Annotated in this window: 79 protein-coding genes and 1 pseudogene (1 of these 80 only partly in view); 36 read left to right on the forward strand and 44 right to left on the reverse strand. The window is 59.5% G+C overall.

Annotated features, from left to right (window positions below; genetic code table 11):
* On the reverse strand, window positions 1-495 hold the 5' portion of the coding sequence (locus ACQ4OB_RS18675) for a recombinase family protein (protein ID WP_430956210.1). 1,110 nt of this gene lie to the left of the window's left edge; 495 of the gene's 1,605 nt are visible here — the first part of the coding sequence; its start codon is at window positions 493-495; the stop codon falls past the left edge of the window.
* Window positions 496-708: 213 nt separating this feature from the next.
* Between ACQ4OB_RS18675 and ACQ4OB_RS18680 the strand changes: the two are divergent.
* The 3 genes and pseudogenes from ACQ4OB_RS18680 to ACQ4OB_RS18690 form a co-directional block, all read left to right on the forward strand.
* Window positions 709-1,209: pseudogene (locus ACQ4OB_RS18680) on the forward strand (tRNA-(ms[2]io[6]A)-hydroxylase); the annotation flags it as partial.
* A gap of 154 nt (window positions 1,210-1,363) precedes the next feature.
* Window positions 1,364-2,071, forward strand: coding sequence for a winged helix-turn-helix domain-containing protein (locus ACQ4OB_RS18685; protein WP_102616368.1), 708 nt, complete (start codon window positions 1,364-1,366; stop codon window positions 2,069-2,071).
* Window positions 2,072-3,358, forward strand: a complete 1,287-nt coding sequence (locus tag ACQ4OB_RS18690) for an ATP-binding protein (protein ID WP_102616367.1) — start codon at window positions 2,072-2,074, stop codon at window positions 3,356-3,358.
* 111 nt (window positions 3,359-3,469) lie between these two features.
* Here ACQ4OB_RS18690 and ACQ4OB_RS18695 read toward each other — a convergent pair whose 3' ends face one another.
* From ACQ4OB_RS18695 to ACQ4OB_RS18725, 7 genes are all read right to left on the reverse strand, one after another.
* A complete protein-coding gene (locus tag ACQ4OB_RS18695; RefSeq protein WP_430956211.1) occupies window positions 3,470-4,258 on the reverse strand; it encodes a MipA/OmpV family protein in 789 nt (262 codons plus the stop codon).
* 100 nt (window positions 4,259-4,358) lie between these two features.
* Window positions 4,359-4,847 (reverse strand): GFA family protein, encoded by a 489-nt coding sequence (locus ACQ4OB_RS18700; RefSeq protein ID WP_076031269.1) that lies wholly within the window; start codon window positions 4,845-4,847, stop codon window positions 4,359-4,361.
* 46 nt (window positions 4,848-4,893) lie between these two features.
* A complete protein-coding gene (locus ACQ4OB_RS18705; RefSeq protein WP_430956212.1) occupies window positions 4,894-5,298 on the reverse strand; it encodes a PaaI family thioesterase in 405 nt (134 codons plus the stop codon).
* Between the two features lie 188 nt (window positions 5,299-5,486).
* Window positions 5,487-6,104 (reverse strand): DNA-3-methyladenine glycosylase family protein, encoded by a 618-nt coding sequence (locus ACQ4OB_RS18710; protein ID WP_430956213.1) that lies wholly within the window; start codon window positions 6,102-6,104, stop codon window positions 5,487-5,489.
* 3 nt (window positions 6,105-6,107) lie between these two features.
* Window positions 6,108-6,911, reverse strand: coding sequence for an isocitrate lyase/PEP mutase family protein (locus tag ACQ4OB_RS18715; RefSeq protein ID WP_430956214.1), 804 nt, complete (start codon window positions 6,909-6,911; stop codon window positions 6,108-6,110).
* A 42-nt stretch (window positions 6,912-6,953) separates the two neighbouring features.
* A complete protein-coding gene (locus ACQ4OB_RS18720; RefSeq protein WP_430956215.1) occupies window positions 6,954-8,036 on the reverse strand; it encodes a bifunctional transcriptional activator/DNA repair enzyme AdaA in 1,083 nt (360 codons plus the stop codon).
* Between the two features lie 131 nt (window positions 8,037-8,167).
* On the reverse strand, window positions 8,168-9,763 hold the full coding sequence (locus ACQ4OB_RS18725) for a phospholipase D family protein (protein WP_430956216.1): 1,596 nt from the start codon (window positions 9,761-9,763) through the stop codon (window positions 8,168-8,170).
* A gap of 65 nt (window positions 9,764-9,828) precedes the next feature.
* Between ACQ4OB_RS18725 and ACQ4OB_RS18730 the strand changes: the two genes are divergently transcribed.
* On the forward strand, window positions 9,829-10,005 hold the full coding sequence (locus ACQ4OB_RS18730; RefSeq protein WP_198044991.1) for a hypothetical protein: 177 nt from the start codon (window positions 9,829-9,831) through the stop codon (window positions 10,003-10,005).
* Between the two features lie 17 nt (window positions 10,006-10,022).
* The gene (locus ACQ4OB_RS18735) at window positions 10,023-10,610 is read left to right on the forward strand and encodes a LysE family translocator (protein WP_076031264.1); all 588 of its coding nucleotides are present in this window, start codon (window positions 10,023-10,025) and stop codon (window positions 10,608-10,610) included.
* 29 nt (window positions 10,611-10,639) lie between these two features.
* On the opposite strand, the gene ACQ4OB_RS18740 is transcribed toward ACQ4OB_RS18735, so the two are convergent.
* On the reverse strand, window positions 10,640-11,473 hold the full coding sequence (locus ACQ4OB_RS18740; protein WP_074876260.1) for a helix-turn-helix transcriptional regulator: 834 nt from the start codon (window positions 11,471-11,473) through the stop codon (window positions 10,640-10,642).
* Between the two features lie 34 nt (window positions 11,474-11,507).
* Window positions 11,508-12,011, reverse strand: coding sequence for a VOC family protein (locus ACQ4OB_RS18745; RefSeq protein WP_074876262.1), 504 nt, complete (start codon window positions 12,009-12,011; stop codon window positions 11,508-11,510).
* 181 nt (window positions 12,012-12,192) lie between these two features.
* Here ACQ4OB_RS18745 and ACQ4OB_RS18750 point away from each other — a divergent pair, with 181 nt between their 5' ends.
* The 5 genes from ACQ4OB_RS18750 (at window position 12,193) to ACQ4OB_RS18770 (ending at window position 17,627) form a co-directional block, all read left to right on the forward strand.
* Window positions 12,193-13,551 carry an XAC2610-related protein gene (locus ACQ4OB_RS18750; RefSeq protein WP_430956217.1) on the forward strand — a complete coding sequence of 453 codons (1,359 nt, stop codon included), beginning with the start codon at window positions 12,193-12,195 and terminating at the stop codon, window positions 13,549-13,551.
* 166 nt (window positions 13,552-13,717) lie between these two features.
* Window positions 13,718-14,173 carry a (2Fe-2S)-binding protein gene (locus tag ACQ4OB_RS18755; RefSeq protein ID WP_074876266.1) on the forward strand — a complete coding sequence of 152 codons (456 nt, stop codon included), beginning with the start codon at window positions 13,718-13,720 and terminating at the stop codon, window positions 14,171-14,173.
* 25 nt (window positions 14,174-14,198) lie between these two features.
* A complete protein-coding gene (locus ACQ4OB_RS18760; RefSeq protein WP_430956218.1) occupies window positions 14,199-16,367 on the forward strand; it encodes a molybdopterin cofactor-binding domain-containing protein in 2,169 nt (722 codons plus the stop codon).
* A 1-nt stretch (window position 16,368) separates the two neighbouring features.
* A complete protein-coding gene (locus tag ACQ4OB_RS18765; protein ID WP_430956219.1) occupies window positions 16,369-16,947 on the forward strand; it encodes a hypothetical protein in 579 nt (192 codons plus the stop codon).
* A 74-nt stretch (window positions 16,948-17,021) separates the two neighbouring features.
* Window positions 17,022-17,627, forward strand: a complete 606-nt coding sequence (locus ACQ4OB_RS18770) for a GGDEF domain-containing protein (protein ID WP_430956220.1) — start codon at window positions 17,022-17,024, stop codon at window positions 17,625-17,627.
* On the opposite strand, the gene ACQ4OB_RS18775 is transcribed toward ACQ4OB_RS18770, so the two are convergent.
* Window positions 17,568-18,845 (reverse strand): amidase, encoded by a 1,278-nt coding sequence (locus tag ACQ4OB_RS18775; protein ID WP_430956221.1) that lies wholly within the window; start codon window positions 18,843-18,845, stop codon window positions 17,568-17,570. The genes ACQ4OB_RS18770 and ACQ4OB_RS18775 overlap by 60 nt on opposite strands.
* Window positions 18,842-19,267 (reverse strand): VOC family protein, encoded by a 426-nt coding sequence (locus tag ACQ4OB_RS18780; RefSeq protein WP_074876276.1) that lies wholly within the window; start codon window positions 19,265-19,267, stop codon window positions 18,842-18,844. The genes ACQ4OB_RS18775 and ACQ4OB_RS18780 overlap by 4 nt, the downstream gene beginning before the upstream one ends.
* Window positions 19,268-19,379: 112 nt before the next feature.
* Here ACQ4OB_RS18780 and ACQ4OB_RS18785 point away from each other — a divergent pair, with 112 nt between their 5' ends.
* Window positions 19,380-20,246, forward strand: a complete 867-nt coding sequence (locus ACQ4OB_RS18785) for a LysR family transcriptional regulator (protein ID WP_430956222.1) — start codon at window positions 19,380-19,382, stop codon at window positions 20,244-20,246.
* 183 nt (window positions 20,247-20,429) lie between these two features.
* Here ACQ4OB_RS18785 and fabI read toward each other — a convergent pair whose 3' ends face one another.
* The 8 genes from fabI to gloB form a co-directional block, all read right to left on the reverse strand.
* Window positions 20,430-21,224, reverse strand: a complete 795-nt coding sequence (gene fabI / locus ACQ4OB_RS18790; RefSeq protein ID WP_008152082.1) for an enoyl-ACP reductase FabI — start codon at window positions 21,222-21,224, stop codon at window positions 20,430-20,432.
* 21 nt (window positions 21,225-21,245) lie between these two features.
* Entirely contained in the window at window positions 21,246-22,856 is a 1,611-nt protein-coding gene (locus ACQ4OB_RS18795) for an ABC transporter ATP-binding protein (RefSeq protein WP_430956223.1), read from the reverse strand.
* A gap of 1 nt (window position 22,857) precedes the next feature.
* The gene (locus ACQ4OB_RS18800; protein WP_074876282.1) at window positions 22,858-23,877 is read right to left on the reverse strand and encodes an ABC transporter permease; all 1,020 of its coding nucleotides are present in this window, start codon (window positions 23,875-23,877) and stop codon (window positions 22,858-22,860) included.
* Window position 23,878: 1 nt separating this feature from the next.
* Window positions 23,879-24,952 (reverse strand): microcin C ABC transporter permease YejB, encoded by a 1,074-nt coding sequence (locus ACQ4OB_RS18805; protein WP_074876283.1) that lies wholly within the window; start codon window positions 24,950-24,952, stop codon window positions 23,879-23,881.
* Window positions 24,953-24,956: 4 nt separating this feature from the next.
* Window positions 24,957-26,798 (reverse strand): extracellular solute-binding protein, encoded by a 1,842-nt coding sequence (locus ACQ4OB_RS18810; protein ID WP_430956224.1) that lies wholly within the window; start codon window positions 26,796-26,798, stop codon window positions 24,957-24,959.
* Window positions 26,795-28,627 carry an extracellular solute-binding protein gene (locus ACQ4OB_RS18815; RefSeq protein WP_430956225.1) on the reverse strand — a complete coding sequence of 611 codons (1,833 nt, stop codon included), beginning with the start codon at window positions 28,625-28,627 and terminating at the stop codon, window positions 26,795-26,797. The genes ACQ4OB_RS18810 and ACQ4OB_RS18815 overlap by 4 nt, the downstream gene beginning before the upstream one ends.
* 308 nt (window positions 28,628-28,935) lie before the next feature.
* The gene (locus ACQ4OB_RS18820; protein ID WP_430956226.1) at window positions 28,936-30,390 is read right to left on the reverse strand and encodes a transglycosylase SLT domain-containing protein; all 1,455 of its coding nucleotides are present in this window, start codon (window positions 30,388-30,390) and stop codon (window positions 28,936-28,938) included.
* A gap of 99 nt (window positions 30,391-30,489) precedes the next feature.
* Window positions 30,490-31,257, reverse strand: a complete 768-nt coding sequence (gene gloB, locus ACQ4OB_RS18825) for a hydroxyacylglutathione hydrolase (protein WP_074876291.1) — start codon at window positions 31,255-31,257, stop codon at window positions 30,490-30,492.
* A gap of 65 nt (window positions 31,258-31,322) precedes the next feature.
* On the opposite strand from gloB, the gene ACQ4OB_RS18830 reads away from it, so the two are divergent.
* The 5 genes from ACQ4OB_RS18830 to ACQ4OB_RS18850 all read left to right on the forward strand — a co-directional run bounded on the left by ACQ4OB_RS18830 (window position 31,323) and on the right by ACQ4OB_RS18850 (window position 36,623).
* Entirely contained in the window at window positions 31,323-32,081 is a 759-nt protein-coding gene (locus tag ACQ4OB_RS18830) for a methyltransferase domain-containing protein (RefSeq protein WP_074876293.1), read from the forward strand.
* A gap of 92 nt (window positions 32,082-32,173) precedes the next feature.
* Window positions 32,174-32,626 carry a ribonuclease HI gene (gene rnhA / locus ACQ4OB_RS18835; protein WP_008028618.1) on the forward strand — a complete coding sequence of 151 codons (453 nt, stop codon included), beginning with the start codon at window positions 32,174-32,176 and terminating at the stop codon, window positions 32,624-32,626.
* Window positions 32,627-32,838: 212 nt separating this feature from the next.
* A complete protein-coding gene (dnaQ, locus tag ACQ4OB_RS18840) occupies window positions 32,839-33,597 on the forward strand; it encodes a DNA polymerase III subunit epsilon (protein WP_074876294.1) in 759 nt (252 codons plus the stop codon).
* A gap of 141 nt (window positions 33,598-33,738) precedes the next feature.
* Window positions 33,739-35,994, forward strand: coding sequence for an Orn/Lys/Arg decarboxylase N-terminal domain-containing protein (locus tag ACQ4OB_RS18845; RefSeq protein WP_430956227.1), 2,256 nt, complete (start codon window positions 33,739-33,741; stop codon window positions 35,992-35,994).
* Window positions 35,995-36,008: 14 nt separating this feature from the next.
* Window positions 36,009-36,623: a GNAT family N-acetyltransferase gene (locus ACQ4OB_RS18850; protein ID WP_102614777.1), complete on the forward strand. Its 615-nt coding sequence runs from the start codon at window positions 36,009-36,011 to the stop codon at window positions 36,621-36,623.
* On the opposite strand, the gene ACQ4OB_RS18855 is transcribed toward ACQ4OB_RS18850, so the two are convergent.
* Both ACQ4OB_RS18855 and ACQ4OB_RS18860 read right to left on the reverse strand, forming a co-directional pair.
* Window positions 36,589-37,482, reverse strand: coding sequence for a LysR family transcriptional regulator (locus tag ACQ4OB_RS18855; RefSeq protein ID WP_430956228.1), 894 nt, complete (start codon window positions 37,480-37,482; stop codon window positions 36,589-36,591). The genes ACQ4OB_RS18850 and ACQ4OB_RS18855 overlap by 35 nt on opposite strands.
* A gap of 88 nt (window positions 37,483-37,570) precedes the next feature.
* Entirely contained in the window at window positions 37,571-37,831 is a 261-nt protein-coding gene (locus tag ACQ4OB_RS18860; protein WP_074876303.1) for a hypothetical protein, read from the reverse strand.
* Window positions 37,832-38,007: 176 nt separating this feature from the next.
* Between ACQ4OB_RS18860 and ACQ4OB_RS18865 the strand changes: the two genes are divergently transcribed.
* Both ACQ4OB_RS18865 and ACQ4OB_RS18870 read left to right on the forward strand, forming a co-directional pair.
* Entirely contained in the window at window positions 38,008-38,568 is a 561-nt protein-coding gene (locus ACQ4OB_RS18865; RefSeq protein WP_430956229.1) for an NADPH-dependent FMN reductase, read from the forward strand.
* Window positions 38,569-38,720: 152 nt separating this feature from the next.
* Window positions 38,721-40,004: an arsenic transporter gene (locus ACQ4OB_RS18870; protein ID WP_102614775.1), complete on the forward strand. Its 1,284-nt coding sequence runs from the start codon at window positions 38,721-38,723 to the stop codon at window positions 40,002-40,004.
* A 113-nt stretch (window positions 40,005-40,117) separates the two neighbouring features.
* Here the strand turns inward: ACQ4OB_RS18870 and ACQ4OB_RS18875 are convergent, their stop codons facing one another.
* Window positions 40,118-41,068, reverse strand: coding sequence for a DUF1853 family protein (locus ACQ4OB_RS18875; protein WP_430956230.1), 951 nt, complete (start codon window positions 41,066-41,068; stop codon window positions 40,118-40,120).
* Window positions 41,069-41,175: 107 nt separating this feature from the next.
* Here ACQ4OB_RS18875 and ACQ4OB_RS18880 point away from each other — a divergent pair, with 107 nt between their 5' ends.
* The 6 genes from ACQ4OB_RS18880 to pepN are packed head-to-tail and all read left to right on the forward strand — an operon-like array spanning window position 41,176 to window position 47,692.
* Entirely contained in the window at window positions 41,176-42,066 is an 891-nt protein-coding gene (locus ACQ4OB_RS18880) for an NAD(+) kinase (protein WP_007906781.1), read from the forward strand.
* On the forward strand, window positions 42,063-43,037 hold the full coding sequence (locus ACQ4OB_RS18885) for a metallophosphoesterase (protein ID WP_371916901.1): 975 nt from the start codon (window positions 42,063-42,065) through the stop codon (window positions 43,035-43,037). The genes ACQ4OB_RS18880 and ACQ4OB_RS18885 overlap by 4 nt, the downstream gene beginning before the upstream one ends.
* A complete protein-coding gene (locus ACQ4OB_RS18890) occupies window positions 43,034-43,903 on the forward strand; it encodes a rhomboid family intramembrane serine protease (protein ID WP_074876313.1) in 870 nt (289 codons plus the stop codon). The genes ACQ4OB_RS18885 and ACQ4OB_RS18890 overlap by 4 nt, the downstream gene beginning before the upstream one ends.
* Window positions 43,904-43,936: 33 nt before the next feature.
* A complete protein-coding gene (locus ACQ4OB_RS18895; RefSeq protein WP_074876315.1) occupies window positions 43,937-44,197 on the forward strand; it encodes a YeaC family protein in 261 nt (86 codons plus the stop codon).
* Window positions 44,194-45,024: a DUF2797 domain-containing protein gene (locus ACQ4OB_RS18900; protein WP_102614773.1), complete on the forward strand. Its 831-nt coding sequence runs from the start codon at window positions 44,194-44,196 to the stop codon at window positions 45,022-45,024. Before ACQ4OB_RS18895 ends, ACQ4OB_RS18900 begins: the two co-directional genes overlap by 4 nt.
* A 10-nt stretch (window positions 45,025-45,034) precedes the next feature.
* Window positions 45,035-47,692: an aminopeptidase N gene (gene pepN / locus ACQ4OB_RS18905; protein ID WP_430956231.1), complete on the forward strand. Its 2,658-nt coding sequence runs from the start codon at window positions 45,035-45,037 to the stop codon at window positions 47,690-47,692.
* 31 nt (window positions 47,693-47,723) lie between these two features.
* On the opposite strand, the gene ACQ4OB_RS18910 is transcribed toward pepN, so the two are convergent.
* Window positions 47,724-50,822, reverse strand: coding sequence for a multidrug efflux RND transporter permease subunit (locus ACQ4OB_RS18910; RefSeq protein ID WP_430956232.1), 3,099 nt, complete (start codon window positions 50,820-50,822; stop codon window positions 47,724-47,726).
* A 15-nt stretch (window positions 50,823-50,837) separates the two neighbouring features.
* Complete coding sequence (locus tag ACQ4OB_RS18915) at window positions 50,838-51,995, reverse strand: efflux RND transporter periplasmic adaptor subunit (RefSeq protein ID WP_074876323.1); 1,158 nt, start codon at window positions 51,993-51,995, stop codon at window positions 50,838-50,840.
* Between the two features lie 267 nt (window positions 51,996-52,262).
* Between ACQ4OB_RS18915 and ACQ4OB_RS18920 the strand changes: the two genes are divergently transcribed.
* Window positions 52,263-52,964 (forward strand): response regulator transcription factor, encoded by a 702-nt coding sequence (locus ACQ4OB_RS18920; protein WP_074876325.1) that lies wholly within the window; start codon window positions 52,263-52,265, stop codon window positions 52,962-52,964.
* Between the two features lie 4 nt (window positions 52,965-52,968).
* The gene (locus ACQ4OB_RS18925; protein ID WP_430956233.1) at window positions 52,969-54,270 is read left to right on the forward strand and encodes an ATP-binding protein; all 1,302 of its coding nucleotides are present in this window, start codon (window positions 52,969-52,971) and stop codon (window positions 54,268-54,270) included.
* Window positions 54,271-54,276: 6 nt separating this feature from the next.
* On the opposite strand, the gene ACQ4OB_RS18930 is transcribed toward ACQ4OB_RS18925, so the two are convergent.
* From ACQ4OB_RS18930 to ACQ4OB_RS18945, 4 genes are all read right to left on the reverse strand, one after another.
* Window positions 54,277-55,230, reverse strand: a complete 954-nt coding sequence (locus ACQ4OB_RS18930; protein WP_430956234.1) for a D-2-hydroxyacid dehydrogenase family protein — start codon at window positions 55,228-55,230, stop codon at window positions 54,277-54,279.
* Between the two features lie 13 nt (window positions 55,231-55,243).
* On the reverse strand, window positions 55,244-56,269 hold the full coding sequence (locus ACQ4OB_RS18935) for an alpha/beta fold hydrolase (RefSeq protein ID WP_430956235.1): 1,026 nt from the start codon (window positions 56,267-56,269) through the stop codon (window positions 55,244-55,246).
* Between the two features lie 85 nt (window positions 56,270-56,354).
* Window positions 56,355-56,789, reverse strand: a complete 435-nt coding sequence (locus ACQ4OB_RS18940) for a YqaA family protein (protein WP_076031233.1) — start codon at window positions 56,787-56,789, stop codon at window positions 56,355-56,357.
* Window positions 56,789-57,235, reverse strand: coding sequence for a DUF411 domain-containing protein (locus ACQ4OB_RS18945; RefSeq protein WP_074876335.1), 447 nt, complete (start codon window positions 57,233-57,235; stop codon window positions 56,789-56,791). Before ACQ4OB_RS18945 ends, ACQ4OB_RS18940 begins: the two co-directional genes overlap by 1 nt.
* A 365-nt stretch (window positions 57,236-57,600) precedes the next feature.
* On the opposite strand from ACQ4OB_RS18945, the gene ACQ4OB_RS18950 reads away from it, so the two are divergent.
* The gene (locus ACQ4OB_RS18950; protein WP_074876337.1) at window positions 57,601-58,131 is read left to right on the forward strand and encodes a hypothetical protein; all 531 of its coding nucleotides are present in this window, start codon (window positions 57,601-57,603) and stop codon (window positions 58,129-58,131) included.
* Between the two features lie 46 nt (window positions 58,132-58,177).
* On the opposite strand, the gene ACQ4OB_RS18955 is transcribed toward ACQ4OB_RS18950, so the two are convergent.
* The gene (locus tag ACQ4OB_RS18955; RefSeq protein ID WP_430956236.1) at window positions 58,178-59,173 is read right to left on the reverse strand and encodes an aldo/keto reductase; all 996 of its coding nucleotides are present in this window, start codon (window positions 59,171-59,173) and stop codon (window positions 58,178-58,180) included.
* Window positions 59,174-59,291: 118 nt separating this feature from the next.
* Here ACQ4OB_RS18955 and ACQ4OB_RS18960 point away from each other — a divergent pair, with 118 nt between their 5' ends.
* On the forward strand, window positions 59,292-60,218 hold the full coding sequence (locus ACQ4OB_RS18960) for a LysR family transcriptional regulator (protein WP_430956237.1): 927 nt from the start codon (window positions 59,292-59,294) through the stop codon (window positions 60,216-60,218).
* Here ACQ4OB_RS18960 and ACQ4OB_RS18965 read toward each other — a convergent pair.
* The 5 genes from ACQ4OB_RS18965 to ACQ4OB_RS18985 all read right to left on the reverse strand — a co-directional run bounded on the left by ACQ4OB_RS18965 (window position 60,207) and on the right by ACQ4OB_RS18985 (window position 67,315).
* Entirely contained in the window at window positions 60,207-61,160 is a 954-nt protein-coding gene (locus ACQ4OB_RS18965; protein ID WP_430956238.1) for a GNAT family N-acetyltransferase, read from the reverse strand. The genes ACQ4OB_RS18960 and ACQ4OB_RS18965 overlap by 12 nt on opposite strands.
* A complete protein-coding gene (locus ACQ4OB_RS18970; protein ID WP_430956239.1) occupies window positions 61,160-62,449 on the reverse strand; it encodes an AMP-binding protein in 1,290 nt (429 codons plus the stop codon). The genes ACQ4OB_RS18965 and ACQ4OB_RS18970 overlap by 1 nt, the downstream gene beginning before the upstream one ends.
* Window positions 62,450-62,517: 68 nt before the next feature.
* On the reverse strand, window positions 62,518-64,920 hold the full coding sequence (locus tag ACQ4OB_RS18975; protein WP_430956240.1) for an acyl-CoA reductase: 2,403 nt from the start codon (window positions 64,918-64,920) through the stop codon (window positions 62,518-62,520).
* Between the two features lies 1 nt (window position 64,921).
* The gene (locus ACQ4OB_RS18980) at window positions 64,922-66,052 is read right to left on the reverse strand and encodes an acyl-protein synthase (protein ID WP_430956241.1); all 1,131 of its coding nucleotides are present in this window, start codon (window positions 66,050-66,052) and stop codon (window positions 64,922-64,924) included.
* A 21-nt stretch (window positions 66,053-66,073) separates the two neighbouring features.
* Complete coding sequence (locus tag ACQ4OB_RS18985; RefSeq protein ID WP_430956242.1) at window positions 66,074-67,315, reverse strand: MFS transporter; 1,242 nt, start codon at window positions 67,313-67,315, stop codon at window positions 66,074-66,076.
* A gap of 525 nt (window positions 67,316-67,840) precedes the next feature.
* On the opposite strand from ACQ4OB_RS18985, the gene ACQ4OB_RS18990 reads away from it, so the two are divergent.
* Window positions 67,841-68,029 (forward strand): hypothetical protein, encoded by a 189-nt coding sequence (locus ACQ4OB_RS18990; RefSeq protein WP_010460665.1) that lies wholly within the window; start codon window positions 67,841-67,843, stop codon window positions 68,027-68,029.
* A 19-nt stretch (window positions 68,030-68,048) separates the two neighbouring features.
* On the opposite strand, the gene ACQ4OB_RS18995 is transcribed toward ACQ4OB_RS18990, so the two are convergent.
* From ACQ4OB_RS18995 to ACQ4OB_RS19005, 3 genes are all read right to left on the reverse strand, one after another.
* Window positions 68,049-68,420 carry a fe2+ zn2+ uptake regulation protein gene (locus tag ACQ4OB_RS18995; RefSeq protein WP_076031225.1) on the reverse strand — a complete coding sequence of 124 codons (372 nt, stop codon included), beginning with the start codon at window positions 68,418-68,420 and terminating at the stop codon, window positions 68,049-68,051.
* 299 nt (window positions 68,421-68,719) lie between these two features.
* Window positions 68,720-69,721, reverse strand: coding sequence for a FecR family protein (locus ACQ4OB_RS19000; RefSeq protein ID WP_074876351.1), 1,002 nt, complete (start codon window positions 69,719-69,721; stop codon window positions 68,720-68,722).
* 98 nt (window positions 69,722-69,819) lie between these two features.
* Window positions 69,820-74,625 carry a dermonecrotic toxin domain-containing protein gene (locus tag ACQ4OB_RS19005; protein ID WP_430956243.1) on the reverse strand — a complete coding sequence of 1,602 codons (4,806 nt, stop codon included), beginning with the start codon at window positions 74,623-74,625 and terminating at the stop codon, window positions 69,820-69,822.
* A gap of 232 nt (window positions 74,626-74,857) precedes the next feature.
* Between ACQ4OB_RS19005 and ACQ4OB_RS19010 the strand changes: the two genes are divergently transcribed.
* Entirely contained in the window at window positions 74,858-75,937 is a 1,080-nt protein-coding gene (locus tag ACQ4OB_RS19010; protein ID WP_430956244.1) for an Ldh family oxidoreductase, read from the forward strand.
* Between the two features lie 54 nt (window positions 75,938-75,991).
* On the opposite strand, the gene ACQ4OB_RS19015 is transcribed toward ACQ4OB_RS19010, so the two are convergent.
* Window positions 75,992-76,309: a DUF883 family protein gene (locus tag ACQ4OB_RS19015; RefSeq protein WP_074876356.1), complete on the reverse strand. Its 318-nt coding sequence runs from the start codon at window positions 76,307-76,309 to the stop codon at window positions 75,992-75,994.
* 165 nt (window positions 76,310-76,474) lie between these two features.
* On the opposite strand from ACQ4OB_RS19015, the gene ACQ4OB_RS19020 reads away from it, so the two are divergent.
* On the forward strand, window positions 76,475-76,726 hold the full coding sequence (locus ACQ4OB_RS19020; protein WP_008155229.1) for a hypothetical protein: 252 nt from the start codon (window positions 76,475-76,477) through the stop codon (window positions 76,724-76,726).
* Here ACQ4OB_RS19020 and ACQ4OB_RS19025 read toward each other — a convergent pair.
* Complete coding sequence (locus ACQ4OB_RS19025; protein ID WP_074876357.1) at window positions 76,701-77,636, reverse strand: LysR family transcriptional regulator; 936 nt, start codon at window positions 77,634-77,636, stop codon at window positions 76,701-76,703. The genes ACQ4OB_RS19020 and ACQ4OB_RS19025 overlap by 26 nt on opposite strands.
* A gap of 85 nt (window positions 77,637-77,721) precedes the next feature.
* On the opposite strand from ACQ4OB_RS19025, the gene ACQ4OB_RS19030 reads away from it, so the two are divergent.
* The gene (locus tag ACQ4OB_RS19030) at window positions 77,722-78,645 is read left to right on the forward strand and encodes a carbon-nitrogen hydrolase family protein (protein WP_102614759.1); all 924 of its coding nucleotides are present in this window, start codon (window positions 77,722-77,724) and stop codon (window positions 78,643-78,645) included.
* 140 nt (window positions 78,646-78,785) lie between these two features.
* Here ACQ4OB_RS19030 and ACQ4OB_RS19035 read toward each other — a convergent pair whose 3' ends face one another.
* The 3 genes from ACQ4OB_RS19035 to ACQ4OB_RS19045 all read right to left on the reverse strand — a co-directional run bounded on the left by ACQ4OB_RS19035 (window position 78,786) and on the right by ACQ4OB_RS19045 (window position 81,925).
* Window positions 78,786-79,259 carry an LEA type 2 family protein gene (locus tag ACQ4OB_RS19035; protein WP_102614758.1) on the reverse strand — a complete coding sequence of 158 codons (474 nt, stop codon included), beginning with the start codon at window positions 79,257-79,259 and terminating at the stop codon, window positions 78,786-78,788.
* 56 nt (window positions 79,260-79,315) lie between these two features.
* Window positions 79,316-80,788 carry a nucleobase:cation symporter-2 family protein gene (locus tag ACQ4OB_RS19040; protein WP_074876365.1) on the reverse strand — a complete coding sequence of 491 codons (1,473 nt, stop codon included), beginning with the start codon at window positions 80,786-80,788 and terminating at the stop codon, window positions 79,316-79,318.
* Between the two features lie 243 nt (window positions 80,789-81,031).
* Complete coding sequence (locus ACQ4OB_RS19045; RefSeq protein ID WP_430956245.1) at window positions 81,032-81,925, reverse strand: LysR family transcriptional regulator; 894 nt, start codon at window positions 81,923-81,925, stop codon at window positions 81,032-81,034.
* A 103-nt stretch (window positions 81,926-82,028) separates the two neighbouring features.
* Here ACQ4OB_RS19045 and ACQ4OB_RS19050 point away from each other — a divergent pair, with 103 nt between their 5' ends.
* Together ACQ4OB_RS19050 and speB are read left to right on the forward strand one after the other, a co-directional pair.
* The gene (locus ACQ4OB_RS19050; protein WP_430956246.1) at window positions 82,029-83,120 is read left to right on the forward strand and encodes a polyamine ABC transporter substrate-binding protein; all 1,092 of its coding nucleotides are present in this window, start codon (window positions 82,029-82,031) and stop codon (window positions 83,118-83,120) included.
* Window positions 83,121-83,141: 21 nt separating this feature from the next.
* The gene (speB, locus tag ACQ4OB_RS19055) at window positions 83,142-84,101 is read left to right on the forward strand and encodes an agmatinase (protein ID WP_430956247.1); all 960 of its coding nucleotides are present in this window, start codon (window positions 83,142-83,144) and stop codon (window positions 84,099-84,101) included.
* Between the two features lie 54 nt (window positions 84,102-84,155).
* Here the strand turns inward: speB and ACQ4OB_RS19060 are convergent, their stop codons facing one another.
* Complete coding sequence (locus ACQ4OB_RS19060) at window positions 84,156-85,208, reverse strand: aldo/keto reductase (RefSeq protein WP_430956248.1); 1,053 nt, start codon at window positions 85,206-85,208, stop codon at window positions 84,156-84,158.
* Between the two features lie 202 nt (window positions 85,209-85,410).
* On the opposite strand from ACQ4OB_RS19060, the gene ACQ4OB_RS19065 reads away from it, so the two are divergent.
* Together ACQ4OB_RS19065 and ACQ4OB_RS19070 are read left to right on the forward strand one after the other, a co-directional pair.
* Window positions 85,411-86,127 carry a helix-turn-helix transcriptional regulator gene (locus ACQ4OB_RS19065; RefSeq protein ID WP_074876375.1) on the forward strand — a complete coding sequence of 239 codons (717 nt, stop codon included), beginning with the start codon at window positions 85,411-85,413 and terminating at the stop codon, window positions 86,125-86,127.
* Between the two features lie 52 nt (window positions 86,128-86,179).
* Window positions 86,180-86,521, forward strand: a complete 342-nt coding sequence (locus ACQ4OB_RS19070) for a nuclear transport factor 2 family protein (protein WP_008069241.1) — start codon at window positions 86,180-86,182, stop codon at window positions 86,519-86,521.
* The last annotated feature ends 82 nt before the right edge of the window (window positions 86,522-86,603 follow it).

Below are 86,603 nucleotides of genomic sequence, written 5' to 3' on the forward strand. Positions count from 1 at the left end.
GAGTATCCCTTTTTTGGCCATTTGTTCACGAATTCTATAGCTTTCTTTGATTCGTTTTCCGAGGCTCTCGCTATATATAAAGGCTTGTTGTACTTTTCCGACAAGTAACCAGATTTGGTCAGCCTTGATGATCGGACCATATACTGCACCATCTTGAAGTGTGATGATCCGTACGCCAGCCTCTACGATTTGATGTATCAGTGAGATCATTTTTGTTTCATGTAAGCGTCCAATTCGGTCAATTGCTTCAACCAGAATAACGTCTCCTTCGCCAATTTCTTTAAGCTCAATAGCTTGTAGTAGCATTCCGAATCCGTGCTTTAGATGGTCACCTTTAGAAGCAGAGCGTCCTAAATCCTCAAAGTTCTTTGGGAAAATTTTGTATTCTGGGTTTGTATCAATCCATTTGGCTATCATAGCCTGCTGCCTTTCTAGGCTGCTGCCTGAACCTTGTTTTACGCTCGAAAAACGTGCGTAGCCGACTGCGTAGGGCATTCTTTTTGACCTTCGTTATGTTATAAAAATATGATGCAAATTCACATTCTGGGTGCGCGTTTAGATCCGCCCCTATTGGGTGTTCTGTGTTTTGCGATGACTAAGTTATACCACTAGAAACCGTGTATCTAAACACTATGCAGAATTTTTATTGGTTTTTTTTGATATTGTATTTGATGTAATTAGATTCGTAGTGATATTGCAGATTATAGTGAATTCAAGGCCGCCAGTACCGCGTTGAGCCTGATTGCCAAGTATCACTCCCACGTCGATCTGATCAACCTGATGTCGCGACTGGCCCGGGAAGAGCTGGTTCACCATGAACAGGTCATGCGCCTGATGAAAAAGCGCAAGATCGAGCTGCGTCAGCTGTCCGCCGGGCGCTACGCTTCGGGCCTGCGCAAAGTGGTGCGCAGCCACGAGCCGGTCAAACTGGTGGACACCCTGGTGGTCGGCGCCTTTATCGAAGCCCGTAGCTGCGAGCGCTTTGAAGCGCTGGTGCCGCACCTGGATGAAGATTTGGGCAAGTTCTATTTCGGCCTGCTGAAAAGCGAGGCCCGGCATTTCCAGGGTTACCTGAAACTGGCCTACCAGTACGGTGACGCCAAGGACATCGCCCAGGTGATCGACAGGGTTCGCGCCGCCGAACAGGAGCTGATCGAGTCGCCGGACGTGGAGTTTCGTTTCCACAGCGGTGTGCCAGCGGCCGCCTGACGCTTCGACGGCAAATGTAAAAAACTCTTAAAAGTATGAAACATCTCCGAAAACCGGCCCCCGAGGCCGGTTTTTGCTGCCTGCGATAACCGTCCGGTCACCGATTGGCGCCATAATGCCGGCCACTTCTCACAAGGGTTGGCAGACGGTCGTTATGGATAGCCTGGGTTTTGGCAAAGTACTGCTGGTGGAAGACGACGAGAAGCTCGCCGGGCTGATCGCGCATTTCCTGTCGCAACATGGTTTTGAAGTCCGGCAGGTGCACCGCGGCGACCTCGCATTGGCCGCGTTCCTCGAATTCAAACCGAAAGTCGTCGTGCTCGACCTGATGCTGCCGGGCCAGAGCGGCCTGCACGTGTGCCGCGAGATCCGTAGCGTGTCCGACACGCCGATCGTCATTCTTACCGCCAAGGAAGACGACCTTGACCACATCCTCGGCCTGGAGTCCGGTGCCGATGACTATGTGATCAAACCGATCAAGCCGCCGGTCCTGCTGGCCCGGTTACGCGCCTTGCAACGCCGCCAGATGCCGGACAGCAGCGTGTGCAGCGCTCTGGAATTCGGCCATCTGAGTATCGACCGCAGCTGCCGGGTAGTGCGGCTGGCGGGAGAGGGCATCGAACTCACCACCATGGAGTTCGAACTGCTGTGGTTGCTGGCCAGCGCTGCCGGAAAAATCCTGTCCCGTGACGATATTCTCAACCGCATGCGCGGCATCGCTTTCGACGGCCTGAACCGCAGCGTTGACGTCTACATCAGCAAACTACGGGGCAAGCTCAAGGACAACCCTCGAGAGCCGCTGTGTATCAAGACCGTATGGGGCAAGGGTTATCTGTTCAATCCGTTTGCGTGGGAGCGGTGAATGCTGCGGTTATTTTTGGGGCTGTTTCTGGTGATGACGGTTGGCCTGGTCCTGGGGCTGCAAACGGTCGATCGCGCGTTCAATGCGCTGCTCGACGGTCAGATGCAGAGCTACAACCGCGAGGCGGTGCGGGGCCAGGCCTGGTCGCTGGCTGAGCAGTTGCGCGGCCTGGACGGGGCGGCCCGGGAGCGACAACTGGACGCGGTGCGCCCCTACTACGGCTTGGGCCTGAGCCTGGTCGAGACCGACCAATTGTCCCTGAGCGATCAGGAGAAAGCCGAGTTGGCCCAGGGCCTGCTGGTGATTCGTGAAAAGTACACGCAATTCATCTCGCGCATTGACGACGGTTCGCAACTGCTCAGCATCATGCTGCCGGCGGAGCCGAGTCTGATGTCGTTCTACATTGCCGCGGCCTATCTGATGATCGCGGTGATGATCGGGTTCGTGTTGTTATTCTGGGTGCGCCCGCATTGGCGCGATCTGGAAAAGCTGCGTCTGGCGGCCGAGCGTTTTGGCGATAACGATCTGTCGTCGCGGATCCAGCTGTCCAAGCGCTCGAACATCCGCGACCTGTCCGAACATTTCAACCTGATGGCGGCGCGCATCGAAAGCCTGATTGCCAATCAGCGCGAGCTGACCAACGCGGTGTCCCATGAATTGCGCACGCCGATTGCCCGACTGTCTTTCGAGCTGGACCAGCTCAAGCAACAACCCGATCCGACCCAGAACCGTGAACTGATCGCCGACATGTACGCCGACCTCGGCGAGCTCGAAGAGATGGTGTCCGAACTGCTCACCTATGCCAGCCTCGAGCGCGGCGCCACGGTGATCACTCGGGAAAACATTCAGGCCAGCAGCTGGCTCGACAGTGTGCTCGGCAGCGTCGCGCTGGAAGCTGAAGCCGCTGGTGTGCAATTGCTGATTGTCGAGTGCCAGGTCGATGAGGTCCGCATCGAGCCGCGCTTCATGGCCCGGGCGGTGATCAACCTGCTGCGCAATGCCATTCGTTATGCCGATGGGCGGGTGGAGGTGTCATTGGTTCGCACCGGTGATCACTACGAAGTGCGGGTCAACGACGACGGGCCAGGCGTGCCGATGGACGGGCGGGAGAAAATCTTCGAGCCGTTCTCGCGCCTGGACGCCAGCCGCGACCGCCGCACCGGTGGCTTCGGCCTGGGCCTGGCGCTCGTGCGGCGGGTGTCGCAATCCCATGGCGGGCAAGTGGAAGTGGCGGATTCGCCGTGGGGCGGGGCGTCGTTTCGCATGACCTGGGCGCACCAGGATTAATTGCGCCGCTCTTGCGGACCCCTTCGCGGGCAAGCCCGCTCCCACAGGGGAATGCATTCCAAATGTGGGAGCGGGCTTGCCCGCGAAGAGGCCATCTGCAACACCGCATCGTCAAAAGGTGTACGCAACCTGGCCAGCCAACGATGTCTGCATCCGCTGCTCAACAATCGGACTGTCCGCCGCATCGTTCGCCAGATACTGCACCGCCAGCACCGTCGAAACACGCCACTGCCCATTGACGGGTAATGTCCAGGTCACATCCGCGCCGCGACTCACCAGCCCGCCATGTGTGTCATAAGCCCTGAACTGGCTGCGCGACGCTTGGGCATCGCTGACGCCGTACCAGGTGCGCACGTAATGACTGTCACCAAACTGGCTGTTGAGGCTGCCGACGACCTTGCCATGCTCACCTTCATAAAATGGTGCGCTGATGCTCAGTTTCAACCGGTTCCACGCCGAGCCGGTGTCATGATCGTCGTCGTCCTTTTCCAAGGCATGCTCAAAGCTCGCACCGAGGATAATCGGCCCCATGTGGTAAGTCCCGTCGAGCCCCAGCGCCGGGCGTGACTTGATCGAGCCCATGCCGTTGAGCTCATCCGAACCTTTGAACCCGGTCTTGCGATCCTTGCGCACATCACTGGCGCCGATGTACACGCTGAGGCCGAAATCTTCCTCGTCGAACGCCCAGCCCAGACCCTTTTCAGTGTCCAGGAAGAATCCGTAAGGGCTGAGGATTTCAGCGCCCAACAGCGGCGCCACCACACGTTCGTCACTGCCGCTGTAACGGGGCACGCTGGCGGCCCCGGCCCGCAAGGTGTAGCGCCAGTCTTCAGCACGCAAAGAGTCAACGGGAATGAGCAGGCACAGCGAAGTCAACGACAGGGATAGCGAGCGAAACATGGGAGCACCCGAGGAAATTTGGATGCGCCCATGCTAGGCGGCTGCCGGGCGGCAATCTTTGACAGCTTTGTCGGGAAACTGTCAAAGACTGTGAACGGGCTTAGCGGCTCAAACCCAGACGCTCATGCCATTCGGCGATGGATTCTTCGGGAAAAATATCGAACTGTTTGTCGCCAGGCTGCACCTGTGCCTCGACCCAAGGCGCCTTTGACCCGAGCATCAAGTGCGTGCGCTCCGGTGGCACCGGCAGCGGGGTGTCGATGGCAGAGGCAAACGGGTGAATCAGCTCTGGCCATTCGGGGCTGAATATCCACAAGCCCGAGCCACAGGTCGTGCAGAAATGTCGCTCCAGGCTGCTGCGGTGGGCACGCTTCTGGCCTTCATCCTTGAGCCGCGCACGGTAAATCGCAACGTGTTTGCGCCCTCGCACTTTCAGGCTATTGGCATCACCGGCAATATTGATCGCGTAGCCGCCACCGCCCTGAGTCTTGCGACAGATCGAGCAATAGCAACGCTGATACGGGTAGGGATGGGCGCTGGTCAAACTGAACGACACCGCGCCGCAATGGCAGGAACCTTCGAGCTGCATGGGAACCTCCGTCAAATCTGCAACGTTCCCAAGACAGCCTAGACCCTCAGCGCCCCTCGACCGGTACGAGAATCGCGTCGCCGGTCGCCACCAGTTTCAGCTGATCGCCGGTTTGCGCGAACAACTCGGCGCGGGCGAACACTTGTTTCTTGCCGGCCTTTACCACCCGCCCCCGAGCGATGAACACTTCGCCGATGGCGGGTGCCAGGCAGTTCACTGAGAAGTGTGAGGCCAGCACATTGCCGGCGACCGTTCCGGCTGCGAATCCGCAGGCGGTGTCGAGCAGCGCGCCGATCAGTCCGGCGTGCAGGAAGCCTGCGTACTGCGCCATATCGCTCTCGCGAAAAGCCATCGTGAGCTCGGCTTCGCCGCTCTCGGCGCGAGTGACTTCGAAACCGGCCCAGCGATTGAAGACTGAGGTTGAGTTGATCTGTTTGAGTGCGTTGAGCATGGCGAATCCCTCCGGTTGAGGGATCAACATGCGCCGGGTTTGAGGAGAAGTCATGGCGGATAAGGGAGGGTGATGGGTAGTTGGATTTGTGGTGAATGGTCCGGCCTCTTCGCGAGCAAGCCCGCTCCCACATTGAAATGCATTCCCCTTGTGGGAGCGGGCTTGCTCGCGAAGAACGATAACGCGGTCTACTTGCCGGTCATCCGCCACAAATACCAGGAAGCCACCGTCCGATAAGGGCTCCACGCCAACCCGATCTCAATCATCTGCTTGCGCGTCGGCTGCACCTCCAGCCCCTTGAGCCGGCGATATCCCTCACGCACGCCAAAGTCATCGGCGGGCAAAATATCCGGCCGCTCCAGGCTGTAGATCAGCAACATCTCAACCGTCCAGCGCCCAACCCCGCGCAAGGTAATCAATCGCTCGACCAGCGCCTCATCCGCCATCGCCATTGCCTCAGCGTAATCCGGCACCACACCGTCCAGCGCCGCTTGGGCAATGCCCTGAATGGTTGCGATCTTGCTGGCGGAAAAGCCGCAACTGCGCAGTTGATCGAACCCGGTCGCGACAATCTGCTCAGGCCTCGGGAACGCGCCCGTCCCAAACAACGCGATCAATCGACCGACAATCGCATCCCCGGCCTTCGCATGCAGCTGCTGATAGGCAATCGCCCGCACCAGCGACTCATAAGGATCGCGTGCCGCATGGGGCTGGTGCAGGCAAGGGCCGATGGCGGCGATGTGGCGGCGCCAGTCGTCATCGATGGACGATAGAAACTCGGTGGCGGGCAGGTAGGCGTCGGGCATGGGTCAGGCTTTCCCGGAGGACGCCAGCAGGGCATTCACTTCGCCATAGGTGAAGGCCTTCAGCTCACGGCTGTCGAGTGTCCCCGTTTCCAGAAAGCTCTTGGCCAGTGCACTCATGGCGCCATACAGAAACTCGGCGATGCGTGACCCCGCGCTCAAACGGCGTACGCCGAGGGCCTTCAGCTCGTCAGGCGAAGGCAAGCCGGGGAGCCCGAGCACGTTCAACGGCAACCGAGTGCCCTGGCACAGCGCGGCGATTTCGTACTCAGCCGTGACGCCAGCCGCGAACAAACCATCGGCCCCGGCCGCCTGATACAACGCGGCGCGCTTGAGCGTCTCGGCCACGCGATCTTCGGCGGGCACCAGGTTCTTGAGGTACACATCGGTTCGGGCGTTGATGAACAGCTTCACGCCGCGACGTTCGGCCACCTGCCGAGCGATTTCGATCTTGCGCATCAACAGCTCGGGCGGGGAAGCGCCGTCCTCGATGTTGATCCCGACGGCCCCGGCGGCAATTACCGCCTCAATGACTTCGGCCACCCGCGTCAGGTCATCGGAATAACCGGCCTCGATGTCCACGGTCAACGGCACCGATATCACCCGGGCGATGGACTCGACGGTCGATACCAGGCGCTCGAGGGGCAGGGCGTTGCCGTCCGGATAACCGTGAGCCCAGGCGACTGCCGCGCTGCTGGTGGCGACGGCTTTACAGCCCAGTTGCTCCACGATGCGCGCCCCGGTGGCATCGGCGACATTGGTGAGGATCAGCAAGCCGTCGTGGTGCAGTTGGTGAAATGACGTGTCCATCGAATGTCCTTCCTTATGACTTTTTGAGAAACCTGCAAATGATCAGAATGCGAGCTGTTGCGTGATCTGCACCGCTGCTTTTTCCAGCCTGAGCAGGAACGCCTTGCGCGGTTGTCCTCCACCATAGCCGGTCAGCGAGCCGTCAGCGCCGATCACCCGGTGACAGGGCACAACAATCGAGAGACGGTTATGCCCGTTGGCCAGGCCCACGGCGCGACTGGCGCCGGGCTTGCCCAATAACGCCGCAATGGCGCCGTAGGTGCTGGTCTGGCCGTACGGGATCTTCGCCAGTTCGGCCCAGACCTGTCGGGCGAAATCGCTGCCAGGCAAGTGTAGTGGAACGTTGAAGTCAGTGAGTTTTCCGGCGAAATACTCGGTCAGTTCGGCTTCAATCTGCTGCAAATGCGCGTTATGTCCTGGCGCAACCGCGTAGCCGTATCGATTCTGCAGTTCTTCCACTTCCTTGGTCAGCGCTGGTCGATCAAGAAACTCCAGCAGCACCAGCCCGCGGCGCTCGGCCATGGCGATCATCGGCCCCAGCGGTGTGGTCAGGCGCGTGAACAGCAGTGGTTCGCTGTTGCCGGCGCGGCCGGGCGTGATGTTGAAGGACTTTTGAAACGCATCGCGAAACCCGCTCAGAGACTCGTAGCCCGAATCGAACGCGGCGTTGTCGATGGAGTCGCCCTGTTTGATTCCGCCCAACGCTATGCCGAGGCGTCGGGTGCGCAGCCAGGCGTGAAAGGTCATGCCGAAATGCTGCTTGAACCAGCGGCGCAGCTTCAGTGGTTCGATGCCCTCGGCCAACAGTTGGGCATCGGTCCAGCGCTGCTCGGGGTCGGCATCCACCGATTTGAGCAGCTGCTGCACCCAATCCGGTGCAATGGCCGCCGCGTCCAGTGGTTTGCAACGCAGACAGGCGCGGTAGCCGGCCGACATGCACTCATCGGCATGGGCGAAGAACTCGACGTTCTCCGGTTTCGGCTTGCGCGCCGTGCAACTGGGGCGACAGAAGATGCCGGTGGTTTTGACCGCAGTAAAGAACACCCCCTCATAGGCGGTGTCTCGTTCGAGCATGGCACGAACCATCTCGGCGTGGGGCGGAAGCAAAGTGTTTTGTAGGTTCATGGGCTGAGCATAAGCCGCGTCGCCCAGCGCCTCCACCGGAAAATCGACAGAGAATTCCAGCCGTCGTTTCGCACCCGCTGAACAGTCCAGGTGCAGTGTGTTTTCCGAGTCCCGTAAAGAACCAATTCAAGCTATAGCAACTTCTCCAGGCCGATCATGCTGGTGAACCATGAGTTGAAGTGTCGCCACCAACTCCCCGGTTCCTTGGTCAATGTGCGCTGTTTGCCGTCATCTTCGGTGACCCAGACGATCTGACCCTTTTCCAGCCGGACCTGATAGCTGAGCGCTGGCGCCATACCTTCCAGCGCCAGTGCGCGAACCCGACTGGCGAGCTCCGGATTGTCCACCAACACCCCGACTTCGGTGTTCCACAGTAATGAGCGCGAGTCGAAATTGAACGATCCGATGAAGGCTTTCTGCTGGTCGAAAATCATTGTCTTGCTGTGCAGGCTGGAGTCGGAGCTATTGGATGATGACCCCTTGTTGAACGGGCGCGGCCCACTGCCACCGTTGCCGTTGCCGTTGCCGTTGCCGTTGCCGTCGGGCTGACGGCGCAATTCGAACAGCTGCACGCCATGCTCCAGCAAGGTTTTGCGATAAGGCGCGTAACCACCGTGCGTCGCCGGTACATCCGTGGCTTCCAGTGAGTTGGTCAGCAAGCTGATCGACACGCCGGCATCGGCGCGATCCGTCAGGTACACCAGCCCCGGTTGGCCGGGCACGATGTAGGCCGAGACCATGATCAGTTCCTTGCTGACGCCATTCAGCTCGGGCGCCAACTGGGTGGCCAGCAACAGGTGCGGGTCAGGCTCGCCCTTGGACAGCACCTTGCTCGGTGCGTCCCACAGCGCCTGGTTCCATGCCCAGACCAGCTCCCGGCGCCAGACGTTCAGACGCGGGTGAGTGGTGTAGGTCTTCAACTGCTGGTACAGCGCGTGATTCTCTTTGCGCGTTTGCTCCAGAGACTCGTTCAGCCGGGTCCGGGTGTTTTCCAGATCTCGGGCTGTCGGTTTACTCGAGATGAATTGATCGATCGGCTTGCTCAGGGCGCTGTTCCAGTACTGGTCGAAGCTATGCCCCAACTGTTCGGCGACCGGGCCGATGCCGAGCAAATCGATGTCGGTGAAATTGCGGTTAGGCTCGGCATCGAAATACTCGTCCCCCAGGTTGCGCCCGCCAACGATGGCCGCGCTGTTGTCCGCTACCCACAGTTTGTTGTGCATGCGCCGGTGTTGCTGCGACAGGTTGAGCAACCGGCCCATCGTCCGTGTCACGACGGTGCTGCGGCCCAGGTGCAGCGGATTGAACACGCGGATTTGAATCTTCGGATGGACGGCGAGGGTCGCGATGATCCAGTCCAGATCATCGCTGGTGGTGTCGTCGAGCAGAATCCGCACCCGTACTCCGCGGTCGGCGGCGTCGAGCAGTTCGCTCACCAGTACCCGTGTGCTGATGCCGTCGTGGACGATGTAGTACTGCAAATCCAGGCTGCTTTGGGCATTGCGAATCAGTTCGGCGCGGGCAGTGAAAGCCTCGGCGCTGTCGGAGAGCAAGCGAAAGCCCGATCGGCCCTGATGGGGGACTGCCTGCGCCTGAATCGAACGGCCGAACGCCGAATGGATTGCCGGCAGGGCCTGACTGGGTTCGCGAGGGACATTAATGGTCGTACAGCCACCAAACAGCGAGGCGAGTAACAGAAAAGCAAGCAGGGGCTGTCTGATTCTCACGGAGCGTATTCCGGGTGGTAGCGGTTAGCATATGGACGCCGGACGCCGAAGAAAGGTCAGTCGGTATGCGCCAGTGGTTTGATCGCTGCCGCACCGGCTTTGCGCACCGCTTCTTCAATCTGCGGGGTTGTTTTGGCAGCGTAGTTCATCCGCAGGCAATTGCAGCACAGGGCCAACTGGAGGGGCGTTTTGTTCAATACAGCCCTCAGGTGGCTCTTTACCTTGAGGCCTTGTTCAACTGAATTGAAGAAGGTCTGTGATGAGTCTGATTATCTCGATGGCGGCATTTGCCCTGGTGGCCTCGATAACGCCAGGGCCAGTGAACATCGTGGCATTGAGTTGCGGCGCGCAGTTTGGTTTTCGCGCCAGTCAACGGCATGTCGCCGGGGCGACGCTGGGTTTCGTCGTGTTGTTGGTGTTGATGGGATTAGGGCTGCACGAAGTGTTGCAGCGCTGGCCAGCGCTGACGCAGGGGGTGCAATGGGCGGGCGTGGCGTTCCTGTTGTACATGGCCTTCAAGTTGGCTGCCGACAAGGGAGATCTGGATGCGAAGGAATCGGGCCGGACACCCTCGATGCTGTATGGCGCCGTCATGCAATGGCTCAATCCGAAAGCCTGGCTGGCCTGTGTGGCCGGCATGGGCGCTTTTGTGGCAGATGGCGAGGCGCGACTGGTCTGGCAGTTTGCGGCGGTGTATCTGGTGATTTGCTACCTGTCCGTCGGCTGTTGGGTCTACGCCGGGACGTTTTTGCGCGGGTATTTGAGCAACGCCAAAGGCATGCGGTTGTTTAACCGAAGCATGGCGTTGCTCTTGGTGGTATGCGCGGGATATTTGATCCGGGCTTAAGCGTTGCCCTTTGGGGGTGACGGCTGATGTCAACTCCGGTATTGCCCCGGCGTCGCCGCCAGATGCTGTTTGAAAACCCGTTGAAAGTGCGCCTGATCGGCAAACCCTGCTTCAAGTGCCACATCGGCAATCAATTTGCCGCGACGCAACCGCTCCCGGGCGAACTGGATTCGCTGGTTGAGTACAAACGCGTGGGGCGTCATGCCGTAATGCTGCTTGAACGCGCGGATGAGGTAGGAAGGCGACAACTGAGCCGCCGCGCAAATATCTTCGAGCTTGAGCAATTGCGTGAAGTTGTCGCGGATGTACTCGGCGGCCCGCTCCAGTTTGAAATTGGGCTCGCGCAGAGGCTGATCACCGGGGTTGAGGCGCTGCTGTACATCGGTGAAAAACTCCACCGCGGCGCTGTGCTTGCGCAGGATGTCGTGCTGATCATCGACCAGCACGTCGTACAAACCCTTGAGCCCGGCAAACAGATCGGCGTCGTCCACGTGAGTGATGGAAAACCGGCGGAACGCCAAGTCCGGGCTGAAACCGAGCTGATGCTGCAAATCGGTCAGCCAGGGTGTCTCGACGTACAGCATCAGGTACGACCACGGTTGGTCATCGAGGGGATTGCAGGCGTGGACATCACCGGGATTCATCAGCACCACGGTGCCGGCACTGACCTGACATTCCGATTGTTCATGGAGATAGGTACTGCACCCGGCCGTGATTGCACCAATGGAAAAGTGCTCGTGAGAATGCCGGGTGTAGCAGACCTCGCGGCCGTCGGCGATGGAACGGGCTTCGATGAAGGGCAGGGCGTCGTCGCGCCAGAAGCGCGGGGCTTTGTCGGCATCTTTGGCAACGGCGGGCTTCATGGTCAGCGTCCTCGGCAGGTCAGCGCGAAGTGTATTAGCTCTCGCCGTCAAAGGCTCGTTGCAGTGCAGCGATATCGAGTTTTTTCATCTGCAACAGCGCCGTCATGGCGCGTTGGGATTTTGCCGTGTCGGGGTCTTTCATCATGTCCGTCAGGGCCACCGGAACGATCTGCCACGACACGCCGAATTTATCCTTGAGCCAGCCGCATTGCTGAGCCTCAACGGGCCCGCCCGCGGACAGACGCCCCCAGAAGTGGTCGACTTCTTCCTGAGTATGGCAATTGACCTGGAATGAAACCGCTTCATTGAACTTGAACAGGGGGCCGCCGTTGAGGCCGGTAAAACTCTGTCCGTCCAGTTCGAAACTAACCGTCATCACCGAGCCTTCGGGCCTGCCATGTATCTCCTGACCGGCCTTACCGTAGTGGGTAATGGCACTGATTTTCGAATGATCGAAGATCGCACAGTAGAACTTCGCGGCCTCCTCGGCTTGATCGTCGAACCACAGGCAGGGCGTGAGTTTTTGAACGCGGTGCATGGCGCAGCTCCTCTTCGGATTACTCAGGCTGGACTTTCAGCGTAGTCAGCCTCGGGTGGTCTGGCCGTACCGTAGATCGACAAGTTGAAAGAGTTTGCTTTGGCGACGGAATCAACAATGTCGGGATGACCCGATAGCCGCTAGACTTGCCGACCTGATTGCCGCAAGGAAGCTCTGCGCCATGGTTGCCTCTCGTTTACTGGCTGTTTCCTGTCTGCTGGCTGCCGGTGCTGTAAGCGCCGGGCCGGTGACGTATCACCTCACGGATCCCGCGAAGAAATACGTCATTGACGTGCTGTTCGCTCAGCCGCCCACCCAGACTTTCGACGGCGCCCCTGCGCTGATCACCTTGCGCAAAAGGGCCGGCGGGCAGGTGCTGCAGCGTATCGAGTCAGCCGAAGCGTTCGCCCTGTTCAAGCCAGGCCGCAAAGCTTCGGAGTTCGACCGCAACCTGGCGTATGCCGATCAAAGTCTGCTGTTGTTCGGCGATTTCAATTTCGACGGCCAACAAGATCTTGCCGTACGCAATGGCAATGATGCGGGCTATGGCGGTCCTTCCTATGACATCTACCTGTTCGATCCCCAGAGCCGGACGCTGCTGTTGAGTCCATCCTTTTCCGCTCTGACCCGTGACGAACACCTTGGCATGTTCGAGATCGACCCGGTTACCAAAAGCCTGCACACCCAGTCCAAAAGCGGTTGCTGCTGGCACCAGAGCGCGACCTGGCAAATACAGGACAACCGTCCTGTAAAGGTGGCCGAGAAAACACAGGTGGAGCAAAAACCCTCCGAAGCCAACCCGTTCATGCCTAATGGCTATGTGGACGTCACCGATCGTGAACTGAAGTCCGGCCAGTGGACTGAGCGTCGTCGCCTCGAAGGGCCCATCGGTGAAGCGCCTGTCATGTTGCGCGGCACCCTCGATGACAAGATCCCCGTTGAACTGTGGTGGCAACGTCAGGGGGATGTCTACGTCGGGGAAGTCCGCTACAGCAAGACGGGCAGCGGCAAACCGATCCGGCTGGTGGGCAATACCTACGAAGATGGTGGAATCGTTCTGCGTGAACTGGGCGACGACGGTCAGATGATCGGCAACTGGTTCGTCGAAGGCACGCCGAACGAGCAGGGCAGCCAGACCGGCACGTGGATCAACGGCTCGCGGCAATTAAGCATCAATTTGAGGCCGACTGCGTTCAAGGTTGCTGCGCAAAAACTCGAGCCGGTTGCAGACAGTCAGCGAGAAGGGCGCTACCTCGTGAGCAATGTCCAGGATCAGCGCGTCGGCGAATTGACCGTCAAAGTATTGCCGGCAATCGACAACGGCCCCGAGATGGCGGACGTCAACCTGAGCATTTTTCAACTCAAGGATCCGCCCGTCGAAGTCCGTCATCAGTATCCGTTGCTCGCCGGCAATCTTGTTATTGCACTGAACCCCGAGGGCGACCCGCTGTTTCGCCTGCAATTGCTGAACGGCGCCGCAGAAGTGACCGGTTTTGGTGAGTATCAGAAGTACAGCGCGGCTTATGTGAAACAACCTTGATGTCGTCGGGTTACCTCGGTCTTCTTTGTGTGACCGGTGGTCGATGAACCCGTCTCGCCCGGTAATTTGCGCTTAGCTGAAAGGATAACGCTGCTCCTGCAAAGGGCGTAACGGCGCAGCCCCGAGAGAGCCCGTTCAGAACACCGTGAATCTGAGGAAATTCGCAATGCTGACCCTCAACATCAATGGCAAGGACCAGGCGCTGGATGTCCCCGCAGACATGCCGCTGCTGTGGGTACTGCGCGATGTCGCGCACCTGACCGGCACCAAATTCGGTTGCGGCATGGCCCAGTGCGGCGCTTGCACCGTGCACGTCGACGGCGCGCCGCTGCGCTCCTGTGTCACCCCCGCCACAGCCGTGGCCCATGGGCAAAAAATCCTCACCATCGAAGGCCTGTCCAGCGACGGTTCGCACCCGGTGCAACAAGCCTGGGCCGAACTCGATGTGGTGCAATGCGGCTACTGCCAGTCAGGGCAGATCATGTCGGCCGCCGCGTTGCTGGCGAAAATTCCCAAACCCACCGACAGCGACATCGATCAGGCGCTCTCCGGCAACATCTGCCGCTGCGGCACCTACCCAAGGATCCGTGCAGCGGTCAAACGCGCCGCAGAAATCGGTTGATGCCACGTCGAAGGGAGTCCGAACAATGAACAGCCTCAATCCTCTGTCACGCCGCGGTTTCCTCAAGGGCAGCGCGGTGCTGGGCGGTGGTCTGGTGGTGGCGTTTGTTATCCCCGGTGGCCATCGCTTTGCGATCGGCGCGGAGAATCAGGGCAATGTTTTTGCGCCCAATGCGTTTCTACGGATCGGCGCTGACAACAGCGTCACCATACTGCTCGGCCATTCGGAAATGGGCCAGGGCATCTGGACCGGCCTGACCATGTTGATCGCCGAAGAACTGGACGCCGACTGGTCGAAGATCCGCGTCGTACACGCACCCGCTTCGGCCGCCGAGTATGGCCTGGCCGGGTTTGGCGGGATGCAGATCACCGGTGGTTCGACCTCGACCTGGATGGAGTTCGACCGCTACCGGCAGGCCGGAGCCGCAGCGCGTTTGATGTTGATTGAGGCGGCGGCCAAACGCTTCAACGTCGCACCCTCCGCGATTCGCACCGAATCGGGTGTGGTGATTGCCGGCGACCAACGCGCCACCTACGGCGAACTGGCCGATGACGCCGGCAAGCTGCCGGTGCCGGATCCGGCGTCGATCAAGCTCAAGGAGTCCAAGGACTGGAAAATCATCGGCAAACCGACCAAGCGCCTGGACACCCCGGAGAAAATCACCGGCCGCGCCAAGTTCGGCATGGACGTGCAGTTCGACGGGCTGATGACCGCCATGGTCGCGCGCTCGCCGGTGTTCGGTGGCACCGTCAAATCCTTCGAAGGCGCCGAAGCGCTGTCGATTCCGGGCGTACACAAAGTGGTGCAGGTGCCCACCGGGGTGGCGGTGATTGCCGATCATTACTGGGCGGCGAAGCTAGGGCGCGATGCGTTGAAGGTCGATTGGGACCTGGGGCCGAACACCGGGCTCGACAGTCAAACGCTGCTGGACAGCTTCCGCAAACTCGCCGCCACCCCTGGCGCTTCGGCCAGTCACGCCGGGGATGTTGCGGCGGGTCTGGGTAAAGCGGCGAAGACCATCGATGTCGAATACAGCGTGCCGTACCTGGCCCACGCGCCGATGGAGCCGCTCAACTGCACAGTAAAAATCAGCAAAGACAAATGCGAAATCTGGACCGGCACCCAGTTCCAGACCCTGGATCAAATGGTCGCCGGGAAAATCACCGGGCTCAAACCCGAGCAGGTGGAGATTCACACCGAGTTCCTCGGCGGCGGATTCGGTCGCCGGGCCAATCCGACCTCGGACTTTGTCGCTGAAGCCGTGGAAGTTGCCAAGGCTGCGGGCGCACCGGTGAAAACCGTCTGGTCCCGGGAGGATGACATTCGCGGCGGCTACTACCGCTCCGCGTTCCTCCATCAGGCGCGCGTCGGGCTCGATGCGGGCGGCCTGCCGATCGCCTGGAAGCATGTGATGGTCGGGCAGTCGATCATGGCGGGCACCTCGTTCGAGGCGACGATGGTCAAGAATGGCATCGACAAGACCTCTGTCGAAGGGGTTGCCGACAGTCCGTACCTTGAGGGATTGGCGAATCACCAGGTTGAACTGCATTCGCCGCAAACCGGCATCCGCGTGCTCTGGCTGCGCTCGGTGGGGCACACCCACACCGCGTTCGTGATGGAGTCGCTGATCGACGAACTGGCAGAAGCGGCCGGCAAGGACCCGGTGGAGTACCGGCGAACCTTGCTCAAGGACCATCCGCGGCATCTTGGCGTGCTGAACCTGGCCGTCGAGAAAGCCAACTGGAAGGCGCCACTGCCGGCCGGCCATGCATTGGGTGTTGCGGTGCATGAGTCGTTCGGCAGCTACGTCGCCCAGGTGGCCGAGGTGTCCCAGGACAACCTGGCGATCCGTGTGCATCGGGTGGTGTGTGCGGTGGATTGCGGCATTGCGGTCAACCCGATGAGCATCGCGGCGCAAATGGAATCGGCCATCACCTTTGGCCTCGGATTTACCTTGCACAGCAAGTTGACCTTCAAGAACGGGCAAGTGGTGCAATCCAATTACCACGACTATCAAGTGCTGCGGCTCAACGAAATGCCGGTGGTGGAGGTGCATATCGTGCCCAGCAGCGACAAACCCGGTGGCATCGGTGAGGCCGGTGTGCCGCCCACGGCGCCGGCAGTGGCCAACGCGGTGTTCGCCCTGACCGGCCAGCGCTTGCGGGAATTGCCGTTGCAGCTGTCGGGGGTGTGAGATGAGACGACATCTGATGCTTGGCGCAGTGGTGTTGATCGGCCTGGTCGGCTACGCCGAGGACTTGTTCGCTGACAATAAGGAAGCGATCAAGGCGTTCGATACCGTGCAACAGGTCTTCCAGAGCCCGCGCTGTCAGAATTGCCATATCCCCGGCGATTCGCCATTGCAGTTTGACGCCGGGATCCCTCACGCCATGAACGTCGTGCGGGGCATGGACGGCAAGGGCGCGGCGGGTTTGCCCTGCGCGACCTGTCACGCCGAGCGCAATCCGCCGGCCAGTTACGGCGCAAACGCACCGCCAGGGGCGCCGCACTGGAGCTTGCCGCCAGCCGCGCACAAAATGGCCTGGATCGGTCTGCCGGCCGATAAATTGTGCGCAATGATCAAGGACCGTTCGAGCAACGGTGACCGCGATTTCGCTGCGCTGATCAAACATGTCAGCGAAGACAAACTGGTGCTCTGGGGCTGGAATCCAGGATATGGAAGGGCGCCGGTACCGGTGCCGCACGCCATTTTCGTTACCCAGTTCAAGCTTTGGGCTGATGCGGGAGGGCCATGTCCGGTCGCGGGTAGCTGACCGGCGGTCCGTTAACAGGGAGTCAAAGCGGGTATGGACGACTCTAAGAAATATACCCGCCAATGGAGTGAGTAATGCTGATCCCAGGCAAACCGGTAAAACCAGGCGCGTGCGCCGACCCGTTGCGCACGCCATTGCAGGAGCGCGAGCTGCTGCGTGACTTGGCCCGCAAGGCCGAGGAGGAGTTGATGGGCGTGCAGATGGCGAGCATGGACGAGTTGACGCTGCTCTCCAACCGACACGGTTTTACAGCGCTGGCCCAACAAGGGCTGGATGTCTGTCACCAGCTGAAAAAGCCGGCAACGCTGCTGCTTTTCAATATCGATGACTTCAAACACATCAATTATCTCTATGGTCGTGCCGAGGGCGACAAAGCCCTGAAAACCTTCGCTGATGTGCTGCGCATTGCCTTTCGCGAGAGCGATGTAATCGGCCGGCTGGGCAGCGACAAATTCGTTGCGTTACTGACCGGGTCAAGCGTTGTGGAGATTCCCGCGATCAGGGCACGACTCGAAGAAATACTCGAAGAGCGTAATGCCACAGAGCATCGCGGTTGCGACATCCACTTCAGTGTCGATCAGATCGAGTTTCATCCTGCGCTCCACGAGACGGCCGAAGGCTTATTGGCCGCGATCAGTGAGCAAATCGACAGCGACCCGTTCGGCCACCCGGAGCAGTGAACCGTCATTTCTGAACCGGCCGATCATCTGTAAACCGATGGGCATCGATCCTTCTGCGCGAACCAGCGGGATATTCACCTGCGGCCAGCCGAACGCGCCCCAGAACTTGATGAAATCCGATGGGCCGGTGCTTTCCAGACCCAGGGGCGCAACCATCCCGCAGCAAGGGCCGAGCATCGCGTCGTAGGGCTGGCAGCGTTCATTCAGGCGCGGTGCAAGCGCTGCCAATCGGGCCTTGGCAGCGGACTCCTGTTCCCAGGTGGTCGCCGCCGCTCGGTCGAACATTGCCAAGGTCGAAGGGCTTAGCAGTGCGCGGTGTCCCTCAAACTCCTTCGCCAGAGAACGCGCGCCTTCGCAGTCGTTGATCAACAGGTGATCGTCGAATACCCCGGCAAACTCATCCGGTAGTTGCACGTAGTCGACCTGATGGCCGGCACTGCGCAAGTGGTCCACCGCCTGTTCCAGGGCGTTGGCCACCTCGGGGTCGACCTGATCCCAGCGCGCTGTGCGATAGAAGCCCAATTGCAGAGGGCGTGGTTCAACCTCCGGCATTGTAAAACCTGGAATCAATACCCGCGCCACCAAGTGCAGATCCCGCACCGAGCGACCGTACCAGCCTACGGTGTCGAAGCTCGGTGCCAGCGGTTTTACACCTTCCAGCGATACCAGTCCAAACGACGGTTTGAACGCGAACAGACCGCAATAGGACGCCGGTTTCAGCAGTGAGCCGGCCGTCTGGGTACCCAGCGCCACCGCAAAGAAATCCGCTGCCATCCCGGCCGCCGAACCGGCGCTGGAGCTGCCCGGCGTGCGGTCCGGGTCATGGGGGTTGCGGGTCGGGCCGGTGTGCATGTACGCAAATTCAGTGGTGTGGGTCTTGCCCATGATCAGCGCGCCGGCCTGGCGGAGCAGGGTCACCACATGGGCATCCCGGGCAGGTTGATGACCGGCATAGATGGGTGAGTTGAATTGCGTCGGATGATCGGCACTGTCGAAGACATCCTTCACCCCCACCGGAACGCCGGCCAGCAAGCCACGATTGGTGTGCGACGCAGCATCGGCGCGGACTTTTCGGGCATCGAACGAGACGAAGGCCTGAATCTCCGGCTCCAGTGCCTGAATGCGCTCAAGGGCCGTTTCGGCGATGGCGGCGGCGGTGGTCTCACCCTTGATCACGGACTGACTGAGGGTCGTGGCATCCGGGACGGGGCGGATCATTTGGCGAACAACTGAGTGATGTCCTTGAACGCCTTGAACTCCAGCGCATTGCCGCAAGGATCGAAGAGAAACATCGTCGCTTGCTCACCCACCAATCCCTGGAAGCGAATGCCCGGTTCGATGACGAACCGGGTGTCGAGGGCTTTCAATCGCTCGGCCAACGCCTCCCATTCGTTCATCCCCAACACCACGCCGAAATGCGGCACCGGTACGTCATGACCATCGACAGCATTGGTGTGCGCGGCTTCTTGCGAGGCGTTTTTCGGCGCCAGGTGAATCACCAGTTGATGGCCGAAAAAATTGAAATCGACCCAATGATCGCTTGATCGACCTTCTTCCAGGCCGAACACGTTGCCGTAGAAATTACGTGCGGCAGTCAGGTCATGGACCGGGATGGCCAAGTGAAAAGGGGAGAGTTGCATCGGATGTGCCTCGGCTGTCTGGATTCGAACTGATTTTAGCCCTGTGCTTTTTGATTAAAAGACGATAATTTTTGCCGCGAGCTCAAATTATTTCGATCAAACGGGAACAATCATGCTGCGCGAACTGAAAACTTTCATTGCCGTCACACGCTATGGCACGTTCTCTGCGGCCGGAATGCACATCGGCCTGACCCAGTCGGCGGTCAGCGCGCAGATGCGCAATCTGGAGCAGGCGCTGGGTATTCGCTTGTTCGATCGCACCGGGCGTCAGGCGCTGCTCAATGCAGCGGGGCAACGCGCGTTGCCGATGGCGCGAGAGATCCTTGAGACCTTCAGCCGCATGGCGGTCAGCGATGATGTCAGCGAGTATCGCGGCGAGTTGAAAATAGGCGCCGTGGCCACGGCCCAGACCGGACTGCTGCCCCAGGCATTACTGCGACTGAGGCAACAGGCGCCGTTGCTGGAGCCGAAACTGGTGCCCGGCGTGTCGCTGAACCTGCTGAGCCAGGTGGACACCGGTGAGGTGGATCTGGCGATCCTGATCAAGCCGCCGTTCGAGTTGCCCAAGGAGCTGTCAGCGCAGATCATCCGCAAGGAACCGTTTGTATTGATCGTGCCGGCGGACCTTGAAGGCGATGAGCCGTTGCAGATCCTCGCGAGCCATCCGCAAGTGCGTTACGACCGCAATTCGTTCGGTGGAAGACTGGTAACCCGGTTTTTGCGCGAGCAGCAGATTGATGTGCAAGTGGCTTTGGAATTGGATGAGCTGGAAGCCATCGTGAAGATGGTTGAATGCGGATTAGGGGTGTCGCTGCTACCCGAGGCCGGGCTCTGGCTTGAGCATGGGGCGAAGGTGCGGATCATCCCGTTGGGCGCGTTGACGTTCTACCGGGAAATGGTCCTGTTGCAGCGCTATAGCCAGCGCACACAGCCGATCCAGCAGCTATTTGCCAGTTGCCTGACACCGAGTGATGGTTAAACACAAATCCCCTGTGGGAGTGAGCCTGCTCGCGATAGCGGACTGACATTCAAAATTGATGTCGACTGACACTCCGCTATCGCGAGCAGGCTCACTCCCACAGGGGTTCTGCATCAGGCCGCAAATCGCAGGTATAAAAAAACCCGCCTGAAGAGGCGGGTTTTTTAAGGGGCTGACCGAAGATTATTCTTCGAGGCTACCCATGGCCGTGGTGTTGAAACCACCGTCCACGTACATGATTTCGCCGCTGATGCCGGACGCCAGGTCCGAGCACAGGAAGGCGCCGGCATTGCCGACTTCGTCGATGGTGACGTTACGACGCAGCGGAGTTTGCGCTTCGTTGGCGGCCAGCATCTTACGGAAGTTCTTGATGCCGGAAGCAGCGAGGGTGCGGATCGGGCCAGCCGAGACGCAGTTGACGCGAGTGCCGTCCGGGCCCAGGGAGCCAGCCAGGTAACGAACGCCAGCTTCCAGGGAAGCCTTGGCCATGCCCATCACGTTGTAGTTCGGCATGGTGCGCTCGGCGCCCAGGTACGACAGGGTCAACAGGCTGCCATTGCGGCCTTTCATCATTTCGCGGCCAGCTTTGGCCAGGGCCACGAAGCTGTAGGCGCTGATGTCGTGAGCGATGCGGAAACCTTCACGGGTGGTGGCTTCGGTGAAGTCGCCATCCAGTTGGTCGCCCGGGGCGAAGCCGACGGAGTGCACGATGCAGTCCAGGCCGTCCCACTTCTTGCCCAGCTCAACGAAGACCTTGGCGATTTCTTCATCGCTGGCCACGTCGCACGGGAAGCACAGATCAGGGTTGGAGCCCCAGCTTTGTGCGAACTCTTCGACACGACCCTTGAGTTTGTCGTTCTGATAAGTGAAGGCAAGCTCAGCGCCCTCGCGATGCATGGCGGCAGCGATGCCGGATGCGATGGACAGCTTGCTGGCGACACCGACGATCAGTACGCGCTTACCGGCGAGAAAACCCATGTGTTGCTCCTCTCTTTCAGGTTATTGCGCAGTGGCCGGGGCCAGGAAAGCGGCTTCCAGCAACTGCTGTGTATACGGATGTTTGGGGGACGCAAAAATACTTTGCGCGTCTCCCTGTTCGACCACTTGGCCTTGCTTGACCACCATCAGCTGGTGGCTCAGCGCTTTGACGACAGCCAGGTCATGGCTGATAAACAGATACGTCAGGTTGTACTTGGTTTGCAGTGAACGCAAAAGCTCCACCACTTGGCGTTGCACTGTCCGGTCGAGGGCCGATGTCGGCTCGTCCAGCAGAATCAACGCCGGTTTTAGCACTAATGCCCGGGCAATGGCGATTCTCTGCCGTTGCCCGCCGGAAAATTCGTGGGGGTAGCGGTGCCGGGTTTCCGGATCCAGGCCTACCTCCTTGAGTGCCGCAATAATCGCCAGTTCCTGTTCCGCCTCGGTGCCCATCTTGTGGATCCGCAGGCCTTCGCCAACGATCTGGCTCACGCACATCCGTGGGCTCAGGCTGCCGAACGGGTCCTGAAACACCACCTGCATCTGTCGACGCAGCGGCCGAACCTGTTGCTGCGTCAGGCAGTCTAGCTGCTTGCCTTCAAAACGGATCGCGCCTTGGCTGCCGATCAGCCGCAAAATCGCCAAACCCAGTGTCGACTTGCCAGAGCCGCTTTCTCCCACAATCCCCAGGGTCTGGCCCTGAGGCAGGCTGAAATTGATGCCGTCCACCGCTTTGATGTGGTCTACGGTCTTTTTCAGAAAGCCTTTCTTGATCGGGAACCAGACTTTCAGGTCCTCGACTTGCAGCAACGGCGGGCCGATAACGTTAGTTGCCGGCTTGCCGCTGGGCTCCGCTGCCAGCAGTTCCCGAGTGTACGGATGCTGCGGTGCGCGGAACAACTCTTCGCACGATGCCTGTTCGACGATGCAACCGCGCTGCATGACACATACGCGATGCGCAATTCTTCGTACAAGGTTCAAATCGTGACTGATCAGTAGCAGCGCCATGCCCAGCCGGGCCTGTAATTCCTTGAGCAATTCAAGTATTTTCAGCTGAACGGTGACGTCCAGCGCGGTGGTCGGCTCGTCGGCGATCAGCAGTTCCGGCTCGTTGGCCAGGGCCATGGCAATCATCACCCGCTGACGCTGGCCACCGGACAGTTCGTGGGGCAGGGCCTTGAGACGCTTCTCGGGCTCCGGGATGCCGACCATTTCCAGCAGCTCCAGCGTGCGCTTGGTCGCGATTTTGCCGATCAGGCCTTTGTGGATGCCCAACACTTCGTTGATCTGCTTCTCGATCGAGTGCAGCGGATTGAGCGAAGTCATCGGCTCCTGGAAGATCATCGCAATCCGGTTGCCGCGGATGTGGCGGATGGTTTTCTCTTTCAGGTCCAGCAGGTTCTGGTCGGCGTAGGTGATGGTCCCGGACGGATGCCGGGCCAGCGGGTAGGGCAGCAGCCGCAGGATGGAATGGGCGGTCACCGATTTGCCGGAGCCACTTTCGCCCACCAGCGCCAGGGTTTCGCCGCGCTTGATATCGAAGCTGACGCCTTCGACCACCCGTTGAACGCGCTCGCCAACGACGAATTCGACGGCCAGGTCGCGCACTTCGATCAGATTGTCCTGATTCATTTCACTTCCTCGGGTCGAAGGCATCGCGAGCGGACTCGCCGATGAACACCAGCAAACTCAACATCAACGCCAGCACGGCAAACGCGCTCATACCGAGCCACGGCGCTTGCAGGTTGGATTTGCCCTGGGCCACCAGTTCACCCAGGGACGGCGCGCCAGGCGGCAGACCGAAGCCCAGAAAGTCGAGAGCGGTCAGGGTGCCGATGGCGCCGGTCAGGATGAACGGCATGAAGGTCATGGTCGAGACCATGGCGTTGGGCAGGATGTGGCGGAACATGATCGCACCATTCTGCATGCCCAGAGCCCGCGCGGCGCGCACGTATTCCAGGTTACGACCGCGCAGGAACTCGGCGCGCACCACGTCCACCAGGCTCATCCAGGAGAACAGCAGCATGATCCCCAGCAGCCACCAGAAGTTCGGCTGGACGAAGCTGGCAAGAATGATCAGTAGATACAACACCGGCAGCCCAGACCAGATCTCCAGAAAACGCTGCCCGGCCAAATCCACCCAGCCGCCGTAAAAGCCCTGCAAGGCCCCGGCGATCACGCCGATGATCGAGCTGAGAATGGTCAGCGTCAGGGCGAACAGCACCGAAATCCGGAAGCCGTAAATCACCCGGGCCAGCACATCGCGCCCCTGATCGTCGGTGCCCAGCAGGTTGTCGGCGGAAGGCGGCGCCGGGGCCGGGACTTTCAAGTCGTAGTTGATGCTTTGATAGCTGTAGGGAATCGGCGCCCACAGCACCCAGGCGTCCTTGGCCTTGAGCAATTCGCGGATGTACGGGCTCTTGTAGTTGGCTTCCAGCGGGAATTCGCCGCCGAAGGTGGTTTCCGGGTAACGCTTGAGCGCCGGGAAATACCAGCCATTGTCGTAGTGCACCACCAAGGGTTTGTCGTTGGCGATCAACTCGGCGCCGAGGCTCAGCCCGAACAGCAGCAGGAACAGCCACAACGACCACCAGCCACGCTTGTTGGCCTTGAAAAGTTCGAAACGTCGGCGATTGAGAGGGGACAGGTTCATCTCAATGCTCCCGGCTTTCGAAGTCGATGCGCGGATCGACAAAGGTGTAGGTGAGGTCGCCGATCAGTTTCACCACTAATCCCAACAGGGTGAAGATGAACAGCGTGCCAAAGACCACCGGGTAATCGCGGTTGATCGCCGCCTCGAAACTCATCAGCCCGAGGCCGTCGAGGGAGAAGATCACTTCCACCAGCAACGAACCGGTGAAGAAAATCCCGATAAACGCCGACGGGAACCCGGCGATGACCAACAGCATGGCGTTGCGGAACACGTGGCCGTAGAGCACGCGGTGATTGGTCAGGCCCTTGGCCTTGGCGGTGACCACGTACTGCTTGTTGATCTCGTCGAGGAAGCTGTTTTTGGTCAGCAGGGTCATGGTCGCGAAGTTGCCGATCACCAGCGCCGTCACTGGCAATGCCAGGTGCCAGAAGTAATCGAGGACCTTGCCGCCCATGCTCAATTCATCGAAGTTGTTGGAGGTCAGCCCTCTGAGCGGGAACCAGTCGAAATAGCTGCCGCCGGCAAAGACAACGATCAGCAGGATGGCGAACAGGAACGCCGGTATCGCGTAACCGACGATGATCGCCGAACTGGTCCAGACGTCGAAATGGCTGCCGTGCCGCGTCGCCTTGGCGATCCCCAGCGGGATCGACACCAGGTACATGATCAGCGTGCTCCACAACCCGAGGGAGATCGACACCGGCAACTTTTCCTTGATCAGGTCAATAACCTTGGCGTCGCGGAAGAAGCTGTCGCCGAAATCCAGGGTGGCGTAGTTCTTGATCATGATCCACAAGCGTTCCGGCGCCGATTTGTCGAAGCCGTACATGTGCTCGATTTCCTTGACCAGCGCCGGGTCCAGGCCTTGCGCCCCACGATAGGCCGAGCCGGCCACCGAGACTTCGGCACCGCCGCCAGCGATGCGGCTGGTGGCGCCTTCGAAGCCTTCGAGCTTGGCGATCATCTGCTCCACTGGCCCGCCGGGGGCGGCCTGGATGATCACGAAGTTGATCAGCAAAATGCCGAGCAAGGTCGGGATGATCAGCAGCAGTCGCCGAAAAATATACGCCAGCATCTGATTACTCCGTGCCCGTAGGGTCGGCTTGCAGTTTGGTTTCGACTTCTATCGGCAATGTCGCGTCAGGCTTGACCCACCAGGTATTAATGCCGATGTCGTACTTGGGGGAGATTTTCGGGTGGCCGATGTGGTTCCAGTACGCCACGCGCCAGGTCTTGATGTGCCAGTTGGGGATCACGTAATAGCCCCATTGGAGCACGCGGTCCAGTGCGCGGGCGTGGGCCACCAGACTTTTGCGCGAATCGGCGTTGATCAGTTGCTCGACCAACTGGTCCACCACCGGGTCTTTGAGGCCCATGGAATTGCGGCTGCCGGGTTTGTCGGCGGCGTCGGACATCCAGAATTCGCGTTGCTCGTTACCCGGCGAATTGGACTGCGGGAAGCTGCCGACGATCATGTCGAAGTCCCGCGAACGCACGCGGTTGATGTACTGCGAGACGTCGACCCGACGGATCACCAGTTCGATGCCCAGGTCGCTGAGGTTGCGCTTGAACGGCAGCAACACACGTTCGAATTCGGTCTGGGCCAACAGGAACTCGATGGTCACCGGTTTGCCATTGGCGTCGACCATCTTGTCATCGACAATCCGCCAGCCCGCCTCTTGCAGCAATTGATAGGCTTTGCGCTGCTGGGTGCGGATCATCCCGCTGGCGTCGGTCACCGGGTTCTGGAACGCCTCGCTGAACACCTGCTCGGGAATCTTGCCGCGGAACGGGTCGAGGATCGCGAGTTGATCGGCGTCCGGCAGGCCACTGGCCGCCATTTCCGAATTCTCGAAGTAGCTGCGGGTGCGCGCGTAGGCGCCGTTGAACAGTTGCTTGTTGGTCCATTCGAAGTCCAGCAACAGCGTCAGGGCCTGACGCACGCGCACATCCTGAAACACCGGGCGGCGCAGGTTGAACACGAAGCCTTGCATGCCGGTGGGGTTGCCGTTGGGGATCTCTTCCTTGATCAGCCGACCTTCGGCCACCGCCGGAATGTTGTAGGCCTTGGCCCAGTTTTTCGCGGCCGATTCCAGCCAGTAGTCGAACTGGCCGGCCTTGAGCGCTTCCAGTGCGACGGTGTTGTCGCGGTAGTAGTCGGTGGTCATCACGTCGAAGTTGTAGAACCCACGGTTGGCCGGCAGGTCCTTGGCCCAGTAATCCTTGACCCGCTCATAGCGCACCGAACGTCCAGCCTTCACTTCGCTGACCTTGTAGGGGCCGCTGCCCAATGGCATTTCCAGGTTGCCCTTGGTGAAATCGCGCGTCGCCCACCAATGCTTGGGTAGCACCGGCAATTGGCCGAGGATCAGCGGCAGCTCGCGGTTGTTGGTGTGCTTGAACTTGAACAGCACCGTCAGCGGATCTTCAGCGACCACTTCCTCGACATCGCTGTAGTAACCGCGGAACAGCGGAGCGCCGTCCTTGATCAGGGTCTGGAAGCTGAACACCACATCCTCGGCGCGCAGCGGATGCCCGTCGTGGAAGCGTGCCTCGGGGCGCAGGTAGAAACGCACCCAGCTGTTGTCCGGGGCTTTTTCGATCTTGCCGGCGACCAGGCCGTACTCGGTGAACGGCTCATCCAGGCCCTGTTTGGCCAGGGTGTCGTAGATCATGCTGATGTCGTCGGCCGCGACACCCTTGTTGATGAAAGGGTTGAGGCTGTCGAAGCCGCCGAAACCGGCCTGGCGGAAGATCCCGCCCTTGGGCGCGTCGGGGTTCACGTAATCGAAATGTTTGAAATCGGCCGGATATTTCGGCGGCTCGTTGTACAGGGTCAGGGCATGTTGCGGGGCGGCACAGGCCAGCCCGGCAAACAACAGACCGCTGGCCTGCAAGAGCAGGGTGCGTAAGGGTTTCATCGATCTTTCTCCGAAGATTTCAGCCACCAGGCGCTCAGGCCCAACGTGTAGGGCGGCGTGGTGACGAAGGCGAACCGGTTGCGGTAGGCCAGGCGGTGATAATTGAGGTACCAGTTGGGAATGATGTAGTGCTGCCACAGCAACACCCGGTCGAGCGCCTTGCCGGCGGCGACCTGTTCATCGCGGGTCTGGGCGGCGAGCAATTGTTCGAGTAAATGGTCGACCACCGGATTGGCAATCCCGGCGTAGTTTTTGCTGCCCTTGACCCCGACCTGGCTGGAATGGAAATACTGCCACTGTTCCAGGCCCGGGCTGAGGGTCTGGTTGAGGGTCATCAGGATCATGTCGAAGTCGAACTGATCGAGGCGTTGTTTGTACTGGGCGCGATCGACGGTGCGCAACCGGGCGTCGATGCCGATGCTGGCGAGGTTCTCGACGTAAGGCTGGAGGATACGTTCCAGGTTCGGGTTGACCAGCAGGATCTCGAAACGCAACGGTTGGCCGATGGAGTTTTGCAGTCGCTGACCGTTGAGCTTCCAGCCGGCCTCGGCGAGCAGCGACAGGGCCTTGCGCATGGTTTCCCGCGGAATGCCGCGGCCTTCGGTCTGCGGCAGGCTGAACGGTTCGGTGAGCAGCTTGGCGGGCAACTGATCGCGATAGGGCTTGAGCAGCAGCCACTCATGACCGACCGGTAGGCCGGTGGCGGAGAATTCGCTGTTGGGGTAATAACTCATGGCGCGCTTGTAGGCGCCGCTGAACAGCGTGCGGTTGGTCCACTCGAAGTCGAACATCAGGCCCAGCGCTTCGCGGACCTTGGCCTCGGCAAAAGCTGGCCGCCGGCTATTCATGAACAGGCCCTGGCTCTGGGTCGGGATCTGGTGCGCGATTTGCGCCTTGATCACATCGCCACGACGCACGGCCGGGAAGTTATAGCCATTGGCCCAGTTTTTCGCCTGGTGTTCGATATAGATGTCGAATTCGCCAGCCTTGAACGCTTCGAAAGCCACGTCGCTGTCACGGTAGAACTCGACTTCCATACGATTGACGTTGTATTTGCCACGATTGACCGGCAAGTCCTTGCCCCAGTAATCCTTGACCCGTTCGAAAATGATCCGTCGTCCAGGCTCTACCGAGGTGATGCGATAGGGGCCGCTGCCCAGTGGCGGTTCGAAGGTGGTGGCCTTGAAGTCGCGACCTTTCCAGTAATGCTGGGGCAACACCGGCAACTCGCCCAGGCGCAGGATCAGCAACGGGTTGCCGGCGCGCTTGAAGACGAAGCGAATACGTTGCGGATTGAGGATGTCGACCCGCGACACTTCCTGAAGGTTGGTGCGGTATTGCGGATGGCCTTCCTTGAGCAACAAACGGTAGGAGAACGCCACGTCATAGGCGGTAATCGGTGTGCCATCGTGGAAACGCGCTTCGGGGCGCAGATTGAACACCACCCAACTGCGGTCTTCGCTGTATTCCACCGATTGGGCGATCAGGCCATAGCTTGAGGTTGGTTCATCGCCGGACGGCGCGTACTGGCCGGTGCCGACCATCAACGGTTCATTGAGTTCGTTGATGCCGTATTGCAGGAAGTTGGCGGTGGAAACCGGACTCGAGCCTTTGAATGTGTAGGGGTTGAGCGTATCGAAGGTGCCAAACGCCATCACCCGCAACGTACCGCCCTTGGGCGCTTTCGGGTTGACCCAGTCGAAGTGGGTAAATCTGGCCGGGTACTTGAGCGTGCCGAACTGCGCATAACCATGGCTTTCGCTGATCGTCGCGCTTGCGGGGGAGCTCAAGGCCAGGCAGATCAGGAGCAGGAGGAGGGCATGCTTCAAGTCAGGGATCCGATCCAGGCGGCTTGGGCTTTGTGGGCCGTACAGTAACAGCTTGTATCGACAGGAAAAAGACGGGGGGTTAATGCGTGGTTAATTGTCGGGGAGATTGGCCTGCAAGCGCAAAACCTGTGGGAAGGGGGCTTGCCTGTGGCGAGGGGGCTTGCCGCCGTTCGGCTGCGCAGCAGTCGTAAATCCTGCGAATGCGGTGGACCTGAAAAAGTGCTGGGCCGCTTCGCGCCCCGACGGGGCAAGCCCCCCTCGCCACAACAGCCCATCCACCACAAAAGCCCCTCGACAGGGCGTGCTGATTAATGCGGGGAAGCCACCGTCAGCATCTGGCCGGGCTTCAGCGCCTGGCCAACACGTGGGTTCCAGCGCTTGAGGTGCTGCATTTCAACGTTGAAGCGTTTGGCGACCATGTACAGCGAGTCGCCTTGCTTGACCTTGTATTGGGTCTGCGACTTCTGCTTGTCAGCTTTAGTGTTTGCTTTGCTGTTCGCCGCCACGACGGTGTTGACCCGACCACGACTGCGCTTGGTGGTGTCCTGCATGACCAATGTCTGGCCGGCCTTGAGGTTCTTGCCGGTCATCTTGTTCCAGCGCTGCAGATCCTTGACGTCGACGTTGTTGGCCTTGGCGATAGCGGCCAGGTTGTCGCCGCGTTTGACGCGGTAGGCACGTTTGAGGCCGGCGATTTCAGAGTCGTCTGCGCCTTCGAATACCGGTTTGAGCGACTTCTTGCTGATCAGCTCTTCAGGACGCATGGTCGACAGGCTGGCGGTCAACAGTTGCGCCTTGGACGTCGGCACCAGCAAATGCTGGGGGCCATCGATGGTAGTGCGCTGCTTGAAGGCAGGGTTGAGCTGGAACAGTTCGTCTTCGTCGATGTTCGCCACCGCGGCGACCTTGGACAGGTCCATGCGCTGGTTGATTTCGACGACCTGGAAGTACGGTTCGTTGGCGATCGGGTTCAGGTTCACGCCGTAGGCTTCAGGTGCCAGCACCACTTGCGACAGGGCCAGCAGCTTTGGCACGTAGGCCTGGGTTTCGGCCGGCAGCGGCAGGTTCCAGTAATCGGTCGGCAAACCGAGCTTTTCGTTGCGCTCGATGGCCCGGCTGACGGTGCCTTCGCCGGCGTTGTACGCGGCCAGGGCCAGCAGCCAGTCGCCGTTGAACATGTCGTGCAGGCGGGTCAGGTAATCCATCGCCGCGGTGGTTGAGGCGGTGATATCGCGACGGCCATCATAGAAGCGGGTTTGACGCAGGTTGAAGTAACGCCCGGTGGAAGGGATGAATTGCCACAAGCCAACCGCGTTGGCCCGGGAATAGGCCATCGGGTTGTAGGCGCTTTCAATCACTGGCAGTAGCGCCAGTTCCAGCGGCATGTTGCGTTCTTCAAGGCGTTCGACGATGTAGTGAATGTAGAGGCTGCCGCGTTCGCCGGCGTTCTCGAGGAAGGACGGGTTGCTGGCGAACCACAGGCGCTGTTGCTCGATGCGCGGGTTGACACCCGCGTTGTCTTGCAACTGAAAGCCTTGGCGCATGCGCTCCCAGACATCTTGCGGAATTTGTGGAGTCGGTTTTTCGCTAAGCCAGATAGGTTTCTGCTTGGCCCGGGCGGCGATATTCGGAGTGTGTGTCGCTTCGGTCTGCGGCACATGGCTGGAACAGCCCGCCAGCGTGGCGGACACAGCCACCGCAATGGCTTGAGCCAAGCGGGTCAATGCGTCTGAATTGATGGCTTTACGAATAGATGACGACATTGGCTGGAAGTAAGTTCCGGGCAAAAATGTCGGGCGATTCTAGAAAGCGCACCCCCTGCGGTCAACCATTCAGAATTTTTGTACCAACGTGATGGCTACTTAGAACTTATCTTTCCAGGCACGCAGAGCAGCAAAAACCGCACTCGGAGCCCGGTTTTGGGTTCCATTCCGTTCGTCCACTTTTTCTTTAACGGATGTTACGTCGACACGCAAAAACGGGTTGGTCAGCTTTTCAAGCGCCAGAGTAGAGGGCAGCGTCATGATTCCGGCTTCACGTTGCGCGGTGACTTTTTCCAGACGTGCGGCGGTGTCCGCATTGCCCGGTTCGACCGCTGCGGCAAATTTCAGGTTGCTCAGCGTGTATTCGTGAGTGCAGTAGACCAGCGTATCTTCAGGCAACGCGGCCAGGCGGGTCAGTGAGGTATGCATCTGCTCCGGCGTGCCTTCGAACAAGCGCCCGCAACCGGCGGCGAACAGGGTGTCACCGCAGAACAGCAAACCATGATGGTAATAGGCGATATGCCCCAGGGTGTGGCCGGGCACGGCAAAGACATCGAAGTCCCAGCCCAGTACGCTCACGCGGTCGTTGTCCTTGAGCGATACGTCCCGCGCCGGGATGCTTTCGCTGGCCGGGCCGTAGACTGTCGCGTCTGTCGCTTTTTTCAGCTGCTCGACGCCGCCGACGTGGTCATGATGATGGTGAGTGATCAAAATATCACTCAACACCCAACCCGAATGCGCTTCGAGCCAGGCCTGCACTGGCGCGGCATCGCCCGGATCGACCACCGCGCAACGCTGGGTGCTGTGGTCTTGTAACAACCAGATGTAGTTGTCGGTGAAGGCGGGCAGGGCACTGATCTGTATCATCGTCGGATTCGCCAAGCGGAAAACAATGGCGCATCTTAGAACTTCCTGGCGCGTTGGAGAATGCAATGACCGATAAAGCGTTCGCTCAGGCTGATCCTGAATGGCTGACATTGATCAGCGCGGCCCGTGAATGGCTGTCCGGCCCCATCGGGCAATTTCTGCTGGACGAAGAACGTCGCATGCTCGAAGACGAGTTGGGACGGTTCTTCGGTGGCTACCTGGTGCATTACGGCCCGTCGGCCCAAACGCCGCCGTCGGCACCGCAAGTGCAGCGCAATGTGCGGCTCGGCGCGCCGTTGCCGGGGGTCGAGATCGTCTGTGAAGAGCAGGCGTGGCCATTGAGCGAGCATGCCGCCGATGTGGTGGTGTTGCAGCATGGGCTGGATTTCTGCCTGTCGCCCCACGGTCTGCTGCGCGAAGCGGCGAGCAGCGTGCGGCCCGGCGGGCATCTGCTGATCATCGGGATCAATCCCTGGAGCACCTGGGGTTTGCGTCACGTTTTTGCTCATGACGCGTTGCGCAAGGCTCGCTGCATCTCCCCGTCGCGAGTCGGTGACTGGCTGAACCTGCTGGGCTTCGCGCTGGAGAAACGCCGCTTCGGATGCTATCGTCCGCCGCTTGCGTCACCGGCCTGGCAGGCTCGTCTGGCCGGCTGGGAGCGCAAGGCCGGTGACTGGCAACTTTCGGGTGGCGGCTTCTATTTATTGGTTGCGCGCAAGATCGTGGTGGGCCTGCGGCCCGTCCGTCAGGAGCGGCGCGAACCGATGGGCAAGCTGATTCCATTGCCGATGGCCAAGGTCAATCGTCGCCGCATCGATCCATAAGACCTTTTTTATTTTCCCGGCCGGGTTTGCCCCGGCCTCGGGCATCGTCGATCACCGATCGGCGAGCCACGGCATTTTCTGGATAGATTGGCATGAGCGATAGCGTAGAACTCTTCACCGACGGCGCCTGTAAAGGCAACCCTGGCCCTGGCGGCTGGGGCGCTTTGCTGGTGTGCAAGGGCGTTGAAAAAGAACTGTGGGGCGGCGAAGCCAACACCACCAACAACCGCATGGAGCTGATGGGCGCTATCCGTGGTCTTGAAGAACTCAAGCGCTCCTGCGACGTGCTGCTGGTCACCGACTCGCAGTATGTGATGAAAGGCATCAACGAGTGGATGGACAACTGGAAGAAGCGCGGCTGGAAAACCGCTGCGAAAGAACCGGTGAAAAACGCTGATCTGTGGAAGTTGCTGGATGAGCAGGTCAATCGCCACAACGTCACCTGGAAATGGGTGCGCGGGCACATTGGCCATCACGGCAACGAACGCGCCGACCAACTGGCCAATCGTGGCGTGGATGAAGTACGCGGGTACAAGCAGGCTTGATTCCGGCTCTACCGATGCACCGCGTCGTGGCCAATCGCGAGCAGGCTCGCTCCCACATTTGATCTTCGTTGAGCACAAAATCTGTGACCCCCGAATTCAATGTGGGAGCGAGCCTGCTCGCGATGGGTGCAACACGGCGTACCTGAAAGACCCCGGCGAGCGTGTTAACATCGCCGTTTTTGCACGAATGACCCGTTGAGAGCTGAGCACTGATGGCCACCAGATCCGTTGTACTCGATACCGAAACCACCGGCATGCCGGTGACCGACGGCCACCGGATTATCGAAATCGGTTGTGTCGAGTTGATCGGTCGGCGCCTGACGGGCCGGCATTTTCACGTTTACCTGCAACCGGACCGCGAGAGTGATGAAGGCGCCATTGGCGTCCACGGCATCACCAACGAATTCTTGGTCGGCAAGCCGCGCTTCACTGAAGTCGCCGATGAGTTCTTTGAATTCATCAAGGGTGCGCAGCTGATCATCCATAACGCGGCGTTCGACGTTGGCTTCATCAACAACGAATTCGCCCTGATGGGCCAGCACGATCGTGCGGACATCACGCAGCACTGCTCGATCCTCGACACCTTGATGATGGCCCGGGAACGTCACCCGGGGCAGCGCAACAGCCTCGACGCCTTGTGCAAACGCTATGGCGTCGACAACTCCGGCCGTGAACTGCACGGCGCCTTGCTCGACTCCGAGATCCTCGCTGACGTTTACCTGACCATGACGGGCGGCCAGACCAGCCTGTCCCTGGCCGGTAATGCTTCCGACGGCAATGGTTCCGGGGAAGGTGCGGACAACTCCGCCACCGAGATCCGCCGCCTGCCGGTCGATCGTCAACCGACGCGTATCATCCGTGCCAGCGAGGATGACCTGGCCCAGCACATGGCACGCCTGGAAGTCATCGCCAAATCCGCCGGCGCTCCATCGCTCTGGCAGCAACTGGCCGAGGCCAAGGCTCAGGCGTAGCGCTGCGATCTTTTGATCTTGATCAAGCGTAACGCGCCCCGATGACCCATTTCAGTGCATCACACTCGCCACATGCGCTCGAACCCTCTACCCTGAGGTGATTGGTGGACCACGGTCTGCCGCCTCAGGACACTGAGCCCCATGTATAAAGATTTGAAATTCCCGGTCCTGATCGTCCATCGCGACATCAAGGCCGACACCGTGGCCGGTGATCGCGTGCGTGGCATCGCCCGGGAGCTGGAGCAGGAAGGCTTCAGCATTGTCTCGGCGGTGAATTACACCGAAGGGCGACTGGTCGCTTCGACCCATCACGGTCTTTCCTGCATGTTGATTGCGGCCGAAGACGCCAGCACAGACTCTCATCTATTGCACAACATGGCCGAGCTGATTGGCCTGGCGCGGGTGCGTGCGCCCGACTTGCCGATCTTCGCGCTGGGCGAGCAGGTGACCCTGGAGAACGCTCCGGCCGACGCCATGGCCGAACTCAATCAACTGCGCGGGATTCTTTATCTTTTCGAAGACACCGTGCCTTTTCTGGCCAGGCAGGTCGCGAGAGCGGCGCGCAAATATCTGGATGGTCTGCTGCCGCCGTTTTTCAAAGCGCTGGTGCAGCACACGGCCGACTCCAATTATTCCTGGCACACACCCGGCCATGGCGGCGGCGTGGCGTACCACAAGAGCCCGGTGGGTCAGGCGTTTCACCAGTTCTTCGGGGAAAACACTTTGCGTTCCGATTTGTCGGTGTCGGTGCCGGAACTCGGTTCTTTGCTCGATCACACTGGCCCGCTGGCGGAAGCCGAGGCTCGTGCTGCTCGCAATTTCGGCGCCGATCACACCTTCTTCGTGATCAATGGCACCTCGACCGCCAACAAGATTGTCTGGCATTCGATGGTCGCTCGCGATGACTTGGTGTTGGTGGACCGCAACTGCCACAAGTCGATATTGCACGCGATCATCATGACCGGCGCCATTCCGCTGTACCTGTGCCCGGAGCGCAATGAGCTGGGAATTATCGGCCCGATTCCCTTGAGCGAATTCAGCCGCGAATCGATCCAGGCCAAGATCGACGCCAGCCCGCTGACCAAGGGACGGGCACCCAAGGTCAAGTTGGCGGTGGTGACCAATTCGACGTACGACGGCCTCTGCTACAACGCTGAGCTGATCAAGCAGCAACTGGGCAATAGCGTCGAGGTCTTGCACTTCGATGAGGCTTGGTACGCCTATGCGGCGTTTCATGAGTTCTTCGCCGGGCGTTACGGCATGGGCACTTCCCGCAGTGAAGGCGGCCCCCTGGTGTTCACTACCCATTCCACCCACAAACTGCTGGCGGCGTTCAGCCAGGCGTCGATGATTCACGTTCAGGATGGCGGCGCGCGGCAACTGGATCGGGATCGCTTCAATGAAGCGTTCATGATGCACATCTCGACCTCGCCGCAGTACAGCATCATCGCCTCGCTGGATGTGGCATCGGCCATGATGGAAGGCCCGGCCGGGCGATCGCTGTTGCAGGAAATGTTCGACGAAGCGCTGAGTTTCCGCCGGGCGCTGGCCAATTTGCGTCAGCACATCGCCGCTGACGATTGGTGGTTTTCCATCTGGCAGCCGCCATCGGTGGAAGGCATCGACCGCGTGATCACCGATGACTGGCTGCTGCAGCCCGATGCCGACTGGCACGGCTTTGGCGGCGTGACCGACGACTACGTGCTGCTTGATCCGATCAAGGTCACGCTGGTGATGCCGGGCCTGACGGCAGGCGGGGCCCTCAGCCAGCGCGGAATTCCGGCAGCGGTGGTCAGCAAATTCCTTTGGGAACGTGGCTTGGTCGTTGAAAAGACCGGGCTGTATTCGTTCCTGGTGCTGTTCTCGATGGGCATTACCAAAGGCAAATGGAGCACGTTGCTGACCGAGTTGCTGGAATTCAAGCGCAGCTACGATGCCAATGTCAGTCTCGCGACCTGCCTGCCGTGCGTGGCACAAGAGGATGTCGCGCGCTATCAGGGCATGGGATTGCGCGATCTGTGCGATCAACTGCACGCCTGCTATCGCAGCAATGCCACGGCCAAACACCTGAAGCGCATGTACACCGTGCTCCCGGAAATCGCCATGAAGCCATCTGACGCCTATGATCAATTAGTGCGTGGCGAGGTTGAAGCGGTGTCGATCGATGCTCTGGACGGGCGGATCGCCGCAGTGATGCTGGTGCCGTACCCGCCGGGGATTCCGTTGATCATGCCCGGCGAGCGTTTTACCGAGTCGACGCGCTCGATTATCGATTACCTGGCGTTTGCCCGTACGTTCGACAGCAGCTTCCCGGGGTTTGTCGCTGATGTGCACGGCTTGCAACACGAAGATGAGGGCAATGGACGGCTATATACCGTCGATTGCATCAAGGAATGAGGACCTTTCCCAGTATGCAACCGCTCATGAATCCGAAATACCCAGGGCTGTCGGTACGCGTTGCCGACGATGGTTTTGCAGCCTACATCTGGGGCAGTGATTTCAGTTTTGAAGTCGCGGTCTACGGTGCCGCCGAAATCGGTAAACCGGTGGAGCAGTGGCCGGTGACACCGATCACGCCCTATCGCAAGTGCTACGGCATCGATCCCGAGGAGTTCAGCAGCTTCCGCGATGCCGCTGACAGCGCGATCTTCATGGCTTATCTCGATGATGAGCCCGTGGGTCACCTGGTGGTCAGCACCAACTGGAACGGCTTTGCCCATATTGACGAATTGGCGGTGCATGCGCCGGCGCGTCGTCATGGTGTGGCCAAGTCGTTGCTGGATGTGGCGCAGTTCTGGAGCCGCAAAAAGAAACTGCCAGGCATCATGCTCGAAACCCAGAACAATAATCTGGGGGCCTGCCGGCTCTATGAGCGCCTCGGTTACGTCCTGGGCGGAATCGATCATTTGCGTTATCGCGGAATCGATCCGAACACCGCCGAAGTGGCGCTATTCTGGTATCGATTGTTCGATAACCCGCTGGAAACCCCGCTTAGTTCGCCAGCATCGCCACGGCTTGTTCCGTGATGATGCCCAGCAATGCCTGAACTGCCAGCGATGGCTCGCCGCTCTTGAGGGTCAAGGCATACAGGCTTATTGGCACGGCCGGCGCCAGCGGGCACGCATCCAGCCCGGCCGATTTCGCCCCGAGGGCAGTGAAAGGGTCGACGATGGCCAGGCCTTCACCGGCCTCGACCATGCTGCGCATCATCTGGTGAGTCTGTACCCGGGTGTGAATGACCGGGGCAGGACGCAGGGCATGCAGCTTGTTTTCCAGCGCCGGGCTCAGCGGATCATGACCTTCCAGGCCTACCATCGATTGGCCGGCCAGGTCCTGCAGCGAGATGTACTTCTGTTTGGGTTGCAACCAGCCGTGGGGTGCCAGCAGCTGAAGCTTGCCTTGGGCGATCACCTGGCAATGAATGTCGGCGTGATCGGGGTCATGCAGGCTTAATCCCAGATCGCTTTCACGCAGCAGCAGGTTTCTGACGATCTCGCGGGTTGGTTGACTCAGAAGGGTGCAAGGCGCATCAGGAAGGCGTCGGCGCAGGGCGGCAATGCTCTGTGGCAATAGCTGCTGTGCCAAGGGCGGCGTGCAGATAATCCGCAAGGGCGGAGCCTGATATTGCTTGAGGCTGTTGGCCAGCCGCTGGACCGGCTCGAGCGCTTCATAGACGTGGGCGATCTGGACCTGTAACTCCCGCGCCTCGCGCGTGGCCTGCAAGCGTCCACGCACGCTGGAAAACAGCATGAAACCCAACTGATCCTCGGCGTCGCGCAGAATCCCTTCGACTTCAGCCACAGGCAACTGCAGCCATTCGGCGGCGGTGCCCAGGTGACCGGTCTGCAGGAGCGCCTGGATCACTTCGATATGACGTAAACGCATGCGTGAAGTCCATGTTCAGCAGGTGAGGGAGTCAGTGGCTGAATCCTAACTCAAGTGCGCGCATATGACTTCTGCTCATAACACGGGGTTATGAAGCGACGTTGGTTTCCGGCAGATTGCCGACATAAGTGTCGGGCTCACGCACGATGGTCACGTCCGACTGCACCAGCAAAAACTGGTTGTCATCGAGTTTCCGTACGCGGTCGCCAATGGCCAGCTTGTAAGTGGTAACAGGCACCGAGCCAGTGAGGCCGTCTGCCGACGGGGTGGATTCCTGGAACTCATGCACGGAATAAACGCGGCCTTCCGCGTCTCTTGCATGGAACTGACCGACGAGTACTGCTGCCATCTGCTTAGAACCTCTGGGGATAAATCACTCAATTTGCGGCTCTGTAGACCGTGGTTGGGCGAGGTAAGTTTTCCTACAGGAAAAAAATAGTCAGGGGCGACGTTTTTTCAGTCGCCCACTGGTTGAATCGTCATCTATAACTACAAGCTCTTTCATCCGACAGTCGAGAATCTTCCATGAGCAACGTCTATACGATCGCTGTACTGGTCGGCAGCTTGAGAAAGGAATCGATCAATCGCAAGGTGGCGCTGGCCCTGGCCGACCTGGCGCCTGCCAATCTCAAACTGGTTATCGTCGAAATCGGTGATCTGCCGCTCTACAACGAGGACATCGATGGTGCTTCACCGCCGGCAGCCTACAGCACTTTCCGGCAACAAGTGAGCTCATCCGACGCGGTGCTGTTCGTGACTCCCGAATACAACCGTTCTGTGCCTGCGCCGATGAAGAACGCGATCGACGTGGGTTCGCGCCCCTATGGCAAGAGTGTCTGGAGCGGAAAACCAGGCGCGGTGATCAGTGCTTCGCCGGGCGCTATCGGTGGTTTTGGCGCCAACCATCACCTGCGCCAGTCGATGGTGTTTCTGGATGTGCCGTGCATGCAGCAACCCGAAGCTTATCTGAGCAGTGCCGGTTCAGCGTTCGACGAGGCGGGAAAACTGTCCGAGTCGCTAAAACCGTTTCTGCAAAAATTCATCAATGCTTATGGCCTGTGGGTCGAACAACACAAGAAAGCGTGACAAACCCTGTGTAGGAACATCGCACACCAATCTGTCGTAGCCGCTGCTACATCGATCCCAGTGCGTTTGGGAAGGAGGGAGCAAGTTTGCGCTTTACTCCTCCCGTGCATTGCGGCTGAATCGCGGTTTGTTTTCCGACAAGGCTGCACTGCATGCTGACCGCATCGTTGATTTTCCTGCTGACCATCACCTTGGTGATCTGGCAGCCAAAAGGCCTTGGCGTTGGCTGGAGTGCGGTGTTCGGCGCGGTGCTTGCGCTGATTTTCGGAGTCGTTCAGCTGAGCGACATCCCGCTGGTGTGGCAGATTATCTGGAACGCCACCGGGACCTTTGTCGCGCTGATTGTCATCAGTCTGCTGCTGGACGAGGCGGGGTTCTTTGCCTGGGCGGCGCTGCATGTGGCCCGCTGGGGACGGGGCAGCGGACGCAAGCTGTTTGCTTATATGGTGCTGCTCGGTGCGTTGGTGTCGGCATTGTTCGCCAACGACGGGGCTGCGCTGATTCTTACACCCATCGTGATTTCCATGCTGCTGGCGTTGCGTTTTTCCCCGGCGGCGACCCTGGCGTTCGTCATGGGCGCCGGTTTCATCGCTGATACGGCGAGTCTGCCGTTGGTGGTGTCGAATCTGGTGAACATCGTTTCCGCTGACTTCTTCAACATTGGTTTCAATCGTTACGCGGCGGTGATGATCCCGGTCAACCTGGTGAGTGTCGCGGCGACCCTGGCGATGCTGATGTGGTTTTTCCGTCGTGCCATTCCCAAGGACTACGACCCCGAGCAACTGGCGCAACCGGCTTCTGCGATCCACGACCACGCTACGTTTTATGCCGGTTGGGCCGTGTTGGTGATTCTGCTGCTCGGCTGCTTCGCGCTGGAACCGCTGGGGATTCCGATCAGTGCCATTTCTGCGGTGTGCGCGGCGTTGCTGCTGGCCATCGCCGCCCGTGGTCACAAGATTTCCACCCGCAAAGTCATCAAGGAAGCGCCCTGGCATATCGTGATTTTCTCGCTGGGCATGTACCTGGTGGTGTATGGCCTGCGCAACGCCGGGCTCACGGGTTACCTGGCCGGATGGCTGGATGGTTTTGCCGGCTACGGCGTATGGGGCGCTGCCATGGGCACCGGCGTACTGACCGCGCTGCTGTCGTCGATGATGAACAATCTGCCGACGGTGCTGATCGGTTTGCTGTCAATCGATGCCAGCCAGGCGACCGGGGTGGTGAAGGAGGCGATGATCTATGCCAACGTCATCGGCAGCGACCTGGGGCCGAAGATTACGCCGATCGGCAGCCTGGCGACGCTGCTGTGGTTGCATGTGCTGGAGCGCAAGAGTATCCGGATCGGCTGGGGGTATTACTTCAAGGTCGGGATTGTGTTGACGGTGCCTGTTTTGCTGGTGACGTTGGCGGCGCTGGCTTTGCGGTTATCCATCTGAACTGCGTTGGCCCTTTCGCGAACAGGCTCGCTCCTACAGGTATCTTCGTCACAAGGAAATCAAATGTAGGAGCGAGCCTGCTCGCGATAGGGCCAGCCCAGACGCTAAAAAACTCAGCCACTGCCAGGAACGTTAGGCCAAAGATCCGCCACCAGAAACAGCCGCTCTGCCTCTTCCCAATCACCCTGGGCGTTTTCTGTGAGTCGCACCAGCAATTGCGCCGGGGCCAGCGGCTCCAGCTCGCTGAGCCAGGTGTTCAGCTGTTCAACACTCCAGGTCTGCTCCGCCGGGTAGTGCGCCGGCGCCAGCCAGGCATGGCGGGGCAGGGGTTGCCAGCGACCGAACGGGCGCTGTACGACAAAGTCTGCCCAGTCCTTCTGGTGCAGCCAGCTACCGCGTAAATGCTGGGGGTGCGCACCATTCGGTGGCTCGGCCGATCCCGGCCACGGATACAGCAAATAACCGCCCAGCCAAAAGTGCGCACTGAACTGCTGGATATCCAGCGCCGCCAATACTTCGCGGCTCTCCGGACGGGCCGAAATCGGCAGTTGATGCTGCGTCAGATGGGCCAGTTTACGGTCCAGCCGATCGTGGCAACCGGGGCCGAGCCACTGCGCCGTGTCGTATCCGTCGCCATTTTGCGGGCCAAGGTAAAGTTTGATCGCCAGTTCCAGATGATGCACGCCGTCACGATCGCGCAGCAGCATGTCCAGCTCACCCAGCGTGTGGCCTTCTCGGCGGATCGGCATATTGGCGGCAATCAGGTCGATACCCGGCGCGTGCTGCACGGCGTATTGCCAGAGGCGTTCGTAGTACAAGCCCAATCGCCGGGTTCGGGCCTGCGCCAGCCAGTGCAGCAAGTCATAACTGTCGCGATCGAGTTGCCGCAGCCACCGTTCCAGCCGATCCGGCGCTTGCACCCAGTCACTGCCGGTCAGCGGATGACGCTGCGGCCACGTCGTCACGCCAAGCATCGGCGGCGCGAGGATGACCCAAGCCAGGTCGCGCACTTCGGGATGGCGCAACTGGTGGGGTAACTGCAGCAAATCGGGAAATAGGATCATCTTGCGAGCATAGCCTCAATCGTGAGTACACCGTTGTGGCTGAAAGGATTTTGTCTATCCCGCGCTTTCGCCCATAATCGTGTTTTTCGCCGTCGCGCAGGAACCTCATGGAGCAATTTCGTAATATCGGCATCATCGGTCGCCTGGGCAGTTCGCAGGTGCTGGATACCGTCCGCCGACTGAAACGGTTTCTGCTCGATCGTCACCTGCACGTGATCCTCGAAGACACCATCGCCGAAGTGTTGCCGGGCCATGGCTTGCAAACCTCGTCGCGCAAGATGCTCGGCGAAGTATGTGACATGGTGATTGTGGTGGGTGGTGACGGCAGCCTGTTGGGTGCCGCCCGGGCGCTGGCCCGGCACAATATCCCGGTGCTGGGCATCAACCGTGGCAGCCTGGGCTTCCTGACCGATATCCGCCCCGATGAGCTGGAAGTCAAAGTCGCCGAAGTGCTCGACGGCCACTATCTGGTCGAGAACCGCTTCCTGCTGCAAGCCGAAGTTCGTCGTCATGCCGAGGCTATCGGTCAGGGCGACGCGCTGAACGACGTGGTGCTGCACCCTGGCAAGTCAACGCGGATGATCGAGTTCGAGTTGTACATCGACGGCCAGTTCGTCTGCAGCCAGAAGGCCGACGGCCTGATCGTCGCCACTCCGACCGGTTCGACCGCCTACGCGCTGTCGGCGGGCGGGCCGATCATGCACCCCAAGCTCGACGCTATTGTGATTGTGCCGATGTACCCCCATACCTTGTCGGGCAGGCCGATTGTGGTCGATGGCAACAGTGAGCTGAAAATCGTCGTGTCCAAAGATATGCAGATTTACCCGCAAGTCTCCTGTGACGGGCAGAACCATTTCACCTGCGCGCCGGGTGACACCATCACCATCAGCAAAAAAGCCCAAAAGCTGCGGCTGATTCATCCGCTCGATCACAACTACTATGAAGTCTGCAGGACCAAACTCGGTTGGGGTAGCAAGTTGGGTGGTGGAGGCGACTGATGCTCGATCCCGCGCGTAGCTACGACCTGATCGGTGACGTGCACGGTTGCGCTCTGACCCTTGAGCACTTGCTCGACCGGCTCGGTTACCAGAAACACGCTGGCGTCTGGCGGCATTCGTCGCGCATGGCAGTGTTCGTTGGCGACATCATTGACCGCGGCCCGCGGATTCGCGAAGCGCTGCACATCGTTCACGACATGGTCGAAGCGGGTCAGGCGCTGTGCATCATGGGTAACCATGAGTTCAACGCCCTCGGCTGGAGTACGCCGGCGCCTCCGGGCAGCGGCAAGCAGTTCGTGCGTGAACACACCCCGCGCCATGCCCGTTTGCTGAACGAAACCCTGACCCAGTTCGAAGGCCATCCGGCCGACTGGCATGACTTCCTGCAATGGTTCTACGAGATGCCATTGTTCGTCGACGCCGGGCGTTTTCGCGTGGTGCATGCCTGCTGGGATGCAGGCCTGATCGAACCCTTGCGCGCGCTGTTCCCCAATGGTTGCGTCGATGAGCATTTCCTCCAGGCCTCGGCCGTGCCGGGCAGTTTCGCCTGCACCGTGTTCGATCGCCTGCTGCGCGGCACTGACATGCGCTTGCCGCACGGGTTGACCATGACCAGCGGCGATGGCCTGACGCGTTCGTTCTTCCGCACCAAGTTCTGGGAAGACGACCCGCAAACCTATGGAGACATTGTGTTCCAGCCCGACGCCTTGCCCGAACCCGTGGCCCGGACGCCGCTGTCGTCCACTGAAAAAAACACCTTGCTGCGCTATGGCGTCGATGAACCTTTGTTGTTCGTGGGCCACTACTGGCGCAGCGGCAAACCGGCGCCGATCCGGCCGAACCTGGCCTGTCTGGATTACAGTGCGGTGCTTTACGGCAAACTGGTCGCCTACCGTCTGGACCAGGAAACCCGTCTCGACCCGCATAAATTTGTCTGGGTCGATGTCGAGCGGCCGGAGGTGCTGCGATGAGTGCCGTTGCTGTTTTACGCCTGCCGCTGGCGGTGGACTTGAGCGGGTTCGTCAAACTGTTGCAGCGCATGCAGGTGCCGCATCGGGTCAGTGAAGAGGCGGGCGAGCAAGTGCTGTGGGTGCCGGCCAACATCAGCGAAGACGTGCGTGTGTTGTACGAACGTTTCCCGGCCGGTGATCCCGATCAACAGCTGGACATTCCGGTGGCGCAAACCGTCAAGCACCCAGGTTTCGTCGAGCAACTGCGCCACGCCAAGGCGACGGCGTTCGTGTTGCTGCTGAGCCTGCTGGTCGGCGCGGTGACGCTGCTGGGCGAAAACCTCGACACGTTGCGCTGGCTGACCTTCCTCGATTTTCGCGTTGTCGGCGAGTACATCCACTTTGTGCCATTGGCTGACAGCCTGGCGGCGGGGCAGTGGTGGCGTCTGGTAACGCCGATGCTGATCCACTTCGGCATCCTGCACCTGGCCATGAACGGCATGTGGTACTGGGAGCTGGGGCGACGCATCGAGTCGCGCCAGGGCAGTATCAACCTGATCGGCCTGACCTTGCTGTTCGGCCTGGTCTCGAACTACGCCCAGTTTGTTTTCAGTGGCCCGACACTGTTTGGCGGGTTGTCCGGGGTGCTGTACGGCCTGCTCGGGCATTGCTGGATCTTTCAGCTGTTGTCGCCAAACCCGGCTTATCGCCTGCCGCGCGGCGTGCTGGTGATGATGCTGGTGTGGCTGGTGCTGTGTATGTCGGGACTGATCTCGTTGATCGGTTTCGGTGAAATTGCCAATGCGGCCCACGTCGGCGGGTTGCTCGTCGGATGCTTGACCGGCTTGTTGGGTGGTTTGTACAACCGCCGTAAACTGGCCGTCTAACCAGTTATGTCAATAAAGAGCGCGGAGCCCTTGATGTCCTCTTTTAACGAAATGATCAACAACATCACCCCCGAGATCTACCAGAGCCTGAAACTGGCGGTGGAAATCGGTAAATGGTCCGACGGTGGCAAACTTACCGCCGAACAACGCGAACTGTCGCTGCAAGCGATGATCGCCTGGGAAATCCAGAACCTGCCCGAAGACCAGCGCACCGGTTACATGGGCGTGCAGGAGTGCGGCTCCAAGTCGATCGAAGTGCCGAATATCCTGTTCAAATCGGATGCCGTCCATTGATCGAGATTGGCCGCGGTGCAATCAGCAAAATGTCGGCGCGCCTTGACGGGCCGAACGTGCAGTACGCGTTTCGTCTGGACGACGTCGAGGTGCCGGTCAATCCATTGATCGGGACCACGGTGCGCCTGGAATACCTGGGAGCGATTCATTGCACCCATTGCGGACGCAAGACTAAAACCAGCTTCAGCCAGGGTTACTGCTACCCGTGCATGACCAAACTGGCTCAGTGCGACATCTGCATCATGAGCCCGGAGCGTTGCCACTATGACGCTGGCACCTGCCGTGAACCAGAGTGGGGCGAGAAGTTTTGCATGACGGATCACATTGTATATCTGTCCAATTCTTCGGGAGTGAAGGTCGGGATTACCCGCGCCACTCAGCTGCCGACCCGTTGGATCGATCAGGGCGCCCGTCAGGCTCTGCCGATCATGCGGGTTTCGACCCGTCAGCAGTCGGGCTTCGTCGAAGACCTGTTCCGCAGTCAGGTGGCGGACAAGACCAACTGGCGTGCTTTACTCAAGGGCGATGCGGTGTCGGTCGATTTGGCGCAGGTTCGCGATCAGCTGTTCGACAGTTGCGCCGAAGGATTGCAAAGTTTGCAGGAACGATTCGGCCTACAGGCGATCCAGACTATTGCCGATGTAGAAACGCTCGAGATCCGCTATCCGGTCGAGCAATACCCGGCCAAGATCGTCAGCTTCAACCTGGACAAGAATCCGATCGCCGAAGGCACGCTGTTGGGAATCAAGGGCCAGTACCTGATTTTCGACACCGGCGTAATCAATATTCGTAAATACACGGCCTATCAGCTCGCCGTGCATCAGTAAGGACTCCAGCATGCGCACCGAACAACCGAAGATGATCTACCTGAAGGACTATCAGGCGCCCGAGTACCTGATCGACGAGACGCACCTGACCTTCGAGTTGTACGAGGACCACAGCCTGGTCCATGCGCAACTGGTGATGCGCCGCAATCCCGAGCGTTGCCCGGGCCTGCCGCCGCTGGTGCTGGATGGCCAACAGCTTGAATTGCTGTCGGTGAACCTGGCCGACATCGAATTGACCGCCGCCGACTATCAGTTGACGGAAAACCACCTGACCCTGCACCCGACCAGCACCACCTTCACGGTCGATACCAGCGTCAGGATCCACCCGGAAACCAACACTGCGCTGGAAGGCCTGTACAAATCCGGCACGATGTTCTGCACCCAGTGCGAAGCCGAAGGCTTCCGCAAGATCACCTATTACCTCGACCGTCCGGACGTGATGAGCACGTTCACCACCACGGTGGTTGCCGAGCAGCACAGCTATCCGGTGTTGCTCTCCAACGGCAACCCGATTGCCTCAGGTCCCGGCGAAGACGGCCGGCACTGGGCGACCTGGGAAGATCCGTTCAAGAAACCTGCTTACCTGTTCGCGCTGGTGGCCGGTGATTTGTGGTGCGTCGAAGACACCTTCACCACCATGACCGAGCGCTCTGTGGCGCTGCGCATTTATGTCGAGCCGGAAAACATCGACAAGTGCCAGCACGCCATGAACAGCCTGAAGAAGTCGATGCGCTGGGACGAAGAGGTCTACGGTCGCGAGTACGACCTGGACATCTTCATGATCGTCGCGGTCAACGACTTCAACATGGGTGCCATGGAGAACAAGGGCCTCAACATCTTCAACTCCAGCGCCGTGCTGGCTCGCGCTGAAACCGCGACCGACGCCGCGCACCAGCGGGTCGAGGCGATTGTTGCCCACGAGTACTTCCACAACTGGTCGGGCAACCGTGTGACCTGCCGCGACTGGTTCCAGTTGTCGCTGAAGGAAGGCTTCACCGTGTTCCGCGATTCGGGTTTCTCCGCCGACATGAATTCGGCCACGGTCAAGCGCATCCAGGACGTGGCGTACCTGCGCACCCACCAGTTCGCCGAAGATGCGGGTCCCATGGCTCACGCCGTGCGCCCGGACAGCTTCATCGAGATTTCCAACTTCTACACCCTGACCGTGTACGAAAAGGGCTCGGAAGTGGTCGGCATGATCCACACCTTGCTCGGCGCCGAAGGTTTCCGTAAAGGCAGCGACCTGTACTTCGAGCGCCATGACGGCCAGGCCGTGACCTGTGACGACTTCATCAAAGCGATGGAAGACGCCAACGGTGTCGACCTGACCCAGTTCAAGCGCTGGTACAGCCAGGCTGGCACACCGCGTTTGGCGGTCAGCGAGTCCTACGACGCGGCGGCGAAAACCTACAGCCTGACGTTCCGTCAAAGCTGCCCGGAAACTCCGGACAAGGTTGAGAAGCTGCCGTTCGTGATCCCGGTCGAACTGGGCCTGCTGGACGCCAAAGGCGCGGCCATTGCGTTGCGTCTTTCCGGTGAAGCCAGTGCCCAGGGCACCTCACGGGTCATCTCCGTAACCGAAGCCGAGCAGACGTTCACCTTCATCGACATCGCGCAACAGCCATTGCCTTCGTTGCTGCGTGGCTTCTCGGCGCCGGTGAAACTGAGCTTCCCGTACAACCGCGATCAACTGATGTTCCTGATGCAGCACGACAGCGATGGTTTCAATCGCTGGGATGCGGGTCAGCAATTGTCGGTTCAGGTGCTGCAAGAGCTGATTGCTCAGCAGCAAAAGGGCGAGAAACTGGTACTGGATCAGCGTCTGGTTTCTGCCTTGCGTACCGTGTTGTCGGACGAAACGCTGGATCAGGCGATGGTCGCGGAAATGCTCTCGCTGCCGGGCGAGGCGTATCTGACTGAGATCAGCGAAGTGGCTGACGTTGACGCCATTCACATCGCTCGCGAGTTTGCTCGCAAGCAATTGGCGGAAGGTTTGTTCGAGGCGCTGTGGCTGCGTTACCAGGCCAATCGCGATCTGTCGAAGAAAACCCCGTATGTGGCTGAAGCCGAACACTTCGCTCGTCGCGCGTTGCAGAACATTGCGCTGTCGTACCTGATGCTCAGCGGCAAACCGGAAGTGTTGGCGGCGACGCTCGAGCAGTTCGAGACCAGCGACAACATGACCGAGCGCCTGACGGCGTTGGCGGTATTGGTCAATTCGCCGTTCGAAGACGAGAAAGCCAAGGCCCTGGCCAGTTTTGCCGAGCACTTCAAGGACAATCCGCTGGTCATGGATCAGTGGTTCAGCGTCCAGGCGGGCAGCGTGCTGCCCGGTGGTCTGGAGCGGGTCAAGGCGTTGATGCAGCATCCGGCATTCAACATCAAGAACCCGAACAAGGTTCGTGCACTGGTCGGCGCGTTTGCCGGGCAGAACCTGATCAACTTCCATGCGGCCGATGGTTCGGGTTATCGGTTCCTCGCGGATCTGGTGATCGAGTTGAACGGGTTCAACCCGCAGATTGCTTCTCGGCAGTTGGCACCGCTGACTCGCTGGCGCAAGTATGACGATGCGCGCCAGGCGTTGATGAAAGGTGAGCTGGAGCGGATTCGCGCTTCGGGCCAGCTGTCCAGCGATGTGTTCGAGGTGGTCAGCAAAAGCCTGGTCTGACTCAGGGTTCGCTCCCACAGGGTAGGTGGGGTTAGATACCCTTATGGCGCTTGCGCACGAGTTTCATCACCACCACAAAAAACACTGGCACAAACAGCACCGCCAGTGTCGCCGTGATCATCCCGCCAATCACCCCGGTGCCGATGGCTTGCTGGCTCGCTGAACTGGCCCCGGTGGCAATCGCCAGCGGCACCACACCCAGAATGAACGCCAGCGACGTCATCACAATCGGTCGCAGCCGCAGGCGCGCGGCTTGCAGCGTGGCGTCGATCAGGTCGTGGCCTTCGTCGTACAGGCTCTTGGCGAACTCGATGATCAGGATCGCGTTCTTCGCCGACAGCCCGATGATGGTGATCAATCCAACCTTGAAGAACACGTCATTGGGCATCCCGCGCAAGGTCACGGCCAGTACCGCGCCGAGCACGCCAAGCGGCACCACCAGCAGCACCGAGGTCGGAATCGACCAGCTCTCATACAACGCGGCCAGACACAGGAACACAATCAGCAACGATAAACCGAGCAGGATCGGAGCCTGACTGCCGGATAACCGCTCCTGCAATGACAACCCGGTCCATTCCTGCCCCAACCCCGCCGGTCCTTGCGCCACCAGACGCTCGATTTCCGCCATGGCTTCGCCGGTGCTGTAACCGGGCGACGGTTCACCGGAAATACTGATTGCCGGGTAGCCGTTGTAGCGAGTCAATTGCGCAGGGCCCTGGGTCCACCTGGCCTGGACGAAGGCCGACAACGGCACCATTTTCCCGGCGCTGTTGCGCACGTGAATCTTCAGCAGATCGGCGACCTGACTGCGCTGATCGCCTTCAGCCTGCACCACCACACGCTGCATCCGCCCCTGATTAGGGAAGTCGTTGATATAGGCCGAACCGACGGCGGTGGACAGCACGTTGCCAATGTCGGCAAAGGACACGCCCAGCGCGTTGGCCTGTTTGCGGTCGACTTCCAATTGCACCTGCGGCGCTTCGGCCAGGGCGCTTTCGCGCACGTTCATCAGGATCGGACTTTTCTCGGCGCCAGCGAGCAATTCACTACGCGCCTGCATCAGCGTGGCATGGCCGAGGCCGCCACGGTCCTGCAAGCGGAACTCGAAACCGCTGGAAGTGCCAAGGCCATCCACCGGCGGCGGCAGCACTGCAAACGCCACGGCGTCCCTGATCTGGCTCAACGCGATGTTGGCGCGATCGGCAATGGAACTGGCCGAGTCGTCGCTACCCCTGTCAGACCAGTCCTTGAGCGTGGTAAACGCCAACGCGGCGTTCTGCCCGCTACCGGAAAAACTGAAACCGAGAATCACCGTGCTGTCGCCGACGCCGGGTTCAGTGGCGTTGTGGGCTTCGATCTGCTCGACCACCTGCACCGTGCGGTTCTTGCTTGCACCCGGTGGCAGTTGAATGTCGGTGATGGTGTAACCCTGATCCTCCACCGGCAGGAACGAGGAGGGCAGGCGACTGAAGCACACGCCCAATCCGATCAGCAGCACGCCGTAGATCAACAGGTAGCGGCCTGTGCGTTTCAGTGCATAGGCAACCCAGCCCTGATAACGCTCGGTCAGTTGCTCGAAGCGCCGGTTGAACCAGCCGAAGAACCCGCGCTTCTCGTGGTGTTCACCCTTGGCAATCGGCTTGAGCAGCGTCGCGCACAACGCCGGGGTCAAGGTCAGGGCGAGGAACGCCGAGAACAGGATCGACGTCGCCATCGACAAGGAGAACTGCCGGTAAATCACCCCGACCGAGCCCTGCATGAACGCCATCGGAATGAACACCGCGACCAGCACCAGCGTGATGCCGATGATCGCCCCGGTGATCTGCTTCATCGCCTTGCGCGTTGCTTCTTTGGGCGACAGGCCTTCGGTGGCCATGAGCCGCTCGACGTTCTCCACCACCACAATCGCGTCATCCACCAGGATGCCGATCGCCAGCACCATGCCGAACATGGTCAGCACGTTGATCGAGAACCCCAGCGCCAACATGGTCGCAAAGGTGCCCATCAGCGCCACCGGCACCACCAGGGTCGGAATCAGCGTGTAGCGGATGTTTTGCAGGAACAGGAACATCACCGCGAACACCAGCAACATCGCCTCGCCAAGGGTGTAAACCACCTTGGTGATCGAGACTTTGACGAAGGGCGAGGTGTCGTACGGGATCTTGTATTCCACGCCAGCGGGGAAGTAGCGCGCCAGTTCGTCCATCTTCGCCCGCACCAACGTGGCAGTGCTCAAGGCATTGGCGCCCGGTGCCAACTGCACGCTGACGGCGGTCGATGGTTTGCCGTTAAGGCGGGTGGAGAACTGGTATTCCTGACTGCCGATCTCGACACGCGCCACATCTTTGATGCGCACCGTGGAGCCGTCGGGATTGGCTTTCAGGACGATGTCGGCGAATTCTTCCGGGGTCGACAACTGGCCTTTGACCAGAATGGTCGCGGTGATTTCCTGGGTGGTGCGGGTTGGCAAATCGCCGATGCTACCCGCCGACACTTGCGCGTTCTGCGCGACGATGGCGGCGTTGACATCGGCCGGGGTCAGGTTGAAGCCGATCAGCTTCTGCGGATCGATCCAGATTCGCATGGCCCGTTCGGCACCGTACAACTGCGCCTTGCCGACGCCGTCCAGACGCTTGATCTCGTTCATCACGTTGCGCGCCAGGTAATCGCTGAGCGCCACGTCGTCGAGCTTGCCGTCGCTGGAGGTGAGGGTGATCAGCAACAAGAAGCCGGCGGAGACTTTCTCCACCTGCAAACCCTGTTGTGTCACCGCTTGAGGCAGACGCGACTCGACCACTTTCAGGCGGTTTTGCACATCGACCTGCGCCATTTCCGGGTCAGTGCCCGGCTGGAACGTCGCGGTGATGGTGGCACTGCCGAGGCTGCTCTGGGATTCGAAATACAGCAGATGGTCAGCGCCGTTGAGTTCTTCCTCGATCAGGCTGACCACGCTTTCGTCCACGGTCTGCGCTGAAGCACCGGGGTACACCGCGTAGATTTCGACTTTCGGCGGCGCGACGTTGGGGTATTGCGCCACCGGCAACTGTGGAATGGCCAGGGCGCCGGCCAACAGGATGAACAGGGCAACCACCCAGGCGAACACCGGGCGATCGATAAAGAACTGCGGCATAAAGAAGCGTCCTGCTTACTGGCCAGAAACCTGGGCAAGTGGAAGAGGGGTGTCGTCGATCTGCACTTTTTCGCCGGGACGGGCGTGCTGCAGGCCTTCGGTGACGATGCGGTCACCGGGCTTGAGACCGGCGGTGACGATCCAGCGATCGTTCTGCACGGCGCCCAGTTCGACCGGTTGCTGGCCGACTCGCTGCTCGGCATCGAGCAACAGCACTTGGGCAATACCGGCACTGTCACGCTGGATGGCCCGTTGCGGCACGCTGATGCCTTGTTGGTTGACCGCTTGCTCCAAACGCACGCGCACGAAGCTGCCCGGCAGCAAATCGAGGTCCGGGTTGGGGAATTCGCTGCGCAGAATGATCTGGCCGGTGCCGGGGTCGACGGTGATGTCGGCGAACAGCAACTTGCCGGGCAACGGATAGAGACTGCCGTCGTCCTGGATCAGCGTGGCTTTGACCTGGTCCTGACCGACCTGCTGCAAGTGGCCGGAACGGAACGCCCGGCGCAGGTCGTTTAGTTCTCGGGTCGATTGGGTGAGGTCGGCGTGAATCGGGTTCAGTTGCTGGATCAATGCCAGCGGTGTGGTTTCGTTCTGCCCGACCAGTGCGCCTTCGGTTACCAGCGCGCGACCGATGCGCCCGGAAATCGGGGCGGTGACGGTGGCGTAACCCAGGTTGAGTTTCGCCCGTTCCACGGCAGCCTGGTTCGCGGCGACGTCGGCAGCGGTTTGCCGGGCACTGGCCCGGGCGTTGTCATAGTCCTGACCGCTGATGGCATTGCCTTCGATCAACTGCGCGTAACGCTGCTCTTGCAGGCGCGCCTGGAACGCATTGGCTTGCGCCTTGCGCAGCGCCGCTTCGGCGCTGTCCAGGTCGGCCTTGAACGGCGCCGGGTCGATACGGAACAACACTTCACCTTTTTTCACATCACTGCCTTCACGGAACGCCCGTTGCAACACCACCCCGGCAACCCGGGCGCGGACTTCGGCAATGCGTGGCGCGGCAATCCGCCCGCTCAGTTCACTGGTGATCGAGAGTGGGCTGGCCTGGATGGTTTCAATGCGAACCGTGGCCAGAGGCGCCTGTTCTTCGGCCGTCGAGGCCTTGTCACAAGCGCTTAGCGTCACCGCCAGTGCAATCAGGCTGAGCCTGGCAAGCAGATTCTTTGACATGTAATACCCCAATAATGACCCCCCGCATCCTACGGGGAGGCGACGAGGGTAGCGGTGAAGCTTTGTTGGTGCTGTGTGAAATTGTGTAAGGGTTTTACTCAGGCACGGTTGAGGGCGTATATCCTTCACGCCTCGATTTCTATTGCGACTGTTAGATTGCTTTCGCGAGCAGGCTCGCTCCTACAGTTGAAATGCGGTCCCCTGTGGGAGCGAGCCTGCTCGCGAAAGCGGTCTGTCAAACGCCACTGCACTTTCTGGAAACACCCCATGCCCAACATCCTCCTGGTCGAAGACGACACCGCGCTCTCCGAACTGATTGCCAGTTACCTGGAACGCAACGGCTATAGCGTCAGCGTGATCAGCCGTGGCGACCATGTGCGCGAACGGGCGCGGGTCAATCCGCCGGACCTGGTGATCCTTGACCTGATGCTGCCGGGGCTCGATGGCCTGCAAGTCTGCCGTTTGCTGCGCGCCGATTCGGCCACCTTGCCGATCCTGATGCTCACCGCCCGCGACGACAGCCACGATCAGGTGCTGGGCCTGGAAATGGGCGCTGACGACTACGTCACCAAACCTTGCGAACCGCGGGTGTTACTGGCCCGGGTGCGGACGTTGTTGCGACGCAGCAGTCTGATTGAACCGCAGACGGCCAACGACCGCATCCTGATGGGCAATCTGTGCATCGATTTGTCCGAGCGCACCGTGACCTGGCGCGAGCAATTGGTCGAACTGTCCAGCGGTGAATACAACCTGCTGGTGGTGCTCGCTCGGCATGCCGGTGAAGTGCTCAGTCGTGACCAGATCCTGCAACGCCTGCGCGGCATCGAGTTCAATGGCACCGACCGCTCGGTGGACGTGGCGATTTCCAAGCTGCGGCGCAAGTTCGACGATCACGCCGGCGAGGCGCGCAAGATCAAGACGGTGTGGGGGAAGGGGTACCTGTTCAGCCGTTCCGAGTGGGAATGCTGAGTCGATGTTCAGAATCCTGTTTCGCCTGTATCTGGTGACCATCGTTTCGTACAGCGCGGCGATCTATCTGGTGCCTGACGTGGTGATCAAGGTCTTCCAGGAGCGCTTTGTCACCTACAACCTCGATTATTCGCGCGGGCTGCAAACCCTCATCGTCAAACAGTTTCACGCCGTGCCCCCGGCACAGTGGCCGGCATTGGCCGCGGAGATGGACAAGGAATTCCAGCCGCTGCACATCGTCCTGACCGGTAACGACGACCCCGATTTCACCGCGGATGAGCGCAGGCGTTTGCAGCGTGGCGAGAACATCGTGCGCATTGGCGACTGGGGCTGGCGCACCCTGGCGGTGTCGCCGCTGAACGAGCGGACGGTGGTGGAGATGATCGTGCCGCCGGACCCGATAGACGTCAGCCTGTTGTACTGGAGCATCAACGTGTTGATCGGCGCGACCATGCTCGCCTGCCTGTTGCTGTGGCTGCGCCCGCACTGGCGCGACCTGGAACGCCTCAAAGGGACGGCTGAACGTTTCGGCAAGGGCCATTTGAGCGAACGCACACAGATTTCCAGAAGCTCCAACATCGGTAGCCTGGCCAACGTCTTCGACACCATGGCTGGCGATATCGAGAACCTGCTCAATCAGCAGCGGGACCTGCTCAATGCCGTGTCTCACGAATTGCGTACACCCCTGACACGACTGGATTTCGGCCTGGCGCTGGCACTGTCCGACGATTTGCCCGCCGCCAGTCGCGAGCGTCTGCAAGGGCTGGTCGCGCACATTCGCGAACTCGATGAGCTGGTGCTGGAACTGTTGTCCTACAGCCGCCTGCAAAACCCGGCGCGGCTGCCGGAGCGGGTCGAAGTGTCGCTGGATGAATTTATCGACAGCATCCTCGGCAGCGTCGACGAAGAACTGGAATCCCCGGACATCGTTATCGATGTGCTCCTGCACGGACAACTTGAGCGCTTCACCCTCGACCCAAGGCTGACTGCCCGCGCCATACAGAACCTGCTGCGCAATGCGATGCGCTACTGCGAAAAACGCATCCAGATTGGTGTGCAGGTGTGTGCCAAGGGGGCGGAAATCTGGGTGGACGACGATGGGATCGGTATTCCGGATGAGGAGCGGGAGCGGATTTTCGAACCGTTCTATCGGTTGGATCGCAGTCGGGATCGGGCCACGGGCGGGTTTGGTCTGGGGTTGGCAATCAGTCGTCGGGCGTTGGAAGCCCAGGGCGGTACGCTCACCGTTGAAGCGTCGCCGCTGGGTGGGGCACGGTTTCGGTTGTGGTTGCCCACCTCAGCCTGACGCGTATCAGCTCAGTACGCGAATCGGTTCTCCCGCAGACCACGCCTGAATATCCTCGATCATCTGCGAGAAAAACTGCTGATAGTTTTGTTGGCTGACATACCCGACGTGGGGCGTGGCCAGCACAGTGTCCAGGGTTCTGAACGGATGATGAGGTGGCAAGGGTTCCTGCTCGAAGACGTCCAGCGCAGCACCGGCCAGTCGCCGTTTTTGCAACGCCTTGATCAACGCCGCCTCATCGACGATCGGGCCACGGGCAGTGTTGACCAGCAGCGCCGAAGGTTTCATCCAGTCCAACGCCTGGGCGTCCACCAAGCCGCGGCTACGCTCGCTGAGCACCAGATGGACCGAGAGCACATCGGCCTGTTCGAACAGTTCCTGTTTGCTGACGCAGGTCACGCCGACTTCGGCTGCGCGTGCGGCGGTCAGGTTCTCGCTCCAGGCAATCACCCGCATGCCGAACACCTGGCCGAACCGGGCAACGCGAGTGCCAATGCTGCCCAGCCCCAGGATTGCCAGGGTCTTGCCATGCAGGTCGCCGCCCAGTCTTTGCTGCCATAAACCGGCTCGCAGGGCGTTGGCTTCAACCACCAGGTTGCGGGTCGCCGCCATGATCAACGCCCAGGTCAGTTCCGGCGCGGCGTGCTTGTAACTGTCGGTGCCACAGACCTGAATGCCCTGCGCGGCGGCGGCTTTCAGGTCCAGGGCGGCGTTGCGCATGCCACCGGTGACCAGCAGCTTGAGATTCGGTAAGCGCCGCAGCAAGTCCTCATCGAACCGGGTGCGTTCGCGCATCACGCAGATCACTTCGAACTCGCCCAGCCTTGCCGCCAGGGTGTCGTTGTCGCCAGGGTAGTCATGGATGAAACTTACCTGGCCGATGGGCTCCAGCACCGACCAGTCCACCACGTCACGGGCCACGTCCTGCCAGTCATCAATCATCGCGATCTGCACTGTCATCGGCTTTACCTCATCAATGAACGGGGTTGGTATTGTTCAGCCAAGCGAGCAGGGCCTGGTGGAATTGCGCCGGTTCTTCCATTTGCGGCGCGTGGCCCATGCCGGGGAATTCGACCAGCGTCGATCGGGGAATCAGTTTCGCCACCTGCTTGCCGAGGACGTCGTAGTGACCGAGTTTCGCCTTGACCTCGGGCGGTGCGATGTCGCTGCCGATGGCCGTGGTATCGGATGTACCGATCAGCAGCAGGGTCGGCATCTTCAGGTCCTTGAACTCGTAGTACACCGGTTGGGTGAAGATCATGTCGTAGATCAGCGCCGAATTCCACGCCACCTGCGTATGCCCCGGCCCTTTGTTCAGTCCCGCGAGCATGTCTACCCAGCGATCGAATTCCGGCTTCCAGCGACCGCCGTAATAGGTGTTGCGTTCATAGGTGCGGATGCCGTCGGCGGTGAGTTTCAGCTCGCGCTCATACCATTGATCGACCGTGCGATAGGGCACGCCGAGCGCTTTCCAGTCTTCCAGGCCGATGGGGTTGACCAGGGCCAGTTGTTCAACCTGATCGGGGTATTGCAGCGCATAGCGAGTGGCGAGCATGCCGCCGGTGGAGTGCCCGAGAACACTGGCCTTTTGAATGCCCAGGGCCTTGAGCAATTGCTGGGTGTTGGTCGCCAGTTGCTGGAAGCTGTACTGATAATGGTCGGGTTTGCTGGAGGTGCAGAAACCGATCTGGTCCGGGGCGATGACCCGGTAACCGGCTTCACTCAGGGCCTTGATCGAACTGTCCCAGGTGGCACCGCAGAAGTTCTTGCCGTGCATCAGCACCACGCTGCGTCCGTTGGCCTTGCCGTTGGCGGCGACATCCATGTAACCCATTTGCAGGGATTTGCCCTGGGATTCAAAGGCGAAATGCTTGACCGTGTAGGGGTATTCGAAACCTTGCAGCTCCGGCCCGTATTCCGGGCCTTCGGCGTGGGCGATGACAGGCAATGCAGCGGTCAGTAGCAGGCTGGGCAGCCAGCGGATAGGGGTGAGGGACATGGGCGAGCTCCATTGGAAATCGGCCGATGCTGGATCGGCATGATTAGGGCGACATTAAACACAGGCAATCGCCGTGGATAATCGTTCAACCCATCCAGCCCACTGTGGCCATGGCCAACACACCATAACGGGCGCCTTTGGCGAGGGTCACGATCAGCAGGAATCGCCCCAGCGGCTCGCGCATCACGCCGGCCACCAAGGTCAGCGGATCACCGATCACAGGCACCCAGCTCAGCAGCAACGACCAATGACCGTAACGCTGATAATGCACCCGGGCTTTTTCCAGATGGCGCGGGCTGACGGGAAACCAGCGCCGATCATGAAACCGCTCGATACCGCGCCCCAGCCACCAGTTCACCAGCGACCCCAGGACATTGCCCAATGTCGCCACGGCGAGCAGCGACCAGAGCCAATACTTGCCGCTGAGCAACAGCCCCACCAACACCGCTTCGGACTGCAAGGGCAGCAAGGTTGCCGCACCGAATGCGGCAAAGAACAGCCCGATGTACGCACCGAACATCAATGGGCCGGGTAGTCCGCCACCACCATGTCGGTGCCATCTTTCTTCAGGCCGATCACTTGATACGCATCACTCATGCCGTCCATTTCCATGCCGGGTGAACCCATGGGCATGCCGGGTGCGGCGACGCCCAGCAGATCGTCGCGCTTGCTCAAGGCCAGCACCTGATCGGCGGGGACATGACCTTCAACGAATTTGCCGTTGATCAAAGCGGTATGACACGACGCCAGACGTGGAGGCACGCCGTGCTGTTGCTTGAATTCGCTCATATTGGCTTCGACGTGATCGTCGACTTTGAAGCCGTTGGCTTCCAGATGGCTGATCCATTTTTTGCAGCAACCGCAATTGGCATCGCGGTGAACCTCGATCGGGATCAGGTCGGCGGCCTGGGCCAGGGAGGAAATGAACAGGGCGCTCAGGGCGACCAGACGCAGGTGGGTTCGCATGGGGGATCTCGTCTCGAATAGCGGCCAAAAAATGCATTTTGACCATTCTAACCAGTATCGAGGCAGGAGATTGTTTCGAAGTAATACGAGTTTCAGCCGCCGCACATTCTTTGTAGCAGCTGCCGAAGGCTGCGTCCGGCTGCGTAGCGTCGAAAAATCACACTCCCATTGGATAAGCCAATGAAACAGGGCGCTTTTCCGCTTGTATCGTAAATGTACGAGAATTGTAAAAAACCGGAATAAATAGTTGGTATGGCAAGTGGCCAGGCTGATACTCGCCCGCTCTTAACCAGATTAAACAAGGAGCTTTTTATGGTCGCCTCACACGGATGTCTGTTTCAGATAGCGCAGTCGGGAGTTCGGTCATGACTATTGGCTATACCGGTGCCTGGACTTCCAAGGCAGGTTTGCTGGTCAAGGACACAGGCGCTGGCAAGCCTGTGACGCACAGCGCCAGGGTCAAGCAAATGCTGGCATTGGTGGGAAGCGATCCCAGTGCGCTCAACACGAAGTTGATGGATGAGCAGAAACTGCACAGAAACATCAAAGGCTTCGATCCGGAAAATGTCACCGCCAAACAACTGGGCAATCTCAGTGCGTTCTTGAAAGCCAAAGGACTGATTTCTGATATTACTTCAATGACCTTAATGAATGCCGGTGACAAGTTTGACCGGTTCGGAATACAGAAAGACCCGGATGCGAAATTCAATGCACTGGAGTATTTCGCCACTCAACTGGACACCATCCAGAACAACAGCATCAAGGGTGACAAGTACGCTGCGGGACTGATCCCGGAATACAAGAAAGCGATCTACGTACTGCAGAATTTACAAGCTTATGGCAAGGGCAACGGCACATCAGTGCCTACCGACAAGGGCGTCAGCTCAAAGGCGTGACGGTTTGTCCTGGCCCACTCAACTTGTCGAATGGGCCAGGTGTCGGTTACCGGTCAAGTAACTCCATGACTTCTTCCGGATAACGTAAACCCGCCGTGGCATTGGCCGGGAATATCGCTTCCAGTGCTTGCAAGTCTTCGCCGCTGAGCTTCACATCCAGCGCGGCCACATTTTCTTCCAGGTATTTACGCTGTTTGGTTCCGGGAATCGGGATAACGTAATCACCCTGAGCCAGCACCCATGCGAGCGCGAGTTGGCCGGCGGTCACGCCTTTGTCTGCGGCCAGGTCCTGCACTTGCCGCACCAACAACAGGTTTTTGGCGAAGTTTTCGCCTTGAAAACGTGGGCTGAAGCGCCGGTAGTCGTCTGCCGCGAAATCATCAGGGCTTTTCAGCGCGCCGGTGAGAAAGCCACGGCCCAAAGGGCTGTAGGGGACGAAGGCAACCCCCAGGCGCTGACACGCCGCCAGACAACCGTTTTCCTCCTGATCACGGCTCCATAACGAATATTCACTTTGCAGCGCACTGATCGGATGAACCTTGTGCGCGCGCTCAAGCGTTGCGACCGAGGCCTCGCTCAAACCCAGGTATCGAACCTTGCCGGCTTTCACCAGGTCGGCCATGGCGCCGACGGTTTCCTCGATGGCCACCTGCGGATCGATGCGGTGCTGGTAATACAAGTCCAGAGTCTCGACACCGAGGCGCTTGAGGGTGCCGTCGATAGCGGCGCGAATGTACTCCGGTCGGCCATTCACGCCCCGCGCAACCGGATTGGCCGGGTCGCGAACGATCCCGAATTTGCTGGCCAGAAACACCTGGTCTCGCTTGCCGACGATGGCTTTGCCGATCAGTTCTTCGTTGGTGTGCGGGCCGTACATGTCGGCGGTGTCGAGCAGGTTGATGCCCAATTCCAGCGCGCGATGCAGTGTGACCGTGGCTTCGCGGACGTCCACGCCAGTCGTGTAGAAATCGGTCATGCCCATGCAGCCCAGACCCATCGCGCTGACGAGTGGACCGTTTTTGCCCAGTTGACGTGTTTGCATTGAAATCAGCTCCCTGTGAAGTGAAGTCCATTGTTGATCTCGACAGAAACAAGATAAACCGGCTAAAACTGCTATCACTGTTCGTAATTTCTAAATAATCAGCCGGTAAGCAATAGCCATGGACCGTTTTAATGCGATGCGCGTGTTCACTCGAATCGTCGAACTGGGCGGTTTTGCCAAAGCGGCGGATAGCCTGCAATTGCCCCGTGCCTCCGTGACCATCCTGATCAAACAGTTGGAAGCGCATCTCGGTGTGCAACTGTTGCAACGCACGACGCGGCAGATCAGCCTGACGCTCGACGGCGCGGCCTATTACCCTCGTTGCGTGCGGTTGCTGGCGGATCTGGAGGAAACCGAAGCAGTGTTCAGCGCTGCACGGAATAACCCCAAGGGGCTGCTGCGCGTGGACATGCCGGCGGGAGTAGGGCGCTTGATAGTGATCCCGGCGTTACCGCAATTCACTGCTCGATATCCTTTGATCGAGCTGGAAATCGGCTTGAATGACCGGCCTGTCGACTTGATACGCGAAGGCGTCGATTGCGTGCTGCGGGGCGGCGACTCACTGGATGATTCACTGGTGGCGCGGCCGTTGGTCATGCTGGACCAGGTCACGTGTGCCAGCCCCGATTACTTGAAGCGATTCGGAGCGCCTCAGTGTCTGGCTGACCTGGAAGGCCATCAGATGGTGGAGTACTTCTCCAGCAACAATGGCAAGCGTTATGGGCTGGAGTTCATGGTCAATGATCAGGTTCAGCTCATTGATTTGCCCAAGCAAGTTTCGGTCAACAGCGCCGATGGTTACCTGGCCGCGTGCGAGGCGGGGTATGGTCTGGTCCAGGCCCCGTCTTACCACGTAGCGCGCCAGTTGAGCGAAGGCCGTTTATGTGAAGTCCTCAGTGCGGTGCCGACACCGGGCATGCCGCTGACCGCGCTTTACCCGCCACACCGCCAGTTGTCCCGGCGGGTGAGGGTGTTTGTCGACTGGCTGGTAGAGCTTTGCGCGCAGCCGGGCAATGACTTTTATCGAAAAGCCTCACGCGGCTGAGCGGGCTCTGTTCAGCGCTTCGGCGCTACTCTGCATGTTGGTGTTTTGCTGTAAATCGTCATGCAAGCGTTGCATGTGCGGGCAATGCAGGTCGAGGTGTCGAGACTGCGCCCCTCGATGAAACAGTGCGAACCACCCCTGGGCACTGGAGGTAGGCGTCAGCCCGGTAAAGGTGAAACCAAGGGCCGCCAGATTGCGAACGTCCTGGGCAAAGTGCCGTGACAACTGAAGTTTGGCCGAGATCAGCCAGTGCCTGGGCAATTGCCGGACCTGCTCAAGCAGACGTTTGGTCAAACGCTGAATGACCATGTCGAATCTTTTATGGTGTTGCTTGAGTTGCAAGGGCAGGGAAGACAACGGCGTCATGTCCGCATGAGTGCCGAACACAGCACACAAGTGCTGCATAAACCCTCGGCAGCTTTCAGGCCATGGGATATCGGGAAGTGGACGCGTTTGCCCTTCGACTACATGGCAACCCATCACGATGGTTTCCGGCAGCGGCTCGGCGAAGGGCGAAGGGACGTAGTCAGGTAGCAAACCCGTGCTGTGGAAGCCGATGCTTGCAGCCATGCGTTGCGTGTAGGGATGGTGTGTCACTTGTTTGATCGAGACGCTGTTGAACCCCATGGAACCTGATTGCGACAACAACTCCCGACCCAGACGGGTCGCGATGCTCTGCCCCTGCGCGGCGGGATGTACCACGCTGAGGGCCAGTTCGGTGGTGTCCGCAGGTGTGTCATGACACAACGCGGCATGCCCTAGAACGCGTACGTCGTCCACCGCCAGCATCGACTTCCAGCGTCCCTTGGCATTGTGCTGATCGATCATGTTCGGCAAGTACACATCCGGCTGCACGTAATGATCGCCATAGACCTCGCGAAACAACTGGCTTACGGCACGTGCGTCGGAGGGGCGATAGGGGCGAAAAATCAAATGCGGCATCATGCGGGCTCCGACAATGGTGCGTCATACACGCGCAGGTCCTGGACCCGCAATTGTTTGCCGGAGCGTGGGTGAAGCTTCAATGCGGTGACTGCACAAGACAACACTCGCAATTCCAGCAGACCCTCGCGGCTCAACTCCTCGATGGCGGGATAGTGTTCAACCAACGCCTCGTACAACGCTCGGCACACCGGTACGGTGGCCATCGATAGCGTTGAGGGAACCCACTTCACACTCAAAATATCTTTGTATCCGTCATGTTCGATCAGCAATTGCCATTGGTCGTTGTGGGCAATGCGCTGGACGATCTGCTGGATGTCGTCGATCAGCAGCGACAGCACGCCGACGCGCACTCGCTGGCTGTGCACGCTACGTCCCTTGAGGGCGAATTTGCGATTTGGGGCTGAGCCGGGCTCGCGCCAGCACGCGCGGTCGCCCACTGGATAACGCAGCAGTGGCATGAGCCGGCGGGTCAGACTAGTCACCACCAACAATCCGGTGCGATCGCATTCTTCGATGACTTCGCCGGTGAGTTCATCGATGATCTCGAGCAAGGTTTGTGGTTCAAACACCCGATGCTCGCCCAAGGCGCAGTCAGGAGCGCTGGCCCCGATAAGGCCGGCATCTACGCTGGCATAGCCAATGGACGCGATGCGCACGTTGGGAAATACGTCGGTGAGGATTGCTACCTGCTGGGCAAACAGGCTTTCGCCGCCATACAACAACGTCTCAACCCCGCGCAGTACTCGCCGATGCTGGTTCAGGTAGGCAGCGAATCGCAGCAGCTGTGCCGGGACGCCGACCAGCACGTTGATCCGATGCTGATCAATCGCATCGGCCAGTGCGCCCAGCTCCGCGTGTCCAGTAAACGGAAACTCGCAGATCGATCGCCTGACGTGTACCAGGGAGTCGTGGATGAACAGAAAGCTGGCATAGAGATCTCCGGAAAAGAACAGATTGGCGACACGGTCGCCGTCATTCAGTTGTGAGGAGAAGCTTTCTCCAAATGTACTGACCAGTTCTTGCCATTCGCTATAGGTGTAAACGGACAGTTTGCCCTGGCTGGTCGATCCGCCGGTTTGAAACACCAACGCATCGTCGACCTTTGCGGTCAGGACCGGCCAATGATTCAAGTCATGGCTGTCAGACCAATAGTCCACAGCGTTGGTCAGCGGTATATCTTGCAACTTAATGCCCTGCGACGGTAAGTGTTCCAGTTGCTGGCGGTAGAAGTTTGAATGTTGTCGTATATAAGACAGCAGTTGTTCGAGTGAATAAGTCGATTTCACTGGATTCTCTCTTTTCTATCAGGCGTCTAGACAGTCGGAAAACAAGTTGTGAGTAGTTCTCGGTATTTTTATTTTCTTTTATCAATAACCAACGGTGTTTTGCCGCTGTGTTTATTCCGAGTGAATGCTTGTTCCTTGCATGTTTGAACTTCAACAATTAACAGGTTGGCGTTCACGGCGTTTACCAGCGCTTGATCGTTCAATAAGGCGTGGCGGACCTGATCGGCGTCTGCATTCGACAAAACTGTCAGCCGCTCGACGCCATCAGGGCTGTGATCGAGAACTATCTGCATGGGCGCGCCGACGCTATCGTGCAGAGCCGACGGTGAAATGAATTCCGTGCCCATTCGCACCAGTTTGCCGTGGCGCTGGAGCAGTTCGAATCGGGGTGAGTCCATCCCGCACGGACAGGCTCCGGGCATCCAGCGACCGGTGTCACCCACGTCATATCGGCGCACGGTCTGGCCTTGACGTGCTCGTGAGGTAAACAGCAGGCGACCGACCTCATTAGCCTGGACCGGTTCATCCTGTTCGATCTGCACGATTTCCAGATGCTGGGTTTCGCACATCAAGTGAAACACCCCGTTCGCGGTAGCTGCGCACGCATGCCCCAAAGGACCGGCGTCGACGGAACCATAGATCGCCGAGCGGATCATCGAAACCCCGCAACTTTCCATGAGGCTCAGGCTGGTTTGGCCCGGGTGCTCGCCGCCGAGGAACACTTTGCTGATACCTGCGTACGCGCGAAGTCGGGCCTGCTCGCTGAAGAACAGACGATGCAAGGTGCTCGGCATGCCGATCAGCACGGTGACACGCTGGTCAACGATCAATTGGGCGATTTCGCTGAAGTCATTGTCCTGGGGCGCCCCCATGGGGAAATGTGTGACGCCCATCTGCTCCAGTATTTTGGTAAAGCTGAGGAACCCCCCGTACAGGCTGCCGCCGTAAAACAGGTTCATGACCCGGTCCTGTGCAGGATCGAGGCCGGCGGCGAACAGGCCGTCTGCCGCTGCGCGCATCTGTCGTTGAAAGTCGCGATAGCTGAAGCCGGCGAGGGCGGGAGTGCCGCTGCTCCCTCCCGAGCGGAAATACAATTGCGCTGCGGCGCCCATCGGTTGGGTCGTGAAGGCGTTTTTGTCCATGATCGGCGCATCGGCAATGTCAGGGGCCGGTGGGACCGGGTCGAGCGTCGCCCGGCCCGGCAAAACATCCGCCGACAGGCTCACCGAGAGGCGGCGACTCAAACGCGTCAACGCGTAAACGCCATCATGCGGCTCACCGGCGTAGCCATCATGAATCCCCGGGCAAGGCGCAATACGGGTGACGCCAGCGTTGACCAGTGTTCGCACAAGTCCTGGCGTTTCTGTCGCAGAGCAAATCAGTGCGCAGCTTTGCAGGACCGTGCGCCAGGGCAAGAGCGTCTCGGCGATCAAGTGTTGCGGCACAGGCTTGAGTAGCAGCGTACGAAACAGTGGCGATGGCGCGAGCGTCTGATGGTGTTCCCAGATGATCCGCCATCCATGGCCGGCCCAGACCTGGCCGCGTTGGTTCGCAAAACAGTAATCCAGTTGCGCCATGGCCGTGCGGGTGGTGATTTCGCACGCCTCCTGGTCCGTGGGTACCAGCGCCGGCCAGCGCGAGGCACGGCGCGTGAAGGCTTCGCTCAAACGCTCGCCCAGGTCTTGCAGAATGGCCGGATCATTGCTGTCCACCAGCACCCATTGCGGGCTGGAACACGCTTGTTGATCCAGGCTGCACACTTCATCCACCAACGCATCCAGCGCCGAAGGGCTGGCCGCGTCAGGCGACAGATAAGCGAAACTGATCCTGTGCCCCCAATCGATCCAGCGACATCCGGCGGGGATCTGCTGACGAATCGCCGTGAGTGCCTTTTCACCGCCCCAGGCTGACACGCCATCGGCCTGAGCGCAGAGTTCGGCTATCAGGGAAGTGCCCACGGGCAGTACCGCGACGAACTCGGCAAGCCTGCCGCTGGTGTCGCACTTCACAAATTCAGCCAACAACTTTGCAGTCAAACCCGCATCGCTGGCGCTGGGGCGTAACCAGTTGATGTTACCGGCCAGCAGGCTTTCGAGAACCGCGCAGAACGCCAGCATCGGCGCATTGCCCGGCGTCACATGCACCACCAGTCCCAAGGGGTGCCAGCTTTCAAAGTGTGGCTGCCGGTAGTCGATACGTCTCAGCGAACGGGGTTGCGAACCCAGTTCTCGCTCAAGCTTTGTGCTCAGGTTGCTGCGCTGGCAGAACTCGCTCAGCCCCTGACATTGATCGTCGTCCAGAGGCAGGTTCAGGCTGCGAGTCTGTAACTGCGCGGCGAAACGAGCCGCGGCTTCAATGACGGTCTCGCTGTCGATCGGTGCAGAAAGCAGCCCGGGCAATTGTTTTCGAAGGCTGTCGAGGGCGCTTTGCGGGGTAACGTCGTCACGCAGTTGGCCATTGATCAGGTACATATCAAGCCCCTCCCAGCAATTCGGAAGCCGCCATCGCGCAACTGCGACTGGCGGTGGTGCCGGCACGCCCGTGCAGCTCGAACCAATCGGTGCTCAGGCCGCATCCGCAACTGGCGCCGGGGTGTAATGTCGCCAGGTCGCCCATGACCACCGCGTGAGCAGGGCTTGACGAAATGTACGGGGAGACGAATTCCAGCAAGCCGCGCTGGCCGTATGGCTGGACCGTGAAATCGGATGGGTTGCGCACGAAAACCTTCGAATAAACGGGGGCATGAAAATGATGACGGGCACACTGGATATAGGGCACGGCATGCTCGACGGCTCCGTAACCATCGCGACAGCGGGACAGGTCGACACCCAATTGCCGATTGATTCGGGCGTACAACTCAAGCAATGGAATCTCTTGTGCTGCCTGGGTTTTCCAGCCACCCCCCAAAAACACCAATGACTGAGCTGGAAGCTCGAGATTCGGTGCGCCGGTGTCTTCCATGTGCTGTAGCGCATGGGAAAGAAACGCAGGAAATCCAAGAATTCGCACGGGCAAGCCCTCGTCGGCAAACTCCTGCAAGGCGCGAATCACGCCAAACAGGTCGAACTCGTGACCTTTGGCCGTCCGGCGCAATCCGTAGACGAGCCGATTGACGGGCGCATAGCTGCACAGAAACTGGTCGGTGTAAGCGGTGCCCAAGGTGATGGCTGCCTCGGGCTCGTAGCTCAGGAGCAAATAATTGCAGGGGCTTTGCGGCGTATCCCAGCCGTAGTGCCGGAAAATGTGGCTCACCATGCCTTGAGCCGCCGCCATGCTGCGAGAGTCATAGCGCATGCGACTTTTCTGGCCGCTGGTGCCGGATGAGGTCAGCTCCAGCGCGCCTTCGCCGGTAGGACCGAACAACAGGTGACGTTTAAAATAGTTGGCGAAAATCGGTGGCAACTTGGACCAGTCGTCCAGTGTTTCGAGGTCTTGGGCATCGAACCCGTTGGCGTTCAGCCAGCGTTCGTAGCCAGGCGTGTGGTGACAATGAAACAAGCTGATTTCCCCCATCGCCTGATCGAACAGGCCCTCAGGGACGGAATCCAGGCAATAGGGTTGCGTTAACGCGCAAAGCGCATCGGTGTGGGGTAAGTGGATCATCAGAAGACCTGCTGTGGGGTGTCAGACGGCAAGCGGGATTTGAGAGCGCCGCAGAAACAGGCGCAGGGGCGCCAGGCTCAGCAGCCCAGCGATACCCGCCATCAAAGCGAAGGATTCGTGGCTGTCACCGGCACCGACGGCCGCAATAAGCGAGCCGCCGCCACCCATGACGGCGATCGAGATCATGCCGATCATGGCCGAGACCAGACCTTTGCTGTCATCGCTGGCGAACAGCGCAAGCCGGTACAACGCGGCATTGCTCATGCCCAGTCCCACGGCGTACAGCGCCAGGCAACTGATCAGCACGACGGTCGAACCGCCATGGATGCTGACGGCGACTAACGCGATGAGGCCGCCGCAAAACGGCCAAAGCGCGTATCGAATCAGTTGTGGCAGTTCAACGTTGGCAATCAGTCGATTGAGGATCAGATTGCCGAGAATGACGGCTGTAAATACCGGGATTTGCCACAGGCCGTAGTGCAGCGTTGATAACCCCTGGTTGTGGATCAGCAAGAGCGGCGCCAAGCCGATCCAGGCAATCAACGGCAGGCTCATCACGCCCAGCGCGACAGCGGCGCACAGGAATCGCGGGTTAGTCAGCAACGCCGCATAGCGGCGTAGGGTGCCGTGCCATTCAAAGCGTACTGCTTCCAGTCGCTGACCGTCGTGGCGCAGGGTGCCCACGGTTTCCGGCATGAACAAATAAAGCCCGAGCCAGACCATCACGCCGCCGATACCCAGCAGTAAAAACAGCTCCCGCCAGGACAACCATTCCAGCAGCAGACTGCCGAGCAACGGCCCCAGTAGCGGGGAGAGCAACGCAACGTTCCCCAACAGCGCCATGATTTTGACCGCGTCGGCTTCGCAGAAAACTTCTTGCAGGGCCGGGTAGCTGACCGCGATGACAAACCCCAACCCCATGCCCTGAATCAGTCGCAAGCCATTGAACGCGGAAATGCTTTGCACCTTGAACGCGGCGGCGCAGGCCAGGGCGAATACCGCACAACCGATAAGCAACATCCGGCGGCGGCCGAAATGATCGGACAGCGGGCCAATAAGCCATTGCAGAAGAATGCCGCCGGCCAAATAAAGATTGAAGGCGTAAGGGACATGGTCGGGACTGGCATCCAATTGATGGGTAACGGTCAACATGCCCGGCATGATCATATCGCTGGCCATATAGGTCAGCAGTTCGAAAAAAGTGATTGCAAGGCAAAAGCCCAATAGATGTCGGGAGCTGATATTGATTAAAGGCTTGTGCATGGCGTCTCTTTTTTGCGCGAAGTTTAATATCGGGTCTTTTGCAACGCGCCGAGATTAATCACGGAACATGAATAGCTCCAATGAACTATTGAAACTCAAGGTTTCGATAGTTTTCGCTATGTTTCGATATTCCATTGATAGGAATAGGTAAATATGCCCGTACGAAAAATACTCGCGACAGGGCGGGCATTTATTTAGCAGTTATCGGATTGGGTATTTAGCTTACGAATGAAGGTTCAAATATCCACGTTATCGATGCTGGTAATACCCCGGCCCACCACGGTCGTAATGGTGATCGCCGTGGGGGAAAACGATGCAGCTGCTCAGGGCCAGGAGAGCGAGCAGGGGGAATCGGCAGTGCGATTCGACGGAACATTTCAAAATCCTCACGGGGCAATAAAGCCAAATCCAGTGATCGGCTGTAACATGAGACCCCGTTTTGTAGTGTCCTATCATCGGAGAAAGGTAGGGCTTGGCACGCGCTCTGATACAAATCGGATAATTTTTCAGGTTCAGGAACTCGCAATGACTCAGTCGCAACGTTTGAAATACTCGATTCTGATCTCGCTCGTGGTGTTGGGGATCATGTTCGGACTTTCGTATCTGCAAAACGCAGGTGTCATCAGCGAGAAGCTGTTTCAGTACATCGCCATCGGCGTGGCGGTGATCGTGGTGGTGGTCAATGGCGTGATGCGCCGCAAGGTCAAACCCTGAACGACGCATCTTGCGCGGATCACTCGCGATGAAGAATGGCTGCAGCGTGCGGATGCAGGCTGTAGCTTTTGTCCGGATTGAGCGTGATCACGCCTTCGCTGCACAAGCGTTTCAACACTTCCCGCACACTGAGAAAGGACAGGGGAATACCCAGCTCCAGCAAGTGGCTGTGCACGCCGCGCACGCCGAGGCTACGGTCGCTTTCGGCGGCAGTCAGCAAGGCGTCGATGACTTTGAGGCGGATCAGGCTGGTTCGCAGGCCAAAGCTCTTGAGCAGCAACCTGATCCGCTCGTTGGCATTGCGCTCAATGCGTTGACCAAAAACACCGGAGCCCATGGCGGAGCCCTTTGGCGCACTGCTACCGTCCGTTGGCAGTTGCGAGTTGTACATGCAAAAACTCCTTTTTCGAGCCGGCCAGGAAATGTGATGGGTGCTCTCATTCAATAAGACGTACGAGCGGGGCAAATAATGAAGCCCCGAATGTAGAAATTTTGTCGCCATCACGTCAGCGCCCCGTGAGATGCCTGTGAAAAGCGCTTTCATGGCCTAAATTTTTTGTCAGCGGTACTCGATATTTGCAGGTTCGTGACCTTCGATGACTAAGGGCCACCAGAAAGGTGGCCGCACAGTAACGCTGAAGATGCTGGAGCGAGAAAAAGCAGGCCGCACCCCGCAAAAGGGGGCGGCCTTCAGCTTTTTGGGGGGTGTTGCGCAAGGGAGTTGAGGACCGGATTGCCATCCTTGTTGCGGGTCAGGTAGACCGGCAATACCTTGGGCAGGGAAGCCACCAGGTTGTCGAGCTCCTTGATGTTGTAGATGCCGCCGATGCGAATCGAGCCGGTACTGCTGTCGGCCACCATCACCGGTTTGCTCAAGTAGCGATTGATCAATGGCAATGCATCGGTCAACGCCAAATCATCGAGCACCAGTTTTCCGCTGCGCCAGGCCAGTGAGTTGTCATTGTCGTAGGTCTGACTGATCCGCGGAGTGAAGTCGCCGCGTCTATAGCTCGCCTGCATTGCTGGTTCGAGGCGCAAACCGTCACCCGCAACGGCGTCGTTACTGCTCACCAGCACCGAACCTTCTATCAGGTTCACGCGTACCTGATCTTCATACATCCAGACGTTGAATCTGGTTCCGGTTACCCGAATCCTGCCTTCGGCCGCTTTGACAATGAAGGGGTGTTCAGTGTCATGGCTGACGTTGAAGAAGGCTTCGCCTTTTTTCAGCGTGATCCGACGTTGATCCTTGTAGTTGCTGAACGTCAGCTCACTGCCCAGGTTCAGTTCCACCTGACTGCCATCGCTCAGGGTGACCTGGCGGACATTGTCGTTCGCTTCGAAATGTTGATAGGAATTGGGCAGCCAGCCCAGGTTCCAGCCGCTATAGGCCGCCAGCGGCAACGCCACGGCACAAACCGCGGCGGCGATACCGAAGGTGCGCCAAGGCGTTGCAGGTTTGGCGCGGACCATCGGGACTACGGTGGCTGGACGGGGCAGGTCCCCCGCGACATCCCAGATCTCCAGCATCGCCTCGTACTCGAACGCGTGAAGCGGATGAGCGTCATGCCATTGCTCGAATGCCAGCCGCTCTTCAGCGGTGCAATCGTTGGCGTGCAGACGCATGCACCAATGCGCAGCGGCATCGGTGATTGCGTCATATTGGGCTTGCGAGAGTGAGTTATCGGTCATTGACCCATCCTGATTTCCCGCATTCTAACCTTGAGGGGAAGTCTGCGAGAACAACCGTCATGGCAATTGCCCAGCAAATCGGTCGTTATTTTTCTGATTCACGGGGTGCTGGTATGCAGTTGGCGCCCCATTTGGCTGATGAGCCATGAAACGCTGTCGGCGTTACCGAGTTGCACCTTGAGTCGGACCAATGGATCTCGCTTGAAAATCTTGCGGGCGGCGCTCAGGTTTTCTCCGCCGGTCAAGGCCAATATATGCGCTCTTACCTGATCAGTATTTTCATATGAAGTGTTGCCCGGGTCCTCCCACACACCGGTGTCAGGATCTTCGGTCATGAACAACCGGGTAAGAGGGGTCTTGATCGAAAGTGCGGTGGCCTGCAGCGTGGTCAACGCGTCCTTGAGGTCACTGGCAGTTGCGCTGGCCTGCCCAATCAGATGGGGAAATGGTCTGCTGGAGTCGAGGTAAGCGATGTCTTCGGTTTTGCAGACGATATGCGAAAGCTCATGAATAAGGGTGACTGCTTGAGCATGGGTGTTGATAGGGAAGGAAGGCTCGGAAAGATGTGTGCGGTAGAACTCGAAACCGGTATCGAAGAACTTTTCTGCCAGATAGATTTTCCGCTTCGCATCCGTTGGAACGATGAAGCCGAATGTTGTTGCCGCGCCATCGAGTACCCTGCCGATGGCAAAACGATTGGTTTTCGGCTTTCTGAGTGAGGGGTCCAACAAGGCCGCAAAAATGTCTCCAAAGACTTTTTCAAGCTGTTCCACATGCACGGGCTGCACTTGCGGTACTTCAATAAAATCCATGATGAGTTGATGCACGGGGGTAACGGTCTTGTCGGATGACTTCAGCAATTGCAGATTTTGAAAGCAGTTCCAGGCATAGGTGGTTGCCAGGTCCAGCGCTTCGTCAATCTGGCGGGCCTTTTGCGGAAACAGTCGACGGATTTCGCGCATTCCATTGGCATCGATGTTCATGCCCTCCCAAACCGAAGATACGGTGCGCCACCGATCGCTGATGCTGAAGCGGGGCGCTGGCGTTTGCCTATCCAGAACCCATTGTTTCGACACGTTCTGACTCAGCCGGGGACCGCGATTGCTGGTGTCAGCGATGCGCCAGTGTGTGCCGCGCTTTGTGACCGGATATACCTTTCCTTCAACCGGTGCGTAGGTCTTATTGGTCGTCGGATGGGTATAGAGGCCCAGACTCGAATTTAATGTGAGCGAATTCAGGTCGACATCAAGGCTTTCATGACGCTTCAACTGCGTACGTTCGGGGGCTGTAATGGCGACTTCCTGCCATTTGAAGCGGGTATCGGAAGTTTCTGGTGCCGGTGTAGTGGGCGTTGAAGATGGCTTCGCTTGCGATTCCAACGACAGTCGCAACGTGGCGAGTTGTGCAATGCCGCTGATAAATTCCTTTATCGCCGCTCCCCATTTGTGCGTTTGAAGGTCTTCGGCGGACTGCTTGATGTCTCGGTAACTGCGCCACACCGTAATCGGGTAGGCAAGCTTGCCCATCAGGAACGTAAATGCCCCTTGCAGATCTTCACCCAGCACATGCTTGATGGTTGCCCACTCAGCCTGCTTGTTGTCATCGGCCTGACAACCGAGCAATCGTGCCAGTAAAGCGGCGTTGTCATCGAACAAGTGCCCGAACAGATTCCCCTTGATCGGGTTGGACGCCAGCGTCACCTCGGCAAGGCGGCTATTGGTGGTCTCCATCCTGTGTTCGAGCAGTATCCGATCAGGCTGCGGCAGGTTCATGAGTACCCAGTCGAGCAGATCGCCGCGTGTCTTCAGTTCATTCAGGAGCTGTGTTTCATTTTTATACTCTTTCACCCCGTACCCGGGGCTATGAGGCGCGACAAGGACCTGTGGCGCGGTGCTATCGGCCGATGAGCCAATCAGATAAACGCCAGGCACCTTGACCGGTTGTTGACGCTTGATGCCCAGGAGCTCAAGTGGGCGGATGATCGCGTGGGCACCGTCGACTGCCGCGCGGGCGATAGCGTCGGGCATGTCCATGACTTGGCGTATCAGATCAAACCCCGTCTCGCTGAGGCGCTCCTGCAATTTTTCCGTGTGGGCGTAATGCATCAGCTGCCAGGGCAATTGCGTGTAAAAACGCTTCCTGCGGTCCTTGGCATTCGCCTGGGTGTCTGCAAAGGCTTCGTTCAGTGTCTTTTGTTGAAGTTCACCCAGCTTCAAGTTTCGTATCAGGTCTTTGATGTAGCTTTGGTCCATATCCTGGGGGATCGCGGTGTTATCGAGCGACACCAGTTTGAAATGGGTTTTGTCCAGATCCTTGAAATGGGTCAGGGCAAAATCGGTCAGGGTTTGGGTGCTGGCCGCAGACCTCGAGCGCTTGTCGATCTGTATCTGGACCTTATCTGGATCGATGTCGAACGTATCTGCCTTGAGTTGTTTTTCAAGTGCATCGTGCGCCGTGCGTGCCAGGGAGCGTATGCCAGTGAGGTAGTCCTGATCATCGGTCACGTTGTTGAGGTATTGCTGAAGCAACTCCCCGTGCAGTATCTGGTCTTGAATGGACGCCTTGGCCAGCCATGCCGGTAGTTTTTGCTGAGTGATCAGGGATTGGGCGATGTCCGTCGCGCGATCTGATCCGGTCATCGGTTGGCGCAATGCCACCAGCATCAGGAGATTGGCCAGGGGCGTCGCGGGAAGTTTCGTGGCCAGCGCACGGATGACGCACGCCTGGTCCAGCTGGACAAAGGGCTTTTGCACGTGATCGAGAAAATCCTCATCTATTCGCTGCAGCGGCGCCAGGGTGTAGCTCCGGCCAGCGACTCTCTCGCTGCGTCCAAGGTTCTCCAGAAGGGTGGTGCGATCATCGGTGTCCTTGAGACGTCGATCCAGCTCGGTCAGCAATGGAGGCAATGCCTTGAAAGCTTCGAATCCCGAGGCTGGCGTCCACAAAATCGCCTTGCCTGAATGCTTCGGGTCCAGGCCTCCACGTTCAGTCAGCACAAAACAACTGGCCAGTTTCAACGTGGCTGTGGCCCCGCTTGCCTTCAATGCCAAGGAAAATACGTCCGGCAAAAAACCGTTCAATGCTGCCCGCTGCAAGCGTACCGGGGTATCAAGCACGGTGTTGATGATCGCCTGTTCCGTGGCACTGAGGGTGCGCATGACGGCGTGCAGTTTCAATTCGCTGCGCAATGCCGTTGACAGGGTTTGAGTGAAACGCGATTGCAGGCTCCCAAGCGAGGAGTTGAAGATACGCTGGACTTCGGCAATCGTTCGAGTGTTCGCGGGAATGACCGGCTGGTTTTCGAGCAGTAGCTCCAGCGGCTGCTTAACGGTGGAAAGAATGGCCAGATGCTCCTTGGCCGACTCGCCGCGGACGGCCGCTGGTTGCGCGCTCGGGCGCCGGTCTGCGTGTGTACTCCAGCGTCCTTCGGCATCGGCGGCCAGCAGTCGAGCGTCGATCAGTCCGCGGACATCCAATGCCTTGTCGAACAAGGCTCGGGGATCCTGCGTGCCTTCGCTTTCACGGTATTCGCTCAGCGCATAGGCCAGATTCTCGCGTTGCTTGCCAAGGATGTCGGTCATCAATTGTTCAAACACCGAGCCGATGATCGGTTCACCGACAATCACTTGTTCTTCCGGCTTCATTGAAAGAAACGTAGCGCGTTCGTCCAATGACAGAAAGTTGAGCAGCGTGTCTTCATGTCCTTGGCTTTTCAACATCTGCGCGACGATTTTCCCGACAGCGGGGAGGTCGCTCGTAGCCTCGATGCCTCTCGACGGGGTGTACAGAAAATCCAACGTGTCGCTGCTGCCGATCATCAGGGTGGAGGCGAGTTCCACGTATTGCTTGAAGGGGGCGGTGACACGGACTTTTTCGGCACGAAGCGGATCGTCGATGTCAGGTTCAAGGCTGAGATTCATCAGTCGCAGGTATTGCTGCGTCGTTAGAACACGTTGTTGGCGCTGTAGCAAAAGTTTCAGGTGAAAGGTATCGCGCAAACCCTCGGCAAAAAACTTCCCGCGTAACTGCCCATTGTTCATCGGTGTGTTCCAGAACGTCTTGAGCAGGTCTTGCAAGCGCGGGGTCAACGTTTGTGCGATCTCTTTGACTGCGCTTTCCCAGGCCTGGTTATCGGCGGCGCCGCTCACATTGTGCAGGGGGTTGGAAAAAACTCTGGTATCGCCAGTGGGCCACTGATGGGTCAGGTAGTAATGCAGCAGCGTTTCGCTCAGTGAATGCGAGGAAAGCAATTGCTGGTCATCGCTTTCGATGACAAAGCTCTTAACTCGGGTAAGGCGCTGGTCCAGTTCGGGGAACGTTTCATGCAACGCGGTCTTGAGGGTTTCGTCCAGCATCGATTGCAGCGTTGGCAACTTGAGCAACTCGCCCATCATCGCCCTGATGTTCTGAGCCTGATTGCGTTCGAGGATGAGTTCCTGGTCCTGTAGCACCGCACCTTCGATGACTTGCGTGGTAATGCCCGGCGCAGTGGCGGCAGCCAAGGCGCTGCGTTGTTCAAGGGAAAGAAAGCGCAGCAGCTCACGCTTTCCAGTGGGCTGCGTCAGCCATTCCTGGAGTTTGCTTTTGAGGCTCTTGAAGTCCGCGAATTTGACCAGGCCTTTCCACGGTGTATAGAGCGTGACTTCCCCATCATTGGGCCGGCTCATGGAAAAAGCGCCGGCCAAGGGGATGCCTGACGCGTCGGGTACGCTCAGAAGCAACCGGTCGACGTGCATGGGCTCGCTATTGGCGATACGGGCCGCATGCGTTGCCAGATAAACAGCACTCAACCACTTCAAATCATCAAGCGTGAAGGACAGTGCCTTTTCGCGTTCACCGGGTTGTTCGGCTTTGGATGCAAGTTCTGCCTCGTCGAAAAAATACGGCAGTGGGGGAGTCATCATGGTTTTTCCTCGATGCGCTACGACCGGCGGGTAATCGCCTGTCGTTGGATTGAGGAAAAAACAGTACGGCCAGTGGCTGGCTCGGGTGCGGTACATATTGCTTGAACCGAACAGGCTGTCGAGACTTGACAGGACGCTGGTAGAACAGCGCTTAATCGACAACTGTTTTGGGTTGCCTTGCAACCTCGCTGCACCCTGTTGCCCGTACTCAAAAATAAAACTGGAGCTTCAGATGACCGCAACGCCCGAAGTGGCCGTCAGTTCGAACACTCAAACGCTCGATTTCGACGCGCTCGTTGTTTTGCTCGAGCAGATTTTTCAACGCCATGGCACCTCCGCCGATGTCGCCAGGACACTGGCCCTCAACTGCGCCGGCGCCGAACGCGATGGCGCCCATAGTCATGGTGTATTCCGCATTCCCGGTTACGTGTCGACGCTCCAGAGTGGCTGGGTCAATGGCCAGGCCGTGCCAGTGGTCGAGGACGTGGCTTCGGGTTTTGTCCGGGTCGACGCGTGCAATGGTTTCGCCCAGCCGGCCCTCGCCGCAGCACGCGGGTTGTTAGTGGAAAAAGCCCGCAGTGCCGGGATTGCGGTGCTGGCTATTCGTAACTCCCACCATTTCGCCGCCTTGTGGCCGGATGTCGAGCCCTTCGCCTATGAAGGTCTGGTCGCACTGAGTGTGGTCAACAGCATGACCTGCGTGGTGCCGCACGGTGCCGATCGCCCGCTGTTCGGAACCAACCCGATCGCTTTCGCCGCCCCTCGGGCTGACGGCGCTCCGATTGTCTTCGACCTGGCGACCAGCGCCATTGCCCATGGCGATGTGCAGATCGCCGCACGCAAGGGTGAGCGTTTGCCGCCAGGCATGGGGGTGGACGGCCTCGGCCAGCCGACCCAGGACCCGAAAGCGATTCTGGAGGGCGGCGCGTTGCTGCCATTTGGCGGCCATAAAGGTTCGGCGCTGTCGATGATGGTCGAGCTGTTGGCAGCGGCGTTGACCGGCGGCAATTTTTCCTTCGAGTTCGATTGGTCGAACCATCCGGGGGCCAAGACGCCGTGGACGGGCCAACTGTTGATCGTGATCGACCCGAGCAAGGCGGCCGGGCAGAGTTTTGCCGAGCGCAGTCAGGAACTGGTCAGGCAGATGCACGGTGTGGGGCTCAAGCGTTTGCCAGGGGATCGACGTCACCAACAACGTGCCAAGTCCAGCACCGAAGGCATCCCGCTCGACGCTCAGACGTTGGCGAATTTGCGGGAATTGGCCGGGCTCTCAGTCCGGCATACTCTCGGTCTGCATAAAAACCGGGCATGAAAAAGGCGAGCTGCGTGCTCGCCTTTTTGCGGGTACTGATTAAAACGGGGGCGCTTAACGTCGACCCAGCAACAACCCGACTACCAGGCCGAAACCGGCAGAGATGGCCACGGTTTGCCACGGATGACCACCAATGTAGGTTTCAGTGGCTTCGACCGCAGGTTTGGTCCGGTCACGAACGCTGGTGACGGAGTCCCTAGCCTGCTGAAGTTTCTGGGCGATTTGCCCACGAAGTGTGTCCGCTTCCTCACCGACGAGCGAGGCGCTGCTTTTGAGCAGTTTCTCTGACTCTTCGATCAGAGCCTGAAGTTCGCTGAAGGCTTGATCCTTGATCTGTTCTTCGGCAACTTGTGCGGCGGTTTTCCGGGCCATTGAGGTACTCCTTGCAGTTAAATGGACAGTGAACAGTGGAGTGTGTCATCAGCGAAAAAGTTGCAGTGGATTTTCGCGTAGACCCAACCTTGACGAAAAATCCTGAGTCGGACATTTCTTCCTACAGTGTAAGATGTCGCCTATTTTACGCAGCAGGTAACTCCCATGAGCTTCAATCTGGCCGACAAACCCCTTGCCGAGCGCGCTGCGCTGGAAGATGAGAAATCCCGTCTGTTCGATCTCTGGCAAAGCAACCTGGGCAAGTCCAAGGGTGAAGCCGCGCGGTTGTTCGGTGAACGCGCCAAGCGCAAAGGCAAATGGGCCGAGTGGGTCCGTGCCGAACTGGATGGCATGTCGCCCCCGGAATTCGCCAATATGGTGCGCAGCGAAGTCAATCGCCTGATGGCTGCCAAGTAGCGCTCGCAAAACTCGCGACAATCGCTTCGCGCACTTTCAACACCACCGGATCGAGCAGCGTACTGGTGCGCCAGCCGAGTTCGATCGGGTATCGCGGCAACGCCAGAGGGCAGGGCAGCAGTGCCAGTCCGCTGAGCGCTGCAATGCTTTGCGCCGCATGGGCCGGAATGGTCGCCACGGCCTGACTGCCCTTTAGCAAGTGCGGCAACGCGGCAAAGTGCGTGGTCGAAGCGCATACCCGCCGAGCCAGCCCCAGCGCCGCCAGCCCTTCATCGGTGATCCCGATAAAGCCGCCCGACGACACCAGAATGTGCTCGCGGGCGACGAACTCATCCAGGCTCAGGGTCTGTTGACCCTCGGCCAGGCTGAGCGGGTCCGCCAGGCACAGATAGCCGCCTTCCCCCAGTACCTGACGGCTGAGCAAGCGTTCGGCAAACCCACCGGCGGTGATCGCCAGATCGATGCTGCGTTCCATCAACGCCTGGGCGACGATCTGACTGTGGGTCTGACGAAAGATCAGCCGCAGCTTCGGCGCGACGCGGGCGATTTCTTCAATCAGCCGTCGCCCATAAGCGATTTCGAAATCATCGGACATCCCCACGGTCACCGAGCGTCCGTCATATTGGTGGGCGGCCGGATCGACCATCGCCAGGCTCTGCCGGCATTTGTTCAGGGCATCGCTGACCACCGGTTTCAATTGATTGGCCTTGAGTGTGGGGGCGAGTCCGCGGCCGGTGCGTACGAACAACTGATCGCCATACACCTCGCGCAATCTTCGCAATGCCGCGCTGACCGCCGATTGGGTAACGCCCAGGCGCAAAGCGGCTCGGCTGGCGCTGGATTCCTCGTGGAGCGCTTCGAAAACTTTCAGCAGGTTGAGATCGACGGCGGCGATATTCATTTGGTTCATATCATTAAGCAGCAAACGGGGCTTTATTCATGATCCTTTGGCGCCGGAGAATGGGCAACCCCTCATTGCTTTCGGAGTTACTGCGATGCCCAAGTCAATCGTTGCTGCACTGCAAATCGGCGCCTTGCCCGGTGGCAAGGCCGAGACACTGGAACAGATCCTTTCCTGGGAAAACGCGATCATCGAATCCGGCGCGGCGCTGGTGGTCATGCCCGAAGCATTGCTTGGCGGTTACCCCAAAGGCGAGGGCTTCGGCACTCAGCTGGGTTACCGCCTGCCGGAAGGGCGTGAAGCCTTCGCCCGGTACTTTGCCAACGCAATCGACGTGCCCGGCGCGGAAACCGAAGCCTTGGCCGGGCTGTCAGCGCGCACCGGCGCCAATCTGGTGATCGGTGTCATCGAACGTGCCGGCAGCACCTTGTTCTGCACGGCGTTGTATTTCGATCCGCAGGCAGGCCTGGTCGCCAAGCACCGCAAGCTGATGCCCACCGGTACCGAACGGTTGATCTGGGGCAAAGGCGATGGTTCGACGTTGCCGGTAATCGACAGTCAGGTCGGGCGGATCGGCGCGGTGATTTGCTGGGAAAACATGATGCCGCTGCTGCGCACCGCGATGTACGCCAAGGGCGTGGAGGTCTGGTGCGCGCCAACGGTGGATGAGCGGGAAATGTGGCAGGTCAGCATGCGCCATATCGCCCATGAAGGACGCTGCTTTGTGGTCAGCGCCTGTCAGGTTCAGGATTCACCGCACGCCTTGGGCGTGGAGGTCGCCAACTGGCCGGCGGACCGCCCGTTGATTGCCGGTGGCAGCGTGATCGTCGGGCCGATGGGCGACATTCTGGCGGGGCCGCTGCGTGACAGCACCGGTTTGCTCAGCGCAGAAATCGATACCGATGACCTGGTCCGCGCCCGTTACGACTACGACGTGGTCGGGCACTACGCGCGCCCGGACGTCTTCGAACTGACAGTAGATGAGCGGGCCAAACCCGGTGTCCGCTTCAACACATAACCCCTGTGGGCGAGCCTGCTCGCGATAGCGGTGGGCCAGGCATCTAATGCGTTGAATGTGCCGCCGTCATCGTCGGAACGCCGCCCGGAGCAGGCTCGCTCCCACAGTTATTCGGTGTCCCCTGTCGGAGCGGGCTGCCCTCACCAGGTGCCGGTCGTCGACGTTGGCAGGCTAAGTTTGCCAGTGTCCACGAAACGCAGGGTGCCGAACACGCCGCCCGCGAGTTTGCCGCGCAGGACGTAGGGCAGGTTGTCGAGGGTTTGGGTTTTGCCCAGGCCCAGGGTCTGGCGCAGCACGGAGAACGCCGAAACACTCACCGGCACGGTCAGCACGGTTTCGGAAAAACGTGCAATCGAGCCCGATTGATCACTGACACCAGAAGCGAGCGGCTGGCCGTTGACTTCCAGGTCCAGGGCGACGCCGTTGTAATTGATGGTGGTCTCGTTGGGGTTTTGCACGCGTATTTTCACGGCAAAGCGTACTTCCATGTCCTGGCTTTGCAACGGCTCGAAGCCGACCACGTTGATGTTCAGCGGGTCGCGATTGGGCAGCAGGGCGCAGGCGCTCAGGGAAAGCAAAAGCAGGCAAAGGATAACGGTGTGGACACTGCGCATGAACGTGCTCTCTTAAAGAAAAGGCCGAACCGCCAGTGGCTCGGCCAGGAGCATTTCTAGCGGTTCAAGGGTGCGACAGCGGCAGGCGAGACGGGTTCACCCTTGGCCGGGACATCCGGGTTTTCCATGACCCGCAGGATCGAGGCTTCCGGATCGAAATCGTCTTCTTCCAGCTCGATGAACTCTTCAGGCAGGAAGATGTTGAGCACGATAGCGCACAACGCGCCGACGGTGATCGGCGATTCGAAGATGTTGTGCAGCGCCTTCGGCAACTCGCGCAACACTTCCGGCACGGCTGCGACACCCAGGCCCATGCCGAGGGAAATCGACACGATCAGCATGTTGCGTCGGTGCAGGCCGGCTTCGGCGAGGATCTTGATCCCGGCGACGGCGACGGTGCCGAACATCACCAGCTCAGCGCCACCGAGTACCGGTTTGGGCATCAGTTGCAGCACCGCGCCGATCATCGGGAACAACCCCAGCAGCACCAACAAACCGGCAATGAAGAACGCCACGTAGCGGCTGGCCACGCCGGTTAGCTGAATCACGCCGTTGTTCTGGGCGAAGGTCACCATCGGCATGCTGTTGAACACGGCGGCCATGGCCGAGTTGAGGCCGTCGGCGAGCAGGCCGGACTTGATCCGGCGGATGTAGATCGGACCTTTGACGGGCTGGCGGGAAATCATCGAGTTGGCGGTCAAGTCACCGGCGGCTTCCAGTGGCGATACGAGGAAAATCACCGCCACTGGCACAAACGCCACCCAATCGAAGTTAAAACCGTACTTGAACGGCACCGGCACGCTCATCAAGGGGACTTCGGGCAGGCTGGCGAAATCGACGTCACCCATCAGCCAGGCCACGAGATAGCCGAGGGTCAGGCCGATGACGATCGCACCGAGGCGCAGGAACGGCACATCGACCCGGTTCAACAGCACAATCGTTCCGAGCACCAGGGCCGCCAGGGCCAGATGACTGGCCGCGCCGAGGTCCGCCGCACCGAAGCCGCCGGCGATGTCGGTCATGGCGACTTTGATCAGCGACAAACCCATCAGCGTGATGATCGTGCCGGTCACCACCGGAGTGATCAGCATCCGCAATTTGCCGATGAACTGGCTCAACACCACTTCGATAAAGGCAGCGAAAAAGCACACACCGAAGATGGTCGACAGGATTTCATCGGTGCCGCCACCCCGGGCCTTGACCATGAAACCGGCACTGAGAATCACGCTGATGAATGAGAAGCTGGTGCCTTGCAGGCACAGCAGGCCGGAACCGATCGGGCCGAAACGTCGCGCCTGAACAAATGTGCCCAGGCCCGAGACGAACAGCGCCATGCTGATCAGGTACGGCACTTCGCTTTGCAGGCCGAGGGCGCCGCCCATGATCAGGGTCGGGGTGATGATGCCGACGAAACTGGCGAGCACGTGTTGCAGGGCGGCGAAGACAGTGGCGGTCAGGTGCGGGCGATCGTCGAGGCCGTAAATCAGGTCGTTATTGCGCGAGGCAGGGGCTTTTTCGGAGGCGGTCATGGTGAGGTGCGTGCCAGAAGGCGGGCCGGGTCAAAAATGGAGGCGCAGGATGCCAGCAGCGGGCATCAAGGGCAAACGATACAGAAGTGATATACACAGAACCCGTGGCGAGGGGGCTTGCCCCCGTTGGGCTGCGAAGCAGCCCCTAGCATTCCTTCAGGCAAAACTGTTTCAGCTGATCTTGCGACTGCTTCGCAGTCGAACAGGGGCAAGCCCCCTCGCCACAAAAACTGTTCTGGGGCTTCAGGAGAACGCCGCGAGTAGATCCTCTTCAAAGGCTTTCTGTGCATCCCCCGGCACCTGGGCGCGATGGCGGGCCAGATGGAATGCCACGTCGAAACTCATATCGCCACGGCGCACGGCCCGCAGTAGTCCTTTGTCTTCCCAGCTGCGGGCAAAGTGTTCGGGTAAATAACCGATGTGCTTGCCAGAGAGAATGAAGGCGAGGGTGCCTTCGACTTGCTCCGAGCGCGCCGAACACCTCTTCCCCTGGAAGGGCTCGTCGCTGCGCAGGAAGCGGTAAGGGTGATCGACCCGATCGCAAGCCTGTAGCGCTTGATCGTCAGGCGCCTCATTGGTGAACAACGGATGGCCGGCGGCGCAATACAAGTGCTGGGTTTCGGTAAACAGTTCGCGGTAGTCAAAAGCACTTTGCACTTGTGAGAAATAGCCGATCGCCAGGTCCAGTCGTTGTTGCAGCAGCAAGCGTTCCATCTCGCCGGGCATGGCGCTGATCAATTCGATACGTACCGATTCGTCCCGTTCGCGAAAACGCCGGATCGCATCGGCCACCCGTTGCAGCACGGATTGATCGAGCGCTTCGGACAGCCCCAGCCGCACCTCGCCGATCAGGCGCCCGGCCACTCCATTGGATTGATGGCGGAAGGCTTCGATGGACTCGAACAGGCTGCGAGTTGCATTCAGCAGTTGTTCTCCCTTGGGTGTGATCTTGAAACCACCCTTGCCGCGACTGCACAGGCGATAACCGAGTCGGGTTTCCAGTTTGGCCATTTGCTGGCTGATGCTCGACTGACTCAAGCCCAGTTCCCCCTGGGCTGCACTGAAACCACCGCACTCCACCACGTTGACGAACAGACGCAGCAGTTGCAGATCGAGATCGTGGAGTTGGCTGAGCATCAAAACATTACTCCTGGATAAAGTCAGGATAACTAACTTGGTATTTTTCCAATGTATCCGACGACGCATTCTGCATCCACTTCATCTGGTCAGGTGTTCCGTCATGGCTCCCATGTTCAAGCTGTGTTTACCCGCGCTGTTCCTCGCCATGGCTGTATCGGCCCAGGCCGAGGAAAAAGCCCTGAATCTCTACAGTTGGTCCGATTACGTAGCGCCGGAAACCTTGCAGCGTTTCGAGCAGGAAACCGGTATCCACGTGCGCTACGACACCTTTGATTCCTCGGAGGTGCTCGAAACCAGGTTGCTCACCGGGGGCAGCGGTTATGACGTGGTCGTGCCGTCGTCCAGTGTGCTGGCCCGCGGATTGGCCGCCGGTGCGTTGAAAGAGATTCCCCACGAAGGCCTCAAGGGTTACGCCAACCTCGATCCGGATTTGTTGGAAAAACTCGCCGCCGTCGACCCCGGCAATCGCTATGGCGTGCCCTACACCTGGGGCACCCTGGGCTTGGGGATGAATGTCGTGGCGGTGAAACAGCGCTTGCCGAATGTGCCGCTCAATAGCCTCGATTTGCTGTTCAAGCCTGAGTACGCCAGCAAATTGAAGGACTGCGGCATTGCCATTCTCGATTCGCCTCAGGAAGTCGTCGGCCTGGCGTTGCATTACCTGGGTAAAGATCCCTACAGCACTGACAGGGCTGATCTGACAGCCGCTGAGGCGTTACTGCTTCAGTTGCAACCGAATGTGCTGTACGTCGCGACCGGTCGACAGATCAGCGATCTGGCCAATGGTGATGTTTGCCTGGCGCTGACCTACAACGGTGACGCCAGCATGGCCGCCGACCAGGCGCGCAAGTCCAACAAACCGTTCGAAGTGGCGTACCGGATTCCGAAAGAGGGCACGCTGGTCTGGCAGGACAACCTGGCGATCCCCAAGGACGCGCCTCACCCCGAAGCGGCCCGCGCCTTTATCGAGTTCATGTTGCGCCCTGACTCCGTCGCGGCGCTGACCAACACACTGTTCTTTGCCACGGCCAACCAGGCCGCAACGCCGCTGGTGGATGAGGCGGTGCGCAGCGACCCGGACATTTATCCACCCGCCGACGTTCGCGCTCTGCTGTACGCCGACCGCAGCATGAGCCTCAAGGACCTGCGCCAGCGCACTCGCTTGTGGACCACTTTCCGTAGCCGCCAATAAGCCAATAACAAGGAGCACCTGATGGACATCCCGATGCAAAACGATCAGGCCATGACCCGCGACAGCCTCTACGGCACCGCCGCAGAAAGTACCTACGCCGGTATCACTAGTTTCATGCGCCGTCGCTACAGTCGCGACTTGCGCGGCGCCGACGTAGCGGTCAGCGGTGTCCCGTTCGACACCGCCACCAGCAACCGCCCCGGTGCGCGTTTCGGACCACGGGGCATTCGTGCCGCGTCCACCGGGATTGCCTGGGAGCGCCATTGGCCATGGACGTTCGACCCGTTCGACCATCTGGCGGTGATCGACTACGGCGATTGCGACTTCGATTACGGCACACCGCAGTCGGTGCCGGAAAGCATTGAAGCCCACGCCGAACACATACTCAACGCCGGTAGCGCGATGCTGACGTTCGGCGGGGATCACTTCATCACGTACCCGCTGCTCAAGGCCCATGCGCGTAAGCACGGTCCGCTGTCGTTGATCCACTTCGACGCCCACAGCGACACCTGGCCGGACGAAGACGGCAAGCGCGTCGATCACGGCACGATGTTCTGGCACGCGGCCAAGGAAGGGTTGGTGGATCCGTCGCGTTCGGTGCAGGTCGGTTTGCGCACCACCAATGACGATCACCAGGGCTTTCAAGTGCTGGATGCGCGGCAAGTGCATCGAGGTGGCGTTGATGCGATTGTCGAGGCCATTCGGGCACGGGTCGGTGATCACCCGGTGTACCTGACGTTCGACATCGATTGCCTCGATCCGGCTTTCGCTCCAGGCACCGGAACGCCTGTGTGCGGCGGCCTGAGCACGGTGCAGGCGCTGGAAATCCTCGGCGGCTTGCGCGGGATTAACCTGGTGGGGATGGACGTTGTGGAAGTGGCGCCGGCCTACGACAGTGCGGACATTACCTCACTGGCGGCGGCGACGTTGGCGATGGAAATGCTGTGCCTCTATGCCGCGAAGCATAAGGTCGACCGGTAAAGCGCGGTGAAAACTGTGGGAGCGGCGGTGCGGCGCTCCCACATTTAATCTGTGTCAGGCCACCGGGATGATCGGCAGATCCAGGGTTTCAGCCCCGGTAAATCGCGCCATCGACCCGGCAATGGATTCATGGGGCACGCCCATCGCCACACCACTGACCCCATCAAGCCGCGACAACTGTTCAGCACTCAATTGCACATTCAGCGCCCCCAGCGTCGCATCCAGTTGCTCACGGGTGCGCGAGCCGAGAATCGGAATCAGCGCAGTGGTCGAGCGCTTGGCTTTTTCCCGCAGCCAGGCAATGGCCACGTGCGTCGGGCTGGTGTCCAGTTCTGCGGCGACGACCAATAAAGTGTCGAGCAGGGCGGTTTCACGGGTGCTTTTCTCGGCGTGGATCAGCATGCCGAGTTTGGCAGCGCGGTTGTCGCCATCGTTGGTGCGGTACTTGCCGGTGAGGAACCCGCCACCCAACGGTGACCATAACGTAGCGGCCAGGCCCAAGGCTTCGGCCATCGGCAGTTGTTCACGTTCGGCGGTGCGTTCGGCGAGGCTGTATTCCACCTGAATCGCCGCAATCGGCGAGAAACCACGAATCTCGGCCAGCAAATCTGCCCGAGCGATGCGCCACGCCGGGAAGTTCGACAGCCCGGCGTAATGAATCTTGCCGGCGCGTACCAGGTCGTCGAAACCGCGCAGGATCTCTTCCATCGGGGTCACGCCATCGCTCATGTGGGCCCAGAACAGGTCGATGTGGTCGGTGTCGAGTCGTTTCAGGCTTTCTTCGACGGCGCGAACCATGTTCTTGCGGTTGTTGCCGGTGTGGGAAATACCCGCGGCCGGCGTGGTCCCCAGGGTGTATTTGGTGGCGATGACCAGGCGATCCCGTTCCGCTGCGATGAATTCGCCAAGCATGGCTTCCGACTGGCCAGCCTGATAGCCGTTGGCGGTGTCGATGAAATTGCCGCCGGCCTCCAGGTAGCCATCAAAGATGCGTTTGGCTTCGTCGCGCTCGGCGCCATGACCCCAACCGGTGCCGAAGTTACCGGCGCCCAACGCCAGTTCCGAGACCCGCAAGCCGGTTTTGCGGCCGAAGACTTTGTAATGCATGGGATGACTCCTGAAGGAAAAGACGTGGGTCGAATAGAAAATTTTGTCGACACGCATTTAATATGATGTTGGTAATATTTTGCGTCAAGGCGCTTTTCCGTTCGCAAGAGGATGGCCGACCACCGGTCTGACTGCTACTGCCACTTTCTGACAGGTGCCTCTGCTAAGCTCCGACAACTTTTACGGACAGAGCCTGCCGATCGTGTCGCGTACCACTCGTTTACTGACCTTGTTGCAAGTACTGCGCGGCAAAAGTCGTCCGGTGACCGCGGCGACGCTTGCCGGCGAATTGCAGATTTCTGAACGTACGCTGTACCGCGACATCGCCGAACTCTCCGCCCTCGGCGCGCCAATCTACGGCGAAGCGGGGATCGGCTACGTGCTGCGCAGCGGTTTGTTTCTGCCACCGTTGATGCTCAACGCCGATGAAACCGAAGCCATTGTGCTGGGGTTGCGCTATGTGGATCAGCGCGGTGATGAAGTGTTGAGCAAAGCGGCGGCGGATGCGCTGGCCAAGATTGCGGCGGTATTGGCGCCCGAAGCGCTGGACGCGTTACGCAACCCGACGGTGTTGCCGGGACCGCCCGGCTATGGCTTTGCACCCAACGCCGTGCCGCTGAATGTGTTTCGCCAAGCCATCCGCGATCAGGCCAAGCTCCATATCGATTACGCGGACGCCAACCAGGTGCCGAGTCAGCGGCTGATCTGGCCGCTGGCCCTGGGTTTTTTGAACGAGGTGCGAATCATCGTCGCCTGGTGTGAGTTGCGCAGCGCCTATCGGACCTTTCGCACTGACCGGATCTCGGCGGCGAACGAGCAGGGCGAGCGTTATCCGGGGCGGCGCAGCGACCTGCTGCGCACCTGGCGCAAGCAGATGCAACTGGACGAAGCCGGGCGCTTCACTCCTGACAAGAACTGACACAGGCTTGTTTTAGCATGGCTGCAGAATCAACAAACAAGGAGCCGTAACCATGTCCAATCCCGCCTCTTCACTGGCGCCCGCCATCGCCGCCTACATTGCTGCCGCCAATGCCCGCGACACCTCACGGGTTGCCAGTTTTTTCGCTGAGGATGCCAATGTGTTCGATGAAGGCCAGCACCAGGTCGGCACTCACGCCATCGCGCAATGGATGCAAGACACCGCCCAGCGATACCAGCCACGGGTCGAAGTGCTCGACGTGCAACTGCGCACCGGCAAAGTGCTGGTGCATAACCTGATCTCCGGAACGTTTCCCGGCAGCCCGCTGGAATTGCGCTACATGTTTCGCCTTAATGAACAGGGCAAGATCGCCCGGTTAGACATCTCCCTCTAACCGATCACAACAGATCGCCTGTAGCCGCTGTGTTGGGGGGGGGGGGGGGGGGTGGTCCTCCCCAACCCAAAAAAAAACAGAA

It is taken from the genome of Pseudomonas sp. ES4 (genome assembly GCF_050586665.1).
Classification (GTDB): Bacteria; Pseudomonadota; Gammaproteobacteria; order Pseudomonadales; family Pseudomonadaceae; genus Aquipseudomonas; species Aquipseudomonas frederiksbergensis.

Excerpts from the sequence above, each read along its gene's own strand:
- ACQ4OB_RS19050 (WP_430956246.1), top strand. The coding sequence starts at position 82,029 with ATGGCTCCCATGTTCAAGCTGTGTTTACCCGCGCTGTTCCTCGCCATG.
- ACQ4OB_RS18755 (WP_074876266.1), top strand. The coding sequence starts at position 13,718 with ATGCTGACCCTCAACATCAATGGCAAGGACCAGGCGCTGGATGTCCCC.
- ACQ4OB_RS18740 (WP_074876260.1), bottom strand. The coding sequence starts at position 11,473 with ATGAAGCCCGCCGTTGCCAAAGATGCCGACAAAGCCCCGCGCTTCTGG.
- ACQ4OB_RS18800 (WP_074876282.1), bottom strand. The coding sequence starts at position 23,877 with ATGAACCTGTCCCCTCTCAATCGCCGACGTTTCGAACTTTTCAAGGCC.
- ACQ4OB_RS18820 (WP_430956226.1), bottom strand. The coding sequence starts at position 30,390 with ATGTCGTCATCTATTCGTAAAGCCATCAATTCAGACGCATTGACCCGC.
- ACQ4OB_RS18765 (WP_430956219.1), top strand. The coding sequence starts at position 16,369 with ATGAGACGACATCTGATGCTTGGCGCAGTGGTGTTGATCGGCCTGGTC.
- ACQ4OB_RS19025 (WP_074876357.1), bottom strand. The coding sequence starts at position 77,636 with ATGAACCAAATGAATATCGCCGCCGTCGATCTCAACCTGCTGAAAGTT.
- ACQ4OB_RS18690 (WP_102616367.1), top strand. The coding sequence starts at position 2,072 with ATGCTGCGGTTATTTTTGGGGCTGTTTCTGGTGATGACGGTTGGCCTG.
- dnaQ (WP_074876294.1), top strand. The coding sequence starts at position 32,839 with ATGGCCACCAGATCCGTTGTACTCGATACCGAAACCACCGGCATGCCG.
- ACQ4OB_RS18795 (WP_430956223.1), bottom strand. The coding sequence starts at position 22,856 with ATGAATCAGGACAATCTGATCGAAGTGCGCGACCTGGCCGTCGAATTC.
- ACQ4OB_RS18810 (WP_430956224.1), bottom strand. The coding sequence starts at position 26,798 with ATGAAACCCTTACGCACCCTGCTCTTGCAGGCCAGCGGTCTGTTGTTT.
- ACQ4OB_RS19030 (WP_102614759.1), top strand. The coding sequence starts at position 77,722 with ATGCCCAAGTCAATCGTTGCTGCACTGCAAATCGGCGCCTTGCCCGGT.
- ACQ4OB_RS18730 (WP_198044991.1), top strand. The coding sequence starts at position 9,829 with ATGCGCCAGTGGTTTGATCGCTGCCGCACCGGCTTTGCGCACCGCTTC.
- ACQ4OB_RS18715 (WP_430956214.1), bottom strand. The coding sequence starts at position 6,911 with ATGGACACGTCATTTCACCAACTGCACCACGACGGCTTGCTGATCCTC.
- ACQ4OB_RS18880 (WP_007906781.1), top strand. The coding sequence starts at position 41,176 with ATGGAGCAATTTCGTAATATCGGCATCATCGGTCGCCTGGGCAGTTCG.
- ACQ4OB_RS18995 (WP_076031225.1), bottom strand. The coding sequence starts at position 68,420 with ATGTACAACTCGCAACTGCCAACGGACGGTAGCAGTGCGCCAAAGGGC.
- pepN (WP_430956231.1), top strand. The coding sequence starts at position 45,035 with ATGCGCACCGAACAACCGAAGATGATCTACCTGAAGGACTATCAGGCG.
- ACQ4OB_RS19045 (WP_430956245.1), bottom strand. The coding sequence starts at position 81,925 with ATGCTCAGCCAACTCCACGATCTCGATCTGCAACTGCTGCGTCTGTTC.
- ACQ4OB_RS18915 (WP_074876323.1), bottom strand. The coding sequence starts at position 51,995 with ATGTCAAAGAATCTGCTTGCCAGGCTCAGCCTGATTGCACTGGCGGTG.
- ACQ4OB_RS18980 (WP_430956241.1), bottom strand. The coding sequence starts at position 66,052 with ATGATCCACTTACCCCACACCGATGCGCTTTGCGCGTTAACGCAACCC.
- ACQ4OB_RS19015 (WP_074876356.1), bottom strand. The coding sequence starts at position 76,309 with ATGGCCCGGAAAACCGCCGCACAAGTTGCCGAAGAACAGATCAAGGAT.
- ACQ4OB_RS18985 (WP_430956242.1), bottom strand. The coding sequence starts at position 67,315 with ATGCACAAGCCTTTAATCAATATCAGCTCCCGACATCTATTGGGCTTT.
- ACQ4OB_RS18960 (WP_430956237.1), top strand. The coding sequence starts at position 59,292 with ATGGACCGTTTTAATGCGATGCGCGTGTTCACTCGAATCGTCGAACTG.
- ACQ4OB_RS18975 (WP_430956240.1), bottom strand. The coding sequence starts at position 64,920 with ATGTACCTGATCAATGGCCAACTGCGTGACGACGTTACCCCGCAAAGC.
- ACQ4OB_RS19035 (WP_102614758.1), bottom strand. The coding sequence starts at position 79,259 with ATGCGCAGTGTCCACACCGTTATCCTTTGCCTGCTTTTGCTTTCCCTG.
- ACQ4OB_RS18805 (WP_074876283.1), bottom strand. The coding sequence starts at position 24,952 with ATGCTGGCGTATATTTTTCGGCGACTGCTGCTGATCATCCCGACCTTG.
- ACQ4OB_RS18860 (WP_074876303.1), bottom strand. The coding sequence starts at position 37,831 with ATGGCAGCAGTACTCGTCGGTCAGTTCCATGCAAGAGACGCGGAAGGC.
- fabI (WP_008152082.1), bottom strand. The coding sequence starts at position 21,224 with ATGGGTTTTCTCGCCGGTAAGCGCGTACTGATCGTCGGTGTCGCCAGC.
- ACQ4OB_RS18875 (WP_430956230.1), bottom strand. The coding sequence starts at position 41,068 with ATGATCCTATTTCCCGATTTGCTGCAGTTACCCCACCAGTTGCGCCAT.
- ACQ4OB_RS18990 (WP_010460665.1), top strand. The coding sequence starts at position 67,841 with ATGACTCAGTCGCAACGTTTGAAATACTCGATTCTGATCTCGCTCGTG.
- gloB (WP_074876291.1), bottom strand. The coding sequence starts at position 31,257 with ATGATACAGATCAGTGCCCTGCCCGCCTTCACCGACAACTACATCTGG.
- ACQ4OB_RS18940 (WP_076031233.1), bottom strand. The coding sequence starts at position 56,789 with ATGTTCGGTGCGTACATCGGGCTGTTCTTTGCCGCATTCGGTGCGGCA.
- ACQ4OB_RS18750 (WP_430956217.1), top strand. The coding sequence starts at position 12,193 with ATGGTTGCCTCTCGTTTACTGGCTGTTTCCTGTCTGCTGGCTGCCGGT.
- ACQ4OB_RS18760 (WP_430956218.1), top strand. The coding sequence starts at position 14,199 with ATGAACAGCCTCAATCCTCTGTCACGCCGCGGTTTCCTCAAGGGCAGC.
- ACQ4OB_RS18865 (WP_430956229.1), top strand. The coding sequence starts at position 38,008 with ATGAGCAACGTCTATACGATCGCTGTACTGGTCGGCAGCTTGAGAAAG.
- ACQ4OB_RS18830 (WP_074876293.1), top strand. The coding sequence starts at position 31,323 with ATGACCGATAAAGCGTTCGCTCAGGCTGATCCTGAATGGCTGACATTG.
- ACQ4OB_RS19005 (WP_430956243.1), bottom strand. The coding sequence starts at position 74,625 with ATGATGACTCCCCCACTGCCGTATTTTTTCGACGAGGCAGAACTTGCA.
- ACQ4OB_RS18685 (WP_102616368.1), top strand. The coding sequence starts at position 1,364 with ATGGATAGCCTGGGTTTTGGCAAAGTACTGCTGGTGGAAGACGACGAG.
- ACQ4OB_RS18920 (WP_074876325.1), top strand. The coding sequence starts at position 52,263 with ATGCCCAACATCCTCCTGGTCGAAGACGACACCGCGCTCTCCGAACTG.
- ACQ4OB_RS18950 (WP_074876337.1), top strand. The coding sequence starts at position 57,601 with ATGACTATTGGCTATACCGGTGCCTGGACTTCCAAGGCAGGTTTGCTG.
- ACQ4OB_RS18870 (WP_102614775.1), top strand. The coding sequence starts at position 38,721 with ATGCTGACCGCATCGTTGATTTTCCTGCTGACCATCACCTTGGTGATC.
- ACQ4OB_RS18845 (WP_430956227.1), top strand. The coding sequence starts at position 33,739 with ATGTATAAAGATTTGAAATTCCCGGTCCTGATCGTCCATCGCGACATC.
- ACQ4OB_RS18770 (WP_430956220.1), top strand. The coding sequence starts at position 17,022 with ATGCTGATCCCAGGCAAACCGGTAAAACCAGGCGCGTGCGCCGACCCG.
- ACQ4OB_RS18890 (WP_074876313.1), top strand. The coding sequence starts at position 43,034 with ATGAGTGCCGTTGCTGTTTTACGCCTGCCGCTGGCGGTGGACTTGAGC.
- ACQ4OB_RS18785 (WP_430956222.1), top strand. The coding sequence starts at position 19,380 with ATGCTGCGCGAACTGAAAACTTTCATTGCCGTCACACGCTATGGCACG.
- ACQ4OB_RS18965 (WP_430956238.1), bottom strand. The coding sequence starts at position 61,160 with ATGCCGCATTTGATTTTTCGCCCCTATCGCCCCTCCGACGCACGTGCC.
- ACQ4OB_RS18930 (WP_430956234.1), bottom strand. The coding sequence starts at position 55,230 with ATGACAGTGCAGATCGCGATGATTGATGACTGGCAGGACGTGGCCCGT.
- ACQ4OB_RS18855 (WP_430956228.1), bottom strand. The coding sequence starts at position 37,482 with ATGCGTTTACGTCATATCGAAGTGATCCAGGCGCTCCTGCAGACCGGT.
- speB (WP_430956247.1), top strand. The coding sequence starts at position 83,142 with ATGGACATCCCGATGCAAAACGATCAGGCCATGACCCGCGACAGCCTC.
- ACQ4OB_RS18935 (WP_430956235.1), bottom strand. The coding sequence starts at position 56,269 with ATGTCCCTCACCCCTATCCGCTGGCTGCCCAGCCTGCTACTGACCGCT.
- ACQ4OB_RS18745 (WP_074876262.1), bottom strand. The coding sequence starts at position 12,011 with ATGCACCGCGTTCAAAAACTCACGCCCTGCCTGTGGTTCGACGATCAA.
- ACQ4OB_RS18735 (WP_076031264.1), top strand. The coding sequence starts at position 10,023 with ATGAGTCTGATTATCTCGATGGCGGCATTTGCCCTGGTGGCCTCGATA.
- ACQ4OB_RS18695 (WP_430956211.1), bottom strand. The coding sequence starts at position 4,258 with ATGTTTCGCTCGCTATCCCTGTCGTTGACTTCGCTGTGCCTGCTCATT.
- ACQ4OB_RS19000 (WP_074876351.1), bottom strand. The coding sequence starts at position 69,721 with ATGACCGATAACTCACTCTCGCAAGCCCAATATGACGCAATCACCGAT.
- ACQ4OB_RS18775 (WP_430956221.1), bottom strand. The coding sequence starts at position 18,845 with ATGATCCGCCCCGTCCCGGATGCCACGACCCTCAGTCAGTCCGTGATC.
- ACQ4OB_RS18945 (WP_074876335.1), bottom strand. The coding sequence starts at position 57,235 with ATGCGAACCCACCTGCGTCTGGTCGCCCTGAGCGCCCTGTTCATTTCC.
- ACQ4OB_RS18710 (WP_430956213.1), bottom strand. The coding sequence starts at position 6,104 with ATGCCCGACGCCTACCTGCCCGCCACCGAGTTTCTATCGTCCATCGAT.
- ACQ4OB_RS18955 (WP_430956236.1), bottom strand. The coding sequence starts at position 59,173 with ATGCAAACACGTCAACTGGGCAAAAACGGTCCACTCGTCAGCGCGATG.
- ACQ4OB_RS19020 (WP_008155229.1), top strand. The coding sequence starts at position 76,475 with ATGAGCTTCAATCTGGCCGACAAACCCCTTGCCGAGCGCGCTGCGCTG.
- ACQ4OB_RS18780 (WP_074876276.1), bottom strand. The coding sequence starts at position 19,267 with ATGCAACTCTCCCCTTTTCACTTGGCCATCCCGGTCCATGACCTGACT.
- ACQ4OB_RS19070 (WP_008069241.1), top strand. The coding sequence starts at position 86,180 with ATGTCCAATCCCGCCTCTTCACTGGCGCCCGCCATCGCCGCCTACATT.
- ACQ4OB_RS18850 (WP_102614777.1), top strand. The coding sequence starts at position 36,009 with ATGCAACCGCTCATGAATCCGAAATACCCAGGGCTGTCGGTACGCGTT.
- ACQ4OB_RS18705 (WP_430956212.1), bottom strand. The coding sequence starts at position 5,298 with ATGCTCAACGCACTCAAACAGATCAACTCAACCTCAGTCTTCAATCGC.
- ACQ4OB_RS18700 (WP_076031269.1), bottom strand. The coding sequence starts at position 4,847 with ATGCAGCTCGAAGGTTCCTGCCATTGCGGCGCGGTGTCGTTCAGTTTG.
- ACQ4OB_RS18720 (WP_430956215.1), bottom strand. The coding sequence starts at position 8,036 with ATGAACCTACAAAACACTTTGCTTCCGCCCCACGCCGAGATGGTTCGT.
- ACQ4OB_RS18895 (WP_074876315.1), top strand. The coding sequence starts at position 43,937 with ATGTCCTCTTTTAACGAAATGATCAACAACATCACCCCCGAGATCTAC.
- ACQ4OB_RS19010 (WP_430956244.1), top strand. The coding sequence starts at position 74,858 with ATGACCGCAACGCCCGAAGTGGCCGTCAGTTCGAACACTCAAACGCTC.
- ACQ4OB_RS19040 (WP_074876365.1), bottom strand. The coding sequence starts at position 80,788 with ATGACCGCCTCCGAAAAAGCCCCTGCCTCGCGCAATAACGACCTGATT.
- ACQ4OB_RS19060 (WP_430956248.1), bottom strand. The coding sequence starts at position 85,208 with ATGCATTACAAAGTCTTCGGCCGCAAAACCGGCTTGCGGGTCTCGGAA.
- rnhA (WP_008028618.1), top strand. The coding sequence starts at position 32,174 with ATGAGCGATAGCGTAGAACTCTTCACCGACGGCGCCTGTAAAGGCAAC.
- ACQ4OB_RS18925 (WP_430956233.1), top strand. The coding sequence starts at position 52,969 with ATGTTCAGAATCCTGTTTCGCCTGTATCTGGTGACCATCGTTTCGTAC.
- ACQ4OB_RS18910 (WP_430956232.1), bottom strand. The coding sequence starts at position 50,822 with ATGCCGCAGTTCTTTATCGATCGCCCGGTGTTCGCCTGGGTGGTTGCC.